The organism is Acidovorax sp. K2F, from assembly GCF_025246485.1.
GTDB classification, from domain to species: Bacteria; Pseudomonadota; Gammaproteobacteria; order Burkholderiales; family Burkholderiaceae_C; genus Acidovorax; species Acidovorax delafieldii.
The window spans coordinates 54,241-166,912 of sequence record NZ_JAOBSQ010000041.1 but is presented as its reverse complement, the minus strand read 5'-3'; the positions used below and the strand labels follow the sequence as shown (position 1 = coordinate 166,912).

The window sequence follows — 112,672 nt, the reverse complement described above, 5'->3', positions numbered from 1 at the left end:
GTTGGCCATGTAGTGGTCGGCCCGGGTGATCGCAAACGTCCCTTTCGACACGGCCATCATCTCGCCCAGCATCTGGCCCACGGCGGCCAAGCCACGGTGCGTGCCCGAGAACTGGTTGCGGCCCGGCTGGTGCCAGACCACGTCGGGCGAGATTACGCGTCCGAGGGTGGCCTGGTCGCCGGTTTGTGCGGCTTGGATGTAGGTCTTGGCGATTTCTATGGCGTGCATGTGGATTCCTTGGTGGTTTTGGGGCAACGCCCCTGGGGCGCTGTGAGGTCATTGTTGGACAATCAAAGCCCCCGCAGGCGGTGAAAATGGGGAGATTTACTGTCACTTCAGGACAAACCCCTGCGCCCTGCCGTTGCTGACCCATGACCCCACGCCATCACAAACCCGCCGCAGCCCGCCACCCCGACATCCAGCACCTGAGTTACCAGCCCGAGGGGCTGTACCCGCTCGACCTGGAGATATTCCGGGTATCGGACCTGCGGCAACGGGTGGGCGGCGAGGCGCTGGCGTCCACCTACCGCTACGCCTTTCCGACCCTGATCTTTGTGACGCAGGGAACCTGCCTCCACCTGGTGGACTTCGAGCACGTGCGCTGCGGCCCGGGCTCGGTGCTGGTCCTGCGGCCTGGCAAAGCCCACAGTTTTGGAGACACCCAGGACTGGGACGGGTGGATGGTGCTGTTCCGCCCCGAGTTTCTGTGGGCAGCCGCACCCGCCGCGCAGGCGCAGACCCCGATCGACGGGCTGGACGGCCTGCCGACCGCGTGGGTACTGGGCAGCGACAGCGCGCCGGTGATTGCCCACGCCATTGCGCAGATGCAGCAGGACACGCAGACCCACGCCGCATCGCTGCATGTCCACGCCCTGTTGCGCTACCAGCTCTATGCCTTGCTGACGCGGCTGCGCATGGCGCATGAGCAGCAGTCCGCACAGAGTGTTCCCCCGGGGCGCGCGCTGCAGAGATTCAAGGCGTTTGAGTTGCTGGTGGAGAAGCACTTTGCCACCTGGCACCAGCTGCCCCGGTATGCGCAGCAGCTGGGCTGCTCCGAGAAAAGCCTGGTGCGCGCATCGCTGGAAGCAGCCGGTGTCACACCCAAGGCCTTCATTTCCACCCGCATCGTTCTGGAGGCCAAGCGCCTGCTGGCCCACACCACCTGGCCGGTGGCGCGCATTGCCGAGAGCCTGGGCTACAGCGATCTGGCGAACTTCGCCAAGTTCTTCAAGCGGGAGGCGGGGTGCACCCCGACCGAATTTCGCAGCAGGCAGGCAGCCACCCCGCAGGGGATGGCGGAGCGCTTGCAGGCAACGGGGTGAGGCGCAGAAGGCGATTTCATCGTGGCGTGCCGACCAGACCCCGTGCCAGAATGAAACGATGAGCACCACCACCTCCTCCTTCCAGTCCAACGCAGACGGCACCCAGGTCACCACCTACACCTGGGCCCAAACCCCGGGCCAACCAGTGGGCGTCGTTCAAATCTCCCACGGTCTTGCCGAGCATGGCGAGCGCTACGACCGCTTTGCGCGGGCGCTGAACGCCGCAGGCTTCATCGTCCACGCCGTGGACCATCGCGGCCATGGGCGCACGGCAAGTGGCAAGCTGGGTGACTTTGGCAGCGCCGGCTTCAGCGGCCTCATTGCCGACGTGGCCCAGTTTGGCGCGCTGCTGCGTGCGCAGCATGGGCCGCAGCAACTACCGCTCTTTTTGTTCGGCCACTCCATGGGCTCGTTCGCAGCGCAGGCGGCCATCCTGGACCATTCATCCACCTGGTCCGGCGTCATCCTGTCAGGCTCCACCGCCCTCGACCTGTTTGCCGCCGCCATGGCCAATGCGCCTGCTGATGCCCCCGCCGGGCTCGCGGCATTCAACGCAGGCTTTGAGCACCGCACCGGCTACGAATGGCTGTCGCGCGACGCTGCGGAGGTCGATGCCTACGTGGCCGACCCGTGGTGCGGCTGGGACGTGCCGCCCGACGTGATCCCCTCACTCTTCGCCCCCGCGCCCCGGCTGGCCGACCCCGCGCAGCTCGCGCGCATCCGCAGGGACTTGCCCATCCTCATCGCATCCGGCGACGCAGACCCGTTGGCTGCAGGCGGGGTCTTGTTAGAGCAATTGGGGCAGCGGTATCGGGATGCCGGTGTGACCGATGTCACGGTTAGGCTGTACCCGGCGGCGCGGCATGAAATCTTGAATGAGACGAATCGGGATGAGGTGACGGGGGATGTGGTGGCTTGGCTGAAGGCGCGTGTGAACGTGGCGTAGGCGAGCCGCAGTTCCACGGCGGCGATTTGGCTGGTCTACGCCTGCTTTCAACAGTACTTGTGGATACAGGTTGAAGAGGCCGACTGTCAACGTTTCGCACAAAGGCGAGGCCTGGACTTCGCTGTGCGATCGGTTTTTTTCCGATGTATTTTTTCAGAGCCGGTTGAATGACTGCGTCAGCGATAGGCGTAGAGCTTTATCCCTTTGTCACTGCGCTCCAGCTCGAACTTACCAATAGCCTTCAGTTTGAGGACGATGGATTGAGCTTTCTCGCCCTCTGCAGAAAGCTCAATCCACTCCACCTCTTTGTACTTGTAAAAACCGCGCGGTGTCCCAGAGATCATTCCCTCCATCGAACCCCGGTAGTAAGAAAAGCCGAACGAACTGGATGAAGGAATCCACATGTCTCTCGTGGATTCATCCCACACAAGTTTTACTTTGCAGAATTCGAAGAGGGCACGAACGCTGACAAGTGCTTCTAGCAAACGAACCCATTTGGCGTCGCTCATGAAAGACGAATTGAAGCGCTCGCGTATGAGAGCGTCTGTGTGTTCTCTCTGAAATTGCACTGCAATGCTGGAAGTGTTGCTCAAGATTGAAATGCGCTTCTGTTAACGCGCATCAACGACTGCTAGTGTTCTTCGCCATGAGGAAGAATCAGCCAGAAGGAGTTTGTACGGCATATGGAAGCGGACGCTCAACGTTTTACTTAGGCGGCCTGCCTTAGGCGGGCCCGCTCGACGGGAATGGTTGTGCGTCACTCGAGGGGGGCGTCCAGAGACTAGTGGGAAGCCTTCAGATCGTGAATTCGAGCTTCGAGGGAATCGTCTTGCGCACGAATGGCATTCAAACGCTGAAGGAGAAAGTCCTCTCGAACTACCTCAATAACCGTCGTTTTCCGACTGTCGCCATCGTGCCAATTGAACTCCAAGCGCGCGATTTGAACTTCCTGCAATAGAACGGTCCCCTCTGGAGAAAATTTCGCTGTCAACAGTTGGCCGCTGACTACTAACATAGGGTGCCAAACAAAAAGTCGCCAATACTTTCCTGTCTCGTTTTCTGTCCAGGCTTCAAATTCGGCAACTTGGTCTTCCGTGTACTCCGCGGCCTTGAGAAGCGACGAGTAAATATCGTCTGGATGACTAGCCATTAACTCTTCTTTGCCGCTCTTCTTGCTCAGGGCACAAAACTGCGAGAAGAGATCGTGCCAGTCCGCCCCCTTTTCATCGTAGATGTGAATTTCATTAAGGAACGGGCACGGGTTAGGGCTCGTACCAAACTTTACATAGCTCTCAAAATCCGCGTTGGGAGACGACGGCCGCTCCGTGAGAAGCACTATCGGGAACCGGTTGTTGACAGCCTCAATCACGAAGGTCGTTTTGACGCATGCGCCTGGACGAAATGCTCCTGAGGCGCTCTCGGCCGTCAAGTCGATCTCTCTCGCTTTGCCTGTTCGAGGGTCCTTGTGAGACACATTGGGTTCAACGAAATAGTCGGCTGCGGTGAGGAGGCGAACGAGTCGGGACTCCATAAGGTAGCCCGATCGTTCGAGCGCGTCGCGTACAGCGTCGAGTGAAACAGGGGGTTCTGCGTGCATGGATGTCTTTGACGCCTAACGTGATGTATCTCGCAAACCCTGCGAGACAAACCGGACCGTGCGGAATATTCTGGACACTGATGGCCGATAGTACGCGTTCGGGGGCATCGCTTGGTTTGGCGCAATCGTTAGAAAGACGTCAGAACGCTGAGCAGTCGATTTCGCGGTTCACCAACCCGTCTACCGCCCCCGCACCCCGCGCCCCCTCCGCGCACCCCCCGCCACCTGACAAGCCTTCCGATACGCCCGCAGCGTCACCTCCGCGCGCTGCATCACCGTGTCCTCCACCGTAGCCGCGCCTCCGGCCAGCTCATCGGCCTGCGCCTGCAGCAACTCCGCCGGGCTCATGCCCGATGCCTCGCCCGTCAGCAGCGCAATCCCTTCGCTCACGTGCCCCATGGTGTAAACGTGGAACAGCCCGCGCTCCACCGCATCCAGCAGGCTGCGGTCCAGCATCAGGTGGCGTTGGTTGCGGGCGGGGATCAGCACGCCGTGAGTGCCGTCCAGCCCGGCCGTCGCACAGGCGCGGAACCAGCCTTCGATCTTTTCGTTGATGCCGCCCACGGGCAGCACCTCGCCGTGCTGGTTCAGTGCGCCGGTCACGGCGATGCCCTGGCGCAGGGGCAGGCCTGACAGGCTGGACAGCAGCGCGTACAGCTCGGCGCACGAGGCCGAGTCGCCTTCCACGCCGCTGTATTCCTGCTCGAACACGATGGACGCGTTCAGTGCCAGCGGTGCCACGTGGCTGAACAGCGCGGTGAGGTAGCTGTGCAGGATGAGCACGCCTTTGTCGTGGATGGGGCCGGACATATCGACCTCGCGCTCGATGTTGAGCAGGCCCTCTTGCCCGGCAAAGGTGCGTGCGGTGATGCGCACGGGGAAGCCAAACCGGTAGTCGCCCAGGTCGATCTGCGTCATGGCGTTGATCTGGCCGGTGATGGAGCCCTGCAGCGTGATCAGGCGTTCGCCTTCGGTGATGGATTCGTGCAGTTCTTCTTCGGGCTGGTTGTGGCGCAGGGTGCGGGCGGCCAGGGCGGCTTGCACGTCGGCGGCTTGCACCAGGGTGCCTGCGCGGGCCTTGCACAGGGCGGCGCTTTCGATAGCCAGGGCCTCGGTGTGGGCAAAGCGCGCGCTTTGGCGGCCTTGGTCGTCGGCCTCGCGGTGCGATTGCTCCAGCAGCAGGGCCACGGCGTTGGCGGCAAAGTGGGGCAGGCCGCGCTTCTTGCAGACGTGCGCCACCAGGATGGCCGAGGACTGGTGGGTGCCGGGGGTGGCGATGAACCGGTCTGAGAAGTCCACCTTCACGCGAAAGCGGCGTGCGGCGTCGGGGTCGGCCTCTTGCAGCGCGTAGTACTCCTCCACCGATCCGATCAGCACGATCTTCACATCCACGTCCACCGGCTCGGGCTGCAGCGCCACGGCCCCGCCGGGCGCATGGGCGGGGCCGCCGCCACCGCTGCCGTCCTCGATCTGCAGGCGCCCGCAGCGCAGAAAGCGGCGCAGGCGCGGCCACAGGCCTTCTTCGGCGGCCAGGTCGTGCAGGTGCAGCAGGATGAAGCCGCCATGCGCCTTGAGCAGGCTGCCTGCATGGATGCTGGCGTGGTCGGCCTGCACGGTGTCGGCGTCTGCGCCGTGTTCGATGCTGCCGAACAGGGTGCGGGCCGTGGGGTTGTCTTCCACCACCACGGGGGCGCTGGTGCGGCCGTGGTTGTCCACCACCACGTTCACCTGGCAGCGGGCCAGCAGGTCGTCCAGCGCGTCCTTGCGGTCGTCTTCGGCGTCCTGGCCTTGGTCGGTGTCGCCGGGCTCGAACAGGTCGATGTGGTCCAGCACGGCGCGCTCTACCTGGTCCAGCCACTGCGTGAGCTTGACGGCGTCCTTGATCTGCTTGCGCAGGCCCTGGCGGATGCCGTGCAGCGCGTGCTCCACCAGGGGCTTGACGGTCTGGCGGCGCAGGGCAGCCAGGGCGTCGTCGCGTGCGCGCTCCAGCGGGCGGGTGGTTTCGAGGAACTTGGCGATCTCGGCGCGTAGCTCCAGCTCGGCGGCGTCGATCTCGGCGCGGCGCTCGCGGGGCAGGGCACGCGCTTCACCCTCGGTCAGCGGCTGGCCCTTGGGGCCGGTGAGGGTGAACACCATGTGCCCGGCCTCGCGGCTCAGGCGGAACTGGCGCGCCTCGGCAAAAGCGTCCAGCGTTGCAAAGGCTTCGCTCTCTTGCGTTTGCCAGGTCTTCTCGATGCGCTCGGCCTCTGCCTTGAAGTCGGGGCTGGTCAGGCGCTTGGGGATGTCGGCCTGCAGGCTGCGCGCCATGTCGGCCAGGCCCTGGCGCAGCAGGCGGCCCTCGCCTGCGGGCAGGCGCAGCGCGCGGGGGCGGTCGGGCTGGTCAAAGTGGTGCAGGTAGCACAGGTCGGGCGGCACCGCGCGTTTTGCGGCCTCGGCCTGCATGGCCTGGCGCAGCAATGACGCCCGCCCGCTGCCCACTTCGCCCAGCACAAACAGGTGGTAGTCCGGCTGCTGCATCGCCAGACCAAATTGCGCAGCGGCTTGGGCGCGCTCCTGCCCGATCCAGGGCAGGGGCAGGTCTTGCAGCTCGGCGGTGCTGGCAAAACCCAGCGTGGCGGGGTCAATGGTCAGACGCAACTGGTGGGGGGCAAGGGCAAATGCGGGCATTGATGTGGGTGTAGGAGGGGGCGGTGCGGAGGGCGTGGCAGGCAGCCGTGCAGCACCTGGCGACCAAAATATGAGCCAAAACGGGCAGATGCGCTAGTGCAATATGCCCTGGGTGCTATCAATAATGTAGTGAATGACCATGGGCGCGCAGGCCGCCCGGTGCCATTCGCTTTTGCGTTCGCATGCGTAATGGCATGGGCATGCGTATCAGTGCGCCACCGGGCAAACCCCGGCAGGCGCACCACCGGCCAGCGCGTGGCTGCGCGCATCGGCCAGTGCGGCGGCGGTGGGGGCCTCGGTGGGCCAGCCCGCCAGGTGCTGCTGGGCCACGCGGCTCAGCGCCGTGATCCAGTGGTGGTTGTCGTTCAGGCAGGGGATGTAGTGAAACTCCTTGCCGCCCGCGTGCAAGAAGGCCTCGCGCACTTCCATGTTGATTTCTTCCAGCGTCTCCAGGCAGTCGCTGGTGAAGCCGGGGCACACCACGTCCACCCGCCGCGTGCCCGCCTTGCCCAGCGCCTCGATGGTGGGCTGGGTGTAGGGCTCCAGCCACTTGGCCTTGCCAAAGCGCGACTGGAAGGTGATGCGGTAGCGCTCCTCGCGCAGCCCCAGGCGCTCGGCCAGCAGGCGGCCGGTTTTGCGTGCTTCGCAGTGGTAGGGGTCGCCCAGGTGCAGGGTGCGTTCGGGCACGCCATGAAAGCTCATCACCAGCTGGTCGGGCTGGCCGTGGTGCTTCCAGTGCGTCTCGATGGTGCGGGCCAGGGCGTCGATGTAGCCGGGGGCGTCGTGGTAGTGGTTGACGAAACGCAACTCGGGCACGTTGCGCGTGGCGGCGGCCCAGGTGTAGACGGCGTCAAACACGCTGGCCGTGGTGGTGGCGGAGTACTGCGGGTACAGCGGCAGGATGAGGATGCGCGTGGCGCCCTCGGCCTTCAGCGCATCGAGCTGGCTGGCGATGGACGGGTTGCCGTAGCGCATGGCGTGGCGCACCAGCACGTTGTGGCCAGCCTCGCCCAGCCAGCCGCGCAGCAGCGTGGCCTGCTTGGCCGTCCAGTGCGCCAGGGGAGAGCCCTCAGGCGTCCAGATGCTGGCGTATTTGGCGGCCGACTTGGCCGGGCGGGTGCGCAGGATGATGCCGTGCAGGATGGGCATCCACAGCAGCTTGGGGATCTCCACCACGCGGTGGTCACCCAGAAATTGCGCCAGATAGCGGCGCACGGCCGGGGCCGTGGGTTCGTCGGGCGTGCCCAGGTTGCACAGCAGCACGGCGGTGCGGTCGGCCTGGCCGTGGGTGAAAGGGGGTTCGGGGTGGAAGGAAGGCATGCGGCATTTTCACCCACGCGCCGTGCCAGTGCGGGCCGGGAGCCTATTTACGGCCCGGCACGCCACCGCCTGCGAGATCAGCGCCGGGCATAGCGTCTTCGGGTGTCGGCAGCGCCATTTTTGGGTGCATCGGGTATTCCCTGATGTGGTTATGAAACCGGTTTCATAAACTGGCGCCACTTTGGAATAACCGCTGTTCACCGTGAATTACCAGTTCCAGTTCGATGCCGTGTTTGCCGCGTGGCCCTTGCTGCTCAAGGGCACCTGGATCACCGTGCAGCTGTCGCTCACCGCCACCTTGCTGGGGCTGGTGGTGGCCATCTTTTGCGCCTGGGGCAAGACCGGTGGGCCGGGCTGGCTGCGGTTTTTGATCAATGCGTACATCGAGGTCATCCGCAACACGCCGTTTCTGGTGCAGCTGTTTTTCTTCTTCTTCGCGCTGCCGTCCATCGGCCTGCGCTGGTCGCCCTACACCGCAGCACTCACCGCCATGGTGGTGAACCTGGGGGCCTATGCGGCCGAGATCGTGCGGGCGGGTATCGAGTCCATTCCCAAGGGGCAGATCGAGGCGGGCAAGGCGCTCAACCTCAAGCCGTGGGAGATCTTCCGGTTTGTCATCCTCAAGCCCGCGCTCAAGGCCATCTACCCGGCGCTCACCAGCCAGTTCATCTTGCTGATGCTCAGCTCGGCCGTGGTGTCGGTGATCTCGGCGGACGACCTGACCTCGGTGGCGGCCAACCTGCAGTCGCAGACCTTCCGCAGCTTTGAGATCTACATCGTGGTGACGGCCATTTACCTGGCGCTGGCGCTGAGTTTCTCGGCGCTGTTCAAGCTGATTTACCAGCGCGTCCTCAACTACCCAGACCGCCGATAAGGAGACCGACCATGCGTACTTTCGGACTCTCCGAGTTTCTTTTCATCGTGCAGGCCGCGCAGTGGACGCTGGCGCTGTCGGCCATTGCCTTTGTGGGCGGTGCGCTGCTGGGGCTCGTGGTGGCGCTGTCGCGCACCTCAGAGAACGCTGCGGCACGCAATGCATCGCGGGTGTTCATCCAGGTGTTCCAGGGCACGCCGCTGCTGCTGCAACTGTTTCTCATCTTCTTTGGTGCGCCCGTGCTGGGGTTTGACATCAACCCCTGGGTGGCCGCGGGCGTGGCACTGGTGCTGAACAGCGCGGCCTTTTTGGCCGAGATCTGGCGCGGCTGCATCGAGGCCGTGCCACGCGGCCAGTGGGAGGCCGCGCAGGCCCTGAACCTCAAGTACGTGGCCCGCATGCGGTTTGTGGTGCTGCCCCAGGCTTTCAAGATTGCGCTGCCGCCCACGGTGGGCTACATGGTGCAGATCATCAAGGGCACGTCGCTGGCCGCCATCATCGGCTTCACCGAGATCACGCGGGCGGGGCAGATCATCAACAACGCCACGTTTCAGCCGCTGCATGTGTTCACCACCGTGGCCGCGCTGTACTTCGTGATCTGCTGGCCGCTGTCGCTGCTGGCCGCACGCATGGAGCGCAAACGCGCCCGCGCTCTGGCGCGCTGACCCACACGCCGCCATCCTCTTTTCTTTCTGTTCTCGTTCACACCAACCACCAGGAGACATGCGATGACTTTTTCTTTGCAACGCCGCACCGCTACCGCCGCTTTGGCCGCCTTGGGCCTGGGTGCCGCGCTCACGGCCTTTGCGCCGCTGGCCTCGGCCCAGTCCGTGGCGGACATCAAGAAGAAGGGTGAGATCACCATCGGCATGCTGGTGGACTTTCCGCCCTACGGCACCACCAACGCCCAAAACCAGCCCGACGGCTACGACGCCGACGTGGCCAAGCTGCTGGCCAAGGACCTGGGTGTGAAGGCCAACATCGTGCCCGTCACCGGCCCCAACCGCATCCCGTTTTTGCTGACCAACAAGGTTGATGTGCTGGTGGCCTCGCTGGCCATCACGCCCGAGCGTGCCAAGCAGGTGCAGTTCTCGCAGCCTTATGCGGCCGCGACCATCGTGCTGTACGGCAAGACAGGCGCCAACATCAAGAGCGCGGCAGACCTCAAGACCGTGCGCGTGGGCGTGGCCCGCGCCAGCACGCAGGACGTGGCCGTGACCAAGGCTGCGCCTGAGGGTGCCGAGATCCGCCGCTTTGACGACGATGCATCGGCCATGCAGGCGCTGATCTCGGGCCAGGTCGATGCCATTGGCTGCTCGGTCACGGTGGCGGCGCAGATCGCCAAGCGCGTGCCCGCCAACACCTTCGAGAACAAGTTCAACCTGCTGCAGCAGGCCATGGGCATCGCCCTGCGCCCCGGCCAGGACGAGCTGACCAAGGCTGTGAACGACTTTGTGGCCCGCAACACCGCCAATGGCGAGCTGAACAAGCTGTACCAGAAGTGGCTGGGCGCCGACCTGCCCAAGCTGCAGTAAGAGCGGTTAATAAAACTCTTCTGGCGTCGTTGCTGCGTCTTGTCGTACTACCCGTACTGTCTGCGACGCAGCGCCTAGCCAGAACCGCTTCGCTGAGTTTTCTTATCCGCTCTCAGTCGAACAGAGTGAGACATCCCAGGAGCCTTTGACAATGACGGACGCAGTCACTACGACGATGACAACCGCCGGTGCACCCCCCATCATCACGATGGAGGGAGTCAACAAGTGGTATGACAGCTTTCAAGTGCTCACCGACATCAACCTGTCGGTGCGGCAAGGTGAGCGCATCGTGATCTGCGGGCCATCGGGCTCGGGCAAGTCCACGCTGATTCGCTGCATCAACCGGCTGGAGACGGTGCAAAAGGGCCGCATCGAGGTCGATGGCATCGACCTGACCGCTGGCGGCAAGAACGTGGATGCCGTGCGCGCCGAAGTGGGCATGGTGTTCCAGCAGTTCAACCTGTTCCCACACCTCACCATTCTGGAAAACTGCACGCTGGCCCCCATGCGATCGCGCGGCATGAGCAAGGCGCAGGCCGAAGAAGTGGCCATGAAGTACCTGACCCGCGTGCGCATCCCCGAGCAGGCGCACAAGCACCCCAGCCAGTTGTCGGGTGGGCAGCAGCAGCGCGTGGCCATTGCGCGGGCGCTGTGCATGGCACCCAAGGTGATGCTGTTTGACGAACCCACCTCGGCGCTCGACCCCGAGATGGTCAAGGAAGTGCTGGACACCATGATCAGCCTGGCCGAAGACGGCATGACCATGCTCTGCGTGACGCACGAGATGGGCTTTGCCCGGAGCGTGGCAGACCGGGTGATCTTCATGGCCGACGGCAAGATCCTGGAGCAGGCGCCGCCGCAGCAGTTCTTCGGCCAGCCGCAGCACGACAAGACACGGCAGTTCCTGGGCCAGATCCTGAGTTCGCACCACGCACATTGAGACCCACGCACAGACCCACGCACATTGAGACCTGACAGGTCGTGCGGTTGATGGCCTTCGCCCCGTGGGGGCGCGGCCTGAAAGAAACACATGAAGGTATTGATTTCCCTCTCCTCCTTCGGCGCGGCCGAAACCGGTCGCCACGGCCAGCTGTGGTGCACTGACCTGGCCCAGCAAGCGGGCGCGGACGGCGTGGAGGTGCGTGGCGAGCTGCTGCGCGATGCGGCCACCGAGCTGCCCGCGCTGGCGGGTCGGGCGGCGGTGTACTCCAGCCCCGAAGGCCTGTGGACCGCGCATGGCGAGCTGGATGAAGCAGCCCTGGCGCGCGGCGTGCAGGCTGCGCAGGTGTTGCGCGCGCCGCGCCTGAAGATGTCGATTGGTGGCTTTAGTCCTTCGTCGCATGCCTCGCTGCACCGCCTCCAGGCCCTGCTGCAGGCCGCTCCGCAGGTGGAGCTGGTGATCGAGAACGACCAGACCGCCACTGCCGGCACGCTGGCCGCCATGCAGGCCTTTTTTGCGGCCCAGGCACAGGCGGGGCTCGGCCTGGGCATGACCTTTGACATGGGCAACTGGCACTGGCAGGGCGAATGCCCGCTGCAGGCCGCGCAGGCCCTGGCGCCCTATGTGCGCTATGTGCACTGCAAGGGCGTGCAGCGCCTGCCCGCCAAGTGGGTGGCGGTGCCGCTGGCCGATTCGGTGGCGCCCTGGCGCGCCGTGTTGCGCGCCTTGCCAGCCGATGTGCCGCATGCCATTGAATACCCGCTGGTGGGTGACGACCTGGTGGCCGTCACGCGCGAGCAGGTGGCCTTTATCCGCGCTGCACGGGAGGCTGCATGACCGCCCCGGCTTTTGACGTCGCACTGTTTGGCGAGGCCATGCTGCTGCTGGTGGCCAACGAGCCCGGCCCGCTGGAGAACGCCACCGGCTTTCACAAGCGCACGGCCGGGGCCGAGACCAATGTGGCCATTGGCCTCGCGCGCCTGGGCCTGAAGGTGGGCTGGGCCAGCCGCCTGGGCACCGATTCCATGGGCCGCGCGCTGCTGGCCGCCATGCGGGGCGAAGGCATCGATTGCTCCCACGTGGTGTGTGATGCCACACAGCGCACGGGCTTTCAGTTCAAGGAGCGCGTGACCGATGGCCGCGACCCGCAGGTGGAATACCACCGCAAGGGCTCCGCCGCCAGCCAGATGGGTCCCGCCGATGTGGATGAGCCCTGGCTGCGGTCCGCGCGCCATCTGCATGCCACAGGCGTGTTTGCCGCCATCTCTGACACCAGCCTGCAGGCGGCCATCCGCACGCTGGAGGTGATGCGCGCTGCGGGCCGCACCATCTCGTTCGACCCCAACCTGCGCCCCACGCTGTGGTCGTCGCCCGAGACCATGCGCCACTGGATCAACACCTTGGCGACCTATGCCGACTGGGTGCTGCCGGGCATGGAAGAGGGCGTATTTTTGACCGGTGAGACCACCCCTGAGGGCGTGGCACGCTTTTACCGTGAGCGCGGCGCCAAGCTGGTGGTGGTCAAGCTCGGGCCCGAGGGCGCGTACTACGACAGCGACGTGGCCGGCACCGGCCGCGTGCCCGGCGTGCCCGTGGCCCAGGTGGTGGACACCGTGGGCGCGGGCGATGGCTTTGCGGTGGGCGTGATCAGCGCGCTGCTGGAGGGCCTGACCGTGCCCGCCGCTGTGCGCCGCGGTGCCTGGATTGGTGCGCGTGCCGTGCAGGTGCTGGGCGACACCGAGGGGCTGCCCACCCGCGCCCAGCTGCAGGAGGCGGGCCTGTGAGCCTGGCGCTACCTTCAACAGGCGGCAGCACAAGCCCAGTGCGCAAGCAGGTGCTGGTGTTTCGCGAGCTGCCGCCCGACCAGTTGGCGCGGTTGAAGGCTGTGCACGACGTGACGGTGGCCGACCCGCGCAAGCCCGACGAGCGCGCGCGGTTTGATGCCGCGCTGGCGCAGGCGCACGGGCTCATCGGCTCCAGCTTTCCCATCGATGCCGCCGTGCTGGCGCGTGCGCCCTTGCTGCAGGTGGTGTCCAGCATTTCGGTGGGCGTGGACAACTACGCGCTGGACGTGCTGCAAGCGCGCGGCATCATGCTGTGCCACACCCCAGGCGTGCTCGACGAAACGGTGGCAGACTCGGTGTTTGCCCTCCTCATGGCCACCAGCCGCAAGCTGGTGGAGCTGTCGCAGTTGGTGCGCGAGGGCCGGTGGACGAAGAATATTGGAGAAGACCTGTTTGGCAGCGATGTGCATGGCAAGACGCTGGGCCTGCTCGGATTTGGCCGCATTGGCCAAGCCGTGGCTCGCCGCGCCGCACTGGGGTTTGGCATGCCCGTGATGTACCACGCCCGCCGCCCGGTGGACCTGGCGAACCAGGCCCCTGAGTTGCAGGGCAAGGCCGTTCACACGCCGCTGCCCGCGCTGCTGGCGCAGTCGGACTTTGTGGTGGCCATGCTGCCCTTGTCCGACAGCACGCGGGGCATGGTCAACGCCGAACTGTTTGCGGCCATGAAGCCCGGCGCCATCTTCATCAACGGCGGCCGGGGCGCCACCGTGGTGGAGCAAGACCTGCTGCATGCGCTGGACCATGGGCCCCTGCGCGCAGCGGGGCTGGATGTGTTTGCCACCGAGCCGCTGCCGCTGGCGTCGCCCCTGCGCACCCACCCGCGCGTGACCCCGCTGCCGCACATTGGCTCGGCCACGCACGACACGCGCCATGCCATGGCAACTCTGGCCACCACCAACCTGCTGCAGGCGCTGGCGGGAGCACGGCCTGCTGCCGTGTATAACCCTGCGCAGACATGAGCACGCCGCCGCCCGCAGCCCCCCGCGCCCGCCCCACCATCGCCGATGTGGCGGCCGAGGCGGGTGTGTCCAAGGCCACGGTGTCGCGCTATTTCAACCACCGAGAACGCCTGCTCAGCCCCGACATTGCAGCGCGGGTCGAGGCGGCCATCGCCAAGCTGGCCTATGTGCCCAGCCCCATGGCCCAGGCGCTGAGCCATGGCCGCTCACGGCTCATTGGCCTGGTGGTGGCCGACATCACCAACCCCTATTCGGTGGCTGTGCTGCGCGGGGCCGAGAAAGCATGCCAGGACGCGGGCTACCTGGTCATGCTGTTCAACCTGGGCAACGACCGCGAGCGCGAACGCGCGGCCATCGACGCGCTGGCCAGCTACCAGGTGGATGGCTTCATCCTCAACACGCTGGGGCAGGGCGAGGGACAGGCGGATGTGAACACCTTGCACGGCAAGCCCGCCGTGCTGGTGGACCGGCGCCACGCCGGGCTGGCGGCAGACTTCGTCTCGCTGGACAACCAGGGCGCCATGCGCGAAGCCTGTGCCCACCTGCAGCAGCAAGGCTGGCAGCGTCTGCTCTACATCACCCAACCCTTGTTAGGCGTGAGCTCCCGCATCGAGCGCACGGAGGCCTTTCGTGCGCTGGTGTCCCCCAAGGGCTCGACGGTGCGCGGCGCGGTGCTGGAGCTGGCGGCCGAGCAGGGCGATGAGGTGCTGGACCAGGCACTCACCGATCTGCTGCGGCAGGCCCGGCCCGGCGAGCGCTGCGCGGTGGTGGCGGGCAATTCGGTGGTCACGCTGCGTGTGGCTGCAGCCGTCTCGCGCATGGGGTGGACGTTTGGGCAGCAGTTGGGTTTTGTGGGCTTTGACGACCCTGAGTGGGCGTCGCTGATCCGGCCCGGCCTGAGCGCGGTGGCCCAGCCCACCGATGCCATCGGGCAACGCGCAGCGCAGTGCCTGCTGGAGCGCATCAATGGCCTGCAGGGTCCTGCACGCGAGAGCCTGCTCCCCGGGCTGCTGGTGGTGCGCGGATCTTCGTTGGGGCCTGCGGGCGCGCCAGACCCGGGTTGAACGCACTGCATTCCGCAAAGGCCTGCGGTATGCTTTGCGGCCCTCGCCCTGGTGCATCGCCGGGGCCTCTTTTCTTCGCCTTCATCCTTCAGGTGCGCCCTGTGCCAAATCCCTCTCTGGACACCTCCCGCATCCGCGCCATCTCCATCGATCTGGACGACACGCTCTGGCCCATCTGGCCCACGATCACGCGGGCCGAAAGTGTGCTGCTGGACTGGCTGACCCACCACGCGCCCGCCACAGCGGCACTCTTCTCGGACACCGAGGCGCTGCGCGCCATCCGCAACCAGATGGTGACCCTGCGCCCTGACCTGAAGGGCGACCTGAGCGCGTTGCGGCGCGAGTCCATCCGGCTGGCGCTGATGCAGGCCGGTGACGAGCCCGCGCTGGCCGAACCGGCGTTTGATTTGTTCTTTGCCGAGCGCCAGCGGGTGGAGCTGTTTGACGATGCACACGACGCGCTGGCTTTCTTGTCAGCGCGCTACCCGGTGGTGGCGGTGTCCAACGGCAATGCCGATATTCACCGCATCGGCATCGGCCACTACTTTCGCCACAGCATCAGCGCGTCGGAGTTTGGCATCGCCAAGCCCGATGTGCGCATCTTCCATGCGGCCGCAACGGCCGTTGATGTGCTGCCCCACGAGGTGCTGCACGTGGGCGACGACGCCACGCTGGATGCGCAGGGCGCGCTGAACGCAGGCATGCAGGCGGTGTGGATCAATAGTGCCAACCACCCCTGGCCGCACGACGACACGCCGCCCCATGCCACGGTGGACAGCCTTACCGCGCTGTGCCGGCTGTTGGCCTGACCGGTTTCGCTGGGTTCGGTTTCTTGCCTCACGTCAAGGTTTGGGCGCGCGGCGGTTGAAGCCGCTGCCCGATCAGGTCACACTCCATCGTCGCTCAGCGACCCCTCCCACCATGCCCCGTACTCCCCCCCCGTTGCCCGCCATCCGCACCATCGGCATGATGCAGCCCATGACCTGGCTGGTGCTGGCCTGGCGCGACATGGCGCGGGCGGGCTGGATCAGTTTTGCGCATGGCCTGGCACTCACACTGTTTGGGGCCGCCATCTTTGCAGTGGCACACCACCGCTTCTGGCTGCTGGCGGGGGCTCTGTCGGGCTTTCTGGTGGTGGCGCCAGTGCTGGCCACCAGCCTGTATGCGCTGAGCCGCGCGCTGGAGCGTGGCGAAGCCGCCAACCTGGGCGTGGTGCTCAAGACCTGGCTCAATTGGCAGAACAGCCATGTGAACAAATGGGGCAGCGACTACTGGTGCATGCTGCAGTTTGGGGCCCTGCTGGCGCTGGCCGCCTCGGGCTGGGTCATGACATCTGCGGCGCTCATCACGCTGCTGGCGCCCGTGCCCATCGAGACACCGCTCGACTTTCTGCGCCATGTGGTCATGGCGCGCGACGGCTGGTTGTTTGAAATCTGGCTGGCGCTGGGCAGCTTGATGGCCGCACCTATTTTTGCGTCCAGCGTGGTGGCCATGCCGCTGCTGCTGGACCGCCGCGCCACTCTGCTGCAGGCGGTGCTCACCGGCTGGCAGGCGGTCATCACCAACCCGCTGCCGATGGCGTTCTGGGCAGCGATCATCCTGGGCTTTACCTTGCTGGGCCTGGGTTCCCTGCTGCTGGGCCTGATCGCTGTGATGCCCATGCTGGGCCACGCCAGCTGGCATGCGTACCGCGACCTGGTGGATGCATCCAGCCTGCCCGAGCGTGACCTGGTGGCCCCTGCTGTACCGGCGGCCCCTGTGCGTCGGCCTGGAGGGAGATCGTGATTTTTGGATTTACCGAGGCGCAGATCTCGGGCTTCTTCCTCACCTACGGGGTGGGGGCGTTCATCGCCTACATGCTGTTCATCATCGGGCAGCTCGCGTGGGAATCGAAGGCCGGACGCTTTGGCACCTTCGTGCTCTTCCTGGGCCTGGGCGTGGGTTTTCTGGGGTTCTTGGCCAAGGTGGTGATCCAGTGGTGGCTGGAACGGTAGCGGGCCACACGGCCCGTTGCTCAATGCCAGGCGCACCCAACCGCGATCTGTCCGGGGTCTGGCACTGAGGCCTGCGCATTCATTTCTTTCCGTTGTGTTTAGTTTCCTGTAGAAACTAATTGCAATGGCAGGAGGTGGTTGTGATGCTTCGTAACTCCCTGATCGTCGTCGTCCTGGGGCTGCTGGCCGAGGCGGCGGAAGCCCTGTCCCTGGGCGCGCCGCAAGGCAAGGTGTGGCTGGGACAGCCCATCGACCTGGGCTTTGAAGTCCAGCTGGACCCCGGCATGTCGGTGGACGCCTTGTGCCCGCAAGCGCGGCTGGTGTCTGGCGATGTGGCCGTGCCGGCAGGCCGTGTCCAGGTGAGCGTGCGGCCTGGCGAACCGGAGCGCAACCCGGTGCTGCGGGTGCAGTCCTCCCATCTGGCCGACGAGCCGGTGCTGACGGCCCAGGTTTCTGTCCATTGCACGGGCCGGGTGACGCGCGAATACACCTTTCTGGCCGATCTGCCCGCCACCGTTGCTGCCGGGCTGAAGCCAGTGGCGATTCCCTGGGAGGTGCCGTTGGCAGATGCCTCCCCCTCGCGGGCGGCCGGGGTGGCTGCCGGAGAAGCGTCTTCTGCCACCGCAATGGGCCCCTCGCGGCCGCGCAAGGCGTCGGCCGCCAGCCGGGTAGAGCGCAAGGGCACGAAACTGGCCGCAAAGTCTGCCGGGGCTCCCGTTGCGCGCAGCCGGTCCGCTGACACAGCGGCAGTGGCTTCCGCGACCAGCACTGCGCAGACGGCGCCTCAGGAGCCACCCAGCACCGCGCCCAGCATGGCGCCCGAGGCCGCAGCAGCGCCCCCCGCACAGGCGTCGGCATCGTCCACCGCCTCGGTGGCTCCAGCAGCGGCACCTGTTGCGCCTGGACCTTCCAAGTCCCGGCTGGTGATGGAGCCGTTGACGGCGCTGGTCACGCCGCCCGCCTCGGGCGAAGGGGCTCCGTCCGACGGCGCAACACTGATGCCGGTGGCGGCTTCGGCTGCGGAGGTCAACGCGCCGGACGGCGCGGGATCCCCCGGCGCGCGCATGCAGGCCTTGCAGGTGGAAGTGGATCGCATGCGCGCGCAGGCCGAGCAAGACCATCAGGCCACGCTCGCATTGCTGGCCCGTGTGGAACAGCTGAATGCAGGGCATTTCCCGGCGTCCTTGGTGTATGGGCTTCTGGCTATGCTGGCCTTGACGGTCGGGGCAGCAGGCTGGCTGCTGGCGCGCATGCGACACGCCATGGACGCATCGAACGAAGAGTGGCGCAACACCCTGACGGCCTATGTGGCGCAGTCTTCCTTGCCCGCAGCGGGAGACGCCGAGGCCGAGCGCCGCACAGCAGTGCTACCTGCCGATGACCGGCCTGCCGGGTTGCCCGGACTACAAGGAGTGGGTGCCTTGCCCGCGTAGGGACGGTCAGCGGACCAATTGCTCAGGAGCTGGTGCGCAGCGCAGATCAACGCGGCCAGGACCGCAGCCCCAGATCCTGCGCCAGGCGGCGATAGTCGGCCAGGCTGCGCTGCACATAGTCGTCCAGGGCTGGGCCACTCAGCGCAAAGGGGTAGAGCCCATGGCGGGCGCACAACGCTGCATACCCGGGCGCCGCTTGCGCTTCCTGCAGGGCGGTCGTCCAGGCGTGGGCAGCCGCGTCCGGCACGCTGGCAGCCATGTAGAGGCCGCGCACGGTGGTCCATTGCAGGTCAATGCCCTGCTCGCGTGCCGTGGGCAGGGCGGCCAGTGTGCCGGGCAGCCGCGCGGGTGCCAGCACCGCCAGGATGCGCACCGGCAGGCCTTCTGCAGCGGCCCGGGTGGCCTCGGCCGCGTCGCCGGTGAAGATGTCGATGTGCCGGCCGCCCAGCGCCTTGAGCGCTTCGCCGCCGCCTTCAAACGATACAAAACGCATGCGCTTGTGGTCTTGCCCCGCTGCGCGCACCAGCAGCGCGGCCTTGACCCAGTCCTGGCTGCCCAGCGTGCCGCCGGCGCCAAACACCACGCGGCCCGAATCTTTTTGCAAGGCGGTGACCACGTCCTGCAAGCGCTGGTAAGGGGCGTCGCGGTGCACAGCCACCACGCCGTAGTCGTTTCCCAGCGTCGCTATCCAGCGCACGGCGCTCACCGGGTGTGGGCCGAAGCGGCCCTGCGCCATGTTGAGCAGCGAGCCGCTGGAGAACGCCACCAGCGTGCCGGGCCCTCCCAGGCGGCCGGTGGCCACCTGGTCAAACGCCACCGCGCCAATGCCGCCGGGCAGGTAGCGGGTGCGCAGCGGCGTGCGGCCAGGGCGCACGGCCTGCAGTGCCTGCGAGGCCAGACCGCAGGTCAGGTCAAATCCGCCGCCGGGGCGTGACGGCGCAATGCATTCCGCCGGCTCACGGGATGCGTCGGCCGCCGCCGGGAAGGGAGCCAGCCCCGCGCCAGCGCTGGCGGCGGCCGCGAGCGTCTGCAGCAGCTGGCGGCGACTGCAAGGCGCTGTCAGCGGGCGGTCTGTGGTGGGCAAGGGCTGCGGCATGGGGTGTGGAGCGTTCACTTGTTCAGCAGACTGTGTCAGGCGCGGGGCCACCAGAGTATCGCCAGGAGCCCTGGCCCTTCAGCGCGCGCCTGCAGCCGCAGGCTGCCCCGGTGCCGCTCGGCAATCGACCGCGCAATCGCCAGCCCCAGGCCCGACCCGCCTGCCGTGGCCTGCGAGCCGCGCCGGTAGCGCTGGCCCAGGGCGTCGCGCTCCTCGGCGGGCAGACCGGGGCCGTTGTCCTCCACGCAGATGCTCCAGCCCAGGCTGTCACCCGCGGCTGACACGGTGACGGTGCCCTGCGCCGGGGTGTAGGCGATGGCATTGGCTGCCAGATTGGTCAGGGCCTCGCGCAGCAGGCCACTGTCGCCCACGGCCTCGATGCCAGCGGAGGGCGTATGGATGCCAAAGTCGATCTGCTTGGCGCGCGCCTGGGGCAGCAGCTCCAGCGCCACCGTGCGCAGCAGCGCGGCCAGGTCAAAGGGCGTCAGCTCCACCGCCGCTGTGTCGCTGCGGCCCAGCGCCAGCAGTTGCTGGGTGCTGCGCGTGGCGCGGGCGATCTCGCCTCCGATGGCTGCCAGCGTGTGCTGCACCTGCGTGGTGTCGCCCTCGCGGCGTGCGTAGTCGATCTGCATCTGCAGCGTGGTGAGGTGGGTGCGCAGCTGGTGCGAGGCATCGTCCAGAAATTGCCGTTGCTGCGCCACCAGGTCTTGCGTGCGCGCCATCTGCTGGTTGACCGCGTCCACCAGCGGGCGGATGTCTGCGGGCAGGTCGTTGGATGCCAGCGGGGTCATGTCGTCGCCGCTGCGGGCCTGCACCTCGCGCGCCAGCCGCGCCAGCGGGCGCAGCGCCACAGCTAGCAGTGCCGCAGTGCCCAGCACCATCAGGGCCAGAACCAGCGCATCGCGCTGCACCGCGCGGCGTACAAAGCGGGCTGTGAAGTCCTCGCGGGACCGCGTGCTTTCGGCCACCTGCACCAGCACGGTGGATGCCGGCTCCGCGCGGTCCAGCGCGCGGCGGTAGGCGGCCAGCCGCACGGACTCTCCAAAGTAGGTGGCGTCATAAAAGCGCGGCACGCCGGGCTCCAGCGCGCCAGCGGGCAAGGGCAGGTCGGCATTGCCCAGCTCCACCAGCCCGTCGGACGACGCCACGCGAAAGTACACATTGCCGCTGGCCGTGAGTTCAAAGAATTCCAGCATGCTGTACGGCAACTCGGCCGACAGGCCGCCCGAGGCGGTCGAGATGTTGGCGTCGATGGACTTGAGCGCGCCGAGCAGCGAGCGGTCGTAGGCCGCGTTGGCGGCCTCCAGCGCATCGTGCCGGGTCATCCACAGCTCCACGCCCGTCACCAGGGCCAGCAGCGGCAGCAGCAGCATGGCCAGCAGCCGCCACAGGCTGGCGCGGCGCAGGCGTGCGGTCAGGCCCATCGGTCAGTCAGCCTCCAGCGCATAGCCCAGGCCACGCAGCGTGGTGATGCGCACACCACTGCCATCCAGCCGCTTGCGCAGGCGGTGCACAAACACCTCCACGGCTTCGGGGTGCACATCGTCATCGTCGGTGAACACGCGGTCCAGGATCTGCTGCTTGGAAAACGGCTCGCCACTGCGCTGCACCAGCACGCGCAGCACGGCATGTTCGCGCGGAGACAGGGCCAGGGGCTCGCCGCGCAGGGTGAACTGCTTGCGGGCGCTGTCGTACACCAGCGCACCGCAGGCCTGGCGCTGGTGCTCGTTGCCGCGCGCGCGGCGCACCAGGGCGTGCAGGCGAGCCTCCAGCTCGGCCAGTTCAAAGGGCTTGGCCAGAAAGTCGTCGGCCCCCGCGTTGAGCGAGCGCACGCGCTCGTCCAGCGAATCACGTGCCGTCAGGATCAGCGCGGGCAGGCGCTGGTCGCGGTCGCGCAAGCGCTGCAGCACCGCCTGGCCGTCCAGCCCGGGCAGGCCCAGGTCCAGCACCAGTGCGTCGTAGTTGTCGTGCTGCTGCAGCGCGCGGTCGGCCAGGCGGCCGTCGTTCACCCATTCGACCTGGATGCCCGCATGCTCCAGCGCACGGCTCAGCCAGGTGCCCAGGTTGTGGTCGTCTTCGGCCAGAAGGATGCGCATGGAGGGATGCTACCGTTTGTGCGGATGACGCAGGGCTTGCCTTCAGCATTGAGCCATTCAACGCGGAGCGGTCACGGCGCGCAAGCGCCAGCAGTCAGCTTGCGAGCACGCACTGCCCAGGCCATGCAGCCGTGCAAGGGCCGCCCCGCCGCACTGGCTGCGTCCCCCTTCCCGACCCGCGCAGCGGGGCGAGAGAAAGGGGGAAGACGCGAAGCGGCTCAGGGGGTTAGTCTGGCTTCACCTTCGCGCGCAGCAGCACCTTCTTCCAGCGCTCTTGTTCGGACGCGATGAACTGCGCAAACTGCGCTGGTGTGCCGCCAATGGCCTCGGCCGCGTCCGCGTTCAGGCGCTCCAGCGAGCCGGGGGCTTTGACGGCCTTGGCGGTCTCGGCCGCCAGCTTGTCGAGGTTGGCCGGGGCCAGGTTGGCGGGCGCCAGCATGCCGTACCACTGCGTCATCTCAAAGCCCGGAAAGCCCTGTTCGGCCACCGTGGCCACGTCGGGCAGCTGGGGCAGGCGCTTGGCCGAGCCTGTGGCAATGCAGCGCACCTTGCCGGCCTTGATGAAAGGCAGCAGGGCGGCGGCGCCCACGGCAGCGGCGTCAAGACGGCCCGAGAGCAGGTCGGTCATCATGGGGCCGGTGCCACGGTAGGGCACGTGCAGCATGAAGATCTCGGCGGTCATCTTGAGGTATTCAAACGCCAGGTGGCCCGCGCTGCCGTTGCCCGCCGAGCCATAGCTGAGCTTGGCCGGGTTCTTCTTGGCGTAGGCGATGAACTCCTTGAGGTTCTTGGCGGGCACGTCGGGGTGCACCACGTACAGGCTGGGCACCTTGGCCAGCAGGCTCACGGGCTTGAAGTCCTTGTTGGCGTCGTAGGGCAGCTTGTCGAAGATGAAGGGGTTGACGGCCAGTGTGCCGATGTGGCCCAGGATCAGCGTGTGCTGGTCGTCAGAGCGTGCCACTTCACCCATGGCGATGTTGCCTGCGGCGCCCGGCTTGTTGTCCACATACACGCTCTGGCCCAGCGTCTTGCCCAGCTCGGCAGCGGTGGAGCGGGCCACGATCTCCGAGCTGCCGCCCGGCGCGAACGGCACCACAAACCGCACCGACTTGGACGGCCAGGCCGCCTGGGCCGAGGCACCAGCGGGCAGCAGACCGCCCAGGGCCAGTGCGCCGCTGGCTCCCAGCAGATGGCGGCGGGTGGGGGACCAGAGGGCGGGGTGTTCGTGTGAAAGCATGGGGGGGTCTCCGTCAAAACAAAAGGCCGAAAGGCCAGCGCGCCCAAGGGCGAACAAGGCGCATGCGGTATGCGAGTGGCGCCATGGTGCCTGGGTCGTGCTTTCGGAATGCTGTCAGCGGGCTTGGTAGTTACCCGGGGGTGGCCTGCTGGCCCGGGTGGTGTTGTGTCAGCCCGCTGCTGCGCAGGCCGCCACGGCGGTGCCGCAGAGCACCGCGCCTTCCAGCGTCGCCGGGTAGGGGCCCTCCACATAGTCGCCGCAGGCTGTCAGCCCCGGCAGCACCTGCATGGCGGGCCGCTGCAGGCCGGGGGTGCATGCAAACGTGGCGCGCTTTTCGACCACGGTCTGCACAGGGCGCAGGCCCGGCAGGCCCAGCTGTGCAGCGGCTTGCTGCATCACCTGTTGCTCGATGAGCGCCCGGTCGCCATCGCTGGCGCTCACCACAAAGGCCAGCAACCCCTGCCGGCCGTCGAGTTGGCCCCGGTCGAACACGAACTGCGCCGGGTGCGCTGCCGTGTTGCGCAGCGCCAGCATGGGCAGGGGGAGTTGTGCGCCGCTGGCATGGGCGTAAACGGTGGTGATGGCCTCAAACCGCAAGGCACTGGCGGTGGCGCTCCAGCGGGCGGCAGCGGCCAGGCCCGCCGTGCTGGCAAGGCCCTCGACCAGGCGCGCGGCCTCCCACGAGGGGCAGGCCAGGGTGATGTGGTCAAAGGAGTCGGCTGCTTCGGCGCCCTGCGCTGTACCGACGGCGCCCACAGCACCCACCAATTGCCAGCGCCCGCTGGGCAGGGGCACGAGCCGCTGGATGCGTTGGCCGGTGACCACCTGGCCGCCTTGCTGCACCAGCCAGCGCACCGCAGCCTCGGGGAACAGCGCGCCCAGGTCGGTGCGTGGCAGCAACAGGTTGGAGCCGCCGCGTCCGCTGAACAGGCTGTCCTGCAGCACCCGCAAAAACACCTGGCCGCTGGCCTCGCGTGCGGGGGTGTTGAGTGCAGACACGCACAGCGGGTCGATGAACTCGGCTATCAGCCGGGGCGTGAGCGGGGCACACAGGTCTGCCACCGAGGTGTGGGCCGCGCAGCGAAAGCCGCGCAGCTGCCAGTCCGTGGCCGTGCGCAGCAGAGCGATCTTGTCTTGCCAGCCCCAGCCTTTGGCGCGCGCGATGCCCAGCAGCGCATCCAGCGGCGGGGGCAGGTCGGGCAGTTGCAGGCCCTGGCCATCGGGGAACTGCAAGGTCAGCGGCAGGCGCAGCAGCGCGGTGGCAGGGTCCATGCCCACCAGGCGCATCAGGCGCAGGCTCTCGGTGTAGGCACCGATCAGGATGTGCTGGCCGTTGTCGAGCGTGGCCGCTGTGCCATCGGGCAGCACGCCCGGCACGGCGCGCGCGCGGCCGCCCACCGTGCGCGCGGCCTCGAACACGGTGACCTGGCGGCCGGCCTGCCGGTGGGCGATGGCTGCAGCCATGCCGGCCCAGCCAGCCCCGATGACGGCGACTTTCTGCGGTGCCACGCCGGGCTACATCCTGCCCAGGGCTTGCATCTTCCAGGCCAGCCAGAACTTGCGCAGCGGCGTGAGGCGGATGCGTTGGTGCAGCACCTGGAAGTTTTCGTGCTCGATCTCGCGCAGCAGCGTGCGGTAGATGCTGGCCATCATCAGGCCGGGCTTTTGGGTGCGGCGGTCCGCGTCGGGCAGCAGGGCAAAGGCCTCGTCGTACAGCCGGTGCGCACGCTCGGCCTGAAAACGCATGAGTGCGGTGAACCGGTCGGAGTACTGGCGCTTCAAGATCTCGTGCGCCTTCACGTCGAACTGCTGCAGCTCGCTGACGGGCAGGTAAATGCGGCCCAGCATGGCGTCTTCGCCCACGTCGCGGATGATGTTGGTGAGCTGGAATGCCAGGCCCAGCCGGTGTGCGTATTCGGTGGTGTGCGGGTCGGTCTGGCCGAAGATGCGCGCGGCCACTTCACCCACGATGCCCGCCACCAGGTGGCAGTAGCCCTTGAGGCCTGCAAAGTCGAGGTAGCGGGTCTGCTCCAGATCCATCTGGCAGCCGTCGATCACGGCCTGCAAGTGGCGTTGCTCGATGCCGTAGTCGGCCGCCAGCGGCATCAGCGCCAGCATCACGGGGTGCGTGGGCTGGCCCGCGTAGGCCTTGGACACTTCGGCCTGCCACCAGGCCAGCTTGGTGCGGGCCACGCCCGGGTCGCTCACTTCATCGACCACATCGTCCACTTCGCGGCAAAACGCATAGAACGCCGTGATGGCCGCGCGGCGCGGGGCAGGCAGAAAGAGAAAGGCGTAATAGAAGCTGCTGCCCGAGGCCACGGCTTTTTGCTGTACGTACTGCTGCGGTGTCATGGGGCGAGATTGTCCCATGGCGCACCCCGGCAGGCGGGGGGGCAGGGTTTCAAGCCTTTTGGGGCGGAGGCGCTAGTGCAATATGGTCTAAATGCTATCTAATGAATAGCGTTCAGGCGTTGGACATTGCAAGGCATCAGGGCGGCGGGGGTCAGCATTCGACCACATTCACCGCCAGCCCGCCGCGCGATGTCTCCTTGTATTTCACCTTCATGTCCGCGCCGGTCTGCATCATGGTCTTGATGACCTTGTCGAGCGAGACCACGTGCTGCCCGTCGCCGCGCAGCGCCATGCGGGCGGCGTTGATGGCCTTGATCGCGCCCATGGCGTTGCGCTCGATGCAGGGGATCTGCACCAGACCGCCCACGGGGTCGCAGGTCATGCCCAGGTTGTGCTCCATGCCGATCTCGGCCGCGTTCTCCACCTGCTCGGGCGTGCCGCCCATCACGGCGGCCAGCGCGCCAGCGGCCATGGAGCAGGCCACGCCCACTTCGCCCTGGCAGCCCACCTCGGCGCCGGAGAGCGATGCGTTTTCCTTGTAGATGATGCCGATGGCACCTGCGGTGAGCAAAAAGGTGGCAATGCCGTCGTCGTTGGCCGGGATGGGGCCCTGCAGAAAGTTGACGTAGTAGTGCAGCACGGCCGGAATCACGCCTGCCGCACCGTTGGTGGGCGCCGTCACCACGCGGCCGCCAGCGGCGTTTTCTTCGTTCACGGCCATGGCGTACAGGTTCACCCAGTCCAGCATGGAGAGCGGGTCGCGCAGGGCGGCCTCGGGCGAGCGGCTCAGGTTCTTGTGCAGCTCGGCCGCACGCCGGCGCACATGCATGGGGCCGGGCAGCGTACCGGTGCTGGCGCAGCCGCGCTGCACGGCGCCCGCCATGGTCTGCCAGATGGCCAGCAACTGGCGCCGCACCTCGGTCCGGCTGCGCCAGTGCTGTTCGTTGGCGGCCATGAGCTGGGCCATGCTCTGGCCCGTAGTGCGGCACTGCGCCAGCAGCTCGGCCCCGGTGCGGAACGGGTACGGCAGGCCCTGGCCATGGCCTGCGGTATCGGCGCCAGCGCTGGCGGGCGTGTTGAGCACGCGCTGACCCGCCGCGTCGACCACAAAGCCGCCGCCCACCGAGTAGTACTCACGCATGGCGATGTCGTTGCCCTGCGCATCCAGTGCATGGAACGCCATGCCGTTGGGGTGCAGCGGCAGGCTTTTGCGGCGAAACAGCAGGTGGTCCTTTTCGACAAACGGCACGGCATGCTCGCCCAGCAACGCCAGCGTGCCGCTCTGGCGGATCTGTGCGATGGCGGGGGCGATCTGGTCGGGGTCGATGTGGTCTGGCTCGTGCCCGGCCAGACCGAGCAGCACGGCGCGGTCGGTGCCGTGGCCCACGCCGGTGGCCGAGAGGGAGCCGAACAGCTCCACGCTCACCTGGTGCACCGCCGCCAGGCCGACGGTGTCGCGCACATGGCAGGCAAACTGCCGGGCGGCAATCATGGGCCCCACGGTGTGGGAGCTGGACGGCCCGATGCCGATCTTGAAGAGGTCGAAAACGCTGACGGACATAGTGGGGGGTGACCCTGGGCTCTGAGAGCCAGTGTTAAAGGTGCCCCAGCGCTTGTGGCGCGCGGGCACGGGCCGGCAGGGTGGGGGTGTTGGCCGCCGCCCTGCCACGGTGGCCGCGAGGCTAACCGGGTGCGGTGGCCGGGGCATGCTCGCAATCCCTGCCCCTGCCGGGTCAAGGGCGAGAGGCATCCCAATAAATTGCTATCAATTAAGTAGCTGTTGGTGCACATGAATCATGCGCTACAGGCCGTTTGGGCACTGCGTGGTGCGCTGGCACGCCAATGTGTGAGCCCGCCTTGTGGCCCATGAATCTTTCTTACATCACCAGCGCGCGGCCCAGCATCACGCACCAGTCCCAGCCACGGAGCTTGGGCCGGGTGTGCAGGCCGCCCCCTTTGAGGGCCTCGACCTTGTCGAGGATGCGCAGGCCGCCTTGCACCACCAGCCGCAGCTCCCAGCCGGCGCGGCCCGGCAGGCGGTGCACCAAGGGGGCGCCGCTTTGCATCGTGGTGCGCGCCCAGTGGGCGCAGTCGGCAATCAGGCGGGCGTTCTCGCGGGTGCTTTGCAGCGCCAGCAGCTCGGACTGGCAGGCGCCATACGCTACGCAGTCGGAGCGCGGCAGGTAGTGGCGGCCCCGGGGAATGTCCACGGACAGGTCCTGCCAGAAGTTGATGAGCTGCAGCGCCGTGCAGATGGCGTCGCTCTGGCGCAGCGCCTCGGCGTCGTGCACGCCATACAGGTGCAGCAGCAGCCGGCCCACGGGGTTGGCTGAGCGGCGGCAGTAGTCCAGCAGCTCGTCGCGGTCGGCGTAGCCCTCGCCGTCACGGGTTTTTTCGACGTCCTGGGCAAAGGCACTCAGCAGGTCTTCCAGCAGCGGCACGGGCAGCTGGTGGCTGCGCAATACGCCTTGCAGCGGCAAAAACACGCTGGCCCAGCGGGGCGAGGGCGCCTGGCCCTGGGCAATCGCGCGCAGATCGGCCAGGTAGGCCGCCAGGTCTGCCAGCCGGGCGGCGGGCAGGGCATCGCCTTCATCGGCAATGTCGTCCGCCGTGCGCGCAAAGCCGTAGATGGCGGCTATCGGCTGGCGCAGGTGGGGCGGGCACAGCAGGGATGCTACGGGGAAGTTTTCGTAATGGGTGACAGGAGGCGCCACCGCATCAGTCGCAGTGGGCTGTGGCGCGGAGGCTGTGCCGGGGTGGGGAGAGGGGCTGGGACGGTCGTTCACACCCGGATTGTCGCTTGACAAGCTCAAGGGCTTCTCATAGATTACTAACCGGTCAGTCAGTAATCATAAAAACCAATCCAGTGGGGGGACAAGGCGGCTGGCCCCTGCATCTGTTCACAAGCGCCCTGCATGGCTGCGGGTGGCTGGTTGGCGGGTGTCTGGTGTACTGTCGCTGCGCGGGCGCTCCGGCCTGCGTCTTGCTTGCTGATCCTTGTGGCCCCTTCTTTTTTCACCGGATTTCCCATGCGCACATCCTCCGCCCTGCGGCCCTCTTCACGGCATTCCAGGCTTTTGCTGGTGCTGGCCACCGCTACCGTGCTGGCCGCTTGTTCGCGTCCCGCACCGCCTGAGGAGCCCGTGCGCTCCGTCAAGCTGATGACGGTGGGCGTGGGCGCGCTGCAGTCCAGCCTGGAGTATTCGGGCGAGGTGCGCGCGCGGGTGGAGTCGCGCCTGGGCTTTCGCGTGGCGGGCAAGATCGTGCAGCGCCAGGCCGAGCTGGGTCAGCGCGTGAAGGCCGGGCAGGTGCTGGCGCAACTGGACCCCAAGGACTACCAACTGGCGGCTGATGCGGCGCGTGCGCAACTGGCATCGGCCACCACGCAGCGTGATCTGGCGGCGGCGGACCTCAAGCGCTACCAGGCGCTCAAGGACCAGAACTTCATCAGCGGTGCCGAGCTGGAACGCCGCGAGGCCACGCTCAAGGCGGCCCAGGCCACGCTGGACCAGGCGCGCGCGCAGCTGTCGTCGCAGGGCAACCAGGCGGCCTACACCACGCTGGTGGCCGACGTGTCGGGCGTGGTGACGGGCATCGATGCCGAGCCGGGCCAGGTGGTGTCGGCCGGTGCGCCGGTGGTGCGCATTGCGCAGGACGGCCCGCGCGACGTGGTGTTTGCTGTGCCCGAGGACAAGGTGGCGCAGATCACGACGGGCTCCGAGGTGGCTGTGCGCGGCTGGTCTGGCGGCGCGACCCTGACGGGCCGCGTGCGCGAAGTGGCTGCCAGCGCCGACGCTGCGACCCGCACCTTCCAGGTCAAGGTAGCCATTGACGCTGCGGACGCCCCAGCGCTGGGCGCCACCGTGTACGCCACGCCCAAGGCACTGAGCCATGCCGGCATTGCCGCCATCAAGCTGCCCACGAGCGCGCTGCGGCAGGAGGGCCAGTCCACCGCCGTGTGGGTGTACGACCCCGCGACCAGCACCGTCAAGTCGCAGGTGGTGCAGATCGCCACGGCCGATGGCAACGATGCCGTGGTGGCAGGGGGCCTGACCCCCGGCATGCAGGTGGTGGCCACCGGCGTGCACGTGCTGTCTCCCGGCCAAAAAGTGACGGTATACCAGCCAAAAGTGGCCCAGGCGCCAGTGAATAAAGCGCAGACAGCTCCTGAATCTGTAGCAATGCCGGCGGTGCCATCGGCTCCTGCGGCCGCTGCTGCACCCGCCACCGCCACGGCCTCTGCCGCCAACTGAGGCCCGCCATGACGCAAATCCAACCCAAAGAGGGGTTCAACCTCTCCAAATGGGCGCTCGACCATCCTGCGCTCACCCGCTACCTCATGGTGGTGTTGATGCTGCTGGGCTTTGCCGCCTACTTCCAGCTGGGGCAGGACGAAGACCCTCCGTTCACCTTCCGTGCCATGGTGGTGCGCACCTACTGGCCCGGTGCCACGGCCCAGCAGGTGGCCGAGCAGGTCACCGACAAGATCGAGCGCACGCTGCAGGAAGTGCCGTACGCCGACAAGATCCGCAGCTATTCCAAGCCCGGCGAGTCGCAGATCATTTTCCAGATCAAGGACTCCTCCAAGCCCGGCGACGTGGCCAACGTCTGGTACAGCGTGCGCAAGAAGGTGGGCGACATGCGCTACACCTTGCCCCAGGGCATTCAGGGCCCGTTCTTCAATGACGACTTTGGTGATGTGTATGGCGTGATCTACGCTCTGGAGTCCGAGGGATTCAGCTACGCAGAGCTCAAGCAGTTTGCCGATGACGCGCGCCAGCAGCTGCTGCGCGTGCCCGATGTGGCGAAGGTCGAGCTGTTTGGCGTGCAGGACGAAAAGCTCTTCATCGAGATCTCGCAAAAGCGCCTGTCGCAACTGGGCCTGGACATGAACCAGGTGCTGGCCCAGCTGGGCCAGCAGAACGCAGTGGAAAGCGCGGGCACCATCCAGACCCCGCAAGACCAGGTGCAGGTGCGCGTGCAAGGCCAGTTCAACGCCATCGAGGACCTGCGTGCGATGCCGATCCGCGGCCCCTCGGGCGCGCAACTGCGTCTGGGCGATATTGCCGAAGTGCAGCGCGGCTATGTGGACCCACCGGGCGTGAAGGTGCGCCACCAGGGGCGCGAGGTGATTGCGCTGGGCGTCTCCATGTCCAAGGGCGGCGACATCATTGCGCTGGGCAAGGCCCTGCACACCACCACCGACCGCATCGCTGGCACGTTGCCGGCGGGCGTGAAACTGGTCAACGTGCAAGACCAGCCCAAGGCGGTGTCCACCTCGGTGAACGAGTTTGTCAAGGTGCTGATCGAGGCCGTGGTCATCGTGCTGGCGGTGAGCTTCATCAGCCTGGGCGTCCACAAGCGGCCCGGTAACAACCCGCTGTGGAAGCGCTGGTACATCGACCCCCGCCCGGGGCTGGTGGTGGGCATCACGATCCCGCTGGTGTTGGCCGTCACGTTCCTGGCCATGTGGTACTGGGGCATCGGGCTACACAAGATTTCGCTGGGCTCGCTCATCATCGCGCTGGGCCTGCTGGTGGACGACGCCATCATTGCGGTGGAGATGATGGTGCTCAAGCTCGAAGAGGGCTATGACAAGGTGCGCGCCGCCACCTTTGCCTACGAGATCACGGCCATGCCCATGCTCACGGGCACGCTGATCACGGCGGCGGGCTTTTTGCCCATCGGCCTGGCCAAGTCCACCACGGGTGAATACACCTTTGCCATCTTTGCCGTGACGGTGATTGCGCTGGTGCTCAGCTGGTTCGTGTCGGTCTACTTCGTTCCTTATCTCGGCACGCTGCTGCTCAAGGTGCCGCCTCACGTCTTGGCCGCTCAGGCCAACAAGGGCATCACGGACGACCCGCACGAGGTTTTTGACAGCCCGTTCTACCGCAGCTTCCGCCGTCTGGTGGACTGGTGCGTGCAGCACCGCTGGCTGACCATTGGCGCCACGGTGCTGACCTTTGCCCTGGGCATTGTCGGCATGGGCAAGGTGCAGCAGCAGTTCTTCCCGGATTCCAGCCGGCCTGAGATTCTGGTGGACATCTGGTTCCCCGAAGGCACTTCTTTTGCGGGCAACGAGGCCGTCACCAAGCGTGTGGAGCAGCGTCTGTTGTCCGAGCCAGGCGTGAACACGGTGAGCACCTGGGTAGGCTCTGGTGTGCCGCGTTTTTATCTGCCGCTCGATCAGGTGTTCCCGCAGAGCAATGTGTCGCAGTTCATCGTGGTGCCCCAAGACCTGAAGGTGCGCGAATCGCTGCGTGTGAAGCTGCCTGCGCTGCTGGCGCAGGAGTTCCCGGAAGTGCGCGGGCGCGTCAAGCTGCTGCCCAACGGGCCGCCCGTGCCTTATCCCGTTCAGTTCCGCGTGGTGGGACCTGATCCGCTGGTACTGCGCGAGCGTGCGGACGAGGTCAAGGCCCAGCTGCGCCAGAACCCCAACATGCGCGGGGTGAACGACAACTGGAACGAGTCCGTGAAGGTGCTGCGCCTGGAAGTCGACCAGGCCAAGGCACGCGCCCTGGGCGTGACCAGCCAGTCCATCGCACAGGCGTCCAAGACCATTCTGTCGGGCACGCAGGTCGGCCAGTACCGCGAGGGCGACAAGCTCATCGACATCCTGCTGCGCCAGCCGCTGGATGAGCGCAACGCCATCACTGACATTGCCAACGCCTATCTGCCAACGGCCTCGGGCAAGTCGATCCCGCTCACGCAGATCGCCAAGCCTGTGTTCACCTGGGAGCCCGGCGTGATGTGGCGCGAAAATCGCGACTACGCCATCACCGTGCAGGGCGACGTGACCGAGGGCCTGCAGGGCGCCACGGTGACGGCGGCGCTGCTGCCATCCCTCAAGGAGATTGAGGCCAAGTGGCGGTCGGCGGGCCAGACGGGCTACCGCATCGAGGTGGCGGGCGCCGTGGAGGAAAGCTCCAAGGGCTCGGCGTCCATCGCGGCGGGTCTTCCCATCATGCTGTTCATCACCTTCACGCTGCTCATGCTGCAACTGCACAGCTTCAGCCGTGCCATGCTGGTGTTCCTGACCGGGCCGCTCGGGCTGGCGGGTGTGGCGGCAGCGCTGTTGCTGCTCAATCGTCCCTTTGGTTTTGTGGCGCTGCTGGGGGTGATCGCGCTCATGGGCATGATCCAGCGCAATTCGGTGATCCTGATCGATCAGATCGAGCAGGACCGCGCCCGGGGCGTGCCCGCCTGGGATGCCATTGTGGAATCGGCCGTGCGCCGTTTGCGCCCCATCGTGCTCACCGCCGCTGCCGCCGTGCTGGCCATGATCCCGCTGTCGCGCAGCGTGTTCTGGGGGCCGATGGCCGTTGCCATCATGGGCGGGCTGGTGGTGGCCACGGTGCTGACGCTGCTGGCACTGCCTGCAATGTATGCGGCCTGGTTCCGTGTCAAACGACCTGCGCCAGAGGTTCCTGGTGCTGCTTGACCGACAGGGCGTCCGCATCAGGTAAAATAGAAGGTTGACCGATTTCACACAGGCGGCAGCTGAGGTTGCCGCCTGTTTGTTTGTAGAACCGCGCGGGTGGCGAAATTGGTAGACGCACCAGGTTTAGGTCCTGACGCCAGCAATGGTGTGGGGGTTCGAGTCCCCCCCCGCGCACCACCCATGTGAGACTTTGCGGAACACGGCGCTGCTGCGCTGCAGCCAGCACGATCCACATTCATAAGAGGAATAGCCATGGCCGTTACTGTTGAAACCCTTGAGAAGCTCGAGCGCAAGATCACGCTGAGCGTGCCCGTCACCCTGATCCAGTCCGAAGTGGACACGCGCCTCAAGCGCCTGGCCCGTACGGTCAAGATGGACGGTTTCCGTCCCGGCAAGGTGCCCATGAACGTGGTGGCCCAGCGTTATGGCTACTCGGTGCAGTACGAAGTGCTGAACGACAAGGTGGGTGAGGCCTTTGCTGTGGCTGCGAATGAAGCCAACCTGCGTGTTGCTGGCCAGCCCCGCATCACTGAAAAGGAAGGCGCTCCCGAAGGCCAGGTGACTTTTGACGCCATCTTCGAAGTGTTCCCCGAAGTCAAGATCGCTGACCTGTCGGACGCCGAAGTTGAAAAACTGTCGTCCGAAGTGACCGACAGCGCCATCGACAAGACCATCGACATCCTGCGCAAGCAGCGCCGCAGCTTCGCCCAGCGCGCCATTGACGCCGCTGCGCAAGACGGTGACCGCGTGACCGTGGACTTCGAAGGCAAGATCGACGGCGAACCCTTTGACGGCGGCAAGGCCGAAGACTTCCAGTTCCTGGTCGGCGAAGGCCAGATGCTCAAGGAGTTCGAAGACGCGGTGCGTGGCATGAAGTCCGGCGAAAGCAAGACTTTCCCCTTGGCGTTCCCTGCCGAATACCACGGCAAGGACGTCGCTGGCAAGACCGCCGACTTCCTGGTGACCATCAAGAAGATTGAAGCGGCCCACCTGCCCGAAGTGAATGATGCTCTGGCCAAGTCGCTGGGCATTGCCGACGGTTCCGTGGATGGCCTGCGCGCCGACATCAAGAAGAACCTGGAGCGCGAAGTCAAGTTCCGCTTGCTGGCCCGCAACAAGGCTGCCGTGATGGACGCCCTGGTGTCCAAGGCCGAGTTGGACCTGCCCAATTCCAGCATCCAGGCTGAAATCGCCCGCCTGATGGAAGGTGCCCGCGCTGAACTCAAGCAACGCGGCATCAAGGACGCCGACAAGGCCGAGATCCCTGAAGACGTGTTCCGTCCCCAGGCAGAGCGCCGTGTGCGCCTGGGCCTGGTGCTGGCCGAGCTGGTGCGCGCCAATGAGCTGCAGGCCAAGCCCGAGCAGCTCAAGGCCCACATCGACGAGCTGGCCGCCAGCTACGAGAAGCCCGAAGACGTGGTGCGTTGGTACTTCGGCGACCGCCAGCGCCTGGCTGAAGTCGAAGCCGTTGTCATCGAAAACAACGTGACCGAATTCGTGCTGTCCAAGGCCAAGGTGGTCGAAAAGGCCATTTCCTTCGACGACCTGATGGCGCAGCAGGGCTGATAGGCCCTCGGGCCGGGTGGTCTGCCTCGTGCAACTGCCCGGTTCTGGTTGTCAAGACACACCAGGGGCTTGTGCTTTCGTGCACAAGCCCCAATTCATTTCTGGGTACAGTACCTGCTTGACTGGAGAAATACATGAGCGCATTGGAAACACAAGGCCTGGGCATGGTCCCCATGGTCATCGAGCAGTCGGGCCGTGGCGAACGGTCCTATGACATCTACTCGCGCCTGCTCAAGGAGCGCGTGATTTTTCTGGTGGGCCCGGTCAATGACCAGACCGCCAACCTGGTGGTGGCACAGCTGCTGTTCCTGGAAAGTGAAAACCCGGACAAGGACATCTCGTTCTACATCAACTCGCCCGGTGGTTCGGTGAGCGCCGGTATGGCGATTTTTGACACCATGAACTTCATCAAGCCCGATGTCTCGACCCTTTGCACGGGCATGGCGGCCAGCATGGGTGCGTTCCTGCTGGCGGCGGGCGCCAAGGGCAAGCGTTTTGCGCTGCCCAACTCCAAGGTCATGATCCATCAGCCATTGGGCGGCATGCAGGGCCAAGCCACCGAGATCGAGATCCACGCCCGCGAGATCCTCAAGACCCGCGAGCAGCTCAACAAGATCCTTGCTGAGCGCACCGGACAGCCGCTGGAGAAGATCCAGCGCGACACCGAGCGTGACTATTTCCTCTCGGCCGACGAGGCCAAGGACTATGGTTTGGTCGATCAAGTGATCAGCCAACGCGCCTGATCGCCCGAGGGCGACGAAGCGGCGTTTTCCCGAGGGGAAGGCGCCGTTTTTTATTTGGTTATCATCCCGACAACTTTCCGAAACAAGCAAGGCATTGCCCCCATGGCCGAGAAAAAAGGCTCTTCCAGCGAAAAAACCCTTTACTGCTCTTTTTGCGGCAAAAGCCAGCATGAAGTGAAGAAGCTGATCGCCGGTCCGTCGGTCTTTATCTGCGACGAGTGCATTGACCTGTGCAACGAGATCATCCGCGACGAACTGCCTGCCGGGGACTTGGCCCGCGAAGGCCGCAGTGACCTGCCCACGCCGGTCGAGATCAAGGCCAATCTGGACAACTATGTGATTGGCCAGGATGTTGCCAAGCGTACGCTGGCGGTGGCGGTGTACAACCACTACAAGCGCCTGCGCCATAAGGACAAGGCCCACAAGGACGATGTGGAGCTGTCCAAAAGCAACATCCTGCTGATCGGCCCTACGGGCTCGGGCAAGACCTTGTTGGCGCAGACCCTGGCACGCATGCTGGATGTTCCCTTTGTGATGGCCGACGCCACCACGCTGACCGAAGCCGGCTATGTGGGCGAGGACGTGGAAAACATCGTCCAGAAGCTGCTGCAAAGTTGCAACTACGAAGTCGAGCGCGCCCAGCGCGGTATTGTCTATATCGATGAAATCGACAAGATCTCGCGCAAATCCGACAACCCCAGCATCACGCGCGATGTGTCGGGCGAGGGCGTGCAGCAGGCGCTGCTCAAGCTCATCGAGGGCACCATGGCCAGCGTGCCGCCCCAGGGCGGGCGCAAGCATCCGAACCAGGACTTCCTGCAGATCGACACAACCAACATCCTGTTCATCTGCGGTGGCGCGTTTGCAGGGCTGGAAAAGGTCATCGAGAACCGGACCGAGGCCTCAGGCATCGGCTTTGGCGCATCGGTCAAAAGCAAGAAGCAGCGCTCGCTGACCGAAGTGTTCACCGAGATCGAGCCCGAAGACCTGATCAAGTTCGGGCTGATTCCTGAACTGGTGGGCCGTATGCCAGTGGTGACTGCCTTGGCTGAACTGAGTGAAGATGCGTTGGTGCAGATCCTGACCGAGCCGAAGAACGCGCTGGTCAAACAGTACAGCAAGCTCCTGGCCATGGAAGGCGTGGACCTGGAAATTCGCCCCGCTGCCCTGAAAGCCATTGCCCGCAAGGCGCTGGCCCGCAAGACGGGCGCGCGAGGTCTGCGTTCCATCCTGGAGCAATCGCTGATCGGCACGATGTTCGACCTGCCCAACACCAGCAACGTCGAAAAGGTGGTGGTGGACGAATCCACCATCGAAGAAAACAAGCCGCCGCTGCTCGTGTACCGCGAAGCGGCCAAGAAGGCCTGAGAAGACCGGAGCGGGCGCCATGTTGTCGCCCTTTGAACCATCAACCCTTGCGCCAGTACGGCTGCGTGCAAGGGTTGAAAATCCCCACATGTGGACCCACTTCCACAGAGCACTTTGAGGATTTCCATGTCCGGACATACCCCCCTGCCAGCCACCCCTATTGACCTGCCGCTGTTGCCTTTGCGCGATGTGGTGGTGTTCCCTCACATGGTGATCCCGCTTTTCGTGGGCCGCCCCAAGAGCATCAAGGCCCTTGAGATGGCCATGGAGGCTGATCGCCGCATCATGTTGGTGGCCCAAAAAGCTGCCGCCAAGGATGAGCCCTCGGTGGCCGACATGTTCGATGTGGGCTGTGTCTCCACCATCTTGCAGATGCTCAAGCTGCCCGACGGCACCGTGAAGGTGCTGGTGGAAGGCCAGCAGCGCGCTCTGGTGGCTTCCATTGAAGATGCCGAGACGCATTTCATGGCCACCGTGACACCGGTGGAGGCAACCCCCGACGCCAATAAGCCCAGTGAAATCGAGGCCCTGCGTCGCGCAGTGATGCAGCAGTTTGACCAGTACGTCAAACTCAACAAGAAGATCCCGCCCGAGATCCTGACTTCCATCTCCAGCATTGACGATCCAGGTCGACTGGCAGACACCATTGCTGCACACCTGCCTCTCAAGCTCGAGAACAAGCAGGTGGTGCTGGATCTTTCGGATGTAAAGGCGCGCCTCGAAAACCTGTTCGAGCAGCTCGATCGCGAAGTGGACATCCTGAACGTCGACAAAAAGATCCGTGGCCGCGTGAAGCGCCAGATGGAGAAGAACCAGCGTGACTTCTATCTGAACGAGCAAGTCAAGGCCATCCAGAAGGAACTGGGTGAGGGCGACGAAGGCGCCGACATCGAGGAGATCGAGAAAAAGATCAAGCTCGCCAAGATGCCGGCCGAGGCACGCAAGAAGGCTGACGCCGAACTCAAGAAGCTCAAGCTGATGTCGCCCATGTCGGCCGAGGCGACGGTGGTGCGCAACTACATCGACGTGCTCACCGCGCTGCCTTGGAGCAAGAAGACCAAGATCAAACACGACCTCGTGAATGCCGAGGGCGTCCTCAACGAAGACCATTACGGCCTCGACAAGGTCAAGGACCGCATCCTTGAATACCTCGCGGTACAGCAGCGCGTGGACAAGGTGAAAGCGCCCATCCTGTGCCTGGTGGGCCCTCCTGGCGTGGGCAAGACCTCGCTGGGGCAATCGATCGCCAAGGCCACCGGCCGCAAGTACGTGCGCATGGCCCTGGGCGGCATGCGCGACGAGGCCGAGATCCGCGGGCATCGCCGCACCTACATCGGTGCGCTGCCGGGCAAGGTGCTGCAGAGCCTGTCCAAGGTGGGCACGCGCAATCCGCTGTTCCTGCTGGACGAGATCGACAAGCTGGGTACTGACTTCCGGGGCGATCCGTCGAGCGCTCTGTTGGAGGTGCTGGACCCTGAGCAGAACCACACCTTTGGTGACCACTACGTCGAGGTGGACTTCGACCTGAGCGATGTGATGTTCGTCGCCACATCGAATTCGATGAACATTCCGCCGGCACTGCTCGACCGCATGGAAGTGATTCGCCTGTCGGGCTACACCGAAGACGAGAAAACCAGCATCGCCATGAAGTACTTGCTGCCCAAGCAGCTCAAGAACAATGGTGTGAAGGACGAAGAACTGCTCATTACCGAGCCTGCAGTGCGCGACATGGTGCGCTACTACACCCGTGAAGCAGGTGTGCGTTCGCTCGAGCGCGAGCTGTCCAAAATTTGCCGCAAGGTGGTCAAGGGCCTGCAGCTCAAGAAACTGGAGCCGCAGGTGGTGGTCACGGCTGACAACCTGCCGGACTTTTTGGGCGTGCGCAAGTACACCTATGGCCGTGCGGAGCTGCAAAACCAGGTGGGGCAGGTAGTGGGCCTGGCCTGGACCGAGGTGGGTGGAGATCTGTTGACCATCGAGGCGGCCATCATGCCGGGCAAGGGTGTGATTACGCGCACGGGTTCGCTGGGTGATGTGATGAAGGAATCCGTGGAGGCTGCCCGTACGGTGGTACGCAGCCGCGCGCGCGTGCTGGGTATCAAGGATGAAACGTTCGAAAAGCGCGACATCCACATTCACGTGCCAGACGGTGCCACCCCCAAGGACGGCCCCAGCGCGGGGGCTGCGATGACTACCGCGTTTGTTTCTGCGCTCACGGGTATCCCTGTGCGCGGCGATGTGGCCATGACAGGCGAGATCACGCTGCGTGGCGAGGTGACGGCCATTGGTGGCCTTAAGGAAAAGCTGCTGGCCGCATTGCGCGGTGGCATCAAGACCGTGCTGATCCCTGAAGAGAACGTGAAGGACCTCGCCGAGATTCCGGACAACGTGAAGAGCGGTCTGGAGATCGTGCCCGTGCGGTGGATCGACAAGGTGCTGGAAGTTGCTTTGGAGAGCAAGCCCGTGCCGCTGACGGATGAAGAGGTTGCAGTGGCTGCTGCGGTGCCTGTGTCGACGGACAAGGCAGCGGTGTCGTCCGCCACGGCCGATGGATTGAAACATTGACGCAATTTTTTTTGGGAACTCCCAAAAAATGCGCTACAATTCATTCCATCGCAGCAAACGTTGTACAATGTAAGGCTTCGGTAAATGCGGGAATAGCTCAGTTGGTAGAGCGCAACCTTGCCAAGGTTGAGGTCGAGAGTTCGAGACTCTTTTCCCGCTCCAATTTCCACAAAAAGGGAAGCAATTGCTTCCCTTTTTTGTCAGAGGAATGAGAGTTCCTGGCGCGGTAGCAAAGCGGTTATGCCCCGGATTGCAAATCCGGTTAGTCCGGTTCGACTCCGGACCGCGCCTCCAGATATGGTCTGCAGCAGTGAAGCGATCAAAGCCTCTGGGCCGAGACGCTTGCAGGGATCGTGTCGATGGATGGTAGTTGGATGGAAATTTTTTGGCTTGCAATCGAATACGGCCAAAAATAGTTATATAATTTGAGGCTTGCTGATAAGCACTAACGGAAACGTTAGGAAAATCAGAAAATGCGGGAATAGCTCAGTTGGTAGAGCGCAACCTTGCCAAGGTTGAGGTCGAGAGTTCGAGACTCTTTTCCCGCTCCATATTTGAAAAGGGAAGCTTAGGCTTCCCTTTTTTCTTGGTGGTTCGGAGCGTGCTGTTGTCAAACTGCGGCCCCGACCAGAGATGCGACAGGGCATTGCGCGCACGCGCTGCCCGGGTTACGCTGCAACGCAGGTATGCGCTCAGCAGCCGGCGCCCCGATGGTGAAATTGGTAGACACTGCGGACTTAAAATCCGCCGCTTTCCTGAAAAGGGGCGTGCCGGTTCGACCCCGGCTCGGGGCACCACTACGATTCAATCATGTCAAGTTACAACGCTCCCTTCGAAATCCACGTCCACGGACAGGTTCTCTTGCGTGCTGATGTCAGTTTTGACCAGCTCCAGGAGGCGCTCAAACCCCTGTGGAAGTACGCTGGAGCCCGTTCGCTGGCCGATGGCGCGGCCAGTGCTTATGAGGAAGAACCTGGCATCAAGTACGACGCGCAGGAGCACTTGCTGCAGATGTGCTGGACGGTACGGGGTGACGAGGATTTCCGCCAGTCGCTCGACGAGATGTGCATGAGCCTCAATGAGCTGGCGGAGCAAGGCGCGGCCATCGAGGTCACCTTCTACGACACCGACTTTGATGAAGACGAAGAAGAGCAGGGCGCCGAGTCGCGCGATGACTTCGTGACGCTTTTCGTCGGCCCCACGCCCGCTGCCATCATGCAGGTGCAGCGTGATCTGCTGGTGCAAGACGTGGTGAACATGATGGAGCGCCACTTTGATGGCGCCGAGTTAGGGGGCGTGGTCGCAGAGATCGACAAGCTGTTCAGCCAGCGCTTTGATGCCCTGGTGAACTCCCTGGAGATCGGCAAGCCCCCGCGTGGCCCCGGCGGCCCAGGTGGTGGTCACGGCGGTGGCGGTGGCCGTCGTCCGCGTCACTTGCACTGACTTGCGTGGGCGTGCTGCGCTGAGTGGTGGTGCGCGCCATTCCGCGCATCGCCCTCCGATATCTCCCAGGCATTGGGTCAATTCTCCGAACGCTTCGATGCCTCTGTGTGGTCGCGCCACTCCATGCCCTGCGCGTCGCTGCCTTGTTGCCCATGAGCACTGATCTTCCGTATCTGCGTTCTTACCCCGCTTCGTTGCAAGACCAGGCGCGCGATCTGCTGGCACAGGGAAAGCTCGGGGCGGTTCTGCAGCGCAAGTATCCGCAGGCGCACGCCGTGCGCAGCGACAGGGCGCTCTACGACTATGCGCAGGAGCTCAAGGCACGCTACCTGCGCAATGCGGGTACGGTCAACAAGGTGCTGTTCGACAACAAGATCCACGTGGTGCGCCACGCGCTGGGCTTGCACACGGCGGTGTCGCGTGTGCAGGGCAACCGGCTGGCCGCCAAGCATGAGATTCGCATTGCCGCGATGTTCAAGCAGGCGCCCGAAGAGTTCCTGCGCATGATCGTTGTCCACGAGCTGGCCCATCTGCGCGAGAAGGACCACGACAAAGCCTTCTACCAGCTCTGCACCCATATGGAGCCGCAGTACCACCAGTACGAGTTCGATCTGCGCCTGTACCTCACCCATGTGGAGCAGGCAGGCACCCGGCTCTGGGGCAGCGACGCGTCCTGAAGACTCAGAGCCGTCACACCCAGTTGCTTCATAAATGATAGCGACTGGCACATATGGATCATGCACCAGAAGCAGATAGAGGCTGAATCAGGGAACTGAAACGCTCTGGCACTGGCTGGGGGGCAGGTCCAGCCACCGCTGGGCTGCTGCCTCCAGCATGGACACCGGCCCCGTGGTGAGCAATTGCACCGATGGGTTGCTTTGGAGGGGCGAAGGTTGATTGCATGGTTTGGATGGCTCGGGCACAGCGAGCAGACCTGCGGTCTCCAGCCGCCGCCGCGTCTGGCGCGCCACGGGCTCTCCAGTCTCAATGAACTGGACGTCAGGCCCCACCAGTGCGCGCAACTCGTGGGCCACAAAGATGTAGTGGGTGCAGCCCAGCACCAGGGTGTCCATCTGCCCAGGGCCTGTACCAAAACTGCCCATCGCCTGAAGATAACGTTCGCACAGTGCGCCAGTCTCCGTGGCACCGACAGGACTGCCGGGGGCGGCGGGTGGCAGTGCCACGCTTCGCTCGATGGCGTGCGCAAGACCATCGCAGGGCTGGACTACAAAGTGGGCTTGATCGGCCAGTGACGCCATGAGCTTGCCGAACTTGGCGCTGGTCAATGTGCCACGGGTGCCGATGACACCCACATGCCCTGTTTCTGTCACTGCAAGAGCGGGCTTGACGGCTGGCTCCAGCCCCACGAGGGGCAACTCCGGGTGGCTGCTTCGCACCTCATGAATGGCAGCCGCGGTGGCCGTGTTACACGCCACCACCAGGGCCTTGATGTGATGCTGCTCGCACAGGTACTGGGTGATGGCATGGGTGCGGGCGGCCACATAGGCGTCGCCACGCTCACCGTAGGGGGCGTTGCCGCTGTCGGCCAGGTACACGAAGCGCTCGTGGGGCATGGCGGCCAACAGGGCGCGCAGCACGCTCAGCCCCCCGACGCCGCTGTCAAATACACCGATAGGAGAAGAGGCCGACTGCATCAGGGAGCCCATGGTTGGACAAAAGGCTGGATTGTAGGAAAACCGCAGTTCCAGGCTGTATGCGCTGCGTTCTGTTACGGAGTGGGTCAAAACTCTGGCTGTGCAATCAAGGCCGGGGCTGGGCGATGACCGGCGACGCCATGGAGCACGGGGGGCGGATCGACTAGCGTGCGGGTGCTTTGGCCTTGCCGTTGCCAATGGGCGTTGCTTCTGCGACCTTCGGGTGCGACAGCAGGTAGTAGCGTTTGACCACGGCCTTTTGACCCTCTTGGCCCTCGGCGACCAGCTCGCTGCCGATGCTCACCAGCACGCCGGTGGCCTGGTTGAGTTGCGCGGCAAACGCGCACAGATACCAGACAGCCTCTTCGCTCGCCAATTGCGCGGTATCCGTCTGCAGGATGTCGATGCCATGCTCGCGCCCATACAGGCGCGTGAGCGCGCTGCCCGTGGCGAACGATTGGCGCTTCGGGTCTTTCAGGTCAGGCACGCGTTCAACGGCCTCCCATGCCCAGCGCCGGCTTTCGGGCCACCACGTGCCCAGCAGCTCCGCATCGAACACCGTGCGCTTGCCGCCACGGAGCACGGTGAAGGTCTTGTGGAAAAAGTCCAGCGTGCGCAGTTGGCTGCCTGCCAGGTGCTGGCTGTTCAGCAGCTGTTGGCGTTCGTATGGGATGCGAGGCTGGCGTCCAGCAGCGCTGCGTCGCGGGCAGGCAGTGCACCGCCAAAGGCGGTCTGTGCGTCGCGCTGCGGAACCATGGGCGGGTTGGCACTGGCCGCCAGGGGCAGGGCGCCGATCAGCGTGGTCAGCAGCAGGGCGTAGAGGGGCTGTCGAAGGGTCTGTGCAAACCCGTGGTTCAAAAGCATGGTGGGGGCGGCAAACGCCGAAGAAGAGGAGTCGGGTCGAGCCCGTATTTTTGCCGAACCGGATGCGGGGGTGTGCGTCGGGGCGGCCACAAAAAAACCGCCCGAAGGCGGTTCCTTGTCATTGCACCTTGTGTTGCGGCAGGCACCTTGCGGTGCCCTGCCACACCAACGCGCATCAGGCGGCGGCGACGCCGATGCCCTTGAACTCGCCCGAGGCGATGCGCTTTTGCCACTCGGCCGGGCCCGTGATGTGGGCGCTGGTGCCACCGGCGTCCACGGCCACGGTCACGGGCATGTCCACCACGTCGAACTCGTAGATGGCTTCCATGCCCAGGTCTTCAAAGCCCACGACCTTGGCGGTCTTGATGGCCTTGGAGACCAGGTAGGCGGCGCCGCCCACGGCCATCAGGTAGGCGCTCTGGTGCTTCTTGATGGCCTCGATGGCGACCGGGCCGCGCTCGGCCTTGCCCACCATGGCGATCAGCCCGGTCTGGGCCAGCATCATCTCGGTGAAGCCGTCCATGCGCGTGGCGGTGGTGGGGCCTGCAGGGCCCACGGCCTCGCCCTTGACGGGGTCCACAGGGCCCACGTAGTAGATGACGCGGTTGGTGAAGTCCACAGGCAGTTTCTCGCCCTTGGCCAGCATGTCCTGGATGCGCTTGTGCGCAGCATCGCGGCCGGTCAGCATCTTGCCGTTGAGCAGCAGCGTGTCGCCGGGCTTCCAGCTGGCCACTTCTTCCTTGGTCAGGGTGTCGAGGTTGACCTTCTTGCTCTTGTTGTAGTCGGGCGCCCAGTTCACGTTGGGCCACAGGTCCAGGCTGGGGGGCGTGAGGTACACGGGGCCCGAGCCGTCCATGACGAAGTGCGCGTGGCGTGTGGCGGCGCAGTTGGGGATCATCGCAATCGGCTTGCTGGCTGCGTGTGTGGGGTACATCTTGATCTTGACGTCCAGCACCGTGGTCAGGCCGCCCAGGCCTTGCGCGCCAATGCCCAGCGCGTTGACCTTTTCAAACAGCTCCAGGCGCAGCTCTTCGACCTTGTCGAGCGCGGGGCCGCCGGTCTTGGCGGCTTCGGCCTTGGCCTGCAGTTCGTACATGTCCAGGTCGTCCATCAGGCTTTCCTTGGCCATGAGCACGGCCTTTTCGGCCGTACCGCCAATGCCGATGCCCAGCATGCCGGGCGGGCACCAGCCAGCGCCCATGGTGGGCACGGTCTTGAGCACCCAGTCCACCACGTTGTCGCCGGGGTTGAGCATGTACATCTTGGACTTGTTCTCCGAGCCGCCGCCCTTGGCCGCCACGGTGATGTCCACGGTGTTGCCGGGCACGATCTCGGTGAAGATCACGGCAGGGGTGTTGTCCTTGGTGTTCTTGCGGGCGAACTGCGGATCGGCCACGACCGAGGCGCGCAGCGTGTTGTCGGGGTGGTTGTAGCCCCGGCGCACGCCTTCGTTGATGGCGTCGTCCAGGCTGCCGCTGAAGCCTTCCCACCGCACGTCCATGCCCACTTTCAGGAACACGTTGACGATGCCGGTGTCCTGGCAGATGGGGCGCTGGCCGGTGGCGCTCATCTTGCTGTTGGTCAGGATCTGGGCGATCGCATCCTTGGCCGCCGGACTCTTCTCGCGCTCGTAGGCGCGGGCCAGGTGGGCGATGTAGTCGGTGGGGTGGTAGTAGCTGATGTACTGCAGTGCGCCGGCAATGGATTCGATCAGGTCTTCTTGGCGAATGGTCGTCGTGGTCATGGCGGTGGGGGTTTTAGGGAAAACGCGAACCCCGAATTATCTCCCGGCGGGCTTGCGCGGGCCTGTCAGGGGCGATGGGGGGTGGTAGCGCGCCATGGCCTTCGGTGGGTATGCTGCGGGCTGGTGTTTCATTCATTCCCATCCGCTCACCGAGCGCGCAAGGCCCCACCGTGAAGACCTCTACCCCCGACGCGACCGCATACCGTACCGAAAAAGACACCTTCGGCCCCATCGATGTGCCTGCCCAGCGCCTGTGGGGGGCGCAGACACAGCGCTCGCTGCACCACTTCGCCATCTCGGGCGAGCGCATGGCGCCGGAGCTGATCCGGGCGCTGGCCCAGGTCAAGCGGGCCAGCGCCTATGTGAACAACGCGTTGGGCCTGCTCGATGCGGCCAAGACCACGGCCATCGTGGCGGCAGCAGACGAGGTGATCGAAGGTGGTCACCTGCAGGAGTTTCCGCTGGTGGTGTGGCAGACCGGATCGGGCACGCAGACCAACATGAACATGAACGAGGTGCTGGCCAACCGGGCGAGCGAGCTGCTGGGTGGCCCGCGCGGCGAAGCGCGCCTGGTGCATCCCAACGACGAGGTGAACAAGAGCCAGTCGAGCAACGACGTGTTCCCCACCGCCATGCACCTCGCGGCAGTGGACGCGCTGATGCACCGCCTGCTGCCCGCGCTGCACGGCCTGCGCACCACGCTGGCGGCCAAGGCGAAGGCGTTCGACAGCATCGTGAAGATTGGGCGCACCCACCTGCAGGACGCCACGCCCCTCACGCTCGGCCAGGAGATCTCGGGCTGGGTGGCGCAGCTGCAGCATGGCGAGCAGCATGTGCGCGCCGCGCTGCCCCACCTGGGCGAGCTGGCCTTGGGTGGCACGGCGGTGGGCACGGGGCTCAATGCGCCTGCCGGTTATGCGCAGGCAGTGGCCAAGGAGCTGGCCGACCTGACCGGCCTGCCGTTGGTCACCGCCCCCAACAAGTTCGAGGCCCTGGCCAGTTGTGATGCGCTGGTGCATGCCCATGGCGCGCTCAAGACCCTGGCGGCCAGCCTGATGAAGATTGCCAACGACGTGCGCTGGCTGGCCAGCGGCCCGCGCAGCGGGTTGGGCGAGATCACCATCCCCGAGAACGAGCCGGGCTCGTCCATCATGCCGGGCAAGGTCAACCCCACGCAGTGCGAGGCGCTGACCATGCTGTGCGCGCAGGTGCTGGGCAACGACGTGGCCATCAACATCGGCGGGGCCTCGGGCAACTTCGAGCTGAACGTGTTCCGCCCGATGGTGATCCACAACTTCTTGCAGAGCGTGCGCTTGCTGGCCGATGGCATGGCCAGCTTCAACGAGCACTGCGCCGTGGGCATAGAGCCCAACCAGGCGCGCATCAACGACCTGGTGGAGCAGTCGCTGATGCTGGTGACGGCACTCAACCCCCACATCGGCTACGACAAGGCGGCCTTCATCGCCAAGAAGGCGCACAAGGAGGGCACCAGCCTGCGCGCCGCCGCCGTGGCCTCGGGCCATGTGACGGGCGAGCAGTTTGACCAGTGGGTTGTGCCTGCGCAGATGGTGGGGCGCTAAGTCTGCAGGGCTGTTTGGTGGGGCTATCGTGGCGTTTTTGAGCCAAATGCACCGGTAGCGCTAGTGCTACATGCCTGAGTAGCTATTGAATTGATAGTGTTCGGACCCAGGGGGGCGCTGGCAGCCTGCCTGTCAGGCCGCTGGCGGGCCCTCGTGGTTCGGGTCCAGCGCAAAGCCTATGCCATACACCGAGCGGATCCAGTCGCTGCCGTCCGTGCTGGCGGCTTTGAGCTTCTTGCGCAGGTTCTTGATGTGGCTGTCGATGGCGCGCTCGTTCACGTCCAGCGTGTCGTCGTAGGCCTGGTCGAGCAGCTGGGCGCGCGAGAAGATGCGGCCCCGCTGGCGCGCCAGCACCTGCAGCAGCTTGAACTCGCGCCGCGTGAGGCCCAGCGGCGTGCCATGCAGCGTGGCCTGCCAGTGCGACTCGTCCAGCATCAAGGCGGCAAGCGGGGTGCTGGCGGAGGAAACCTCCTGCGCTGCAGCGGTGCGGCGCAGCACGGCCTTGACCCGGGCCACCACCTCGCGCGGCGAAAACGGCTTGCAGATGTAGTCGTCCGCGCCCAGCTCCAGCCCGATGAGGCGGTCCACCTCTTCCACCCTGGCGGTGAGCATGATGATGGGGTGCTGCGTGTGGCGCCGCGCCTGGCGCAATATCTCCAGCCCGTCGATGCCGGGCAGCATGATGTCCAGCAGCGTGAGGTCGGGCGGCGTGGTAAGCATGCTCGCCAGCGCGGCGCGGCCCTCGGCCTGGTACTCCACCGCATAGCCCGCGTGGCGCAGGTAATCCACCACGATGGCGGCGATGTCGGGTTCGTCTTCGACGACAAGGATGCGTGGGCTCATGGTGCCGGGTTGTCCAGAAGGGGCAAGTTCAGTGTGATGCGCAGCCCGCCCAGGGGCGATGCCTCGGCCGTCAGCGTGCCGCCGTGGGCAAGCACGATGGCGCGGCAGATCGCCAGGCCCAGGCCTGATCCGCCGTGGTCGCGGTTGCGCGAGGTTTCAGCGCGGTACAGGCGCTCAAAGATACGGGGCAGCTCGTGCGCGGGCACGCCGGGCGCGCTGTCGTCCAGCTGCACCTGCAGCTGGGGGGCTCCATCGGCCGGTGGCAGCAGGCGCGCCGCAATGCGCAGCAGGCCGCCCGCGTCGGTGTAGCGCAGGCTGTTTTCCAGCAGGTTCAAAAACACCTGGTGCAGCTGCTGCGCGTCGCCGCGCACCAGGGGGGCCGGCTGGGCGGCGCCTTGTGCGGCCAGGGCATCCAGGCCGCTGGTGTCCACATCGATGCCCGCCTGCGCCAGGCGGGGGCGCATGGAGGCCAGCGCTTCGTTCAGCAGCGACAGCGGGTGCACGGGCACCTGGGCCGAGGGTGCGCTGGTGCCCACTGCATCCAGGCTGGCGCGCAGGTCGCCCACCAGCTGGATCAGGCGCATCACCTGCCGGTGCAGGCGCAGCGCGGTCTTGTCGTCAAAGGGGCGGATGCCGTCCTGCACAGCCTCGATCTCGGCGCGCATGGCGGCCAGGGGCGTGCGCAGCTCGTGGGCCACGTCGCCCAGCCATTGGCGGCGGCTGGCTTCGATGCTGCCCAGCTGTTCGGCCATGGTGTTGAAGGTTCGGGCCAGCTGGGCCAGTTCGTCATTGCCGTGCACGGGCACGCGGGTGTGCAGGTGACCCTGCGCAATGCCGCGTGCGCCGGTGGCCAGGGCCTCGACCGGCGCCAGCCAGCGCCGTGCCAGCCAGCCCGACAGGACCAGCGCCAGGGCCAGGCCGACCAGGCCTGTCCACGCCACAAAGCCCAGGTGCTGGGCCAGAAAGGCCTGGTCGGCCTCGCTGCGCACGCCCTGCGGGGGCGCCAGCACCAGGTGCCCGATGGTCTGGCCACCGGCGCCACGCAACGCCAGGCGTGCGCCCCCCGGCTGGGGCGGTGTGCCTGCGACCAGCTGATCTTGTGCATCGAGCAGGCCCAGGCGGGGGTAGATGTCATCCGGGTGGCGCTGGGGTGGCGCTGGGCCCCGGTCCAGGGGCCGCAGGTCGCCGGGTGGAGGTGGGGGCGGGCTGTTGCCAAGGTCAGCGCCACGGCCACTGTCACTGGCATTGGAAGCAGGGGCGGCGGCCGTGCCAGGAGGCTCCGACGGGAGGCCGGGCGGCGAGCCGCTGGGGGGGCGGGCGCCACTCGGCCCGCGTGGACCGCCGCCCGGGTGGGTCAGCCGTCCCCACAGGGACGACTGCCCACGCAGGCTGTCCCAGCCGCCTGCCTGGGTGTGGTGGGCCTGCAGGCGCTCGGCCAGCCAGTCCATGCGGGCCAGCTCGATCTCGGCCACATACGGCCCCAGGCCCCGCTGCAGGCCCAGGCGCGAGAACCCCACAAAGATCAGCAACAGCGCCAGCAGCAGGGCGGCCAGGGCGATGAAGGCTTTGCGGTGCAGCGTCAGATGGGGCACGGGGACGAGGGAGCGCAGGGGCGGCATGGTGGGTCAGCGGGCGGGGGGCGGGCCACCTGCGCCGGGGCCACCAGGCCCGCCAGCGGGCATGGCCACCAGGGTGCCGTCCATTGTGCGGCAAGTGCCTGCGAGGCTCTTGCCGTCGGGCATGGTCAGCGTGACGGAGGCACCTTCGGTCTTGCCCTTGCAGGCGGCGTAGGCCTCAGGTGGCGGGGCGGGCGGCGTGCCGCGGGATGGCTGGGCGTGGCTGGGGAACGCTGCGGCGATGGATGCCAGGGCCAGTGCGGCAAAAAGGGGGTGGATCTTGAACATCGGGCGTCTTTCTGGAGATCGAAACAACAGGGTGAATGGAAGAAACGAGGGGCTCAGACCGCGATCGAAATCGTGATGCTGGCCGAGTAGCCGCCACCGGTGTTGGCCTGCATGGTGGTCATCTCCAGCGTGGTGCCATCGCTGAAGACGTTGTCCGTGGCAAACGACATGGAGGCCAGGTTGCGCACGCTGGCGCTGTAGCCCGAATTGCTGCTGTAGATACTGCTGAGCAGTGCGGTGGGGAACGCCAGTTGCGTGGTCTTGATCTTGTTGGCGGCCTTGGTGGCCGATGCCAGCGAGGGGTAGATCTCCAGGTGCATGTGCGGCATGCGGCCCGCATAGCAGCCCGGAACGATGGTGGTGAAGGTCACGGTGCCGTTGGCGTCCGTGGCCTGTACGCCGCGCAGGTAGTTGTCGGCGATGTTGTTGGAGGTGTAGACCGAGTAGTTGCCGTCTTGCGTGCAGTGCCACAGGTAGATGGCGTAGCCCGACAGCGCCGCGCAGCTGGCGCTGGTGTTCGTCAGCGTGATGGTGATGGACAGCGGCACGCCGCTGACCTGGGTGGACGAACCCACTGAACTGCGGATGTCCGAGCGCACGATGCCGCTGAGCGCGAGCACGTTGTAGGTGTTGTTGCTGGCCGTGGAGCCGTCGGCAGGGTAGGGCCCTGCGGTTTCCTCGGGGACGACGGAGCAGGTGGTGGTTGTGCCGGTGCCTGTTCCGGTGCCAGTGCCCGATCCGGTACCGCTGCCAGTGCCCGATCCGGTACCGCTGCCGGTGCCAGACCCGGAGTCCGTGCTGCTGCCAGAGTCGGTGCTGGTGCTGTCACTGCCGCCGCCGCAGCCCCACAAGGTGGCGACGCCCAGCGAGCCGAGCGCGCTCAATGCAAGGCGGCGGCTGGTGGCGGTGTGTGTGGACCGGGAGGCTGCCGCAGCGGGTGCTTGCGCCGCGGCTGCGGTCGGGGAGAGAGAGGACAGAGGGTGCATGGATTTCTCCTTCGGGTGGGTCTGCACCGCACTGTGCCTACCGATTGAGGAGAAATCTGGGAGCGCCCAGGGCGCTGAATACCGAAGGGTGCTTGCTTCAAATTTGATAGCTGCCAGCGCATACGCAACTAGCGCTACTGGCACTTTTGACTGATATTCTGGTCCCGGGGGCTCCCCCGGCGTTGCCGGGGAGCGTGGGGACCGTCGCCGTGCTCAGTGGCGGTCCGACGAGTGCGACATCAGCCGGTCGGTCAGCGCAATGGCCAGGGCGCTGAGCAGGAACACCACATGGATGATGGTTTGCCACATCAGCACCTTGAGGTCGTAGTTGGCGGCGTTGATGAAGGTCTTGAGCAGGTGGATGGAGCTGATGCCGATGATGGCGGTGGCCAGCTTGACCTTGAGCACCGAGGCGTTCACATGGCTCAGCCACTCGGGCTGGTCGGGGTGGTCTTCGAGGTGCAGGCGCGAGACAAAGGTCTCGTAGCCGCCGACGATCACCATGATCAGCAGGTTGGAGATCATCACCACGTCGATCAGCGCCAGCACCACCAGCATGATGATGGTCTCGTTGAGCGCGGTGACCTGGAAATCACTCTTGTAGCCAATGCTGGACACCAGGCTCTGCAGGGCCGCCGTGTTGCCAAACGCGGCTTCGATCAGGTGCACCAGTTCCACCCAGAAATGGAACACATACACCGCCTGCGCCAGGATCAGGCCCAGATACAGGGGCAGTTGCAGCCACCGGCTGGCGAAGATCATGGAAGGCAGGGGGCGCAGTGGCGCTGGGGGCTTGTGTTGGGGAGAGGACATGGCACTCGCAAAGGGTTGCAGGAGGCGCGATTTTAGGGGGGCAGCATGTCCCTGCGGTGGCAGGTGGGTCTGCGCAGCCGGTGGCCCGGCCTTTGGCGACAGGCGCGCCGCAATGGCGTACTCTGTAAGCTTCGCGCCAGTCAGTGGCCTGTAAGTGCCGCGCCCGACAGTACCGCCCAATTCCAATTCCCATTAGATCCAGGAGACAACACCATGAGTGCGCCCACATCCGCCATCGAGTCCGTGCTGGTTGAGAACCGCGTGTTCCCGCCCTCGGACGCCATCGTCAAAGCCGCGCGCGTGTCCGGCATGGCTGGGTATGACGCACTGTGTGCCGAGGCCGAAAAGGACTTCGAGGGCTTCTGGGCGCGCCAGGCACGCGGCAACCTGCAGTGGACCAAGCCTTTCACCCGCACGCTGGACGAGTCCAACGCGCCGTTCTTCCAGTGGTTCGCCGATGGCGAACTCAATGCCTCGGCCAACTGCCTGGACCGCCACATCGGCACCGCCACCGAGAACAAGACGGCCATCATCTTTGAAGCCGACGATGGCACGGTCACCAAGATCACCTACAAGGAATTGCTGGCCCGCGTGAGCCAGTTTGCCAACGCGCTCAAGGCCCATGGCGTGGCCAAGGGCGACCGCGTGCTGATCTACATGCCCATGACCATTGAGGGCGTGATTGCCATGCAGGCCTGCGCCCGCATTGGCGCCACGCACAGCGTGGTGTTTGGCGGCTTTAGCGCCAAGGCCGTGCACGAGCGCATCATCGATGCCGGTGCGGTGGCCGTCATCACTGCCAACTACCAGATGCGTGGTGGCAAGGAGCTGCCGCTCAAGTCCATCATCGACGAAGCCCTGGCCATGGGCGGCTGCGACACCATCCGCAATGTGTTTGTCTATCAGCGCACAGCCACGGCCTGCAACATGGTGGCCGGGCGCGACAAGACCTTTGCCGAGGCACTGGCGGGGCAAAGCACCGAATGCGCACCCGTGGCCGTGGGCGCCGAGCACCCTTTGTTCATCCTCTATACCAGCGGCTCCACCGGCAAGCCCAAGGGCGTGCAGCACAGCACCGGCGGCTACCTGCTGTGGGCCAAGATGACCATGGACTGGACGTTCGACCTGCGCGCCGACGATGTGTTCTGGTGCACGGCCGACATTGGCTGGATCACGGGCCACACCTACGTCGCCTATGGCCCACTGGCTGCAGGCGCCACGCAGATCATCTTTGAAGGCATTCCCACCTTCCCGAACGCGGGCCGCTTCTGGCAGATGATCGAGCGCCACAAGTGCACCATCTTCTACACCGCCCCCACCGCCATCCGCTCGCTCATCAAGGCGGCCGAAGCCGACGAGGCGGTACACCCCGCGCGCTCCGACCTGTCGAGCCTGCGCATCCTGGGCAGCGTGGGCGAGCCCATCAACCCCGAAGCCTGGATGTGGTACCACAAGAACGTGGGCGGCGAGCGCTGCCCCATCGTGGACACCTTCTGGCAGACCGAAACCGGTGGCCATGTCATCACCCCGCTGCCTGGCGCCACGCCGCTGGTGCCCGGCAGCTGCACGCTGCCTTTGCCCGGCATCACCGCGGCCATCGTGGACGAAATGGGCAACGACGTACCCAACGGCGCCGGTGGCATCCTGGTCATCAAGCGCCCCTGGCCCAGCATGATCCGCACCATCTGGAACGACCCCGAGCGTTTCAAGAAGAGCTACTTCCCCGAAGAACTCAAGGGCTACTACCTGGCAGGCGACGGGGCGGTGCGCAGTGCCGACCGGGGCTACTTCCGCATCACCGGCCGCATCGACGATGTACTCAACGTGTCGGGCCACCGCATGGGCACGATGGAAATTGAATCGGCCTTGGTGGCGAAGACCGACCTGGTGGCCGAGGCCGCCGTGGTGGGCCGCCCTGACGACGTGACCGGTGAGGCCATCTGTGCGTTTGTGGTGCTCAAGCGCTCGCGCCCCACCGGCGAGGAAGCCAAGCAGATCGCCAACGAACTGCGCAACTGGGTGGCCAAGGAGATTGGCCCCATTGCCAAGCCGAAGGACATCCGCTTTGGCGACAACCTGCCCAAGACCCGCAGCGGCAAGATCATGCGCCGCCTGCTGCGCAGCATTGCCAAGGGCGAGGCCATCACCCAGGACACCAGCACGCTGGAGAATCCGGCAATTCTGGATCAGTTGGCCCAGACCAACTGATCAAGAAGGCGCCGTGCAACGGCGCCAGCGCGCAGCGCTTGCCGGATTCGGGGACACTCATATCGCGCAGCGATGTGATGTGGCCACAAAACCTTGGTATCTCACCCGCCGCCCCTTGATCGAAGCTGCAAGGCTGATTGATCAAGAAGAGCTCCGCAGGCGCCAACGCGCAGTGCTTGCCGGGTCTGGGGACACTCATATCCCGTAGCGATGTGACGTGGCCACAAAACCCGTTGATCACCCCGGTACGGGATCGAAGCAGCGGGCCCGCTCACCCGGCGGGCCTGCAGCGCGCTTTGTAGGACGTGATCTCCAATCACTCCTGCGCTGGCAGCAATTGCCCGTGTATGCGTTACAACGGCAGCATGGCGTGATCGGCCACCCTGGCCGGACGCTGCTGACCGGAGATTTCCCATGCACTTGCGTTCCATCGTTTTGCTGTTGACGGTGCTGGTGATTGCTGCACTGGCTGCATTGAACTGGCCTGCGCTGGCCGCCCCTTCCCTGGTATCGCTGGGGGTGGTGTCATTTGAAGCGCCGCTCGGGTTGCTCATGCTGGCGCTTACCGCCTTGTTGGGCATCTTCTTCGTGGCCTACGTGTTGTCGCTGCAGGGCTCGGTACTGCTCGAAACCCGCCGCCACACCAAAGAGATGCAGGCACAGCGCGAGCTGGCTGACAAGGCCGAGGCGTCCCGCTTCACGGAACTGCGTACATTCCTTGAAATCCAGCACAGTCAGGCCCATGCGGCGGTTTTGGCGCGGCTGGACCACCTTGAGGCCCGCCTGGCTGCCCGAGCCGAGGAGTCAGACAACACCACCGCGGCCTATGTGGGCCAGCTGGAGCAGCAGCTGCGCTCCCGCAATTCGCTGGTGACCCCCATCGTGTAGCGCCTATCCTGTGGGTGATGTCCTGGAAGGCGCAGGTACGGTCTGCGAACTCAGGGGGAAAACGGGCGTCGTCCGCAGGCATAAAAAAAGCCGCGTCACTGATCGTGCGCGGCTTTTTGCTGGGGCCGGGGCGGTAGAACCCGCGGCCACCACAAGGGCGGCAAATTACTTTTGCGTCAGCACCCAGGCCGCCAGCTTCTTCGCTTCGGCGTCATTCACTTGCGCATTGGCGGGCATGGGTACTGGACCCCACACGCCAGAGCCACCCTTGACGATCTTGGCAGCCAGCTTGTCCACGGCGTCCTTCTGGCCAGCGTATTTGGCTGCCACGTCCTTGTAGGCAGGCCCCACCAGTTTCTTGTCCACTGCGTGGCAAGCCATGCAGTTCTTGGAGGTGGCCAAGGCCAGGTCGGCCATCGCGGGTGCCGCAACCGACAGCGTCAAGGCGAGTGTGATCAGGGAACGCTTCATGGTGGGAATTCCTGTGGTTGAGTTACAGTGCTTTTAATGCGATTGTAGTGACTTGGGTTGACACGCAGTTGTCCCTGGTCAATCCCGCTTTTCGCGGCATTCTTTGGAGAGAGCGATGTATCTGCTGGGTCTGTCCCTTCTCATGCTGGCACTGAAATATTTCGAGATCGGCCCCGTGGCCACGTGGTCTTGGTGGTGGGTGCTGGCACCCTTTGCTGCCACGGCGCTGTGGTGGGCCTGGGCTGATTCCACCGGCTACACCAAGCGCAAGGCCATGGAAAAGATGGATCAGCGCAAGAAGGACCGCATCAACAAACACAAGGAAGCCTTGGGCATTCGCCCACGCAAGCCGCGCTGACACTGGCCCTGGCCCCGCTGCAAGGGGCTCATGGTGGTTTGCGCGATGACTTGTTCTCGTCGTCTATTCAACAAAAAGCCCGCAGTACATGGCGTACTGCGGGCTTTTTGTTGTGAACCGACCACCAGGATAAAGACGTCCGCCGGAGCCTCAACCGTCTTCTCGCCACCCGCCGGTGCGCAGCCTCAGCGCGATCAATAGGCGTCCAGCACGGCTCCTTTGCTCGCGCTGGACGCGTTGAACGCAAACTTGGCTTGCACGCCCCGGGTGTAGCGCGGTGCAGGTGCCGTCCAGGCGGCGCGGCGCTTGGCGATTTCTGCCTCGGGCACGTTCAGCTCCAGCAGCAGCTGGCGTGCGTCGATGGTGATGCTGTCGCCTTCGTTGACGAAAGCAATCGTGCCCCCGGCTGCGGCTTCGGGTGCCACGTGGCCGACCACCATGCCCCAGGTGCCGCCGGAGAAGCGGCCATCGGTGATCAGGCCCACGCTCTCACCCAAGCCTGCGCCGATCAGCGCACCGGTGGGTGCCAGCATTTCTGGCATGCCGGGGCCGCCCTTGGGGCCCAGGTACCGCAACACCATCACGTCACCGGCCTTGATCTTGCCCGCCAGGATGGCTTCGAGTGCGGATTGTTCGTCGTCAAACACGCGGGCCGGGCCGGTGATGACGGGGTTCTTCAAGCCCGTGATCTTTGCCACCGCGCCTTCGGGGCTCAGGTTGCCCTTGAGGATGGCCAGGTGGCCTTGCGCGTACATAGGCTTGTCGATAGGACGAATCACGTCCTGGTCGGCGCGGGGCTCGTCCGGCACGTCCTTCAGCACCTCGGCAATCGTCTTGCCTTCGATGGTGAGGCAGTCGCCATGCAGCAGGCCTGCGTTCAGCAAGATCTTCATGACCTGAGGGATGCCCCCTGCACGGTGCAGATCCACCGCCAGGTATTTGCCGCTGGGCTTGAGGTCGCACAGCACGGGGGTCTTCACGCGCACGCGCTCGAAGTCGTCGATGCTCCACTCCACGCCTGCCGCATGGGCAATCGCCAGGAAGTGCAGCACCGCGTTGGTCGAGCCGCCCGTGGCCATGATCACAGCCACGGCGTTCTCGATGGATTTACGGGTCACGATGTCGCGCGGCTTGATGTCCTTCTTGATGGCCTCGATCAGCACCTTGGCCGACTCCTTGGCCGAGTTCATCTTCTCGTCGTGCGGGTTGGCCATGGTGGATGAATAGGGCAGGCTGATGCCCAGGGCCTCGAACGCGCTGCTCATGGTGTTGGCGGTGTACATGCCGCCGCACGAGCCCGTGCCCGGGATGGCGCGTTTCTCGATTTCCTTCAGGTCAAAGTCGCTGAGCTTGCCCGCAGCGTTCTCGCCCACGGCCTCGAACACGCTCACGATGTTCAGGTCCTTGCCCTGGTAGTGGCCGGGCAGGATGGTGCCGCCATACACATAGATGGCGGGTACGTTGGCGCGCAGCATGCCCATCAGGCCGCCGGGCATGTTCTTGTCGCATCCGCCGACCACCAGCACACCGTCCATCCACTGACCGCCCACGCAGGTCTCGATGCAGTCGCTGATGACTTCACGGCTCACCAGGCTGTACTTCATGCCTTCGGTGCCCATGGCCATGCCGTCGCTGATGGTGGGGGTGCCGAACACCTGGGCGTTGCCACCCGCTTCCTCGATGCCAGCGATGGCCGCGTCGGCCAGCTTTTGCAGGCCGCTGTTGCAGGGCGTGATGGTGCTGTGGCCATTGGCCACGCCCACCATGGGTTTCACGAAGTCGCCTTCCTCATACCCCATGGCGTAGTACATGGAGCGGTTGGGCGCACGCGACTTGCCCTGGGTGATATTGGCGCTGCGGCGGTTGATGGGCGCGGAGGGCTTGCTGGAGTCGGTCATCGTGGGGCGTCCTGGTCTCGGGGTTGGGGGCTGGAGCGGAATGGATCATTCTGCCAGCGCCGTCGCAGCGCGTGGGGGCTGCCCCCGCAATCCCCAACGCCACCGCCCCGGGCGGGCCGGTGGGGCTGGGCGATAATTGACAGGTTTGCCCCCGGCACGGCTCAAGAGGTTGTCTGCACGGGCGCGCGAGGGGCCTTTATGAGTCCGGCCCGCTTCCCTTCCAGCGATTTATCAGAAGCCAGCACGATGCCCATCTACCGTTCCAAAACCTCCACCGCCGGTCGCAACATGGCAGGCGCGCGTTCCCTGTGGCGCGCCACCGGCATGAAAGACGATGACTTCAGCAAGCCGATCATCGCGGTGGTCAATTCGTTCACCCAGTTCGTGCCCGGCCACGTGCACCTGAAGGACCTGGGCCAGCTGGTGGCCCGCGAGATCGAAGCCGCTGGGGGCGTGGCCAAGGAGTTCAACACCATTGCCGTGGACGACGGCATCGCCATGGGCCACGACGGCATGCTGTACTCGCTGCCCAGCCGCGACATCATTGCCGACTCGGTCGAATACATGGTCAACGCGCACTGCGCCGATGCCATGGTCTGCATTTCCAACTGCGACAAGATCACCCCCGGCATGCTGATGGCCGCCATGCGCCTGAACATCCCGGTGATCTTCGTTTCGGGTGGCCCCATGGAAGCGGGCAAGACCCGCCTGGCCAACCCGGTCACCAAGGTCATGGAGTTCAAGAAGCTCGACCTGGTGGACGCGATGGTGATTGCCGCCGACACCAACTACTCCGACGCCGATGTGGCCGAGGTCGAGCGCTCGGCCTGCCCCACCTGCGGTTCGTGCTCGGGCATGTTCACCGCCAACTCCATGAACTGCCTGACCGAGGCGCTGGGCCTGTCGCTGCCCGGCAACGGCACGGTGGTGGCCACCCACGCCGACCGCGAGCAGCTCTTCAAGCGCGCAGGCCGCCGCATCGTGGACCTGGCCAAGCAGTACTACGAGCTGGACGACGAACGCGTGCTGCCCCGCTCGGTGGGCTTCAAGGCGTTTGAAAACGCCATGACGCTGGACATTGCCATGGGCGGCTCCACCAATACCATCCTGCACCTGCTGGCGATTGCCAAAGAGGCCGAGATCCCCTTCACCATGGCCGACATCGACCGCCTTTCGCGCGTGGTGCCGCAGCTGTGCAAGGTGGCGCCCAACACCAACAAGTACCACCTCGAAGACGTGCACCGCGCAGGCGGCATCATGGCCATCCTGGGCGAGCTGGACCGTGCGGGCAAGCTGCACACCGATGTGCCCACCGTGCACACCGCCACACTGAAGGAGGCGCTGGACCAGTGGGACATCGTGCGCACGCAGGACGACGCCGTGCGCACCTTCTACATGGCGGGCCCCGCAGGCATCCCCACCCAGGTGGCGTTCAGCCAGAACACGCGCTGGCCCAGCCTGGACCTGGACCGCGCCGAGGGCTGCATCCGCTCGTACGACCACGCCTTCAGCAAAGAGGGCGGCCTGGCCGTGCTGACCGGCAACATTGCGGTGGACGGCTGCGTGGTCAAGTCGGCCGGTGTGGACGAAAGCATCCTGGTGTTTGAGGGTACGGCCCATGTCACCGAGTCGCAGGACGAGGCCGTGGCCAACATCCTGGCCGACAAGGTCAAGGCCGGTGACGTGGTCATCGTGCGCTATGAGGGCCCCAAGGGCGGCCCCGGCATGCAGGAAATGCTCTACCCCACCAGCTACATCAAGTCCAAGGGCCTGGGCAAGGCCTGCGCGCTGCTGACGGACGGGCGCTTCTCGGGTGGCACTTCGGGCCTGTCGATTGGCCACTGCTCGCCGGAAGCCGCTGCGGGCGGTGCCATCGGACTGGTGCAGAACGGCGACCGCATCCGCATCGACATCCCCAACCGCACGATCAACGTGCTGGTGAGCGATGAAGAGCTGGCCCGCCGCCGCGAAGCACAGAACGCCAAAGGCTGGAAGCCTGCGCAGCCACGCCCGCGCAAGGTGTCGGCCGCGCTCAAGGCTTATGCCAAGCTGGTGATGTCTGCCGACAAGGGCGCCGTGCGCGATTTGTCGCTGCTGGACGACTGAGGGGCAGCCTTGCAGGGCCAAGAGCCCTGCTGCCGCTTAGAAGCCGCGCCCTTAGGGCGCGGCTTTTTTATGGATGCTCTACTTTTGATAGCTGTCAGCGCATGATGGACTAGCGCTTCCTCGGCTTTTTATTCAAAAAAGGGTTGTGTGGGTCCAACTGATCGTTCTGGCGCGGCAGCGGCCACCCGGTGGTCTTGCCCGAGGCAGTAGGCCCTGACTGCGGGGTCATCCCCAGCGCGGGCACAATACCCGCCACCATGTTGACCTATCCCCACATCGACCCCGTCGCCCTGCAGATCGGCCCACTGGCTGTGCACTGGTATGGCCTGACCTATCTTGCGGCCTTTGGCCTGTTCATGCTGCTGGGCATCCGGCGCTTGCGGCACCCGCCCTTTGCCTCCATCACGGGGCCCGGCGCCTGGACGCGTAAGGATGTGGAAGACATCCTCTTTTTGGGGGTGGCTGGCGTGGTCATTGGCGGGCGGCTGGGCTACTGCCTGTTCTACAAGCCGGGCTACTACCTGAGCCACCCGCTGGAAATTTTTGCCGTGTGGCAGGGCGGCATGGCCTTCCATGGCGGGCTGCTGGGTGTGGTGGTTTCGATGCTGTGGTTTGCCCATTCGCGTCAGCGCCCCTGGCTGCAGGTGGCTGATTTTGTGGCGCCCTGCGTGCCCACGGGGTTGGCGGCAGGGCGGGTAGGCAACTTCATCAACGGCGAACTGTGGGGTCGCTTTGCCAGCCCCGATCTGCCCTGGGGCATGGTGTTTGCGCACAGCGGCTCCATGCAGCCGCGCCACCCTTCGCAGGTCTACCAGTTCCTGATGGAAGGATTGCTGCTGTTCATCCTGCTGTGGCTGTATGCCCGCAAGGAGCGTCGCCCTGGCCAGGTGGCTGCCGCTTTCCTGTTTGGCTACGGTGTGTTCCGCTTCATTGCCGAATATTTCCGCGAGCCCGACGCCTTCCTGGGCATCCTGTCGCTGGGCATGAGCATGGGACAGTGGCTGTGTGTGCCCATGGTCGTGGGTGGCGCAGTGATGTGGGTGTGGGCACAGCGGCAGCCGATGGGGGCGTTGGTTTCAAGGTAAAACGGGCGATAGCGCCGGTGTTTCATGCCCGAGCAGCTATCAAATTGGTAGTGATTGGACCGAGTGGCGGGTAAGCAGGCGGTCAATGCCGCGCATCACCCCGCCGCGCCATCGTCCACAGGGCGGCCCCCACGATGAGTGCACCGCCCACCCAGCCCGTGACGCTGAGCTGCTCTCCCAGCCAGAACACCGCAAACAGCGCGCCAAAGGCGGGCTCGCTGCTGGTCAGCAAGCCCACCCGCGTGGGCGAGCTGTGGCGCAGCGCCCAGTTCTGGGCCACAAAGGCAAACACCGTGCAGCCCGCCACCAGGTAGACGCAGGCCCACCAGAAAGCGCTGGCTTGGGTGAGCGACGGCAGCGGGGGCAGCTTGCCCGGCAAAGCCAGCGCCAGCAGCAGGCAGCCCACCCCGATCACGCCCGACTGCACCGCCGTGAGGGCCAGCACGGGTGCGTTGCGGCGACGGGTGAGCCGCGTGGTCTGGCACACGGTGATGGCACGCAGCACGGCGGCCGCCAGCATCAGGGCGTCGCCCCAACCCCACTGGCCGGTGTACCCCCCGCTGAGCAGGGCTGCGCCGAGCAGGGAGACGGCGGCAAAACCAAACATCACACGCTCGGGCCGCTGGCGCAGCAGCCACCACTCGGCAAACGGTGTGAACACCACGCACAGACTGATCAAAAACGCGGCATTGCTGGCCTGCGTGAGCGCCAGGCCAAAGGTCTCGCACAGAAAGATGCCCAGCATCAGCCCACCCAGCGGCAGACCGGCCACCAGCGCGTCGCGCCGCTCGGGCGCAGTGGCGCGCAGCAGGGCCGGGAGCAGCACCACAAAGGTCAGGAGGAAGCGCACGGCCAAAAAACCCAGCGCCGGGTAGAACACCAGGGCCCCCTTGGCCACGCCATAGCTGGTGCCCCACACCACGGCGACCAGCAGCAAGGCCAGGTCAGAAAGGCGCGGGGCCAGCGGGGAAGGGGCGGACAGGGGCAGGGTGTGTGACATGGGACGCAGATTGGGGTGGAGGCAGGGGGGGCGCCGCGCGTGGCGACGATGGGCTGGGGAAATTATCAATTTGCGTCCATGCATTGATAATCGCCGTCAAAGAACTGCACTTGTTCCTCATGCGCATCAATCAACCCCTGGACAGTCTCCCCGACATGGCGGTGTTTGCGCGTGTGGTGGATGCGGGCAGCTTCTCGGCCGCCGCGCGGCAGCTGGGCATCACCCCGTCGGCGGTCAGCCGCCAGGTGGCTCGGCTGGAAGGGGCGCTGCGCGTGCGCCTGCTGGAGCGCACCACCCGCAAGCTGCGGCTGACCGATGCGGGCACGGCGGTCTACAGCCGCTGCCAGGACATGGTGTCTGCCGCGCGCGAGGTGTGGGCGCTGAGCGACACCCACTCTGCCTCGCCATCGGGGATGGTGCGCATGAGCATGGCCAAGGCGGTGGGGCGCCAACTCGTTCACCCCCTGGTGCTGCCGTTTTTGCAGAAATACCCCGAGGTCGATGTGCAACTGCTCATCACCGACCGCACGGTGGACCTGTTCGAGGAACCCATCGACCTGGCCCTGCGCGTGACCGACACGCCACCCCCGGGCCTGGCCGGGCGGCCGCTGGCCACGTTGCGTCATTTGGTTTGCGCCAGCCCGCATTACCTGGCTGAGCAGGGCCACCCCCAGCACCCGCGCGACCTGGAGCACCACGCCTGCATCACCCTGGGCGAGGACGAGCGCGACCGGCACTGGCGCTTCGAGCGCGCAGGCGAATCCGCCACGGTGGCTGTGCGCGGGCGCTATGTGGCCAACCACAGCGAGGTGCGGCTGGAGGCCGCGCTGAGCCACCTGGGCATTGCCAGCCTGCCGGGATTTACCGCGCGCGCTGCGTTGGCGCGGGGTGACCTGGTGACCGTGCTGCCCGACTGGGAGCACAAGACCTCGTACGCGGGCACGGCCTGGGTGCTGTACCCGTCCCACCGGTTTCTGCCCGCCAAGCTGCGGGTGTGGATCGACCACCTGGTGGAAGGTTTTGCGGGCGTGGAGTGAAGCGGGTGAGGGGCGCGAGGGCAGGGCGACCGTGCGGTGGGCGCAGCGGGTGTTGCGCCCTCGGCCGCTCATCTGGCCCGGGGCTCTGATCGCCCGACGACGGTGCCTTGGGTCCAGCAGCAAAGTTCGCCACCCTTGCTGCTATGTGGCACGCAGCGTTGCGCAACCACCGCAGCCGCCGTCTTTTGTGTAACCAAAGTCTGCAAATCAGGGTTTACACCTTGTCATTTTGCGTAATTATGAGAAATTACACACATGGCGAGGCAATCGCCTCTGTTGTCAGCTGTTAATGGTGTGTTGCAGGCATTCGGCCTGCACCGTGCTTCTGCCGCTGACAGCCGATGCCTCGCGGGTTGGTGCCCTGGAGCCTTGTTTTACATGCGTCCTGTCCCGAATTCACTGCACGACGAAGTCGCCTCCCGGCTGCGGGAGCAGATTTTTGCGGGCGCCTTGCCGCCCGGCAGCTTTCTGGACGAGGCGGCCTTGTGCGAGCGGCTGGAGATCTCGCGCACCCCGCTGCGCGAAGCGCTCAAGGTGCTGGTGGCCGAGGGGCTGCTGCGCCATGAGCCGCGCCGGGGTTGTTTTGTGGCCGAGGTCACCGAGAGCGATCTGGACAACATCTTTCCCGTCATCGCGTTGCTGGAGGGGCGTGCCGCACACGAGGCCACGCGCAAGGCCGTGGCGGCCGACATTGCCGCGCTGGAGCTGCTGCACGAGCGCCTGCAACAGTGCGCGGCCGATGGGCGCATGACTGACTACTACGAAGCGAACTACGCCATCCACGAGGCCTTCATCACGCTGGCGGACAACCGCTGGCTGGCCCAGGTGATTGGCGACCTGCGCAAGATCCTGCGGCTGGCACGCCACAAGACGCTGCATGCCCCTGGGCGCATGCAGCAAAGCCTGGCAGAGCATCTGGCCGTGTTTGCCGCGCTCAAGGCGCGCGACTGCGACGCGGCCGAGGAGGCCATGCGCACCCATCTGTTGCGCCAGCGCGATGCGCTGCGCGATGTAGCCCGCAACCAGCAATCGAGGTTGACCCCATGATCAACAGCACTCCCGAATGGATCGCCCGCAGCGTGTCACGCCTGCGCACTGCCGCGCCTGCCGCCGACAAGGCGGGGGACAAGACCGCCGACAAGTCTGCCAAGGCCTCACTCGACAAAACCGTGACCGATGTGGTCGCCAAGGTCGCGGTGCCGCGTTCTACCAACGAGCGCCTGCAGGCCACCCTGCGGCGCGGCCAGGAGGCGTTGTCGCCCCGCGCATTGCGCCGTCTGCTGGCCGACCTGCAGGAGGTGGTGGCGCCCCAGGTGAGCGAAATCGAAGGCGGCCGCCGCGCCCAGGCCGTGGCCGACTGGTATGCGAAGGCCGAGCCCGAGGAAAGGCGCGACATGTGGCTGCTGATGTGCGAGCAGTTCGCACCGGATGCCACGCGCTTCAAGTCCGCCCGCCAGCGCTACGAAGCGGCGGCGGGCACGGCCGAAGAAGGGCAGGCCGAGATCAGCCTGCGCCGTGCGCTGGTATCGCCCCGCACGCGGCTGCTGCAGCGGTTTTCGGCGTTCCCCGAGGGCATGCGTTTTCTGGTGGACATGCGCGCAGAAATCCTGCCGCTGCTCAAGGCCGACAAGCGCCTGCTGCCACTCGATGCAGAGCTGGAGCACCTGTTTTCGACCTGGTTCGACGTGGCTTTTCTGGAGCTGCGCCGGCTGTCGTGGGACTCGCCCGCCTCGCTGCTCGAAAAGCTCATCAAGTACGAGGCCGTGCACGACATCCGCAGCTGGGCCGACTTGAAGAACCGGCTGGACAGCGACCGCCGCTGCTATGGCTTCTTCCACCCGCGCCTGCCCAACGAGCCGCTGATCTTTGTGGAGGTGGCGCTGGTGGACAAGATCTCGGCCAGCATCACGCCGCTGCTGGACGAGGCCGCTGCGCCAGTGGACATCACACGGGCCACCACGGCCATCTTCTATTCCATCAGCAACACGCAAACGGGGCTGCGCGGCGTGAGCTTTGGCGACTCGCTCATCAAGCATGTGGTGGAAACGCTCACGGCCGAGTTCCCGCGCCTGCGCACCTTTGCCACGCTGTCGCCCATTCCGGGTTTCCGCGCTTGGCTGGGCAAACATGCAGGGGCCATGCTGGACCGCCTGGACGACAAGCGCCGCAGCGAGCTGGGCCGCGCGGTGGGCTTCGAGCCGCCGCAGGCCACGCATTTGCTCGGGGCGGTGGACAAGGCGCTGGAGCTGGACGCCAAATCCCCCGTGCGCCAGATGCTGCTGGAATGCGCCGCGTACTATCTGGGCCGCGAGCTGCAAGAGGGAAAACCGGCAGACCCCGTGGCCCGCTTCCACCTGGGCAACGGCGCGCGGGTAGAGCGCCTGAACTGGGCGGGTGACCCGTCCAGCAAGGGGCAGAAACAATCGTACGGGCTCATGGTGAACTACCTGTACGACTTGAAGCGCATCGACAAGCATCGCAGCTTGCTTGCGCAGGGCAAGGTGCCAGTGTCGGGGGACATCGACAGCCTTTGCCGCGACTGACGGGGCGGCCGGCAAGATGCCGGGCGGACCAGTGACCGCGTATTTTTACAACGACAGGAGACAAGGAATGACTGATTCGCGAATCCAACGCCGGGGTGTATTGCTCGGCGCGGCGGCTGCAGGCCTGGGCCTGGCCAGCAGCAACAGCTGGGCCCAAAGCACCTGGCCCAGCAAGCCCGTGACGGTGGTGGTGCCGTTCCCCGCCGGTGGCGGCACCGATGCGTTTGCCCGGCCGCTGGCTGCGCAGTTTTCCAAAAGCACGGGCAAGACGCTGGTGATCGACAACCGGGGGGGCGCCGGGGGCACGCTGGGTGCCAGCATTGCGTCCAAGGCGGCGCCCGATGGCTACACGCTGTTCATGGGCGCCGTGCACCACGCGATTGCCCCTGCGATGTACCCCAAGCTCGACTACGACATTGAGAAAGACTTCATTCCCCTGGCGCTGCTGGCCAACGTGCCCCAGGTGCTGGTGGTCAATCCCAAGACGCCGTCCACCAACTTCAAGCAGTTTCTGGACTACATCAAGCGCAACCCTGCCAAGCTCAACTACGGTTCGGCCGGAGCAGGCACCTCGCACCATCTGGCGGGTGAGCTGTTCAAGCAGCAGACGGGCACCTTCATCACCCACATCCCCTACCGGGGCGCGGGCCCCGCGCTGCAGGATCTCATTGGCGGCAACGTGGACATGATGTTCGACGGCCTGGGCTCGTCAGCCAATCACATCAAGAGCGGCCGTATCAAGGCGCTGATGGTGTCCGGCGCCAAGCGCAACCCCGCATTCCCTGACGTGCCCTGCGCCTCCGAAGTGGGCCTGCCCGACTACACCGTGACCACCTGGTACGGCCTGTGGGCGCCCAAAGGCACACCGGCCGACGTGCAGGCCCGCATCGTGGACGAGATCAAGCGCCTGGGCACCGCCGATGAACTCAAGGCCGTCTGGGCCAGCAACGGCGCGGACTACGGCGGCATGACGCAGCAGCAGTTTGGCGCGTTTGTGAGCAGTGAGGTCAAGCGCTGGGCGGCGGTGGTGAAGGCGTCTGGCGCAAAGCTGGACTAACCCCCAAGGAGAACGCCATCCGTGGCCTGCCAAAGCCAGTTCCACGGTGGCGCTGGCGATGGCATGGCGGGGTGAGAAGGTCGCGGGCGGTATATGAAGGAAATGGATACCAGGATGTCTGGTGAAGTGTTGATGAATGCGGGTGAGAGCGGGGTGGTGCATGTCACCCTGCGCCACACCGGGCGGCTGAACGCCATGTCGCGGCCCATGTGGCGGCAGTTGCGTGCGGTGTTTGAAGATGTGCAGCGCTCTGCCGATGCGCGCTGTGTGCTCATCGCGGGCGAGGGCGGGGCGTTCTGTGCGGGCGGAGACATTTCGGAGTACCCCGGCTTCCGTTTTGACGCGGCCGCGCTGCGCGACTTTCATGAAAACGACGTGTGGGGTGGGCTCAATGCCATGCTGCAGTGCGACGTGCCCATCGTGGCCCAGATCAGCGGCGCCTGCATGGGTGCCGGCGTGGAGATTGCCAGCTGCTGCGACATCCGGGTGGCGGGCAATGGCGCGCGTTTTGGCGCACCGATTGCCAAGCTGGGCTTTCCGATGGCCCCGCGCGAGGCGCAGCTGGTGGCAGGTGCAGTGGGCGACGTGACCGCACGCCAGATGCTGCTGGAGGCCGCCACCTTCAGCGCCCCCGACATGCTGGCACGCGGCTTTCTGAGCCGGGTGGTGGCCGACGACATGGTGGCCACCGAAGCCCTGGGCAGTGCCCAGCGCATTGCCGCGCTGGCGCCCCAGGCCGCCCGCATGAACAAACAGACGTTTCGGGCGCTGAAAGCGCCTGTAGCGCTACAAAATCATGCCTTGTCTGCTATTGAAAACATAGTAAATGGCCCTGCCGACCCCTATGCCTACGCCGCCAGCGCCGAGCACCGCGAAGGGATCTCTGCCTTTCTGGACAAGCGCGCGGCGGTGTTCTGACCGGCGCCTCCGTCCCCGCTTTCTCCCATTCAGTCAGTCCCAACCTCTCAACCCAGCCACCCAGCCCACTGAAGTCTGAGCCATGAGCCAACACAACCTCTTCAGCGCCCTGCGCGCCGCGTTCCCGTCCGACCTGGACAGCACTGCCGTTGAGACCACGGCGGCAGACGGCACCCCGCTGTTCTACACCTGGCGCGATCTGGACCGCGCCAGCGCCCGCATCGCCAACCTGCTTGCATCGCTCAAGCTGCCCGAAGGCAGCCGCGTGGCCGTGCAGGTCGAAAAGTCGGTCGAAGCCATGGCGCTGTACCTGGCCACGCTGCGTGCGGGCTACGTCTTTTTGCCGCTCAACACCGCCTACCAAAGCGCCGAGATCGAATACTTCATCGGCAACGCCGAGCCGGCCGTGGTGGTGTGCTCGCCCGGCAACTTTGGCTGGGTCAGCAAGATTGCCTTCACCCTGGGCACGCAGCATGTCTTCACCCTGGGTGACGACCGTACCGGCAGCCTGCTGGAGCGTGCAGCGCACCACGGCGACGAGCACCAGGCCGTGTCCCGCAGCGCCGACGACCTGGCCGCCATCCTGTACACCAGCGGCACCACCGGCCGCAGCAAGGGCGCCATGCTCACGCACGGCAACATGCTCAGCAATGCCGTCATGCTCAAGGACTACTGGGGCTGGAAGAAGGGCGACGTGCTCATCCACGCGTTGCCCATCTTCCACGTGCATGGCCTGTTCGTGGCCATCCATGGCGCGCTCATCAACGGCAGCAAGATGATCTGGATGGCCAAGTTTGACCCCAAGGCCGTCATCGCCGCTATGCCCCGCGCCACAGTGTTCATGGGCGTGCCCACGCTCTACGTGCGCATGCTGGCCGAGGCGGGTTTGAACAAACAGGCTGTGAAGAACATGCGCCTGTTCATCGCAGGCTCCGCTCCGCTGCTCATCGAGACCTTCAAGGAATGGCAGCAACGCACCGGCCACACCATCCTGGAGCGCTACGGCATGAGCGAAACCATCATGCTCACCAGCAACCCCTACAGCGCCGACCAGCGCTACAAGGGCCAGGATGAACGCCGGGGCGGCACCGTGGGCTTCCCCCTGCCGGGTGTGAGCCTGCGCGTGCAGGGCGATGATGGCAAAGACCTGCCCGTGGGCGAGATCGGCGGCATCCAGGTCAAGGGCCCCAACGTGTTCAAGGGCTACTGGCGCATGCCCGAAAAGACCGCCGAAGAGTTCACGAAGGATGGCTACTTCAAGACCGGCGACGTGGGCAAGGTGGACGAGCGCGGCTACGTGCACATTGTGGGCCGCAGCAAAGACCTGATCATCAGCGGCGGCTACAACGTCTACCCTGCAGAGATCGAGGGCTACATCAACGACATGCCCGGCGTGGCCGAAAGCGCCCTGGTCGGCGTGCCACACCCTGACTTTGGCGAAGTGGGCGTGGCCGTGGTCATTGCCAAGCCCGGTGCCAGCCTGGACGCCGATGCCATCGTGGCCCAGCTCAAGTCGCAGTTGGCCAACTTCAAGATCCCCAAGAAGTGCTTCGTGGTGTCCGAGCTGCCGCGCAACACCATGGGCAAGGTGCAAAAGAACCTGCTGCGGGATCAGTACAAAGGGTTGTTCGCCTGAGGCAGGCCCGCGAGTGGAGGCCTTCGCACTGGCAAAAATAGTGTTGTGAACAGGCCTCTAGCCCGCTGCAGAGGCCTGGGGGTTGCAGAAAATGCAGGGCGTAGCGGCTGGCGCCGCGGCGCCCTCGGCATGGTTGCAGCAGTGCTCCAGCCACCCCGCCACCAGCCGGTACACCGACAGGTTGGTGCGTGCCGTGGGCGCGCACAGGTAGTAGCCCAGCGGGCTGTCAAAGCGGTCTTTCAGGGGCTCTACCAGAGTGCCTGCCTGCAGTTCGTCTTCCACCAGGCAAGTGGGCACGATGCCAACGCCAAAGCCTGAAACCGCTGCGCGGATGATGAGTGAATACAGGTTGAAGCCCGGCCCGAAGCGGCTGGCGCTGGTGTCCAGGCCGTGGGCTTCCATCCAGTCCTGCCAGGCCAGAGGCACCTCAATGTGCTGCAGCAGCGTGGCGCGCATCAAATCTTGCGGGGTGTTCAGGGGCAGGGCGGCCTGCAGTTGCGGGCTGCACACGATGCTGGTTTCCTTGCCAATCAGGTAGCGCGCATTGGCGCTGGGCCAGTTGCCGTAGCCGTACTGGATGGCAGCATCGAACTCGTGCGGTGTCGCAAAGTCGTGCGCGTGCTGGTAACGCACAAAGTTCAGTGACACCTGCGGCAGCGTGCGCTTGAAGTGGCCCAGGCGCGGAAACAGCCACTGCGCCGCAAACGTGGGCGGCACCGACAGGTTGAGCGAGCCACCATCGCCCCCGTACGACATGAGCTGTGCCGTGGCAGATTCCAGCGCGGCCATGGCCGGGCGGGTGGCGTTGAGGTAGGTGGCCCCCGCCTCGGTCAGCTCCAGCCCGGTGGCTTTGCGGATGAACAGCTTCTGGCCCAGGTAGTCCTCCAGCGCCGCGATGTGGCGGCTGATGGCGCTTTGCGTCACGCACAGCTCGCGCGCGGCCATGGTGAAGGCCTGGTGCTTGGCGGCGGAGTGAAAGGCGTTCAGCTCAGAGATGGTGGGGCACAGGCGGCGCATAGATGTAGCCTAGGGGGTATGAGTAGGGCTCATGGGATGGTGAGATTTTAGGCGTTGCGGATAAGGGCAATTGGCCCGATAAATGCGTTCTGTGACAGCAACGTGTCAAGCGCCACACTCTGTAGATGCTGCAATGCACCAGATGGATGCTTGATGGTCTTCATGGCCCCCTGAAAAAGCAGGCTATGAGTAATTTTGAAGCCATCGCGCCCACTTTGACGAATCTCATGACCTCTTTGTTGATTGAAAACAGCCGTGTGCTGGATGTCCACGCGCTCACGCTGCGCACCGGCCTGTCCGTTCTGGTGCAGGACGGCCGCATTGCAGCGGTAGGCACCGACCTGCCGGTGCCGGAAGGGACCACCACGCTCGACGCCAAGGGCATGACCCTGATGCCCGGCCTGATCGACTGCCACGTGCATGTGGTGGCGTCTTCGTTCAACCTGGGTGCCGTGGCCAAGATGCCCAATGTGTTCACCATGATGCGCTCGCTGCCCATCATGAAGGGCATGCTGGAGCGGGGCTTTACCACCGTGCGTGATGCGGGCGGCGCCGACTGGTCGCTGGCCGAGGCGGTGCGCACGGGGCTGGTGCAGGGGCCGCGCATCTTCCCTGCGGGCAAGGCGCTGTCGCAAACCGGCGGGCATGCGGATTTCCGCCAGCGCAACGATGACCTGGATGTGTGTTCGTGCGCCTACAAGCTCGGCAACATCGGCCGCGTGGTCGATGGCGTGGACGCTTGCCGCCTGGCGGTGCGTGAAGAAATTCTGAAGGGCGCCACGCAGATCAAGGTGATGGCTTCGGGCGGCGTGGCTTCGCCCAACGACCCGATTGGCAACCTGGGCTATTCCGAAGCCGAGCTGCACGCCATTGTGGAAGAGGCATCCAATGCCAACACCTATGTCATGGCCCACGCCTACACGCCCCGCGCCATCGCCCGCGCCGTGCGCTGCGGCGTGCGCACCATCGAGCACGGCAATCTGGTGGATGCGCCCACGGCAGAGTTCATGGCCGAGATGGGCGCTTTCATGGTGCCCACGCTCATTACCTACGAGGGCCTGGCCAACGAGGGCGAGCGTTATGGCCTGCCTGCGGTGTCGATTGCCAAGATCGATTCGGTGCGGGGTCAGGGCAAGCAGGCCATCGAGATCCTGGCCAAGGCGGGCGTGAAGATGGGCCTGGGCAGCGACTTGCTGGCCGAGACACATTACCTGCAGTCGGACGAGTTGCGTCTGCGCGCGGAGATTCTGGGCAACGGCCCGGTGCTGCAGCAGGCCACGCTGATTGGCGCGGAGATTCTGGGCCAGCAAGGCCAGCTGGGCGAAGTCACGGCCGGTGCCATTGCCGACATCTTGCTGGTCGATGGCAACCCGCTGACCGACATCACCTGCCTGCTGAACCAAGGCGAGCGCATTCGCGCCATCGCCAAGGACGGCGTGTGGGTCAAGAACACCCTTTGAGTCCCTTTCATCCCCTCACCCCCATCCCACCCCCCTACCGGAGATCACCATGCAACGTAGAAATTTCGTCAAGCTCGGCGGCGCCGCTGCGGCTCTGCAGTTCCTTCCCTCCATCGGTTTCAGCCAGCAGGGTGAGGTGTTCCGCATTGGCTCGCTCACGCCCATCACCGGCGCAGGCAGCCCCTACGGCCCGGGCATGCAGCAGGCCATTCGCCTGGCAGTGGATGAGGTCAATGCCGCGGGCGGTGCCGGTGGACGCAAGCTCGAACTCTTCACCGAGGACGACCAGACCAAGCCCGACGCGGCAGTGCTGGCCGCCAAGAAGCTGATCGAGGTGAACAAGGTGCAGGCGGTGCTGGGCACCTGGGCCTCGGGCGTGACGCTGGCGGTGATGCCGCTGACCGACGCGGCAGGCATCATCCAGATGAACGTGTCGGGCGCGCCCGCCATTTCCACGCTGGACACCAAGGACCTGGTGTGGCGCTTTCAGGCCACCAACGACCGCTTTGGCGCGGCCTTTGCCGAGATCTGCACCAAGCGCGGCTTCAAGCGCCCGGCCACCATGGCGTTCAACAACGCATCCGGCCTGGGCAACGTGGAAGGCTTCACCAAGGCCTGGGAGAAACGCGGCGGCAAGGTGGCGGCCCATGTCACCTACGAACCCAGCCGCCCCAGCTACCGCAGCGAGCTGCAGAAGATTCTGGCCGCCAAGCCGGACGTGGTCGTGATGGGCTCGTACCTGCCCGACACCACCATCATCCTGCGCGAGTGGTTCCAGGCCGGCGCCGACACCAAGTGGATCATCCCCGGCTGGGCGGCCAACCCCGACCTGGTGAAGGCCCTGGGCGCAGAGGTGTGCGAGGGCATCATTTCGGTGGACACGGTGTCCAACGAAAAGAGCGCTTCCTATGCCCAGTTTGACGCGGCCTTCACCAAGGCCACGGGCAAGGCGGCCTCCACCAACATCTACGCCGCCATGGCGTATGACATGGTGATCTCGCTGGCGCTGGCCATGGAGGCTGCTGGTCCCAAGGCCACGGTAGAGCAGATCAACGCCAAGATGCGCGATGTCTCCAACGCCCCCGGCACGGCCGTGTTCACCTTTGCCGAAGGCAAGGCGCAACTGGCCAAAAAGGCCAAGGTGAACTACGAAGGCGCATCGAGCAAGCTGGACTTTGACAAGGCGGGTGATGTGACGCCGGACTTTGGCGTGTTCATCATCGAAAAGGGCCAGCTGGTGCGGCGCGACGTGGTGTCCATCACGATGTGATGGACCGCGCCCGGTGCGCCTGCCAGGTGCAGGTCCCGGGCATTTTTTTGCGGCGCACAGCGCAGATGTGCATGGGATGACGGAATGACGCAATGACCTGGATCGACTTTGTAAACCTGCTGATCAACGGATTGATCGAAGGCCTGGTGGTGGCACTGCCTGCCCTGGCCATGACCCTGGTGATGGGCGTCAACCGCTTTCCCAACGCAGCCACGGGCGACATGCTCACCACCGGCGCCTACGCTGCCGTGGCGGTGCAGCTGTTGGGGGGCTGGCCGCTGTGGGCGGCGGCGCTCATCAGCATGGTGGTCACGGCCGTGGTGTCGGCGGGCTCGTACACGCTGATCTTTCGCAAGCTGGCCGGGCGGCCCATGGTGTCGTCCATGCTCGCGGCCATTGGCCTCGGGTTTTTGCTGCGCAGCCTGATCGGTTTTTTTGCCGGGCATGACCAGCGCACGTTTGACCTGCCCCTGGTGCGCGCCTGGAACTTTGGCGGCATTCGCGTGTTGCCCACCGACCTGGCCATTGCGGCGGTGGCCGCCGTTTGCCTGCTGGTGGTGTTTGTGCTGATCTACCGCACCAGCTTTGGCCGCCAGCTGCGTGCCGTGGCCGACAGTGCGGACCTGGCGCGGGCCAGCGGCATCCGCGCCAATGGGTTGATGCTGAGTTTGTGGCTGCTGGTGGGCGCGTTGTCATCACTGGGTGGCGTGCTGCTGGGCATGAAGGCCGTGGTCAGCCCCGAGATGGGGTGGGAGAGCCTGATCCCCGCGTTTGCCGCCATGGTGCTGGGCGGCATCGGTAGCCCAGTGGGCGCGGTGCTGGGTGCGCTGCTGCTGTGCGTGGCGCAAGAGCTGGCGGTGCCACTGATGGGGCCGTCGTACAAGCTGGTGCTGTCGTTTGTGGTGTTGGCCCTGGTGCTGCTGGTGCGCCCGGCGGGCATTATGGGCCGCGTGCAACTGGTGCGGTAAGGAGTTCGACCGATGATTGCTTACCTGTGTGCCATTGGCATCGTTGCGCTGATCTACTGCCTGCTGGCGCTGGGCCTGAACCTGCAGTTCGGCCTGACCCGGCTGGTCAACTTTGGCGTCGTGGCGTTCTTTGCCGTGGGCGCCTACACCTCGGGCCTGCTGGCGCTGCAAGGCGTGCCGCTGGTGCTGTGTTTTGTGGCGGCGGCTGTGCTCTCGGGCTTGCTGGCGCTGCCCATTGGGCTGCTGTCGCTGCGCCTGCGGGATGACTACCTGGCCATCGTGACGCTGGGCTTTTCGGAGGCGGTTCGCATCTCCATCCAGCAAGAAAGCTGGCTGACCAAGGGCGTGCAGGGCTTGCCCGGCTTGCCCAAGCTGTTTGCGTCCTGGGGCAGCGGTGTGTCGGACATGGCGATTTTTGCCACGCTGCTGGCGGTGGTTGCACTGGTGGCCTGGGGCACGGTGCGCCTGGCGGCCAGCCCGTTTGGGCGGCTGCTCAAGGCCATTGGCGATGATGAGCCCGCGTTGTCGGCCCTGGGCAAGGACCCTGCCTGGTTCAAGGTGCAGGTGTTCATGCTGGGGGCGGCGCTGGCTGGTGTGGCGGGGGCGTTCTATGCGCACTTCATCACCTTCATCACGCCAGAGCAGTTCATCCCGCTCATCACGTTCTATGTGTGGATGGGGCTGGTGATGGGCGGCTCGGGCACGGTGCGCGGCGCGGTGTTTGGCTCGCTGCTGCTCATGGTGTTTCTGGAGGGCTCGCGCTTTGCCAAGGACTGGGTGCCGGGCGTGTCAGAAGTTGGCATGGCCAGCCTGCGCCTGGCTGCGGTGGGCCTGGCGCTGATCCTGGTCACCCTGTACAAGCCCAACGGCCTGTTTGGAGGCAAAACCCAATGACCGCAACAACGATGCTGAAGGTGGAGGCCGTCACGCGGCAATTCGGGGGCTTCAAGGCGGTGGACGGTGTGTCGCTGCAATTGGGTGCGGGCGAGATTTTGGGCATTGCAGGCACCAACGGTGCGGGCAAAAGCACACTGTTTGCGGCCATTGCCGGGCAGCAGCCAGCGGATGCGGGGCAGATCCAGTTTGAAGGGCAGGACATTACCCGTATGCCCCCCTACCGCCGCGCGCGGCTGGGGCTGGTGCGCACCTTTCAGATTCCGCGCGAGTTCAAGAGCCTCACGGTGCACGAGAACCTGATGGCGGCTGCCGCCAACCCGCAAGGGGAGCGGCTGGTGAATGCCTTCTTCCAGACGCGCAGCCTGCGCGAGCATGAGGCGCAGCTGTCTGCCAAGGCGGACCGCATCCTGCAGTTTTTGAACCTGGCGCGGGTGCGCGATGTGACGGCGGGGGGGTTGTCGGGCGGGCAGAAGAAGCTGGTGGAGTTGGGCCGGGTGCTGATGCTGGACCCGCGCTGCATCTTGCTGGACGAGCCGTTTGCCGGCGTGAACCCGGTGCTGATCGAAGAGATCTGTGACCGCGTGCGCGAGCTGAACGGGCAGGGCATTGCGTTCATCGTGATCGAGCACCACCTGCAGGCGCTCAAGTCGCTGTCCAATCGCATGATCGTGATGGACCGGGGCTCCATCCTGGCCGAGGGCGACCCGCACACGGTGCTGGAGGACCCGCGTGTGCAGGAAGCCTACATGGGAGGGGTGGTATGAGCGGCGCAAACAACTTGCTGCAGATCGCGCAATTGCGCGGCGGGTATTCCGAGGTGGACATCATCCACGGCATTGACCTGGCCGTGGCGCCGGGCGAGATCGTGACCATTGCAGGCACCAACGGTGCGGGCAAATCCACGCTGGTGAAGGCGCTGCTGGGCCTGTTGCCGCGCGTGGCGGGCACCATCCACCTGGGTGGGCGCGACATCACGGCCTTGTCGGCCGAAGACCGCTTTGACGCAGGGCTGGCCTACGTGCCGCAGGTGGCCAATGTGTTCCCGTCGCTCACCGTGCGCGAGAACCTGTTGGTGGTGCGCGGCGTGGCAAACATCAAGCGCCGCATGGACGAGGTGCTGGCCGACTTCCCGGCGCTGGTGGAACGATTGCCTCAGCCCGCCAGCAACCTCTCGGGCGGCGAGCGCCAGCAGCTCGCCTTTGCGCGGGCACTCATGCCGTCGCCCCGCATCATGGTGCTGGACGAACCGACGGCAGCGCTGGCGCCCTCGCTGGTGGGCAAGGTGTTTGACATGGTGCAAAAGCTGCCCGCCGCAGGCGTGGCGGTGCTGATGGTGGAGCAGCGCGCGCGCCAGGCGCTGCAGATCAGCCAGCAGGGCTACATCCTGGACCAGGGGCGCTGCGTGCTGCAAGGCCCGGCGCAGGGGCTGCTGGCCGATGAGCGCATGGCGCAGCTTTACCTGGGCAACCACTGAGCCACAGGGCACCCAGCCCTCAATGAAGAACACCGAGGAGGCTGCACGCCTGCTCGGTGTTTTGCTATATATTCAATAGCTGCTAGCGCATGTTGTACTAGCGCTAGCGGCTGTTTTGATGCTTAGCGAAGCACCAGCACAGGGATGTGCGAATGCGTCAGCACATGCTGCGTTTCGCTGCCCAGCAGCAGGCGCTTGAGGCCCTTGCGGCCGTGCGATGCCATCACGATCAGGTCGCACTTGTGCTTTTTGGCGGCAGCGATCACGGCCTCGGCCACCAGGTCGGACTTGGCGACCACGGCCTTCACGGTCACGCCCTGTGCGCCACCCTGGGCTTTCACGCCATCGACCATGGCCTGTGCAGCATCGCCCCACTGGGCTTCGATGCGTTTGACGTCGTTCATGTCCACCGGCATGCCGCCTTCAAAGTAGCTGCGGGGGTAGCGGGGTACCACCTTGAGGGCGACCACGGTGGCGCCGGTCAGTGCGGCCAGGGACAGGCCATGTTCCACCGCTTTGTCCGACAGAGGGGATCCGTCTGTAGCGATCAGGATGCGTTTGTACATAAAAGGGCTCCTCAAAGTGATGGAACAAGCTTAGGATGAATCATGTTCCGGGGCTTGATCCAGGTCAATGTAGTTGTCATGCCCCACAGATAGGCTTGAACCATGTCCATGTTTCAACCCGGTGCGCCGGCTTCTTCTGCGGTGCATCCTTCTGACAGCGTGGCAGATTCGTTGCCGCCGCAGCGGGTAGAGCTGCTGGATGACCCCCAGGAATGGCTGGCGTTCGGCCGACCCTGCACCCCTGCCGGCAGCCCTTTGCCCAGCGGTGCAGCCGATAACGTCGCCGCTGACGCCGCAGCCACCGCATGGGACTCCCATGTGGTGCTGGAGGGCATGCACTGCGCGGCCTGTGCCCTCACGATCGAAGACGCCCTGCGGGCCGTGCCCGGCGTGTTGCAAGCCGATGTGAGCGCCGCTACGCGTCGGGCCCGCGTGGTGTGGCAGCCTGGCCGGGTATTGCCGTCGCAGTGGATGGAGGCCGTGCGCCACGCGGGTTACCGTGCCATGCCCGCCATGGATGCGTTTGCGCGCGACCAGCGCCTGCGCGAGAGCCGCCGTGCGCTGTGGCGCTGGCTGGTGGCGGGCTTTTGCATGATGCAGGTGATGATGTATGCGTGGCCCGCCTACGTGGCACAGCCGGGCGACCTGTCGGGCGAGATGGAGCAGCTGTTGCGCTGGGCCTCCTGGGTCATCACGCTGCCCATGGTGGTGTTTTCCTGCGGTCCATTTTTTACCAGCGCGCTGCGAGACATTCGCCTGCGCCGCGTCAGCATGGACCTGCCCGTGGCGTTGGGCATGGCCATCACGTTCGTGGTCAGCACCGCTGGCACTTTTGACCCTGCAGGCATTTTTGGCAAGGAGGTGTACTACGACTCCTTGACCATGTTCGTGTTCTTCCTGCTCACCGGCCGCTGGCTGGAGCTGCGCCTGCGGGATCGCACGGCGGGTGCGCTGGAGGCCGTGATGAACCGCTTGCCCGACAGTGTGGAGCGGCGCGCGGCGGATGGCAGCTTCACCCGCGTGGCCACGCGGCGCATTGTGGTGGGGGACACCATCCGTGTGCTGCCCGGCGAGGCGTTTCCCGCCGACGGCCGCATCACGGCAGGCAGCACCCACGCCGATGAGGCTCTTCTGACGGGCGAATCCACACCCGTTGCACGCCCTGTCGGCAGCACCGTGACGGCGGGCAGCTACAACCTGCAGGCGCCGGTCGAGGTGCTGGTGGAAGGCACGGGTGGGCAAACCCGCTTTGCGCAGATCGTGGCACTGATGGAGAGCGCATCGCTGCAAAAGCCACGGCTGGCGCAGCTGGCGGACCGCATCGCGCGGCCTTTCCTGGTCGCCGTGTTGCTGTCGGCGGCGCTGGCGGCTGCCTATTGGTGGCCGTCGGACCCCGGGCATGCGCTGATGGTGGCGGTGGCAGTGCTTATCGTCACCTGCCCGTGCGCGTTGTCGCTGGCCACCCCGGTGGCCATGCTCACGGCGGCAGGCACGCTGGCGCGCCACGGCGTGCTGGTGCGCAATCTGCAGGGGCTGGAGGCGCTGGCCCAGGTGGACACCATGGTGTTTGACAAGACCGGTACGCTGACCCGCGACGGCATGGCGCTGCAAGCGGTGCATCCTGCGGGCGGTTGCAGCGCAGAAGAGGCGCTGGACTTGGCCGCAGCGCTCGCGCGCCAGTCCATGCACCCGGCTTCGCGAGCCTTGGCTGCGGCGGCTTCTGCACAGCAGCTGCCGTTGGGGCGTTGGCAGGTGACGGGTCTGCAAGAGGATGCAGGGCAGGGGCTGACTGCTACCGTGGAGGACACCACCGGGGCAGCAATTGCTCGCACGATCCGCCTGGGCTCTGCCCGCCATGCGGGCGTTGCCAACGATACCGGCGGTGCTGCGCTGCAGGTCGTGCTCTCTGAGCAATCGGCAGATGGAGTCTTGCGCGAACTGGCCCGCTTTGATCTGGTGGAAGACCTGCGGGCCGAGGCTTCGGCCGTGGTGCACGCCTTGCAGCAGGACGGTGTGGCCGTGCAATTGCTGTCGGGTGACCGCCGGGGTGCAGTGCAGCGGGTGGCCGCGCAGGCGGGCATTGCCCAGGCCCAGGGCGAGTGCACTCCGCAGGGCAAGCTGGCCGCGCTGCAGGGACTGCAGTCGCAAGGACACCACGTGGCCATGGTGGGCGATGGCCTCAATGACGGCCCGGTGCTTGCGGGGGCCCATGTCTCTTTTGCCTTCGGCCGCGCAGTGCCACTGGCGCAGTCCCGGGCGGACTTTGTGGTGCTGGGCGACAGCCTGGTGCTGGTGCCGCAAACGGTGCTGCTGGCACGCCGCACCCTGCGCGTGGTGCGCCAGAACCTGTGGTGGGCTGCGGCCTACAACGCGCTGTGTGTGCCGCTGGCGGTGCTGGGCTGGATGCCCGCCTGGCTGGCCGGGCTGGGCATGGCGCTGAGTTCGCTGCTGGTGGTGCTCAACGCAGCGCGCCTGGCGCGCGACCTGCCTTCCTTGCCTGGCTCGCACAGTGCGCCATTGCCAACGGTGGCGTTGCCTGCACGCCCTGACCCCATGGCTGGCAGCGCGCCGCAGCCGCCCCTTGATCTTTCCAAGACCCCGCTGGAGCTTGTCTGATGGACATCCTTTATTTGCTGATTCCTCTGTCCGTGATGCTGGTGCTCCTGATTCTGGGAGGCCTGTGGTGGGCCGTGTACCACGGCCAGTTCGAGAGCGTCGAACAAGAGGGGGAGCGCATTCTCCGAGACGGTTGACTTGTGTCAATGCCCGATAGCCGCGACTGCAACAAACTCTTACTGCAATACAAAGAGGTGCCCGATGGATTTTCCAAAAACAAATGCTGCGCACTACAACGATACGGTAGTGCGGCAGTTCTCTATCCTGGCCGTGGTGGTGGGGGTGGTCGGCATGCTGGTGGGCGTCATCATCGCCGCCCAGTTGGCCTGGCCAGAACTCAACTTTGGCATTCCGTGGCTGAGTTATGGCCGCTTGCGACCTTTGCACACCAATGCGGTGATCTTTGGTTTTGGCGGCAGCGCGCTGTTTGCTACCAGCTACTACGTGGTGCAGCGCACCTGCCAGGTCCGGCTTTTTGCCGGTCCACTGGCCGCATTCACCTTCTGGGGCTGGGTGCTGGTCATTGCGGCAGCGGTCGTCAGCCTGCCCATGGGTTACACCCAAGGCAAGGAATACGCTGAACTTGAATGGCCCATTGACATCCTGATCACGCTGGTCTGGGTGTCCTATGCCATCGTGTTCTTCGGAACCATTGGCACCCGCAAGGTCAAGCACATCTATGTGGCCAACTGGTTCTTTGGTGCCTTCATCCTGGCCGTGGCTCTGCTGCACCTGGTGAACAGCGCAGCCATCCCTGCGGGCATGATGAAGAGCTACTCGGCCTATGCCGGTGTGCAGGACGCCATGGTGCAATGGTGGTACGGCCACAATGCAGTGGGCTTCTTCCTGACCGCTGGCTTCCTGGGCATGATGTACTACTTCATCCCCAAGCAGGCGGGCCGTCCGGTGTACAGCTACCGCCTGTCGATCGTCCACTTCTGGGCGCTGATCTTCACCTACATGTGGGCCGGCCCACACCACCTGCACTACACCGCGCTGCCCGACTGGACGCAATCGGTGGGCATGGTGTTCTCGCTCATCCTGCTGGCCCCCAGCTGGGGCGGCATGATCAACGGCATCATGACCCTGTCGGGTGCATGGCACAAGCTGCGTGACGATCCCATCCTGCGCTTCCTGATTGTGTCGCTGTCGTTCTATGGCATGTCCACGTTCGAAGGCCCGATGATGTCCATCAAGACCGTCAATGCCCTGAGCCACTACACCGACTGGACCATTGGCCACGTGCACTCCGGCGCCCTGGGCTGGGTGGGTCTGATCTCGATGGGTTCGCTGTACTACCTGGTGCCACGCCTGTTCGGCAAGGACAAGATGCACTCTGTCAAAGCGATCGAGCTGCACTTCTGGATGGCCACCATCGGCATCGTGCTGTACATCGCAGCGATGTGGATTGCCGGCGTGATGCAGGGCCTGATGTGGCGCGCGGTCAACCCCGACGGCACCCTGACCTACACATTCGTGGAAAGCGTGAAGGCCACCTATCCCTTCTATGTGATCCGTGTGGCGGGTGGCTTGCTGTACCTGGGCGGCATGCTGGTCATGGCCTGGAACGTGTGGCTGACTGCCATCTCGGGCCGTTCGGTCAAGGTGGCCATTCCTGCTGTGAACGCGGCCCACGCTTGAGTCCGAAGGAGATCATTCATGTCCAACAACAACACATCTGCTTCGACCGGTTTCTCCCATGAAAAGGTGGAGACCAACAACTTTCTGATGATCGTGCTCATCCTGATCGTGATCGCCATTGGTGGTCTGGTCGAGATCGTGCCCCTGTTCTTCCAGAAGTCCACGACCGAGGCGGTCAAGGGCGTGGAGCCCTACAACGCCCTGCAGCTGGCGGGCCGCGACATCTACATCCGCGAGGGTTGCTACAACTGCCATTCGCAGATGATCCGCCCCTTCCGCGCCGAGACGCTGCGCTACGGCCACTACTCGGTGGCGGGCGAGTTTGTGTATGACCATCCCTTCCAGTGGGGCAGCAAGCGCACGGGGCCTGACCTGCACCGCGTGGGTGGCAAGTACAGCGACGAATGGCATCGCATCCACCTGAACAACCCCCGCGATGTGGTGCCCGAGTCCAACATGCCCGCATACCCCTGGCTTGAAAAGAACCAGGTGGACCCCGCAGTGATGGCTCCCCGCATGAAGGCCCTGCGCACCGTAGGCGTGCCTTACACCGACGAGCAGATCACTGCTGCGGCGGGCGAGGTCAAGGGCAAGACGGAGCAGGACGCGCTCATCGCCTACCTGCAAGTCATGGGCCGTGCGCTCAAGTAAGCAAAGGAGATATCCCATGGACATCACCACCATGCGCATCGTCGCCACCCTGGCATCGATGGCCTGCTTCATTGGCATCTGGGTCTGGGCCTACCGAGGCCGCAACAAGGCCCGGTTCGACGAGGCAGCCCAGCTGCCTTTCGAGACAGATTGACCTTCACCAGAACGAGAACACCCCATGAGTGACTTCACCAGCAATTTCTGGTCGGTCTTTGTGACCACGCTGACCCTGGTCGGCATCATTGCCTGCGGCATCCTGCTTTGGATGGCAGGCCGCAAGAAGGTGGTTGCCACCTCCGACAACACCACCGGCCACGTCTGGGACGAGGACCTGGTCGAAATGAACAACCCCCTGCCGCGCTGGTGGGTGTGGCTGTTCGTCATCACCATCGTATTTGGCCTGGGCTACCTGGCTGCCTACCCAGGTCTGGGCAGCTTTACCGGCAAGCTCAACTGGACGCAAAAGGGGGAGTACGAAGCCGAAATGGCCAAGGCCAAGACGGAGCTGGAGCCCCTGTATGCCCGCTTTGTATCCATGAAGCCCGAAGACGTGGCCAAGGACCCGCAGGCCCATGCCATTGGCGAGCGCTTGTTCATGAACAACTGTGCGCAGTGCCACGGCTCGGATGCACGCGGCAGCAAGGGCTTCCCGAACCTGACGGACAACGACTGGCTGCATGGCGGCACACCCGAAAAGATCCGCGAGACGCTGGAGAAGGGCCGCATCGGCAACATGCCTCCCATGGCAGCGGCCGTGGGCACCCCAGAAGACGTGCGCAACCTGTCGCATTACGTGTTGAGCCTGTCGGGTAGCCCGCACGACTCGCTGCGTGCATCGCTGGGCAAGTCCAAATTTGCGGCTTGCGCGGCCTGCCACGGCATGGATGGCAAGGGCAACCAGGCACTGGGTGCACCCAATCTGACCGACGATATCTGGCTGCATGGCTGGGGCGAGGCTGCCATCACGGCCATGATCAATAACGGAAAGGTCAACCAGATGCCTGCACAGGCCGAGAAGTTGACCGAGGCGCAGATCGGCGTACTCTCTGCCTATGTGTGGGGCCTGTCGAACAAGCAGGTGGCTGCACGTTGATATGTCCACCGGGCGGTGCTTGAGGCACTGCCCGGGTTTTCTTTTCAGAGTAAGCCTGTACTCCGTTCATAAAGCGACACCATGAGCACACCCAGCGAGCCTGCTCGCAAGGTCATCCCGATTACGCCAGTCGCCGCCGATGCGTCCTCTGCGGGCGAGATCATCTCGCTGTACGAAGCGCAAAAGAAGATCTACCCGCGCTCGATCAGCGGATTGTTTGCGCGCTGGCGTTGGGGCATGGTGCTTTTGACTCAGCTGGTGTTTTACGGGCTGCCGTGGTTTGAATGGGGCCAGCGCCAGATGGTGCTGTTTGATCTGGGAGCTCGCAGGTTCTACATCTTTGGCCTGGTGCTCTATCCGCAGGATTTCATCTATCTCACCGGTCTTCTGATCATTTCGGCGCTGTCGCTGTTCCTTTTCACCGCCGTGGCAGGGCGCCTGTGGTGTGGCTTTGCCTGTCCGCAGACGGTGTACACCGAAATGTTCATGTGGATCGAGCACAAGATCGAAGGCGATCGCAGTGCCCGCCTCCGTCTGGACAACGGTCCCTGGACGTTCGAGAAGATCCGCAAAAAGTTTCTCAAGCAGGTGGTGTGGATCACAGTGGCCCTGTGGACTGGGTTCACTTTCGTAGGGTACTTCGTGCCTATCCGCGAACTGGGCAGCGAGCTGCTGGCGTTTGAAGGCGGCTGGCAGATTTTCTGGGTGCTGTTCTACGGCTTTGCCACCTACGGCAACGCAGGCTTCATGCGCGAGCAGGTCTGCAAGTACATGTGTCCCTATGCGCGCTTTCAGAGCGCAATGTTTGATAAAGACACGCTCATCGTCACCTACGACCCTGAGCGTGGCGAGCAGCGCGGCCCGCGCAAGAAGAACATTGACTACAAGGCCCAGGGGCTTGGCGACTGCATTGACTGCTCGCTGTGTGTGCAGGTCTGTCCGGTGGGCATCGATATCCGGAAGGGCTTGCAATATGAGTGCATTGGTTGCGGGTTGTGTGTGGACGCCTGCAATACCGTAATGGACAAGATGCAGTACCCGCGTGGCCTGATCCGCTATTCCACCCAGAACGGCGTGGCCAAGCGCTGGACGCAGTCCCAGATGCTGCGTCGCGTGCTGCGTCCCCGTGTGCTGATCTACACCGCCGTGCTGGTAGCACTGTGCGTTGCCATGCTGGCCAGCCTGGTGGTGCGCACGCCGCTGAAGGTGGATGTCGTGCGTGACCGGGCCGCGCTCTCGCGCATTGTGGCGGGGGGCAAACTGGAGAATATTTACCGGCTGCAGATCATGAATGCCACGGAGGGCGAACAGCGCTACCGCATCAGTGCGCGTGGACTGGAGGGGCTGGAGGTGGCCTCCGAGGCCGAAGTGGATATTGGCGCAGCAGAGTCGCGCTGGGTGGCCGTGCGTTTGCAGATTCCGTACGGTTCCGCCACGTCGGGCTCGCATGCGGTTCAGTTTGACGTGCAGGCCGTCGGGGCAGCTGCCCACGTGACGGAAAAATCCGTGTTTCTTGTGCCGCGTTGAGCGGCATCCCGGTGGGGCCTTTCAGGGCCGCACTTTGACCGATATTGTTGAGGAGTAGAGCACCATGTCTTCAAACCCTGCCATCGCGACACCGGCAGTTCCCATGCCCTGGTGGAAGTTCGGCCATGTGTGGCTGGTGATTGCCGGGCCTGCCATCGTGATCGTGGCTGGCTTTGTGACGCTGTGGCTGGCGATTTCTCGGCCTGACCCGGTGGTGGCCGAGGATTACTACCGCCAGGGCATTGAGATCAACAAGACCTTGGTGGCGCCGGAGAAAAGCCTGGCACCGGCCCTCAAGGCCCGCAACCATGCGGCCACCCCCGTGCAAGACCAACCACGCTGACAACCCGCCGGTCGCTGCCCCCAGCGACCCCAGGCAGCACCAGGAGACAGAACCGATATGTGGACGCAACGCCTGATGTGGATTGCATGGCCCGCCTTCTTGATGGCGGGCGTGCTGGAGATGCTGGTTTTTGCCATGGTGGACCCCCAGGACCTGCACTGGTTCGGCCAGCCCCTGGCGCTGTCACGGCAAGGGGTGTACACCCTCGCATTTTTTGTGTTTTGGGCCATCACCATGGCAACGAGCGCATTGACGACACTGCTTTCCATGTCTCCGTTCGAGGTCAACCGGTGCCCGGTGCCCGATGGGGAGCGCCCCGACGATTGCCGCAAGACATCGTCCTGCCCCTGAGCCCTTTTCGCCTGCTTGTCTGGGCATGCAATGCATGCCGTTTCGCAAGAGATGGTTGTACTTTGTGCTGAACCGACTCTCTGCGTGGAAGTGGCTCAGTGTCAGTGTCGTCAGTGGCAGGTCTGCTGGCTGTTCACAATGCGTCGCAGGGCATCGGTGTCGAGAATGCGCACATGGCGCTGTTTGACTTCCACGATCCCTTCTTCCACAAACTTGGAGAAGGTCCGGCTGACCGTTTCGAGTTTGAGACCGAGGTAGCTGCCGATTTCTTCGCGCGTCATGCGCAACACCAGTTCCGACTGCGAGAAGCCCCGTGCATGCAGGCGCTGCACCAGGTTCAGCAAAAAGGCGGCCAGGCGTTCCTCGGCACGCATGCTACCCAGCAGCAACATCACGCCGTGCTCGCGCACGATCTCGCGACTCATGATCTTGTGCACGTGGTGCTGCAGGGCAGTGACTTCGCGTGACAGCTCTTCAATGCGGTCGAAGGGCATGACACACACTTCGGCGTCTTCAAGTGCCACCGCATCACAGGTATGGTGGTCATTGACGATGCCGTCGAGCCCGATGATCTCGCCCGCCATCTGAAAGCCCGTGACCTGGTCGCGACCGTCTTCCGTGGCCACGCAGGTCTTGAAGAACCCGGTGCGGATGGCATACAGGGACGTGAAGGACTCGCCATTGCGAAACAGCGTGCCTCCGCGTTTGACTTTGCGACGGACGGCGACCACCTCGTCAATGCGCTGGAGCTGCTCTTCGTTCAAGCCCACGGGCATGCACAGCTCGCGGAGGTTGCAGTTGGAGCAGGCGACTTTGATGGTGAGCGGGTTCATAGGCACATGGACTTGGGTTGTTGGTCGAGCATATCGTGCTTGCCGTACACGAACCTGAATACAGGGCGCGGGCGAGCGGCTGACCTTCATCAAATTGTCGCCGTATCGCTTGTTGGTTCACTTGATGCAGGTCAAGGACATGTCCCGGAGCCTACGGCACAGTCAAGGTGTACGCAAGGAAATTTCCCCATGACTGCTGTTTCGCCAGATCTTCTGCGCCGCTTTGACGTGCCAGGGCCCCGTTATACGTCCTATCCAACGGCCGACCGATTTGTGGAGGCCTTCGGTCAGGAAGATTATGTGCTGGCGCTGCAGCAGCGCCGTTCGGGCACGCTGGCCAAGGCCATGCCGCTGTCCCTGTACGTGCACATCCCGTTTTGCGAATCCCTGTGCTACTACTGCGCCTGCAACAAGATCATCACCAAACACCATGACCGCGCCGAGGTCTACTTGCGCTACCTGAGCCGCGAGATCGACCTGCACACCGCGCACTGTGGCGTAGGACAGGTGGTGAGTCAATTGCACCTGGGCGGTGGCACGCCCACCTTCCTCTCAGATGCGGGCTTGCGGGAGCTGATGGCCATGCTCAAGCGCAGCTTCACGCTGGCGCCCGGGGGCGAATACTCGATCGAAGTGGATCCGCGCACGGTCAACTCCGAGCGTCTGGCGCTCCTGGCTGAATTGGGCTTTAACCGCCTGAGTTTTGGCGTGCAGGACTTTGATGCCGAAGTGCAAAAGGCCGTGCACCGCATTCAGCCTGCAGAGCAGGTTTTTGCACTGGTGGAGTCCGCTCGCTCGCTGGGCTTTGATTCGGTGAACGTGGACCTGATCTACGGCCTGCCGCGCCAGACGCCAGAGTCTTTTGACCGCACGCTGGCGCAGGTGGCGCAGCTGCGGCCTGACCGCATTGCGTTGTATGCCTATGCACACTTGCCGGAGCGTTTCAAGCCACAGCGTCGCATCATCTCCGCCGAATTGCCCACGGGCGCGAGCAAGCTGTCCATGCTCTCGCGCTCACTCGATGCGTTCATGGACGCTGGGTATGTCTATGTGGGCATGGACCACTTTGCTCTGCCTACCGACGCACTGGCTGTGGCCAAGCGCCAGGGACGCTTGCACCGCAACTTCCAGGGCTACAGCACGCAGCCAGACTGCGACCTGATTGGGCTGGGCGTATCGGCCATCGGCCGGGTAGGGGCGACTTACAGCCAGAACTCCAAGACGCTGGACGAGTACTACGACTTCCTGGACCAGGGGCGGCTGCCTGTGGTCCGCGGGCTGGCCTTGACCCGCGACGACCTGGTGCGCCGCGCGGCCATCATGGCCCTGATGTGCCAGGGCGAGCTGCTGTTCGAGCCGATGGAGCAGGCGTGGTTGATCGATTTCCGCCAGTACTTCGCAGCAGAGTTGGCGCAGCTGGAGGGTATGCAGGAGCAGGGGTTGGTACGGGTGGGTCCGGAGGGCATTGAAGTGACCGCCACCGGGTGGTTCTTCGTGCGCGGTATCGCCATGGTTTTTGACCGTTATCTGCAGGCTGACCGCAACCGCGCCCGGTTTTCGCGCATCATCTGACACCTATGCTTGCCACTGTTGGCTGGACTGCTTTGCTCATGGGACTCGCTGGCGGGTCCCATTGCTTGGCCATGTGTTCCGCGCCGTGCGGAGCATTGGTGCGGCAGGGCGGCGCACCACAGGCGGACGGTGGTGTGGAGCAGGAGGTGCGCTGGGCGCCGCGTGGCGGTGCGCTGCAGCGCACCATGGCCTTCCACGCAGGGCGCCTGATGGGGTATGCCAGCGCAGGTGCACTGGCGGCCTTGGCCATGGACAGTCTGGCATGGCTGACCCAGCAAACCAGCGCGCTGCGCCCCGCCTGGACACTCATGCATGTGGCGGTGATGGCCTGGGGGCTCATGATGATGGTGCAGTCGCGGCAGCCTGCGTGGGTGGAGCAGGCGGGCCGCTCCGTGTGGGCGCGTGTTCGTCCGCTGGTCGGGGCTCCGGGCGGAGTGATGGCGGCCGGGGTTCTGTGGGCCCTGATGCCTTGTGGACTGCTCTATTCGGCCCTGTTGGTCGCGGCGCTCAGCGGGGGGGCGCTGGAGGGGGCCCTCACCATGGCTCTGTTTGCAGTGGGCAGCGGGGTGTGGCTGGTGGGCGGCCCCTGGGCTTGGAGCAGCCTTCGCAACCGGCTGAATCTCGCGCGGGCGCAGTGGGGCACGAGGGCCGCAGGCGCCATGCTGTGCGCGGTAGCTGCCTGGGCGCTGTGGATGGATCTCATTTACAAGCCGTCGCTCTGGTGCCGCTGAGCGCGAGGCGCTGATCCGTCGACATCACTCCAGTCGCCCCGCGGCTGGAAGGTGGGCGATTCCTTTGTCGCGGGGACCGGGGTGGTCCAGCCAGGCCCGCTTTCAGTCAAGTGTTGCCGGATCGCTGCGCGGCCTGTCGGTTCTTCGCCACGTCACTGGAACTGGTGATAATCTGCGTAACTATTGGTGGCATTGATGTCGCCATGTATCGTGCGCCTGACGTGAACTCATCCATCCTCATCGACATCAGCCAACTGCGTGTCGGCATGTACATCCAGCTCGACGTGGGCTGGATGCATCATCCGTTCCCGACCAGCAGTTTCCGGGTGGCGTCGTCGGATCAGATCACCACTTTGCGGGAGCTGGGACTGACCGAGGTGCGTTACGTCCCCAAGAAGAGCGATCCTGAACTCCAGGAGCTGGTGCCGGCCGCCTGGAGCGTGCCCGAGATGACAGCCCCACCGCCCAACGGCCTGGATGCGCCCGGGCCTGGGACGGCCACTGTCGTAGACCCCGAGGCACAGCGTCGCCGCGAGCTGCTGGAAGCACAAAACCGGGCCTTGGCCGCCTGCAATCAGCGTTTCTCAGAAGCCACGCGTCAGTACCAGTCCATGGAGCGCACGGTTTCCGAGCACCCGGACCAGGCCAGGGCCAAGGGGGAGGCGCTGGTCTCTGGATGCGTGACCGAACTGCTGGAAAACGGCGACTCCGTCATCCGGCTGCTGTCCGAGGGCGTGGGCGAGCGCAACGGGTTGCATCCGATCAATGTGATGGTGATTTCGCTGCTGCTGGGGCGATCCCTGGGCATGAAGAGCGAGGAGCTGCACGATCTGGGTGTGGCAGCATTGATCCACGACATTGGCAAGCTCAAGCTTCCGCCCAATCTGCGTCAGCCTACGCCCTCCATGATCCCCATGGAGCGCACGCGCTACGAGACCCACGTGGTGGAATCCGTGGCCTTGGCCAAACGCATGGGGTTTGCCGATGCGGTGCTGACTGCAGTGGCCCGGCACCACGAGATGTGTGACGGCAGCGGGTTTCCCCAGCGCTTGAAGGGGCCTGACCTGGGGCGCATGAGCCAGGTCCTGGCACTGGTCAATCAATACGACCGGATGTGCAACCCGGCCATGGGTGTGACGGCGCTGACGCCGCATGAGGCGCTATCCGTCATCTTTGCCCAGCTCAAGGCGCGGTTTGATTCGGTGGTCCTGGGGGCTTTCATTCGCATGATGGGGGTGTACCCGCCCGGCTCCATCGTGCAGTTAGTCAACGACCGGTATGCCATCGTGGCATCGGTCAATTCGTCGCGGCCCCTGCGGCCCAAGGTCATCGTGCACGACCCGCGCGTACCGAAGGATGAAGCGCCGATACTGGATCTGGAAACCGTACCTGAACTGGGCATACGGCGCAGCCTCAAGCCCGCGCAGCTCCCGCGTGACGCGCTGGACTACCTGTCGCCTCGACAGCGGATCTGTTACTTTTTTGAGCGAGCGGTCAGTCCCGGCCCTGACGAGGCCTCGGCGTGAACGACTTGCAATCGCTCGGATGGCTGGATGGCCTGCAGGAGGCCGTGTGGCTGCTGGATGAGACAAGCCAGCACATTCTGCAAGCCAACGCAGGCGCCGAGCGTCTGACAGGGCTGTCTGCCGCTGACATGCAGGGGCGGTCGGTGCTGGATCTGGCCAGCACGCCCCAGGAGCTGGCGTTCTGGTCCGAGCCGGCCGATGTGATTGCCCAAGGCGTTCCTGCCCACACCAGTTTGCTGCGTGCCGATGGCAGTCTGGTACCGGTGCAGCGTTGCGTCCGGCGAGTGCCCTGGGGGGCGAGTGGCACCAGTGTGCTGCTGCTGACCATGCTGGACCGCAGCCGCCAGGAGACCACCGAGCGCGAGTTGGAGACATTGCTTTCTGAGTTGCGTGCCACGCTGGATTCCGCTGCCGACGGCATGCTGGTGTGTGGACTGGACCGCGGTGTGCGGGCATTCAACCAGCGCCTGGCGCAACTGTGGAACCTGCCGCGCCAGCTGCTGGTAGAGCGTGACGATGCTGCTGTATACGCCTTCATGGCGGACCAGGTCGCAGACGCCCGTTTGTATGCCGAGCGCTTGGCAGCCATCGACCGCGAGCCGACGCAAGAGAGCACCGACATCGTCGAGTTGCGCAATGGTGTGGTGCTGGAGATGCGCACGGTGCCGCAGTTCAGCCAGGGCCGTGCGGTGGGCCGGGTGTATTCGTTCCGGGACATCACCCGCCAGACCGAGATCCAGGCCAGCCTTCGCTTGGCTGCGCGCGTGTTCGAGTCCAGTCTGGATGCGATCTTCATCGCAGACAGTCAGCACCGCATCATGCGCATGAACCCGGGGTGTGAGCGGCTCGTGGGGCCCACGGCCAAGGGTTTTGAAGGCTGTGTGGCGGCCTCGCTCTTTGGCGGTGGCTCGGATGCCTCGTTCATGGAGCAGGTCCTGCAGGGCTGGGCGCAGGATGGCTTCTGGGAAGGCGAGTTGTGGCTGCCCCGTGACAACGGCGCGTATTGTGCTGTCCAGTTGTCCTGGGTGGCCCTGCGGGATGATGAAGGGCGGCTGGTGCAAAGCATTGGCTTCATGCGCGACCTCACACTGCAGCACGCCGCACAAAAGCGAATCGAAGAGCTGGCCTATAGCGATGCCCTCACCGGTCTGCCCAACCGCCTGCTGCTGTCTCAGCGGGTGGATACCGCCATCCAGGGAGCACGCCAGAGCGACACCGGCTTTGCGATCCTGTTTTTGGACATGGACCGATTCAAGATCATCAATGACTCTCTGGGGCACCCCTTTGGGGACCGGGTGCTGCAATTGGTGGCCGAGCGTCTGCAGACCTGTTTGCGGCAAACCGACATGCTGTGCCGCCTGGGGGGGGATGAATTTGTCATCTACCTGCACGGTGGCGACGCATCCGTTGCGGAGAGCGTGGCGCGCCGGATTCTGGACGACATGCTCAAGCCCTTCATGCTCGACAGCATGGGCTTTTCGATCCAGTGCAGCATCGGTATTGCGCTGTACCCGCAAGATGGCGCTACGCTGGACGACCTCATCAAGCAGTCCGACACCGCGATGTATCGCGTCAAGGAGCGCGGACGAGGCAGCTACGGCTTCTACCAGCCGCAGATGAACGCCAACCTGCTCGCGCGCATGCAGATGGAGCATGCGATGCGCCAGGCGCTGGGCCTGCAGCGCATGGCCGTGCACTACCAGCCTCAGGTCAATATGGCGACCGGGCGCATCACTGGAGCTGAGGCGCTATTGCGCTGGACGGATGCAGAGCTCGGCGCGGTATCGCCCGCCGTGTTCATTCCTTTGGCTGAAGAATCGGGTTACATCGTGACGCTGGGCGCCTGGGTGATGGAGCAGGCGGTGCGCGAGGCCGCCCTGTGGATGCACAGCGGCACGCCCATCATGATTTCCGTGAACGTGTCTGCGCTGGAGTTTCGCCAGCCCGATTTTGTGGATCGCATCACGCGCCTGCTGGCGGTGCATCAGCTGCCACCGACGTTGCTGGAGCTGGAACTGACAGAAACCATCCTGTTGCAGGACGCACAGGAGATGGAGCAGCGCCTGCGCGTGCTGGCCGACCTGGGCATTGGCCTGGCGATCGACGATTTCGGCACCGGCTATTCGAGCCTGGCCTATCTCAAGAAGCTACCCATTCACAAGCTCAAGATCGACCAGTCATTTGTGCGTGGCCTGCCCGACGACGACGGCGACCGGGCCATTGTCAGTGCCATCATCAGCATGGGCCGCGCCATGCACATCGAAGTGGTGGCCGAAGGGGTGGAGACTGAAACCCAGCAGGCGGTGCTGCAGCAAATGCAGTGCGAGCACTACCAGGGCTTTTTGTGTGCGCCGGGGCTGCCGGCAGACCAGTTCCGCGCCATGCTGAGCCAACCCCTGCCGCTGAAGGCCCAGGGGCGTCACCGACCGCTGAGCACCTGAAGCTCCAGCGCTCAGCGACCGGAGGCTGCGGCTCAGTAGACGGCCGAGAGTCCGCCACTGTGTCGGCCTTATACGGCCGAAACGCCCTTCCACAGCATGTAGGCCGCCAGGCCAAACAGCAACGAGGCAAACACGCGCTTGAGCTGCTTGACGGGAAGATTGTGCGCCGCCTTGGCTCCCAGCGGGGCCGTCAGCACGCTGCAGCTGGCAATCACGCCCAGTGCCGGCAGCCAGATATAGCCCAGCGATGCCGGTGGCAAGCCGCTCACGTTCTGTCCGCCAATGGCGTAGCCGATCACGTTGGCCAGCGCGATGGGAAAACCCAGAGCGGCGCTGGTGGCCACCGCATTGTGGATGGGCACATTGCACCAGGTCATGAAGGGCACGCTGACAAAGCCGCCACCCGCGCCGACGAGACCCGACAGAAAGCCGATCACGCCGCCTGCCGCCACCTGGCCTGCGCCACCCGGCATCTGGCGCGTGGGCGCAGGCTTCTTGTCCAGAAACATCTGCGTGGCAGAAAAGCTCACAAACAGCGCGAAGAAGATCGCCAAAAAAGAGCCCTTGAGCAGTGCAAACACACCCAGGCTAGCGACGAAACCACCCAGCACAATGCCGGGCGCGAGGCGCTGGACGATGTCCCACCGCACGGCGCCGCGCCGGTGATGGGCACGCACGCTGGAGATGGAGGTGAACATGATGGTGGCCATGGAGGTGGCAATCGCCATCTTCACCGCCAAGTCCGGCGCCACCTGACGAGCGCCCAGGATGTAGGTCAGGAACGGCACCAGCAGCATGCCGCCTCCAATGCCCAAGAGCCCCGCCAGAAAACCTGTGGCCAGGCCGAGCACACCGAGTTCAACAATCAGCAAGGGATCGAGCATGGCGGGATATCAGGCAACAAAGGACAACAGAGCACGCGGAGAGCCGCGAAAAATGCCCTGTCACGGACGCAGCAGCAAGTGCTTGCAATGACAGGGCATGGGGAAGAGGGTGTCTGCGAATACCACCGAACTCTCATCCTGAACCGGGGGTTCAGGTGGGCGAGGGCAGCCTGGCGTTGGGTTCATCTGACGCGAGATGATCACGCTCACCGGACGATGTACCAAGCCCGAGCTCAATGAGCATTGGTTCAAGGAAATATAAAGCCCGACAGCTTCGCAGACACGCCAATTGTAGGTGCTGCCAGCGGGCGCTGCGCGCTCGGGGTCATGTAAAGCCCGCAAGCGGCTGTGACGGACGGGCAAGAGGAGCGGTGTGCCTCAGCACACCAAGGACTAGAGAAGGCGTCCGTCGTCGCCCAGAGCGTCGTCCAGACGCTGTACCAAGCTTTGCAGGCGCTGCTGGTCGGTATCCGGCAGCAGGCTTTCCTGGTGCCCCACCACGGGAGCGCTGGCACTGGCAGATGGACTTGCCACGGGCTGTGCTGCAGCCGCAAGGTCTGCGGCTTCGCGGTCGGCGATCTCGAAGGCCAGGTTCAGCGCGGCCAGTACGGCGATACGTTCCCGCGCCCGGACCTTGCCCGCATCGCGGATGCGCGTCATCGCGGTGTCCACGCGCTCCACGGCGTCCAGCAGGCGGCTTTCGTGGCCCTCGGGGCAGGTCAGCAGATAGCTTTGCTGCAGGATCTGCACCTCGATTTGCTTCATTCGGCTTCTTTCGTGAGCGGCGCGGCGGCGGGCAGGCGTTCGAGCAGCGCATCCACCCGGGCGCGTGCTGCGCTCAAGCGGGATTTGAGCGAGTCGCGCTCCTGCGTCAGTGCCGCAACTTGATCAGCCAGCAGGGCATTGGTGCGCTGCAACTCCGCATGTCGCAGCAGCAGGCGCTCCACGCGCTCGGCGATCTGGTCGGTGGGGGACGGTATTGCCATACAGCCTTGGATTGTAGGCGGTGTGACACCGAGCGGTCCCTGGCCCCAAGCTGCAGTGGTGTGCAATGCGCAACAGATACAAGTGCATTGTCGGCCGCGTGGGTGCCATGCGGAGTTGCCCGCTTGATCTGGCGCGCTGGGAGCAGCTTGTAAACGGTCGTAAAATCTAGATGTTGGTGCTCGCGGTGTGGTTCACATGCCGCAGTTCAACGGGAAGCAGGGAGGCGCCGTACCACCGGTACCCGCCCAGCCTGCGCTGCCCCCGCAACGGTCAGCGGACGAATCACCTGATTCTCTCTCCATCCATAAGCCACTGGGCGCCTTGAACAAGCGCCTGGGAAGGCATTGGGGGGGTGTTCCGCCAGCCCGGATACCGGCCAACACGGTGGCTGCGTGCGCCCTTTTTTTGGCGCTGCGCGGCTGTATCACCCACATGCTGGCGGGAGGCCGGCCCGGGTTGTTTGTTGACCTTGATCCCCATGAAAATCCGTACCCTTCGTGCGCGCCCTGTGGCGTCGTTGCGCCTGCCCGCCCCACGCCTGGCCCTGCTGTCACTGTTGGCTGGCAGCGCCTGCGCCGCTTTCGCACAGACCGCCCCGGCCACCGGCGAGCTGCTGGCGCAAAACCTGCGCGCACCGTCGTTGTCTGAAACGGTGGTGGCAGCCACGCGCACCCCGCAGCCGCTGGCCGATCTGGTGGCCGACATCTCCATCGTGGACCGCGAAACCATCGAAAGCAGTGGCGCCACCGGTCTGGCCGACTTGCTGGCCCGTCTGCCCGGTGTGGAGTTCTCGCGCAACGGTGGCCCTGGCACCACCACTGGCGTGTTTCTGCGCGGCGCGGAATCGCGCTTTACTGCGGTGTACATCGATGGGGTGCGCATCGACTCTCAATCCACCGGTGGCGCGCCCTGGGAGAGCATTCCGCTGGGCCTTATCGACCGCATTGAAGTGCTGCGCGGTCCGGCAGGTGCTGTCTATGGCTCAGACGCCCTGGGCGGCGTGGTGCAGATCTTTACCAAGCGCGGTGAAAACGGCACGGCGCCCTACGTGGGCGTGGGCGTTGGCAGCCACAACACCACCAAGCTCGAGGCAGGGATCAGTGGTGCCAGCGGCACGCTGGACTACGCCCTGGGACTGGCGCGTGATGACAGCAAGGGCTTCAACGCGCGCCCCATCGCTGGACAGAACCCCGACCGTGACGGCTACCGCAGCACGGCAGGCCACGCGCGGGTAGGCCTGCAGGTGAACGCAGTGCATCGCCTCGAAGGCACCCTCATGCTGAACGACACCAACAGCGGCTACGACAGCGGCCTGGGCAAGGACGACCGCAACCTGCACACCATGCACGCGTTGGGCCTCAACTGGATCGCGCAGTGGAGCAGTGCCTACAAGACGCGCTTTTCCATCACCGACTCGCGCGACGAATACGAAACCCGCCCCTCGCCGTACCTGAGCGACACGCGCCTGCGTGGCTACTACTTCCAGAATGAATGGCGCCAGGGCGCGCACCTGGTCACGGCGGCCCTGGAGCGCCGTGAAGATCGGCTGGAGAACAAACCCATCGACGCCAAACGCTCGCAAGACGCGCTGGCGCTGGGCTACGGCTACAACGCTGCAGGCCACACCGTACAGCTCAATCTGCGTCACGACTCGGACAGCGAGTTCGGTGGCAAGAGCACTGGCAGCGTGGCCTACGGCTACGCCATCACCCCGCAGTGGCGCGCTACGGCGTCGGTGGGCACGGCCTTCCGTGCGCCCACGCTGTACCACCGCTTCAGCGAATATGGCGTGGCCACGCTGCGCCCCGAAAGCAGCCGCAATGCCGAAGTGGCGCTGCGCTACGCCCAGGGCAACAGCACCTTCTCTGCCACGCTGTTCCGCAACCGTGTCAGCAACCTGATTTCGTTCTCTGGCCCAGGCACGTGCCTGTCGGACTTTGGCTGCTACGCCAACACGGCCCGCGCCGAGTACAAGGGCGTCACGTTTGCGGGCTCGCACCGCGTGGGCGACGTGCAATTGCATGGCTCCATTGACCTGCAACGCCCGCGTGATCTGGACACTGGCAAGCAGCTGGCGCGCCGCGCCAAGCAGCACGCCACGTTCGGCGCCGACACCCGCCTGGCGGGTTGGACCGTGGGCGCCGAAGTGCAAGCATCAGGCCGCCGCTTCGACACTGTGGCCAATACCAACGTGCTGGGCGGCTACGCGCTGGTCAACCTGTATGCCAGCACCCGCCTTGCACGCGACTACACGCTGCTGGCCCGCATCGACAACCTGGCCGACAAGGACTACCAGCTGGCCCGCACCTACGCCACCGCAGGCCGCACGGTGTACGTCGGTGTGAAGTGGGCGCCGCAGTGAAGCCCCCCCTGAGGCGCTGCGCGCCTTCCCCCCACGGGGGGACGCCACCCGTGGCCTGGCGGAGCCAGTTCCACGGTGGCACTGGCATCGTGCGTGCCAGTTTCATAGGCATGCTGGGCATGTGTTCCCCAGGGTGGCTGAAATGACCAGGTGCCCCGCGTTGCTGATTGCAGCCCCGGCTTCCGGGCAGGGCAAGACCACCGTCACTGCCGCCCTGGCGCGCCTGCATGCGCGCCAGGGCCGGCGGGTGCGGGTGTTCAAGTGCGGGCCGGATTTCCTGGACCCGCACTGGCACCAGCTGGCCAGTGGTGCACCGGTGCACCAACTCGATTTGTGGATGAACGGTGAGGCCGACTGCGCGCAGCGTCTGCACGACGCTGCGCGCGAGTCGGACCTGATCCTCATCGAAGGCGTGATGGGTCTGTTTGACGGCAACCCCAGCGCAGCCGACCTGGCCCGGCACTTTGCGGTGCCGGTGCTGGCAGTGGTCGATGCCTCTGCCATGGCGGGCACGTTTGGCGCGCTGGCCTATGGCCTGCGCCACTACCGCCCGGGCCTGCCCTGGGCCGGTGTGCTGGCCAACCGCGTAGGCAGTGCTCGCCATGCCGACATGTTGCGTGACGGCTTGCACGATGTGGATGACTGGATGGGGGCGCTGATGCGGGTGCAGCCTGCTACGGCCTCTGCTGCAGGCAAGGCTGGCGCCGCGCTGCTGCCCGAGCGCCACCTGGGCCTGGTGGCCGCGCACGAGCTGGACGACAGCCAACAGCGGCTGGACGCAGCGGCCGATGCCCTGGCCGCTACCCCCCTGGGCCAGATGACGCTGGAGGATATGCAGCGCTGGGCTGTGGACTTTCCGACGCCCGCCTCGAAGATTGCTTCGCCATCGCTGCTCGCGGGCCGCACCGTGGCCGTGGGGCGTGACGCGGCGTTCTGTTTTACCTACGCCGCCAATGTGCAATGCCTGGAACAGATGGGCGCCCGCGTGGCGTTCTTCTCGCCCCTGCAAGACACGGCGTTGCCGGACTGCGATGCCCTGTGGCTGCCCGGCGGTTACCCCGAGCTGCACACCGCGCAGATCGCGGCCAACACCGGCATGTTGGCCAGCCTGCGCGCCCATGTGGCCGCGGGCAAACCCCTGTGGGCTGAGTGCGGCGGCATGATGGCGCTGTTCGATTCCATCACGCTGGCCGATGGCAGCGCGGCTCCGCTGTGGGGCCTGCTGCCGGGCCGCGTGACCATGCAAAAGCGCCTGGCGGCCCTGGGGCCGCAGCAGCTGACCGTGGCAGGACATACGCTGCGCGGCCACACCTTCCACTATTCGACCAGCGACAGCAGCGCTCCCGTGGTGTCCCGCACGGCGCGGCCCCACGAGGCGGTTGCGCCGGATGCGGGTGAGGCTCTGTACCAGCAGGGCAGCATCCATGCCAGCTATTTCCATGCGTGGTTCCCGTCCAGCCCCGAGGCGGTTGCGCATCTGCTGGGCGGCCAGAGCAAAGCATGACATCCGCGTCACACCCCATCACTACCGAGCTCATCCTGGGCGGTCAGAAAAGCGGCAAATCCCGCCGCGCTGAGCTGCTGGCTCGCGACTGGCTGGCCCGGTCCGCCGACCACCGCGCCGTGCTGATCGCCACCGGGCAGACCTGGGACGACGAGATGCGCGAGCGCATCGCCCGCCACCAGCGCGACCGCGCCGAGCGCGTGCCAGGTTTGCAGACGGTGGAAGAGCCGCGCGATGTGGCCGCTGCCGTTGCGCGGCACAGCGCGCCGCAAACCCTGGTGGTGGTGGACTGCCTCACGCTGTGGCTCACCCACTGGACCATGCCCCTGGGGTTCGAAACCATGGATTTGGAGCAAAAACAGGCGCAAGCGCTAGAGTGGAATGCCCAGGCTGCTATGTTTTTGGAAGCAATTCGGCAGTCCCCCGGGCCCGTTGTTCTGGTGGGCAACGAAATTGGCCTGGGGGTCATCCCGATGGGGCGCGAGGTGCGCGCCTTTGTCGATGCGCTGGGCATGCTCAACCAGCAGGTGGCGCAGGTGTGTCCACGGGTCACGTTGATGGCTGCCGGTCTGCCTCTCACTTTGAAGGAACCCTGCTGATGAAACCAACCCCCGTGCGCCGCATCCTGTGGGTCATCGCCATCCTGGTGCTGCTGGGCCTGCTGATGGCCGGCCTCGCGCGTGCGCAGCCGGTGCACATCCGGGACGACCGGGGCCGCGAGGTCTCGCTGCCCCGGCCCCCGCAGCGCATCGTCAGCCTGTTGCCCTCGTTGACCGAAAGCGTGTGCGAACTGGAGCAATGCCACCGGTTGGTGGGTGTGGACCGCTACTCCAACTGGCCGGAGGCCGTGATTGCCAAGCTGCCCAAGGTGGGGGGCGGGCTGGACCCGAGCATCGAGGCCGTCGTGGCACTCAAGCCCGATGTGGTGCTGATGTCCGTCAGCTCGCGCGCCAGTGACCGGCTGGAGGCGCTCGGCCTCACCGTGGTGCAGCTGGAGCCCAAGACGCATGCCGACGTGCGCCGCGTGCTGGGCACGGTGAGCGACCTGCTGGGCGTGCCCCGGGCGCAAGGCTCCGACCGCCTCTGGCGTGTGATCGACGCGGGCGTGCTGGCGGCTGCACAGTCCCTGCCGCCCAAGGCCAAAAATGTGCGTGTGTACTTCGAGGTGAGCCGTGGGCCCTATGCAGCGGGCGAGGCGTCGTTCATTGGCGAATCGCTCACCCGGCTGGGCGTGCGCAACGTGGTGCCGGCGTCGCTGGGGCCGTTTCCGCGCCTGAACCCAGAGTTCGTGGTGCGCGCCAACCCCGACATCATCATGATCGGCAACCGCAGCATGCAGGCCATGGTGCCGTACCCCGGCTGGGCTTCCATGCGTGCCATCCGGGAGAACCGGCTGTGCGTGTTTGGCCCCGGCGATTCCGATGTGGTGGTGCGCCCTGGGCCGCGCATGGCCGAGGCGGCCCGCATCATGGCGCGGTGTCTGGTGGACAAAGCGTCATGACCAGCATTCCGATCGACTTGCCCACGGGTTCCGCCAGCCGCCGCGCCGCATGGTGTGCCGCCTGGCTGTTGCTCGCCAGCGCGTTGCTGGCGGTGTGTGGCGCCAGCGTGGGCAGCACGGGCTTTGACAGCGTGCTGCGCATGCACGGCGACCCTGTGGCCTGGCAGATCGTGTGGGACATCCGCCTGCCGCGCACGGCGGGTGCGTGGCTGGCGGGGGCGCTGCTGGGCCTGTCGGGCGCGGTGGCGCAGGGTTTGTTTCGCAACCCGCTGGCCGACCCGTACCTGCTGGGCAGCGCCTCGGGCGCAGCGCTGGGCGGGGCTGTCGCCATGGCGCTCTTCGGGGTGTCGCCGGTGGCGGCGCAGTGGATGGCCCGCATCGGCATCACGGGCATGGCATTTTTGGGGGCGGCGGGGGCGGTGGTTCTCACGCTGCTGCTCGCCAAGGGCGTGCAGCACACGCTGCGCTTGTTGCTGGCGGGGGTGATTGTGGGCGTGGTGCTGGGTGCGCTGCGTGACCTGGTGGAACTGGCCTCGCCCGACATCCTGCAGGCCATGCAGGCCTTCACGCTGGGCAGCACGGCTTTTGTGGGCTGGGCGGCCTGCTTGCTCATGGCCGTGGCCTGGGCGCTGTGCTCGGTGGTTGCCTGGATGCTGGCACGTGCGCTGGACGGCCTCACGCTGGGCGAGGCCACGGCCGCCAGCCTGGGCCTGCCACTCATGCCCATGCGTGTGGGGCTGGTGGCTGCCATGGCGCTGGCCACAGGCACGGCGGTGGCGCAGACGGGGCTCATCGCCTTTGTGGGGCTGGCGGCTCCGCACCTGGTGCGTTCCATCGTGCGCGTGACACACGAACGGCACATCGTGCTCTCCAGCCTGATGGGCGCGGTGCTGCTCATGGCGGCCGACATCCTGGCGCGCTGGCTGCTGGCGCCGCAGGAGCTGCCCGTGGGCGTCCTCACGGCGGCCCTGGGCGGCACCTATCTGCTGTGGCTCATGCACCGGCGCACCTCGCAGGGGGGCGCACTATGAAATCAATAGCTATCAGTGCAAATGGAATAAGCGCCAGCATCGGGAATCGCTCGATATTGCAGGGCATTGACCTGCAATTGCCCGCCGGGCGCTGGACCAGCATCGTCGGCCCCAACGGCGCGGGCAAGTCCACCCTGCTCAAGGTGCTGGCGGGCCTGCTGCCACGTGTGGCGGTGCAGGGCGACGTGTTGTTGCTCGGCCGCCCGCTGGCGCAAATCCCGGCGCGCGAACGCGCCCGCCAGCTCGCCTGGCTGGGACAGAACGAAGGCTCGGCCGACGATCTGACCAGTTATGACGTGACCATGCTCGGCCGCCTGCCGCACCAGGCCTGGCTGGCGCCGCCGGGTGCGGCCGACCATGCAGCGGTGGAGGAGGCGCTGCGCACCACGCAGGCCTGGGACTGGCGCCACCGCCCGCTGTCGCAGCTGTCGGGCGGCGAACGCCAGCGCGTGCTGCTGGCCCGCGCCCTGGCGGTGCAGGCGCAGGTGCTGCTGATGGACGAGCCCCTGGCCAACCTCGACCCGCCGCACCAGACCGACTGGCTGCACACCATGCGTGCACTGGTCGATGCGGGGGGCACGGTGGTCAGCGTGCTGCACGAGGTGTCGCTGGCGCTGCAGTCCGACGACATGGTGGTGATGGCACAGGGCCGCGTGCTGCACCAGGGCGCCTGCGATGCACCCGCCACGCACGCGGCACTGGAGAGCGTGTTTGACCACCGCATCCACGTGCGGCATCTGGATGGCATGTGGATGGCGCTGCCATCGATGCAGCGCAAGCACAGCCAATGAAACAACACATGGATTGAGGGAGTGGAAGCATGAACATCGAATCGGGTTTCTCGCAGGTCGCGCAGTCGTTGCTCTGGCCGGTGCTGGTGCTGGTGGGGCTGGCGTTTGTCTACGCGCTGTGGTCGGGCGGCGCCACGCTCATGGAGGCGTGGCAGCGCTGGCGCCAGCCGCAGTACCGTTCGCTGCGCGTGGCTCCGGGTTTGTCAATGGAAGAGCTGGAGCTGCAACTGGTGCGCCAGGTGGAGCCCGTGCGCCTGCTCAGCCGCCTGTCGCCCATGCTGGGGCTGATCGCCACGATGATCCCGCTGGGCCCTGCGCTGCAGAGCGTGGCGGCGGGCAACGGCCAGCAGGCGCTGGCGGTGTTCAGCGGCGCCTTTGCGGGTGTGGTGCTGGCGCTGGCCGCCGCGTCGGTGGGCCTGGTGGTGTACTCGGTGCGCCGCCGCTGGCTGCTGGCCGAGCTGCTGGTGGTGCGCAAGGAGCGTGGGGTGGCGCAATGAGCTTGCGCCACTTGAACGTCCTGGCCGAGGACGACGACGATCCGATGCTGTCCGCCGTGAACCTGGTGGACGTGTTCCTGGTGCTGGTGGTGGCGCTGCTCACGGCCGTGGCCGTGCAGACCCAGACGAGCGCCAACGAAAGCGTCACCATCATCCGCAACCCCGGCCAGCCCGACATGGAAGTAGTCGTGCGCGAGCAGGGCAAGGAAGTGCGCTTCAAGGGCGCTGGCAGCGCAGCGCAAGGGCAGGGCGTGCGCGCGGGCGTGGCCTACAAGCTCGAAGACGGCAACATCGTCTACATCCCTGAAACGGGCGCTGCTCCTTCCGGCGCTTCGGCCGGTGGCGCGGGTGGCGCCGCCACGCCGGCACCCGCCAAGCCATGACGGCGCTGATCCTGCGCGCGGCACTGTGGTGCCTGCTGCTGGCTGCGCCGCTGGCGCATGCCGTCCAGGCTGAGAAAGCCTTGGCAGCGGGCGGCGCTGAAAATACAGCGCCGGTGCTGCTCTGGCTCACGTCCGACATCACCACCGCCCCGCGCACGGCAATGGTGCAGCGCCTGGCTGGCGAGGCGGGCCTGGGTTTTGTGCATATCGACTACCCGCTGGCTGGCCCGGCGGTGCTGGACGCGGCCCAGGCCCAAAAGCTGGAGCGCGCACTGGCAGGCGCCGCAATGGTGTGGGTGGATGCCCCGCATGCCAGCGTGGAGGCGCGCTTGCGCCGCATGGTCGGCGCGCAGCTCGATGCCCGCGCCGCACGTTTCCCCGGCCGCGTGGTCTGGGTGCCTGCGGGCACGCCTGCTGTGGACCTGTCCGCGCTGGAGGCTCCCGCCCGCATGGTGGCCTACCTGCAGGCGGGCGGCCCGCGCAATCTGAAGAACGCCATCGCCCTGGCGCGCGCCACGGTGGCAGGTGTTGCGATGCCGACCTTGCCCGCGCCCGACATCCTGCCCCCCCGGGGTATCCACCACCCCGACGCGCCCCGCCTGCTGCCCAACGCCGCCGCGCTGGAGGCCTGGCGCCAGGGCCAGCCCGCGCTGCGCAGCCTGCCCGCCGTGGCCGTGCTGGTGCACCGCCACCACTTCATCGACGGCAGCACGGAGTGGCTCGATGCCTGGCTGCGCACCTTCCGCCAGCAGGGTCTGTTCGCCTATGCGGCCTTCGGTCAGCAGGTCACGGCGCAGACGCTGGCCGAGGTGCTGGAGTTGCCCGCTGAAGGAGGCTCTGGCCCAGGCCCGGGCCGCCTGCATGCCTCGGCCCTGGTGCTGCACCAGCTCGTGCCCCAGGCCGCTGCGCTTCAGCCGCTGTTGGCACGCTGGGGCGTGCCCCTGCTGGGCACGCAGCCTTACCGCGCAGGTGATGCCGCTGCGTGGGAGGCCAGCGATACGGGCCTCTCGCTGTCCGATGTGCCGTTCTACCTGGCGCAGCCCGAAGCGGCAGGTGCCATCGATCCCATCCTGGTGGCGGCCCACGGCGCCGAGGGCAAGGACTTTCGCCTCATCGAGCGCCAGGCCCAGGCCGTAGCCGCCAAGGCGCGACGGCTGATCGCACTGCAGACCCAACCCGCCGCCGACAAGCGCCTGGTCGCCATGGTCTACAACTACCCGCCGGGCGGCACCAATTTCGGCGCGTCGTTCCTCAACGTGCCGCGCAGCCTGGAGCAGGTGTCGGGCGGTCTGGCCCAGGCGGGCTACCGCACGCAGCAGGTGCCCGAGCAGGGCTGGATCGATGGGCTCAAGCCGCTGCTGGCCGCCTATTACCCCGGTGCTGATGTGCGCGCGCTGCTGCAAAACGGACAGGCCGCCGCGCTGCCACTGGCGCGTTATGAGCAGCACCTGGCCACGCTGCCGAAGGCCGTGCGCGAGCGCATGAATGCGCACTGGGGCACTCCCGCAAAGAGCCGCTACGTGGTCGAGTGGCAGGGCGAAAAGGTGTTCGCCATCCCGCGCCTGCAGGTGGGCAAGCTCTCGGTATTGCCCCAGCCCCCGCGCGAAGAAACCCTGCGCCTGGGCCAGAACCCGTTCATGCACAAGTCCAAGGCGCCGCTGTCGCACCATTACCTGGCCGTGTACCTGTGGGCGCAGCTGGAGGCCGATGCGCTCATCCACTTCGGCACGCACGGCACGCAGGAATGGGCCGGTGGCAAGGCGCGTGCGCTGGATGTGCACGACGACGCGCTGCTGCCCCTGGGCGACCTGCCCGTGGTCTATCCCTACATCGTGGACAACCTGGGCGAGGCCCTCACTGCCAAGCGCCGGGGCCGCGCCGTGCTGGTGAGCCACCGCACGCCCGTGTTCGCCCCGGCGGGCTTCGAGGCGCGCATGGCCCACATGCACGAGGTGATGCACGAATGGGAAACCGTGGACGAAGGCCCCACGCGCCGCGCGCTCGAAAAGCAGCTGGTTGCGCAGTTTGTAGAGCACCAGCTGCACCGCGACCTGGGCTGGAGCGCCGAGCGCATCACGGCCGACTTCCACGGCTTTCTTGAAATTCTGCATCCCTACCTGGACCAGCTCGCGCAAAGCTCGCACCCCAAGGGCCTGGCCGTGTTCGGCCGCGTGCCCGCGCCCGAGCAGCGGCGCGAGACCATCCTGCAGGCGCTGCGCAAGCCACTGATCGAGGCGCTGGGCGAGGACATCGACGAAGCCTTCCTCATCAAGCACGACGCGGTGTTGGCCGCACGCCCCGCGCGCTGGCTGGAAGTGGCGCTGACCGACGCGCAGGCCGCCAGCGTGCTGGACCTGCGCCCCGTGCTGCCTGACGCGCCGCCCGCACAGGACGGCTTGGTGCGCGCCGAAGACCATGTGCCCAACCGCGCCGCGCGCCAACCCATCGACACGCCCGCGCTGCTGCAGCTGGCACAGCGCGCGCAAGAGCTGGAGCGCCTGCTGGCCACGGAAGGCGAGCTACCCGGCTTGCTGGCCGCGCTGGAAGGGCGCTACCTGCCCGCTGCGTACGGTGGCGACCCCATCCGAAACCCCGACAGCCTGCCCACGGGCCGCAACCTCACGGGGCTGGACCCGAGCCGCTTGCCCACGCGCCAGGCCTATGCCGTGGCGCAGACGCTGTTCAACGACTGGTTCAAGGACTATCAGGCGCGCCATGGCGGCCAGGCGCCGCAGCGTTTGGCGCTGTCGCTGTGGGCGGGTGAAACGCTGCGCCATCAGGGCATCATGGAAGCCCAGGCGCTGGTGGCGCTGGGCATGCGCCCGGTGTGGGATGACTCGGGCCGCCCGGTGCGCGTCGAGACCATTGCCGCAGAAGAGCTCAAACGCCCGCGCGTTGATGTGCTCATGAGCATCACCGGCTCGTACCGTGACCAGTTCCCCGCGCTGATGGCGCTGCTCGACCGTGCGGTGGCCCAGGCCGCCACGGCCGAGCCCGGCAACGTGATTGCGCGCAACACCGAGCAGATCGACCAGGAGCTGCGCAAGCAAGGCGTGCCCCGCGCACAGGCTGAGCAACTGGCACGCGTGCGCTCGTTCGGCAATGCGGTGGGCGACTACGGCACCGGCCTGTCCGACGCGGTGCAAAGCGACGGCCTGCAGACCAACGATGCGCGCCTGGGCCAGATGTTCCTCGAACGCATGAGCCAGCCTTATCTGGAGGGTGAACCCGTGGCCGGCGTGGCGGGCGGTGTGGCGGCCCAGGCATTGGGTGCCCACCTGCGCCGCACCGATGCCGCCATCCTGTCGCGCAGCTCGCACCTGTATGCCATGGTCAGCTCGGACGACCCGTTTCAGTACCTGGGCGGCCTGTCGGCGGCCGCCCGCGTGGCCGGGCGAGCGCAGGGGCTGGAGCTGCATGTGGCCCAGCTGCAGGATGCAGGCGAGCCCACTACCGAAACTGCACAGCGCGCCATTGCGCTGGAGATGCAGTCGCGCTACCTGCACCCGGGCTGGCTCCAGGCGCAGAAGGCCGAGGGCTATTCGGGCACGCTGCAGGTGCTCAAGGCCGTGCAGTTCGCCTGGGGCTGGCAGGCCGTGGCGCCCGACACGGTGCGCAGCGACCATTGGCAAAGCTTCTACGACGTGCTGGTGCGCGACAAGCACCACCTGGGCCTGCCCGAGTGGCTGAAAGAACATCCACAGGCCTACGCCCAGTCGCTGGAGCGCCTGGTGCAGGCGCAGCGTCAGGGCTATTGGCAGGCCGATGCCGACACGCAAAAACAGCTCGCGCAGATGTACCAGGAGCTGACGCGTGCCGCGCCTCTGGCGGCCGAGCTGCCCAGCGTGCGCCGCTGGGTGGAGCGAGCGGCGCGTGGTGAGTCCGTAGAGCTGACCCCGCCTGCTGGCATGGCCATTGCCGCGCCGCAGTCGCCAGCCCTGGCAGCGCCACAGCCTGCGCCCCCCGCCGCTGACCTGCCCGCGCCGCCCGCCCAGGCAGAAGCACCACCTTCTGCGCCCGCCGTGCCTACCATGGGCGTGTTGCTGGAGCGGCAGCCCGAGCCAGCCCCTTCTGACAGCGCCACCGAACCCAGCCCCGTGGAGCGCATGGCGGGCATCGTGGCCCTCCTGGTCATGGCCCTGGTGGCGATGGCGGGTGCCGCGTGGCAGGCGCGCCTTCCGTCCTCGCTGTCTTCCCCGTTGCAACCGACTGGCGTGTGATGCCCGGTCTCTCTGAAAGAATCGACACCATGCAGATCGAAACCCCGCCCACCGAAAAACGCTACGAAAAGCCCGAGGGCGAACGCCGGGGCCTTGTCATCGTCAACACCGGCGACGGCAAGGGCAAAAGCACGGCCGCCTTTGGCCTGGCGCTGCGCGCGCATGGCCGGGGCAAGGCTGTGAAGATCTTCCAGTTCATGAAGGTGCCCACCGCGCGTTTTGGCGAGCACCGCATGTTCGAGCAGATCGGCCTGCCCATCGAGGGGCTGGGCGACGGCTTCAGCTGGAAGAGCAAGGACCTGGAGCACTCGGCCCAGCTCGCGCGCGACGGCTGGGAAAAGGCGCGCGCCGCCATCCTGTCGGGCGAGCATTTTCTGGTGGTGCTGGACGAGATCACCTACCCGCTGATCTACGGCTGGCTGCCGCTCGACGGCGTGTTGCAGACCCTGCGCGATCGGCCCAAGGACGTGCACGTGTGCCTCACCGGCCGCCGCTGCCCCCCCGAGATCATTGAGCTGGCCGACACCGTGACCGAGATGCAGTTGATCAAGCACGCGTTCAAGGCGGGCATTCCCGCGCAGCGCGGCATCGAAGACTGAGCCACTGTGTCCGAGCACTGGTCCTTGCTACTGCTCCCTGGCCTGGGCTGGCCTGCGGCAGCGGTGTGGATGGGCGTGCCGTTGCTGGCATTGGCCATTGACTGGTGGTTGGGGGAGCCGCCCGCCCGCTGGCACCCGGTGGTGTGGATGGGCACGGCCTTGCACTGGGGGGGCGAGCGGGTGGCCCCGCTGACGCCTGTGGCACAGGACTTTCGGCGTTTTTGGCTGGGGGCGCTAGTGTGGATTGCCTTGGCTGCTATTGTTTTGATAGTTTCCTGGTGGTTGCAGCACCTGGCGTTGACGCTGATGGGTTGGCTTGCCCTCGGCATGCTGGCGCTGCTGCTCAAGCCCCTGCTGGCCTGGCGCATGCTGCACGACGAGGTGCTGGCAGTGGAAGTGGCGCTGGGCCAGTCGCTGCCCGCCGGGCGCGCGCAGCTGGCTCGCTTGGTGAGCCGGGACGTGAGCGCTCTCACCGCCGTGCAGGTGCGCGAGTCGGCCATCGAGTCGCTGGCCGAGAACCTCAACGATTCCGTGGTGGCGCCGCTGTTCTGGTTTGCGCTGCTGGGCCTGCCAGGGGCTGCGCTGTACCGCCTGGCCAACACGGCCGATGCCATGTGGGGTTACCCCGGCATGCGCAGCGGGCGCTACTGGCAATGGGCGGGCAAGTGGGCGGCGCGGGCGGACGATGTGCTGTCTTGGGTGCCGGCCCGCATCACCGCCTTGTTGCTGGCGATGGTCGCCAGGGGACTGCCGTTTTCCACGCTGGCCCGCCAGGCGCGCAAGACGCCATCGCCCAACAGCGGCTGGCCTATGGCGGCCATGGCACTGGCGTTGAACGTGCGCCTGGCCAAGCCCGGGGTGTACACGCTGCACAGCAATGGCCGCCGGGCGGGGCCGCTCGATACGCGGCGCGCTGCACGCCTGGGCACGCAGGTGGTCCTGGCCATGGTGCCCGTGGTGGCGGGCCTGCAGTTGCTGGTGCTGGTGGTGTTTGCCTGGGCGCATGCATGAGCTCGCCGCGTCGTTTCTCTGCGCCCACGCCGTTGCACGGTGGCCCGGACGCCGCGGGCGTTCCGGTGTTTGATTTCTCGACCAACAGCAACGCCTGCGGGCCATGCCCCGAGGCGCTGCACGCCGTGCGGGCGGCCGACGCCACACGCTACCCCGACCCGGCCTACACGGCGCTGCGCGAGGCCCTGGGCGCCTTCCACGGCGTATCGCCAGGGCGCATCGTGCTGGCGGCCAGTGCCAGCGAGTTCATCCACCGCATCACCGCGCTGGCCGCACAGCAGGGCGCGGTGCAGGTAGCCGTGCCGCCACACAGCTATGGCGACTACGCCCAGGCCGCGCAGGTGCGCGGGCTGGAGGTGCTGCGGGGCGGCGGCGCCGCAGCGGGCCTGCAATGGGCGTGCGAGCCCTCCAGCCCTCTGGGTGTGGAAGATCCCTCGTTGCGCGGTTGGCGACAAAGCGATGCCGACGTTGCCTGGCGTGTGCTCGACTGCGCGTATGTCCCCCTGCGGCTCGGCGCGGAGGGCGCATGGGCTGGCGCGCCGTCGCCGCTCATGCCTTCGGCCTGCTGGCAGCTCTGGACCCCCAACAAGGCCCTGGGGCTGACGGGTGTACGTGCCGCCTATGCGATTGCGCCGCCAGACTGTGAAGAGCAGGCACTGGGCCTGACGGCCCTGGCGTCTTCCTGGCCCGTGGGTGCCCACGGCGTGGCACTGCTGCAGGCGTGGACGCAGGCCACCGTGCAGCAATGGCTGGTGCACAGCCTGCGCACTTTGAGCGATTGGAAGGCGCGCCAGCAGACGCTGTGCACCGATCTGGGCTGGGCTGTGCACGCGGGCAGCCTGGCCAACTATTTCTGCGTGCAGCCTGCCACCACCACATTGCAGAGCGACCTGGCTGCGCTGCGTGCCCGTGGCATCAAGCTGCGCGATGCGGCGTCGTTCGGCCTGCCCGGCACCGTGCGCCTGGGGGTGCTGGCGCCCGCCGCACAAGATGCGCTGCAGGCTGCATGGCAGGCCATCTTGGGCCCTGCGGGCCGTACCATCCCGCATTCCATCGGATCGAGGGAGACCTTGTGAGAACCATCACCGTCAATCGCTACGTCACGCCGCTGCGTGAAGGTGGCTCCATGCCCGCCATCGTCGAGGGCGACGACCTGGGCACCTACGTGCTCAAGTTCCGTGGCGCAGGGCAGGGCGTGCGCGCACTGCTGGCCGAGATCATTGCGGGCGGCATCGCCCGTGCGCTGGGCCTTCCCGTGCCCGAGATCGTGCTGGCCCAGCTCGACCCCGCCCTGGCGCAGACCGAGCCCGATCCCGAAATCCAGGACCTGGTGCGCGCCAGCGGTGGCCTGAACGTGGGGCTGGATTACCTGTCGGGCGCGCTCAATTTCGACCCGGCTGTGGATGTGGTGTCGGATGATTTTGCCTCGCGCCTCGTGTGGTTCGATGCCTTGGTGGGCAATGTGGACCGCACTGCGCGCAACACCAATCTGCTGATGTGGCACCGCCAGCCCTGGCTCATCGACCACGGTGCGGCACTGACCTTTCACCACGCCTGGAACGGCACGGTGGCCTTGCCCGCCAAACCTTTTGCGTCCATTGCCGACCATGTGCTGCTGGCCCGGGCCACGCTGCTCGCGCAGGTGGATGCCGAGCTGGCCGCACGCCTCACGCCCGAGGTGGTGGCGGGCATCCTGGCCGAGGTGCCCGACGAGTTTTTGGTGCTGGCCGGTGCAGATCACGAAGAAGGCCTGCTGACCGCTGCCCTTACCCACCGCCAGGCCTATGTGGACTACTTCTGCGCCCGCCTGGCCGGGCGCGCCACCTGGGTGAATGCACTGAAGGAGGCCGCCGATGCACGTGCCTGAGGTGTATGACTACGCCATCGTGCGCGTGGTGCCGCGCGTGGAGCGCGAAGAGTTCATCAACGCGGGCGTGATCCTGTCGTGCCAGCGCACCGGCTTTCTCCGGGCTGCCATCGCGCTCGATGAAGCGCGCCTGCTGGCCATGGACCCGCACGCCGACATCGATACCGTGCGCCGCCATCTGGCCGCCATCGTGGCCATCTGTGCGGGCGACGAAGGCTGTGGCCCCATTGCGCGCCTGCCGTACCGCCAGCGCTTTCACTGGCTCACCGCCAAACGCAGCGCCATCATCCAGACCTCTCCCGTGCACACGGGCCGCTGCACCGATGCGGCTGCAGCACTTGAACACATCATGGACCGCATGGTCCGCCCACTGCCTTGACTGAAAACTCTGCTCCCCAATTGGCCCGTTGTGTGATGGTGCTTGGCACCACCAGCGGCGCGGGCAAAAGCTGGCTCACCACGGCGCTGTGCCGCTACTACAGCAACCAGGGTCTGAAGGTTGCTCCGTTCAAGGCACAGAACATGAGCAACAACGCACGTGTGGTGTCGGGCCCTGCGGGTGTGATGGGTGAAATCGGCAGCGCCCAGTATTTCCAGGCCCTGGCTGCGCGTGCCGAGCCTGAGGTGCGCATGAACCCGCTGCTGCTCAAGCCCGAGGCCGACACGCACAGCCAGGTCGTGCTGATGGGGCAGGTGAGCGCCGAGCTCACCGCCATGCCCTGGCGCGGCCGCAGCGAAAAGGTGTGGCCGCAGATCGCCGCAGCGCTGGATGCACTGCGCGCCGAGAACGACGTGGTGGTGATCGAGGGCGCCGGTTCGCCCGCAGAGATCAACCTGCACGCGAGCGACATCGTGAACATGCGCGTGGCCCGCCATGCCGATGCTCGCTGCCTGCTGGTGACCGACATCGACCGGGGCGGCGCGTTCGCCCACCTGTACGGCACCTGGGCACTGTTGCCCGAGGACGAGCGCGCGCTGATCCAAGGCTTTGTGCTTAACAAGTTTCGCGGCGATGCCAGCCTGCTGGCGCCTGCGCCGCAGATGCTGCAAGACCTCACGGGTGTGCCCACCGTGGCCACCATCCCCATGCAATGGCGCCATGGCCTGCCCGAGGAGGACGGCGTGTTTGATGACCGCACGTTGTCAGCGGGCGCGGTGCACACCACCGTGGCTGTCATCGCCTACCCGCGCATCAGCAACCTGGACGAGTTTCAGCCGCTCAAGAACGTGCCCGGCGTGCGCCTGATCTGGGCGCGCAGCCCGGCCGACCTGGCGGGCCTCAAGCCCCCCGACTGGGTGGTGCTGCCGGGCTCCAAGTCCACCGCTGCCGACCTGGCCTGGCTGCGCGCGCAAGGGCTTGACCAGGCCATTGCCCATCACGCGGGGCAGGGCGGCACGGTGCTGGGCGTGTGTGGCGGCCTGCAGATGCTGGGCGAGGCATTGATCGACACCGCAGGCATCGACGGCAATGCGCCGGGTCTGGGCCTGCTGCCGCTGGTCACCACCTTTGAGGTTGCCAAGACCGTGCAACGCACCCAGGCGCAGTTTGGTGCGGTGTTGGGGGCCTGGGCCGCGCTGGCGGGTGTGTCTGTCACGGGCTACGAAATCCACCACGGCCAGACCGCCCAGCACCCGGCCATGGCTGCCAAGGGCGATGTGGCGCGCGAGGTCATCCCCGGCATTGCCTGGCAGAACGCGGCAGGCAACGTGCTGGGTGTGTACCTGCACGGCTTGTTCGAGGATGCCGCAGTGCTGCACGCGCTGTTTGGCGCGCAGGCGCCCACGCTGGACAGCGTGTTTGACGGCCTTGCAGGCTTCCTGGGCACCAGCTTCACACCGGGCGTGCTGGATGCGCTGGTGGCGCCTTAGCACGCCGGATACCGTGGCGCCATTCAGCCCCTCACACCCGTTCGCAGTGGCAGGCGAGGGTGGTGTACGGAAAGCGCACGGTGTCTTGCCCGCGCAGCGCGGGGTGTCGGGCTATCAAAGCCTCGATCTGGGCGCGCACCTTGGCGCGTTCAGCATCCGGCAGGGCCGCGATGAAACTGATCGACATGAAACGGTCCACGATGACCTGCTGGGGTGGCCCCACATGCTCGTGGGTCAGCCGGGTCTCGACCAATGGGCCGAAACCGGGGTGTGGAAAGGGTTTGCGCCAGTCGCCCTTGTAGAAGCGCGGGGCATCGCCCTCGTAGGGCGTGATGATGGTGGTGAGCTCGGCCACCCAGTCCACCGACTCATCGCGCACGTTCCACACCAGTCCCAGCTTGCCGCCCGGCCGCAGCACGCGGTGGAATTCGTCCAGGGCTTCGCGGGTGGCAAACCAGTGGAAGGCCTGTGCACAGACCACGGCATCCAGCGCGCCGGACGGCAGTGGAATGGCCTGTGCCGTGCCCGCCACGGCGCGCACCGTGGGCAGTTGCAAGGCTTCGATCTTGGCGCGCATGGCGTCCACGGGCTCCACGCCCACCACTGTGGCCCCGGTGGTTGCGAGCAGCGCGGTGAATTTGCCGGTGCCCGCACCCACATCGGCCACCTCGCGACCGGGGCCCAGTCCCAACGTCTGTGCCAGCCAGGCCGACAGCGCCGCCGGGTAGTCCGGCCTGCCGCGCGCGTAGGCCTGCGCTTCTTTTTCAAAACCCTGCTGTGCCGCTTTGTGCACGGCGTTCTTTGTGTTCTCCATCACCATGACCTCACCTTTCGTACTTCCATCCGTTGCTGACCTGCATGATGCCGCGTTGGCCAGCCGCCTGCAGCACGTCATTGACCACAAGACTAAGCCCCTGGGCTCGCTGGGCCTGCTGGAGCGCCTGGCGCTGCGCCTGGGCGCAATTCTGGGCACCGAATCCCCCGTGCTGCATGCCCCCCAGATGCTGGTGTGCGCGGGCGACCACGGCCTGGCCGCGCGGGGTGTCTCGGCGTTCCCGAGCGATGTGACCTGGCAGATGGTGGAGAACTTTCTGGCGGGTGGCGCGGCCGTGAGCGTGCTTGCGCGCCAGCATGGCCTGGGCCTCACGGTGGTGGACTGTGGCGTGGCCAAGCCCATTGCTGCGCGCGATACAGCACCCGGTCAGCCGCGCTTGTTGCTGCGCAAGGTGTCACCCGGCACGCAGGATGCCTCCGTCGGCCCGGCCATGAGTGCCGAGCAATGTGCCCAGGCGCTGGCCAACGGGGTGGAGGTGGTGCGTGCCCTGCCAGGCAACGCCTTGCTGCTGGGCGAGATGGGGATTGCCAACACCTCGGTGGCGTCGCTGCTGCTGGCGCGCCTGGCGGGGCTGCCGCTGGCCGAGGTGACGGGCGCGGGCACGGGGCTGGATGCTGCGGGCATCGAACGCAAGCGCGCCGTGCTGCAGCAGGCGCTGGATGCCAATGCGGGCGCCACCAGCCCGTTGGAGGCCCTGGCTGCCCTGGGTGGCTACGAGGTGGCCACGCTGGTGGGCGCAGTGCTGCAGGCAGCGGCCGAGCGGCGCGTGATTGTGGTGGATGGCTTCATCACCAGCGCGGCCGTGCTGGTGGCCAGCCGCATTGCGCCGCAGGTGCTGCAGCGCTGCGTGTTTGCCCACCGTTCGGGCGAACGGGGCCACAGCCTGATGCTGGCGCAGATGCAGGCAGAGCCCTTGCTGGACTTGGGCCTGCGCCTGGGCGAGGGGTCGGGCGCGGCGCTGGCCTGGCCGTTGCTGCAATCGGCCTGCGCCGTGCTGCGCGAGATGGCGAGTTTTGAATCGGCTGGCGTGGCGACGCAGACGGCCTGAGCCGCCCTGCTTGGGCAGGCTCTAGCCCACCACGGTCTGGTTGCGGCCTTCTTCCTTGGCGCGGTACAGCGCGGCGTCGGCGCGGGAGAGCATCGCGTCCAGGGTCTCGTGTGACCCGGACCAGCTGGTCAGCCCGATGCTCACCTCGCAGTCCAGCGGGTGCCCCGAGGCCAGCGTGGCGTGGATGCGCTGGGCCACGGCCAGGGCCGCTTGCGCGTCGGCTCCCGGCAGCAGCACCAGAAATTCCTCGCCCCCGTAGCGGCCCAGGCGGTCGGCGCGGCGCAGCACCTGGCGGGTGCGC

General features: G+C 65.7%; 102 protein-coding genes, 5 tRNA genes and 1 riboswitch (2 of these 108 running past the window's edge). Of the genes, 74 read left to right on the top strand and 33 right to left on the bottom strand.

What is annotated here, in order from left to right:
- Positions 1–228 carry the 5' portion of a nuclear transport factor 2 family protein gene (locus tag N4G42_RS16390; RefSeq protein ID WP_260667916.1) on the bottom strand. Its footprint begins 162 nt before the window's first position, so 228 of the gene's 390 nt are visible here — the first part of the coding sequence; it begins with the start codon at positions 226–228; its stop codon lies off the left edge, out of view.
- 143 nt (positions 229–371) lie between these two features.
- On the opposite strand from N4G42_RS16390, the gene N4G42_RS16385 reads away from it, so the two are divergent.
- Both N4G42_RS16385 and N4G42_RS16380 read left to right on the top strand, forming a co-directional pair.
- Positions 372–1,322, top strand: coding sequence for a helix-turn-helix domain-containing protein (locus tag N4G42_RS16385; protein ID WP_260667915.1), 951 nt, complete (start codon positions 372–374; stop codon positions 1,320–1,322).
- 58 nt (positions 1,323–1,380) lie between these two features.
- Positions 1,381–2,268 (top strand): alpha/beta hydrolase, encoded by an 888-nt coding sequence (locus N4G42_RS16380; protein ID WP_260667914.1) that lies wholly within the window; start codon positions 1,381–1,383, stop codon positions 2,266–2,268.
- Positions 2,269–2,444: 176 nt separating this feature from the next.
- Here N4G42_RS16380 and N4G42_RS16375 read toward each other — a convergent pair whose 3' ends face one another.
- From N4G42_RS16375 to hemH, 4 genes are all read right to left on the bottom strand, one after another.
- Entirely contained in the window at positions 2,445–2,777 is a 333-nt protein-coding gene (locus tag N4G42_RS16375) for a hypothetical protein (protein WP_260667913.1), read from the bottom strand.
- A 272-nt stretch (positions 2,778–3,049) separates the two neighbouring features.
- Positions 3,050–3,865 (bottom strand): hypothetical protein, encoded by an 816-nt coding sequence (locus N4G42_RS16370; RefSeq protein ID WP_260667912.1) that lies wholly within the window; start codon positions 3,863–3,865, stop codon positions 3,050–3,052.
- Positions 3,866–4,045: 180 nt separating this feature from the next.
- Positions 4,046–6,532, bottom strand: a complete 2,487-nt coding sequence (locus N4G42_RS16365) for a Lon protease family protein (RefSeq protein WP_260667911.1) — start codon at positions 6,530–6,532, stop codon at positions 4,046–4,048.
- Between the two features lie 207 nt (positions 6,533–6,739).
- The gene (hemH, locus tag N4G42_RS16360) at positions 6,740–7,852 is read right to left on the bottom strand and encodes a ferrochelatase (RefSeq protein ID WP_260667910.1); all 1,113 of its coding nucleotides are present in this window, start codon (positions 7,850–7,852) and stop codon (positions 6,740–6,742) included.
- A gap of 202 nt (positions 7,853–8,054) precedes the next feature.
- On the opposite strand from hemH, the gene N4G42_RS16355 reads away from it, so the two are divergent.
- The 12 genes from N4G42_RS16355 to N4G42_RS16300 all read left to right on the top strand — a co-directional run bounded on the left by N4G42_RS16355 (position 8,055) and on the right by N4G42_RS16300 (position 18,498).
- Positions 8,055–8,726 carry an amino acid ABC transporter permease gene (locus N4G42_RS16355; RefSeq protein WP_015014910.1) on the top strand — a complete coding sequence of 224 codons (672 nt, stop codon included), beginning with the start codon at positions 8,055–8,057 and terminating at the stop codon, positions 8,724–8,726.
- 11 nt (positions 8,727–8,737) lie between these two features.
- Entirely contained in the window at positions 8,738–9,391 is a 654-nt protein-coding gene (locus N4G42_RS16350) for an amino acid ABC transporter permease (protein ID WP_260667909.1), read from the top strand.
- Between the two features lie 63 nt (positions 9,392–9,454).
- On the top strand, positions 9,455–10,261 hold the full coding sequence (locus N4G42_RS16345; RefSeq protein WP_260667908.1) for a transporter substrate-binding domain-containing protein: 807 nt from the start codon (positions 9,455–9,457) through the stop codon (positions 10,259–10,261).
- Positions 10,262–10,412: 151 nt separating this feature from the next.
- Positions 10,413–11,201: an amino acid ABC transporter ATP-binding protein gene (locus tag N4G42_RS16340; RefSeq protein WP_313771918.1), complete on the top strand. Its 789-nt coding sequence runs from the start codon at positions 10,413–10,415 to the stop codon at positions 11,199–11,201.
- 90 nt (positions 11,202–11,291) lie between these two features.
- Entirely contained in the window at positions 11,292–12,038 is a 747-nt protein-coding gene (locus N4G42_RS16335) for a sugar phosphate isomerase/epimerase (RefSeq protein WP_260667907.1), read from the top strand.
- Positions 12,035–12,985: a sugar kinase gene (locus N4G42_RS16330; RefSeq protein WP_260667906.1), complete on the top strand. Its 951-nt coding sequence runs from the start codon at positions 12,035–12,037 to the stop codon at positions 12,983–12,985. The genes N4G42_RS16335 and N4G42_RS16330 overlap by 4 nt, the downstream gene beginning before the upstream one ends.
- A 38-nt stretch (positions 12,986–13,023) precedes the next feature.
- Positions 13,024–14,007 carry a 2-hydroxyacid dehydrogenase gene (locus N4G42_RS16325; protein ID WP_260667905.1) on the top strand — a complete coding sequence of 328 codons (984 nt, stop codon included), beginning with the start codon at positions 13,024–13,026 and terminating at the stop codon, positions 14,005–14,007.
- The gene (locus N4G42_RS16320; RefSeq protein ID WP_260667904.1) at positions 14,004–15,071 is read left to right on the top strand and encodes a LacI family DNA-binding transcriptional regulator; all 1,068 of its coding nucleotides are present in this window, start codon (positions 14,004–14,006) and stop codon (positions 15,069–15,071) included. The genes N4G42_RS16325 and N4G42_RS16320 overlap by 4 nt, the downstream gene beginning before the upstream one ends.
- Before the next feature lie 101 nt (positions 15,072–15,172).
- Positions 15,173–15,880: an HAD family hydrolase gene (locus N4G42_RS16315; RefSeq protein ID WP_260667903.1), complete on the top strand. Its 708-nt coding sequence runs from the start codon at positions 15,173–15,175 to the stop codon at positions 15,878–15,880.
- 112 nt (positions 15,881–15,992) lie between these two features.
- The gene (locus N4G42_RS16310; protein WP_260667902.1) at positions 15,993–16,856 is read left to right on the top strand and encodes a DUF2189 domain-containing protein; all 864 of its coding nucleotides are present in this window, start codon (positions 15,993–15,995) and stop codon (positions 16,854–16,856) included.
- Entirely contained in the window at positions 16,853–17,065 is a 213-nt protein-coding gene (locus tag N4G42_RS16305) for a DUF2788 domain-containing protein (protein ID WP_056064510.1), read from the top strand. Before N4G42_RS16310 ends, N4G42_RS16305 begins: the two co-directional genes overlap by 4 nt.
- Positions 17,066–17,208: 143 nt before the next feature.
- Complete coding sequence (locus N4G42_RS16300) at positions 17,209–18,498, top strand: FimV family protein (protein ID WP_260667901.1); 1,290 nt, start codon at positions 17,209–17,211, stop codon at positions 18,496–18,498.
- A gap of 46 nt (positions 18,499–18,544) precedes the next feature.
- Here N4G42_RS16300 and N4G42_RS16295 read toward each other — a convergent pair whose 3' ends face one another.
- The 8 genes from N4G42_RS16295 to hpnC form a co-directional block, all read right to left on the bottom strand.
- Positions 18,545–19,594 carry a tripartite tricarboxylate transporter substrate-binding protein gene (locus N4G42_RS16295; protein ID WP_409557842.1) on the bottom strand — a complete coding sequence of 350 codons (1,050 nt, stop codon included), beginning with the start codon at positions 19,592–19,594 and terminating at the stop codon, positions 18,545–18,547.
- A gap of 35 nt (positions 19,595–19,629) precedes the next feature.
- Entirely contained in the window at positions 19,630–21,018 is a 1,389-nt protein-coding gene (locus N4G42_RS16290) for a sensor histidine kinase (RefSeq protein ID WP_116747462.1), read from the bottom strand.
- 3 nt (positions 21,019–21,021) lie between these two features.
- Positions 21,022–21,690 carry a response regulator gene (locus N4G42_RS16285; RefSeq protein ID WP_015014896.1) on the bottom strand — a complete coding sequence of 223 codons (669 nt, stop codon included), beginning with the start codon at positions 21,688–21,690 and terminating at the stop codon, positions 21,022–21,024.
- Between the two features lie 226 nt (positions 21,691–21,916).
- Entirely contained in the window at positions 21,917–22,927 is a 1,011-nt protein-coding gene (locus tag N4G42_RS16280) for a Bug family tripartite tricarboxylate transporter substrate binding protein (protein WP_015014895.1), read from the bottom strand.
- 168 nt (positions 22,928–23,095) lie between these two features.
- Positions 23,096–24,391 carry a hydroxysqualene dehydroxylase HpnE gene (gene hpnE, locus N4G42_RS16275; RefSeq protein WP_409557841.1) on the bottom strand — a complete coding sequence of 432 codons (1,296 nt, stop codon included), beginning with the start codon at positions 24,389–24,391 and terminating at the stop codon, positions 23,096–23,098.
- Between the two features lie 51 nt (positions 24,392–24,442).
- Positions 24,443–25,282 carry a presqualene diphosphate synthase HpnD gene (gene hpnD / locus N4G42_RS16270; RefSeq protein ID WP_260667936.1) on the bottom strand — a complete coding sequence of 280 codons (840 nt, stop codon included), beginning with the start codon at positions 25,280–25,282 and terminating at the stop codon, positions 24,443–24,445.
- Positions 25,283–25,433: 151 nt separating this feature from the next.
- Positions 25,434–26,843 (bottom strand): L-serine ammonia-lyase, encoded by a 1,410-nt coding sequence (locus N4G42_RS16265; protein WP_260667898.1) that lies wholly within the window; start codon positions 26,841–26,843, stop codon positions 25,434–25,436.
- A gap of 316 nt (positions 26,844–27,159) precedes the next feature.
- Positions 27,160–28,068 carry a squalene synthase HpnC gene (gene hpnC / locus N4G42_RS16260; protein ID WP_409557839.1) on the bottom strand — a complete coding sequence of 303 codons (909 nt, stop codon included), beginning with the start codon at positions 28,066–28,068 and terminating at the stop codon, positions 27,160–27,162.
- A 243-nt stretch (positions 28,069–28,311) separates the two neighbouring features.
- Here hpnC and N4G42_RS16255 point away from each other — a divergent pair, with 243 nt between their 5' ends.
- From N4G42_RS16255 to N4G42_RS16195, 13 genes are all read left to right on the top strand, one after another.
- On the top strand, positions 28,312–29,535 hold the full coding sequence (locus tag N4G42_RS16255) for an efflux RND transporter periplasmic adaptor subunit (RefSeq protein WP_121943996.1): 1,224 nt from the start codon (positions 28,312–28,314) through the stop codon (positions 29,533–29,535).
- 8 nt (positions 29,536–29,543) lie between these two features.
- Positions 29,544–32,726, top strand: a complete 3,183-nt coding sequence (locus N4G42_RS16250; protein WP_056064492.1) for an efflux RND transporter permease subunit — start codon at positions 29,544–29,546, stop codon at positions 32,724–32,726.
- Between the two features lie 90 nt (positions 32,727–32,816).
- A tRNA-Leu gene (locus N4G42_RS16245) sits at positions 32,817–32,903 on the top strand.
- A 75-nt stretch (positions 32,904–32,978) separates the two neighbouring features.
- Positions 32,979–34,292, top strand: coding sequence for a trigger factor (tig, locus tag N4G42_RS16240; RefSeq protein ID WP_056064489.1), 1,314 nt, complete (start codon positions 32,979–32,981; stop codon positions 34,290–34,292).
- Between the two features lie 134 nt (positions 34,293–34,426).
- Positions 34,427–35,035 (top strand): ATP-dependent Clp endopeptidase proteolytic subunit ClpP, encoded by a 609-nt coding sequence (clpP, locus tag N4G42_RS16235; protein WP_015014885.1) that lies wholly within the window; start codon positions 34,427–34,429, stop codon positions 35,033–35,035.
- A gap of 102 nt (positions 35,036–35,137) precedes the next feature.
- Positions 35,138–36,403 (top strand): ATP-dependent Clp protease ATP-binding subunit ClpX, encoded by a 1,266-nt coding sequence (gene clpX, locus N4G42_RS16230; protein WP_056064485.1) that lies wholly within the window; start codon positions 35,138–35,140, stop codon positions 36,401–36,403.
- 126 nt (positions 36,404–36,529) lie between these two features.
- The gene (gene lon, locus N4G42_RS16225; RefSeq protein WP_260667897.1) at positions 36,530–38,968 is read left to right on the top strand and encodes an endopeptidase La; all 2,439 of its coding nucleotides are present in this window, start codon (positions 36,530–36,532) and stop codon (positions 38,966–38,968) included.
- An 86-nt stretch (positions 38,969–39,054) separates the two neighbouring features.
- Positions 39,055–39,130, top strand: a tRNA-Gly gene (locus N4G42_RS16220).
- A 58-nt stretch (positions 39,131–39,188) separates the two neighbouring features.
- Positions 39,189–39,262: transfer RNA gene (locus tag N4G42_RS16215), tRNA-Cys, on the top strand.
- A gap of 181 nt (positions 39,263–39,443) precedes the next feature.
- Positions 39,444–39,519 (top strand) — tRNA-Gly (locus N4G42_RS16210).
- Positions 39,520–39,672: 153 nt separating this feature from the next.
- Positions 39,673–39,765: transfer RNA gene (locus N4G42_RS16205), tRNA-Leu, on the top strand.
- A gap of 13 nt (positions 39,766–39,778) precedes the next feature.
- Positions 39,779–40,411, top strand: coding sequence for a DUF6806 family protein (locus tag N4G42_RS16200; RefSeq protein ID WP_260667896.1), 633 nt, complete (start codon positions 39,779–39,781; stop codon positions 40,409–40,411).
- Positions 40,412–40,563: 152 nt separating this feature from the next.
- Positions 40,564–41,088, top strand: coding sequence for a M48 family metallopeptidase (locus tag N4G42_RS16195; RefSeq protein WP_056064476.1), 525 nt, complete (start codon positions 40,564–40,566; stop codon positions 41,086–41,088).
- A gap of 87 nt (positions 41,089–41,175) precedes the next feature.
- On the opposite strand, the gene murI is transcribed toward N4G42_RS16195, so the two are convergent.
- From murI to N4G42_RS16175, 4 genes are all read right to left on the bottom strand, one after another.
- A complete protein-coding gene (gene murI / locus N4G42_RS16190; protein WP_260667935.1) occupies positions 41,176–42,066 on the bottom strand; it encodes a glutamate racemase in 891 nt (296 codons plus the stop codon).
- 163 nt (positions 42,067–42,229) lie between these two features.
- Complete coding sequence (locus N4G42_RS16185) at positions 42,230–42,676, bottom strand: DUF6882 domain-containing protein (protein ID WP_409557840.1); 447 nt, start codon at positions 42,674–42,676, stop codon at positions 42,230–42,232.
- Between the two features lie 35 nt (positions 42,677–42,711).
- The gene (locus N4G42_RS16180; protein WP_260667894.1) at positions 42,712–42,930 is read right to left on the bottom strand and encodes a hypothetical protein; all 219 of its coding nucleotides are present in this window, start codon (positions 42,928–42,930) and stop codon (positions 42,712–42,714) included.
- Between the two features lie 175 nt (positions 42,931–43,105).
- Complete coding sequence (locus tag N4G42_RS16175) at positions 43,106–44,674, bottom strand: fumarate hydratase (protein WP_121942538.1); 1,569 nt, start codon at positions 44,672–44,674, stop codon at positions 43,106–43,108.
- 170 nt (positions 44,675–44,844) lie between these two features.
- On the opposite strand from N4G42_RS16175, the gene fumC reads away from it, so the two are divergent.
- Positions 44,845–46,254, top strand: coding sequence for a class II fumarate hydratase (gene fumC / locus N4G42_RS16170; RefSeq protein ID WP_056065141.1), 1,410 nt, complete (start codon positions 44,845–44,847; stop codon positions 46,252–46,254).
- 132 nt (positions 46,255–46,386) lie between these two features.
- On the opposite strand, the gene N4G42_RS16165 is transcribed toward fumC, so the two are convergent.
- The 5 genes from N4G42_RS16165 to N4G42_RS16145 form a co-directional block, all read right to left on the bottom strand.
- Positions 46,387–47,097, bottom strand: a complete 711-nt coding sequence (locus N4G42_RS16165) for a response regulator (protein WP_260667893.1) — start codon at positions 47,095–47,097, stop codon at positions 46,387–46,389.
- A complete protein-coding gene (locus N4G42_RS16160) occupies positions 47,094–48,716 on the bottom strand; it encodes an ATP-binding protein (protein ID WP_260667892.1) in 1,623 nt (540 codons plus the stop codon). Before N4G42_RS16160 ends, N4G42_RS16165 begins: the two co-directional genes overlap by 4 nt.
- Before the next feature lie 6 nt (positions 48,717–48,722).
- Positions 48,723–49,001 carry a hypothetical protein gene (locus tag N4G42_RS16155; protein ID WP_260667891.1) on the bottom strand — a complete coding sequence of 93 codons (279 nt, stop codon included), beginning with the start codon at positions 48,999–49,001 and terminating at the stop codon, positions 48,723–48,725.
- A 53-nt stretch (positions 49,002–49,054) separates the two neighbouring features.
- Positions 49,055–49,987, bottom strand: coding sequence for an intradiol ring-cleavage dioxygenase (locus N4G42_RS16150; RefSeq protein WP_260667890.1), 933 nt, complete (start codon positions 49,985–49,987; stop codon positions 49,055–49,057).
- Positions 49,988–50,200: 213 nt separating this feature from the next.
- Positions 50,201–50,800 (bottom strand): TIGR00645 family protein, encoded by a 600-nt coding sequence (locus N4G42_RS16145; protein WP_056064456.1) that lies wholly within the window; start codon positions 50,798–50,800, stop codon positions 50,201–50,203.
- Positions 50,801–51,013: 213 nt separating this feature from the next.
- Between N4G42_RS16145 and acs the strand changes: the two genes are divergently transcribed.
- Positions 51,014–53,008, top strand: coding sequence for an acetate--CoA ligase (gene acs, locus N4G42_RS16140; RefSeq protein WP_260667889.1), 1,995 nt, complete (start codon positions 51,014–51,016; stop codon positions 53,006–53,008).
- A gap of 414 nt (positions 53,009–53,422) precedes the next feature.
- On the top strand, positions 53,423–53,896 hold the full coding sequence (locus N4G42_RS16135) for a hypothetical protein (RefSeq protein ID WP_056747132.1): 474 nt from the start codon (positions 53,423–53,425) through the stop codon (positions 53,894–53,896).
- A gap of 165 nt (positions 53,897–54,061) precedes the next feature.
- Here the strand turns inward: N4G42_RS16135 and N4G42_RS16130 are convergent, their stop codons facing one another.
- Complete coding sequence (locus N4G42_RS16130) at positions 54,062–54,367, bottom strand: c-type cytochrome (RefSeq protein WP_056064447.1); 306 nt, start codon at positions 54,365–54,367, stop codon at positions 54,062–54,064.
- A 115-nt stretch (positions 54,368–54,482) separates the two neighbouring features.
- Here N4G42_RS16130 and N4G42_RS16125 point away from each other — a divergent pair, with 115 nt between their 5' ends.
- Complete coding sequence (locus N4G42_RS16125; protein WP_056747134.1) at positions 54,483–54,725, top strand: TIGR04438 family Trp-rich protein; 243 nt, start codon at positions 54,483–54,485, stop codon at positions 54,723–54,725.
- Positions 54,726–54,919: 194 nt separating this feature from the next.
- Here the strand turns inward: N4G42_RS16125 and ilvD (N4G42_RS16120) are convergent, their stop codons facing one another.
- Positions 54,920–56,623 carry a dihydroxy-acid dehydratase gene (gene ilvD / locus N4G42_RS16120; RefSeq protein WP_260667888.1) on the bottom strand — a complete coding sequence of 568 codons (1,704 nt, stop codon included), beginning with the start codon at positions 56,621–56,623 and terminating at the stop codon, positions 54,920–54,922.
- A 246-nt stretch (positions 56,624–56,869) separates the two neighbouring features.
- Here ilvD (N4G42_RS16120) and ilvD (N4G42_RS16115) point away from each other — a divergent pair, with 246 nt between their 5' ends.
- Complete coding sequence (gene ilvD, locus N4G42_RS16115; protein ID WP_260667887.1) at positions 56,870–58,729, top strand: dihydroxy-acid dehydratase; 1,860 nt, start codon at positions 56,870–56,872, stop codon at positions 58,727–58,729.
- A 257-nt stretch (positions 58,730–58,986) separates the two neighbouring features.
- Positions 58,987–59,814 carry a prolipoprotein diacylglyceryl transferase gene (gene lgt / locus N4G42_RS16110; RefSeq protein WP_260667886.1) on the top strand — a complete coding sequence of 276 codons (828 nt, stop codon included), beginning with the start codon at positions 58,987–58,989 and terminating at the stop codon, positions 59,812–59,814.
- An 82-nt stretch (positions 59,815–59,896) separates the two neighbouring features.
- Here the strand turns inward: lgt and N4G42_RS16105 are convergent, their stop codons facing one another.
- Entirely contained in the window at positions 59,897–60,814 is a 918-nt protein-coding gene (locus N4G42_RS16105; protein WP_260667885.1) for a DMT family transporter, read from the bottom strand.
- A gap of 119 nt (positions 60,815–60,933) precedes the next feature.
- Here N4G42_RS16105 and N4G42_RS16100 point away from each other — a divergent pair, with 119 nt between their 5' ends.
- The 6 genes from N4G42_RS16100 (at position 60,934) to N4G42_RS16075 (ending at position 68,005) form a co-directional block, all read left to right on the top strand.
- Positions 60,934–61,851 carry a LysR family transcriptional regulator gene (locus N4G42_RS16100; RefSeq protein WP_260667884.1) on the top strand — a complete coding sequence of 306 codons (918 nt, stop codon included), beginning with the start codon at positions 60,934–60,936 and terminating at the stop codon, positions 61,849–61,851.
- Positions 61,852–62,229: 378 nt separating this feature from the next.
- Positions 62,230–62,898, top strand: a complete 669-nt coding sequence (locus tag N4G42_RS16095) for a GntR family transcriptional regulator (RefSeq protein WP_056064427.1) — start codon at positions 62,230–62,232, stop codon at positions 62,896–62,898.
- On the top strand, positions 62,895–64,394 hold the full coding sequence (locus N4G42_RS16090; RefSeq protein ID WP_260667883.1) for a malonyl-CoA decarboxylase: 1,500 nt from the start codon (positions 62,895–62,897) through the stop codon (positions 64,392–64,394). The genes N4G42_RS16095 and N4G42_RS16090 overlap by 4 nt, the downstream gene beginning before the upstream one ends.
- A gap of 67 nt (positions 64,395–64,461) precedes the next feature.
- Positions 64,462–65,451 carry a Bug family tripartite tricarboxylate transporter substrate binding protein gene (locus tag N4G42_RS16085; protein WP_260667882.1) on the top strand — a complete coding sequence of 330 codons (990 nt, stop codon included), beginning with the start codon at positions 64,462–64,464 and terminating at the stop codon, positions 65,449–65,451.
- Positions 65,452–65,565: 114 nt separating this feature from the next.
- Positions 65,566–66,369 (top strand): enoyl-CoA hydratase/isomerase family protein, encoded by an 804-nt coding sequence (locus tag N4G42_RS16080; RefSeq protein ID WP_260667881.1) that lies wholly within the window; start codon positions 65,566–65,568, stop codon positions 66,367–66,369.
- A gap of 82 nt (positions 66,370–66,451) precedes the next feature.
- Positions 66,452–68,005 (top strand): malonate--CoA ligase, encoded by a 1,554-nt coding sequence (locus N4G42_RS16075; RefSeq protein WP_260667880.1) that lies wholly within the window; start codon positions 66,452–66,454, stop codon positions 68,003–68,005.
- A 57-nt stretch (positions 68,006–68,062) separates the two neighbouring features.
- Here the strand turns inward: N4G42_RS16075 and N4G42_RS16070 are convergent, their stop codons facing one another.
- Complete coding sequence (locus N4G42_RS16070; RefSeq protein WP_056064417.1) at positions 68,063–69,022, bottom strand: LysR substrate-binding domain-containing protein; 960 nt, start codon at positions 69,020–69,022, stop codon at positions 68,063–68,065.
- 227 nt (positions 69,023–69,249) lie between these two features.
- Between N4G42_RS16070 and N4G42_RS16065 the strand changes: the two genes are divergently transcribed.
- From N4G42_RS16065 to N4G42_RS16035, 6 genes are all read left to right on the top strand, one after another.
- Entirely contained in the window at positions 69,250–70,482 is a 1,233-nt protein-coding gene (locus N4G42_RS16065) for a metal-dependent hydrolase family protein (RefSeq protein ID WP_099730658.1), read from the top strand.
- A gap of 49 nt (positions 70,483–70,531) precedes the next feature.
- Positions 70,532–71,752 (top strand): ABC transporter substrate-binding protein, encoded by a 1,221-nt coding sequence (locus N4G42_RS16060; protein ID WP_260667879.1) that lies wholly within the window; start codon positions 70,532–70,534, stop codon positions 71,750–71,752.
- Between the two features lie 92 nt (positions 71,753–71,844).
- Positions 71,845–72,720 (top strand): branched-chain amino acid ABC transporter permease, encoded by an 876-nt coding sequence (locus N4G42_RS16055; protein WP_057223312.1) that lies wholly within the window; start codon positions 71,845–71,847, stop codon positions 72,718–72,720.
- A 12-nt stretch (positions 72,721–72,732) separates the two neighbouring features.
- Complete coding sequence (locus N4G42_RS16050; RefSeq protein WP_260667878.1) at positions 72,733–73,614, top strand: branched-chain amino acid ABC transporter permease; 882 nt, start codon at positions 72,733–72,735, stop codon at positions 73,612–73,614.
- Positions 73,611–74,381, top strand: a complete 771-nt coding sequence (locus tag N4G42_RS25585; protein ID WP_313771917.1) for an ABC transporter ATP-binding protein — start codon at positions 73,611–73,613, stop codon at positions 74,379–74,381. Before N4G42_RS16050 ends, N4G42_RS25585 begins: the two co-directional genes overlap by 4 nt.
- Positions 74,378–75,091 (top strand): ABC transporter ATP-binding protein, encoded by a 714-nt coding sequence (locus N4G42_RS16035; protein WP_099730654.1) that lies wholly within the window; start codon positions 74,378–74,380, stop codon positions 75,089–75,091. The genes N4G42_RS25585 and N4G42_RS16035 overlap by 4 nt, the downstream gene beginning before the upstream one ends.
- A 122-nt stretch (positions 75,092–75,213) precedes the next feature.
- On the opposite strand, the gene N4G42_RS16030 is transcribed toward N4G42_RS16035, so the two are convergent.
- The gene (locus N4G42_RS16030) at positions 75,214–75,657 is read right to left on the bottom strand and encodes a universal stress protein (RefSeq protein ID WP_056747152.1); all 444 of its coding nucleotides are present in this window, start codon (positions 75,655–75,657) and stop codon (positions 75,214–75,216) included.
- A gap of 108 nt (positions 75,658–75,765) precedes the next feature.
- Here N4G42_RS16030 and N4G42_RS16025 point away from each other — a divergent pair, with 108 nt between their 5' ends.
- The 9 genes from N4G42_RS16025 (at position 75,766) to N4G42_RS15985 (ending at position 83,879) form a co-directional block, all read left to right on the top strand.
- Positions 75,766–78,273: a cation-translocating P-type ATPase gene (locus N4G42_RS16025; protein WP_260667933.1), complete on the top strand. Its 2,508-nt coding sequence runs from the start codon at positions 75,766–75,768 to the stop codon at positions 78,271–78,273.
- Positions 78,273–78,410 carry a cbb3-type cytochrome oxidase assembly protein CcoS gene (gene ccoS / locus N4G42_RS16020; RefSeq protein WP_010460651.1) on the top strand — a complete coding sequence of 46 codons (138 nt, stop codon included), beginning with the start codon at positions 78,273–78,275 and terminating at the stop codon, positions 78,408–78,410. The genes N4G42_RS16025 and ccoS overlap by 1 nt, the downstream gene beginning before the upstream one ends.
- Before the next feature lie 64 nt (positions 78,411–78,474).
- Entirely contained in the window at positions 78,475–79,914 is a 1,440-nt protein-coding gene (gene ccoN, locus N4G42_RS16015; RefSeq protein WP_056747153.1) for a cytochrome-c oxidase, cbb3-type subunit I, read from the top strand.
- 18 nt (positions 79,915–79,932) lie between these two features.
- Positions 79,933–80,565, top strand: a complete 633-nt coding sequence (gene ccoO / locus N4G42_RS16010; protein ID WP_056747154.1) for a cytochrome-c oxidase, cbb3-type subunit II — start codon at positions 79,933–79,935, stop codon at positions 80,563–80,565.
- 16 nt (positions 80,566–80,581) lie between these two features.
- The gene (locus tag N4G42_RS16005) at positions 80,582–80,719 is read left to right on the top strand and encodes a CcoQ/FixQ family Cbb3-type cytochrome c oxidase assembly chaperone (protein ID WP_015014811.1); all 138 of its coding nucleotides are present in this window, start codon (positions 80,582–80,584) and stop codon (positions 80,717–80,719) included.
- 24 nt (positions 80,720–80,743) lie between these two features.
- Positions 80,744–81,658, top strand: coding sequence for a cytochrome-c oxidase, cbb3-type subunit III (ccoP, locus tag N4G42_RS16000; protein WP_056064389.1), 915 nt, complete (start codon positions 80,744–80,746; stop codon positions 81,656–81,658).
- 81 nt (positions 81,659–81,739) lie between these two features.
- Positions 81,740–83,185: a cytochrome c oxidase accessory protein CcoG gene (ccoG, locus tag N4G42_RS15995; protein WP_099730652.1), complete on the top strand. Its 1,446-nt coding sequence runs from the start codon at positions 81,740–81,742 to the stop codon at positions 83,183–83,185.
- A gap of 64 nt (positions 83,186–83,249) precedes the next feature.
- Positions 83,250–83,528, top strand: a complete 279-nt coding sequence (locus N4G42_RS15990) for a FixH family protein (protein WP_260667877.1) — start codon at positions 83,250–83,252, stop codon at positions 83,526–83,528.
- 57 nt (positions 83,529–83,585) lie between these two features.
- A complete protein-coding gene (locus tag N4G42_RS15985; protein ID WP_056064380.1) occupies positions 83,586–83,879 on the top strand; it encodes a hypothetical protein in 294 nt (97 codons plus the stop codon).
- A 110-nt stretch (positions 83,880–83,989) separates the two neighbouring features.
- Here the strand turns inward: N4G42_RS15985 and fnr are convergent, their stop codons facing one another.
- Entirely contained in the window at positions 83,990–84,712 is a 723-nt protein-coding gene (fnr, locus tag N4G42_RS15980) for a fumarate/nitrate reduction transcriptional regulator Fnr (RefSeq protein WP_015014806.1), read from the bottom strand.
- Positions 84,713–84,901: 189 nt separating this feature from the next.
- Here fnr and hemN point away from each other — a divergent pair, with 189 nt between their 5' ends.
- The 4 genes from hemN to N4G42_RS15960 all read left to right on the top strand — a co-directional run bounded on the left by hemN (position 84,902) and on the right by N4G42_RS15960 (position 90,982).
- A complete protein-coding gene (gene hemN, locus N4G42_RS15975; protein ID WP_056064378.1) occupies positions 84,902–86,284 on the top strand; it encodes an oxygen-independent coproporphyrinogen III oxidase in 1,383 nt (460 codons plus the stop codon).
- A 5-nt stretch (positions 86,285–86,289) separates the two neighbouring features.
- Positions 86,290–87,015: a sulfite exporter TauE/SafE family protein gene (locus N4G42_RS15970; RefSeq protein WP_260667876.1), complete on the top strand. Its 726-nt coding sequence runs from the start codon at positions 86,290–86,292 to the stop codon at positions 87,013–87,015.
- Positions 87,016–87,236: 221 nt separating this feature from the next.
- On the top strand, positions 87,237–88,541 hold the full coding sequence (locus tag N4G42_RS15965; RefSeq protein WP_260667875.1) for an HD-GYP domain-containing protein: 1,305 nt from the start codon (positions 87,237–87,239) through the stop codon (positions 88,539–88,541).
- On the top strand, positions 88,538–90,982 hold the full coding sequence (locus N4G42_RS15960) for a GGDEF and EAL domain-containing protein (RefSeq protein WP_260667874.1): 2,445 nt from the start codon (positions 88,538–88,540) through the stop codon (positions 90,980–90,982). Before N4G42_RS15965 ends, N4G42_RS15960 begins: the two co-directional genes overlap by 4 nt.
- A 68-nt stretch (positions 90,983–91,050) precedes the next feature.
- Here N4G42_RS15960 and N4G42_RS15955 read toward each other — a convergent pair whose 3' ends face one another.
- The 3 genes from N4G42_RS15955 to N4G42_RS15945 all read right to left on the bottom strand — a co-directional run bounded on the left by N4G42_RS15955 (position 91,051) and on the right by N4G42_RS15945 (position 92,852).
- Entirely contained in the window at positions 91,051–91,866 is an 816-nt protein-coding gene (locus N4G42_RS15955) for a sulfite exporter TauE/SafE family protein (protein WP_121942567.1), read from the bottom strand.
- Between the two features lie 393 nt (positions 91,867–92,259).
- A complete protein-coding gene (locus N4G42_RS15950) occupies positions 92,260–92,631 on the bottom strand; it encodes a cell division protein ZapA (protein ID WP_056064363.1) in 372 nt (123 codons plus the stop codon).
- The gene (locus N4G42_RS15945) at positions 92,628–92,852 is read right to left on the bottom strand and encodes a hypothetical protein (RefSeq protein ID WP_015014799.1); all 225 of its coding nucleotides are present in this window, start codon (positions 92,850–92,852) and stop codon (positions 92,628–92,630) included. Before N4G42_RS15945 ends, N4G42_RS15950 begins: the two co-directional genes overlap by 4 nt.
- A gap of 157 nt (positions 92,853–93,009) precedes the next feature.
- Positions 93,010–93,249: riboswitch (cobalamin riboswitch) on the top strand.
- Positions 93,250–93,331: 82 nt separating this feature from the next.
- Here N4G42_RS15945 and N4G42_RS15940 point away from each other — a divergent pair.
- From N4G42_RS15940 to N4G42_RS15870, 15 genes are all read left to right on the top strand, one after another.
- Positions 93,332–95,215, top strand: a complete 1,884-nt coding sequence (locus N4G42_RS15940; protein WP_260667873.1) for a TonB-dependent receptor domain-containing protein — start codon at positions 93,332–93,334, stop codon at positions 95,213–95,215.
- A gap of 142 nt (positions 95,216–95,357) precedes the next feature.
- Positions 95,358–96,719 (top strand): cobyrinate a,c-diamide synthase, encoded by a 1,362-nt coding sequence (locus N4G42_RS15935; protein WP_260667872.1) that lies wholly within the window; start codon positions 95,358–95,360, stop codon positions 96,717–96,719.
- Positions 96,716–97,318 carry a bifunctional adenosylcobinamide kinase/adenosylcobinamide-phosphate guanylyltransferase gene (locus tag N4G42_RS15930; RefSeq protein ID WP_260667871.1) on the top strand — a complete coding sequence of 201 codons (603 nt, stop codon included), beginning with the start codon at positions 96,716–96,718 and terminating at the stop codon, positions 97,316–97,318. Before N4G42_RS15935 ends, N4G42_RS15930 begins: the two co-directional genes overlap by 4 nt.
- On the top strand, positions 97,318–98,220 hold the full coding sequence (locus N4G42_RS15925) for an ABC transporter substrate-binding protein (RefSeq protein ID WP_116747430.1): 903 nt from the start codon (positions 97,318–97,320) through the stop codon (positions 98,218–98,220). Before N4G42_RS15930 ends, N4G42_RS15925 begins: the two co-directional genes overlap by 1 nt.
- Positions 98,217–99,251, top strand: a complete 1,035-nt coding sequence (locus N4G42_RS15920; RefSeq protein WP_146871355.1) for a FecCD family ABC transporter permease — start codon at positions 98,217–98,219, stop codon at positions 99,249–99,251. Before N4G42_RS15925 ends, N4G42_RS15920 begins: the two co-directional genes overlap by 4 nt.
- Complete coding sequence (locus tag N4G42_RS15915; RefSeq protein ID WP_260667870.1) at positions 99,248–100,042, top strand: ABC transporter ATP-binding protein; 795 nt, start codon at positions 99,248–99,250, stop codon at positions 100,040–100,042. The genes N4G42_RS15920 and N4G42_RS15915 overlap by 4 nt, the downstream gene beginning before the upstream one ends.
- Positions 100,043–100,071: 29 nt before the next feature.
- Positions 100,072–100,539, top strand: coding sequence for a hypothetical protein (locus N4G42_RS15910; RefSeq protein ID WP_008906167.1), 468 nt, complete (start codon positions 100,072–100,074; stop codon positions 100,537–100,539).
- Positions 100,536–100,922 (top strand): DUF2149 domain-containing protein, encoded by a 387-nt coding sequence (locus N4G42_RS15905; RefSeq protein WP_260667869.1) that lies wholly within the window; start codon positions 100,536–100,538, stop codon positions 100,920–100,922. Before N4G42_RS15910 ends, N4G42_RS15905 begins: the two co-directional genes overlap by 4 nt.
- Positions 100,919–105,142, top strand: coding sequence for a cobaltochelatase subunit CobN (cobN, locus tag N4G42_RS15900; RefSeq protein ID WP_260667868.1), 4,224 nt, complete (start codon positions 100,919–100,921; stop codon positions 105,140–105,142). The genes N4G42_RS15905 and cobN overlap by 4 nt, the downstream gene beginning before the upstream one ends.
- A 29-nt stretch (positions 105,143–105,171) precedes the next feature.
- A complete protein-coding gene (gene cobO / locus N4G42_RS15895) occupies positions 105,172–105,741 on the top strand; it encodes a cob(I)yrinic acid a,c-diamide adenosyltransferase (protein WP_056747164.1) in 570 nt (189 codons plus the stop codon).
- A gap of 69 nt (positions 105,742–105,810) precedes the next feature.
- On the top strand, positions 105,811–106,752 hold the full coding sequence (gene cbiB / locus N4G42_RS15890; RefSeq protein ID WP_260667932.1) for an adenosylcobinamide-phosphate synthase CbiB: 942 nt from the start codon (positions 105,811–105,813) through the stop codon (positions 106,750–106,752).
- A complete protein-coding gene (locus tag N4G42_RS15885; RefSeq protein WP_260667867.1) occupies positions 106,749–107,828 on the top strand; it encodes an aminotransferase class I/II-fold pyridoxal phosphate-dependent enzyme in 1,080 nt (359 codons plus the stop codon). The genes cbiB and N4G42_RS15885 overlap by 4 nt, the downstream gene beginning before the upstream one ends.
- Positions 107,825–108,619 carry a HipA family kinase gene (locus N4G42_RS15880; protein WP_099730643.1) on the top strand — a complete coding sequence of 265 codons (795 nt, stop codon included), beginning with the start codon at positions 107,825–107,827 and terminating at the stop codon, positions 108,617–108,619. The genes N4G42_RS15885 and N4G42_RS15880 overlap by 4 nt, the downstream gene beginning before the upstream one ends.
- Positions 108,606–108,998: a DUF3037 domain-containing protein gene (locus N4G42_RS15875; protein WP_099730642.1), complete on the top strand. Its 393-nt coding sequence runs from the start codon at positions 108,606–108,608 to the stop codon at positions 108,996–108,998. The genes N4G42_RS15880 and N4G42_RS15875 overlap by 14 nt, the downstream gene beginning before the upstream one ends.
- 35 nt (positions 108,999–109,033) lie before the next feature.
- A complete protein-coding gene (locus N4G42_RS15870; RefSeq protein ID WP_099730641.1) occupies positions 109,034–110,488 on the top strand; it encodes a cobyric acid synthase in 1,455 nt (484 codons plus the stop codon).
- A 31-nt stretch (positions 110,489–110,519) separates the two neighbouring features.
- Here N4G42_RS15870 and N4G42_RS15865 read toward each other — a convergent pair whose 3' ends face one another.
- Positions 110,520–111,308, bottom strand: a complete 789-nt coding sequence (locus N4G42_RS15865; protein ID WP_099730640.1) for a class I SAM-dependent methyltransferase — start codon at positions 111,306–111,308, stop codon at positions 110,520–110,522.
- Between N4G42_RS15865 and cobT the strand changes: the two genes are divergently transcribed.
- Positions 111,307–112,371: a nicotinate-nucleotide--dimethylbenzimidazole phosphoribosyltransferase gene (cobT, locus tag N4G42_RS15860; protein WP_260667866.1), complete on the top strand. Its 1,065-nt coding sequence runs from the start codon at positions 111,307–111,309 to the stop codon at positions 112,369–112,371. The genes N4G42_RS15865 and cobT overlap by 2 nt on opposite strands.
- A gap of 21 nt (positions 112,372–112,392) precedes the next feature.
- On the opposite strand, the gene N4G42_RS15855 is transcribed toward cobT, so the two are convergent.
- On the bottom strand, positions 112,393–112,672 hold the end of the coding sequence (locus tag N4G42_RS15855) for a GGDEF domain-containing protein (protein ID WP_233584229.1). 854 nt of this gene lie beyond the right edge of the window; 280 of the gene's 1,134 nt are visible here — the last part of the coding sequence; its start codon lies beyond the right edge, outside the window — the gene reads right to left on this strand; the stop codon is at positions 112,393–112,395.

What these genes read in the sequence shown, in the direction of transcription:
- N4G42_RS16195 (WP_056064476.1), top strand. Translation starts at nt 40,564, where the DNA reads ATGAGCACTGATCTTCCGTATCTGCGTTCTTACCCCGCTTCGTTGCAA.
- N4G42_RS15950 (WP_056064363.1), bottom strand. Translation starts at nt 92,631, where the DNA reads ATGAAGCAAATCGAGGTGCAGATCCTGCAGCAAAGCTATCTGCTGACC.
- N4G42_RS15915 (WP_260667870.1), top strand. Translation starts at nt 99,248, where the DNA reads ATGAAATCAATAGCTATCAGTGCAAATGGAATAAGCGCCAGCATCGGG.
- tig (WP_056064489.1), top strand. Translation starts at nt 32,979, where the DNA reads ATGGCCGTTACTGTTGAAACCCTTGAGAAGCTCGAGCGCAAGATCACG.
- N4G42_RS16105 (WP_260667885.1), bottom strand. Translation starts at nt 60,814, where the DNA reads ATGTCACACACCCTGCCCCTGTCCGCCCCTTCCCCGCTGGCCCCGCGC.
- N4G42_RS16295 (WP_409557842.1), bottom strand. Translation starts at nt 19,594, where the DNA reads ATGCCGCAGCCCTTGCCCACCACAGACCGCCCGCTGACAGCGCCTTGC.
- ccoN (WP_056747153.1), top strand. Translation starts at nt 78,475, where the DNA reads ATGGATTTTCCAAAAACAAATGCTGCGCACTACAACGATACGGTAGTG.
- ccoG (WP_099730652.1), top strand. Translation starts at nt 81,740, where the DNA reads ATGAGCACACCCAGCGAGCCTGCTCGCAAGGTCATCCCGATTACGCCA.
- cobO (WP_056747164.1), top strand. Translation starts at nt 105,172, where the DNA reads ATGCAGATCGAAACCCCGCCCACCGAAAAACGCTACGAAAAGCCCGAG.
- N4G42_RS16055 (WP_057223312.1), top strand. Translation starts at nt 71,845, where the DNA reads ATGACCTGGATCGACTTTGTAAACCTGCTGATCAACGGATTGATCGAA.
- ilvD (WP_260667888.1), bottom strand. Translation starts at nt 56,623, where the DNA reads ATGACCGACTCCAGCAAGCCCTCCGCGCCCATCAACCGCCGCAGCGCC.
- N4G42_RS16085 (WP_260667882.1), top strand. Translation starts at nt 64,462, where the DNA reads ATGACTGATTCGCGAATCCAACGCCGGGGTGTATTGCTCGGCGCGGCG.
- N4G42_RS16285 (WP_015014896.1), bottom strand. Translation starts at nt 21,690, where the DNA reads ATGCGCATCCTTCTGGCCGAAGACGACCACAACCTGGGCACCTGGCTG.
- N4G42_RS15885 (WP_260667867.1), top strand. Translation starts at nt 106,749, where the DNA reads ATGAGCTCGCCGCGTCGTTTCTCTGCGCCCACGCCGTTGCACGGTGGC.
- N4G42_RS16330 (WP_260667906.1), top strand. Translation starts at nt 12,035, where the DNA reads ATGACCGCCCCGGCTTTTGACGTCGCACTGTTTGGCGAGGCCATGCTG.
- ccoP (WP_056064389.1), top strand. Translation starts at nt 80,744, where the DNA reads ATGAGTGACTTCACCAGCAATTTCTGGTCGGTCTTTGTGACCACGCTG.
- N4G42_RS15910 (WP_008906167.1), top strand. Translation starts at nt 100,072, where the DNA reads ATGAACATCGAATCGGGTTTCTCGCAGGTCGCGCAGTCGTTGCTCTGG.
- N4G42_RS16350 (WP_260667909.1), top strand. Translation starts at nt 8,738, where the DNA reads ATGCGTACTTTCGGACTCTCCGAGTTTCTTTTCATCGTGCAGGCCGCG.
- N4G42_RS15955 (WP_121942567.1), bottom strand. Translation starts at nt 91,866, where the DNA reads ATGCTCGATCCCTTGCTGATTGTTGAACTCGGTGTGCTCGGCCTGGCC.
- fnr (WP_015014806.1), bottom strand. Translation starts at nt 84,712, where the DNA reads ATGAACCCGCTCACCATCAAAGTCGCCTGCTCCAACTGCAACCTCCGC.
- cobT (WP_260667866.1), top strand. Translation starts at nt 111,307, where the DNA reads ATGACCTCACCTTTCGTACTTCCATCCGTTGCTGACCTGCATGATGCC.
- N4G42_RS16035 (WP_099730654.1), top strand. Translation starts at nt 74,378, where the DNA reads ATGAGCGGCGCAAACAACTTGCTGCAGATCGCGCAATTGCGCGGCGGG.
- N4G42_RS15990 (WP_260667877.1), top strand. Translation starts at nt 83,250, where the DNA reads ATGTCTTCAAACCCTGCCATCGCGACACCGGCAGTTCCCATGCCCTGG.
- N4G42_RS15870 (WP_099730641.1), top strand. Translation starts at nt 109,034, where the DNA reads ATGGTGCTTGGCACCACCAGCGGCGCGGGCAAAAGCTGGCTCACCACG.
- N4G42_RS16160 (WP_260667892.1), bottom strand. Translation starts at nt 48,716, where the DNA reads ATGCCGCCCCTGCGCTCCCTCGTCCCCGTGCCCCATCTGACGCTGCAC.
- N4G42_RS16335 (WP_260667907.1), top strand. Translation starts at nt 11,292, where the DNA reads ATGAAGGTATTGATTTCCCTCTCCTCCTTCGGCGCGGCCGAAACCGGT.
- N4G42_RS16265 (WP_260667898.1), bottom strand. Translation starts at nt 26,843, where the DNA reads ATGTCCGTCAGCGTTTTCGACCTCTTCAAGATCGGCATCGGGCCGTCC.
- N4G42_RS16080 (WP_260667881.1), top strand. Translation starts at nt 65,566, where the DNA reads ATGTCTGGTGAAGTGTTGATGAATGCGGGTGAGAGCGGGGTGGTGCAT.
- lgt (WP_260667886.1), top strand. Translation starts at nt 58,987, where the DNA reads ATGTTGACCTATCCCCACATCGACCCCGTCGCCCTGCAGATCGGCCCA.
- cbiB (WP_260667932.1), top strand. Translation starts at nt 105,811, where the DNA reads ATGGGCGTGCCGTTGCTGGCATTGGCCATTGACTGGTGGTTGGGGGAG.
- N4G42_RS16375 (WP_260667913.1), bottom strand. Translation starts at nt 2,777, where the DNA reads ATGAGCGACGCCAAATGGGTTCGTTTGCTAGAAGCACTTGTCAGCGTT.
- N4G42_RS16310 (WP_260667902.1), top strand. Translation starts at nt 15,993, where the DNA reads ATGCCCCGTACTCCCCCCCCGTTGCCCGCCATCCGCACCATCGGCATG.
- N4G42_RS16340 (WP_313771918.1), top strand. Translation starts at nt 10,413, where the DNA reads ATGACGGACGCAGTCACTACGACGATGACAACCGCCGGTGCACCCCCC.
- clpP (WP_015014885.1), top strand. Translation starts at nt 34,427, where the DNA reads ATGAGCGCATTGGAAACACAAGGCCTGGGCATGGTCCCCATGGTCATC.
- N4G42_RS16180 (WP_260667894.1), bottom strand. Translation starts at nt 42,930, where the DNA reads ATGCTTTTGAACCACGGGTTTGCACAGACCCTTCGACAGCCCCTCTAC.
- hpnE (WP_409557841.1), bottom strand. Translation starts at nt 24,391, where the DNA reads ATGGCTGCAGCCATCGCCCACCGGCAGGCCGGCCGCCAGGTCACCGTG.
- N4G42_RS16380 (WP_260667914.1), top strand. Translation starts at nt 1,381, where the DNA reads ATGAGCACCACCACCTCCTCCTTCCAGTCCAACGCAGACGGCACCCAG.
- N4G42_RS16145 (WP_056064456.1), bottom strand. Translation starts at nt 50,800, where the DNA reads ATGTCCTCTCCCCAACACAAGCCCCCAGCGCCACTGCGCCCCCTGCCT.
- murI (WP_260667935.1), bottom strand. Translation starts at nt 42,066, where the DNA reads ATGCAGTCGGCCTCTTCTCCTATCGGTGTATTTGACAGCGGCGTCGGG.
- N4G42_RS16050 (WP_260667878.1), top strand. Translation starts at nt 72,733, where the DNA reads ATGATTGCTTACCTGTGTGCCATTGGCATCGTTGCGCTGATCTACTGC.
- N4G42_RS16005 (WP_015014811.1), top strand. Translation starts at nt 80,582, where the DNA reads ATGGACATCACCACCATGCGCATCGTCGCCACCCTGGCATCGATGGCC.
- N4G42_RS16255 (WP_121943996.1), top strand. Translation starts at nt 28,312, where the DNA reads ATGCGCACATCCTCCGCCCTGCGGCCCTCTTCACGGCATTCCAGGCTT.
- N4G42_RS16070 (WP_056064417.1), bottom strand. Translation starts at nt 69,022, where the DNA reads ATGCGCCGCCTGTGCCCCACCATCTCTGAGCTGAACGCCTTTCACTCC.
- N4G42_RS16165 (WP_260667893.1), bottom strand. Translation starts at nt 47,097, where the DNA reads ATGAGCCCACGCATCCTTGTCGTCGAAGACGAACCCGACATCGCCGCC.
- N4G42_RS15905 (WP_260667869.1), top strand. Translation starts at nt 100,536, where the DNA reads ATGAGCTTGCGCCACTTGAACGTCCTGGCCGAGGACGACGACGATCCG.
- N4G42_RS16370 (WP_260667912.1), bottom strand. Translation starts at nt 3,865, where the DNA reads ATGCACGCAGAACCCCCTGTTTCACTCGACGCTGTACGCGACGCGCTC.
- ilvD (WP_260667887.1), top strand. Translation starts at nt 56,870, where the DNA reads ATGCCCATCTACCGTTCCAAAACCTCCACCGCCGGTCGCAACATGGCA.
- N4G42_RS16290 (WP_116747462.1), bottom strand. Translation starts at nt 21,018, where the DNA reads ATGGGCCTGACCGCACGCCTGCGCCGCGCCAGCCTGTGGCGGCTGCTG.
- N4G42_RS15925 (WP_116747430.1), top strand. Translation starts at nt 97,318, where the DNA reads ATGAAACCAACCCCCGTGCGCCGCATCCTGTGGGTCATCGCCATCCTG.
- N4G42_RS25585 (WP_313771917.1), top strand. Translation starts at nt 73,611, where the DNA reads ATGACCGCAACAACGATGCTGAAGGTGGAGGCCGTCACGCGGCAATTC.
- N4G42_RS15930 (WP_260667871.1), top strand. Translation starts at nt 96,716, where the DNA reads ATGACATCCGCGTCACACCCCATCACTACCGAGCTCATCCTGGGCGGT.
- hemH (WP_260667910.1), bottom strand. Translation starts at nt 7,852, where the DNA reads ATGCCTTCCTTCCACCCCGAACCCCCTTTCACCCACGGCCAGGCCGAC.
- N4G42_RS16320 (WP_260667904.1), top strand. Translation starts at nt 14,004, where the DNA reads ATGAGCACGCCGCCGCCCGCAGCCCCCCGCGCCCGCCCCACCATCGCC.
- N4G42_RS16130 (WP_056064447.1), bottom strand. Translation starts at nt 54,367, where the DNA reads ATGAAGCGTTCCCTGATCACACTCGCCTTGACGCTGTCGGTTGCGGCA.
- N4G42_RS16300 (WP_260667901.1), top strand. Translation starts at nt 17,209, where the DNA reads ATGCTTCGTAACTCCCTGATCGTCGTCGTCCTGGGGCTGCTGGCCGAG.
- ccoO (WP_056747154.1), top strand. Translation starts at nt 79,933, where the DNA reads ATGTCCAACAACAACACATCTGCTTCGACCGGTTTCTCCCATGAAAAG.
- N4G42_RS15985 (WP_056064380.1), top strand. Translation starts at nt 83,586, where the DNA reads ATGTGGACGCAACGCCTGATGTGGATTGCATGGCCCGCCTTCTTGATG.
- N4G42_RS16155 (WP_260667891.1), bottom strand. Translation starts at nt 49,001, where the DNA reads ATGTTCAAGATCCACCCCCTTTTTGCCGCACTGGCCCTGGCATCCATC.
- N4G42_RS16060 (WP_260667879.1), top strand. Translation starts at nt 70,532, where the DNA reads ATGCAACGTAGAAATTTCGTCAAGCTCGGCGGCGCCGCTGCGGCTCTG.
- N4G42_RS16030 (WP_056747152.1), bottom strand. Translation starts at nt 75,657, where the DNA reads ATGTACAAACGCATCCTGATCGCTACAGACGGATCCCCTCTGTCGGAC.
- clpX (WP_056064485.1), top strand. Translation starts at nt 35,138, where the DNA reads ATGGCCGAGAAAAAAGGCTCTTCCAGCGAAAAAACCCTTTACTGCTCT.
- N4G42_RS16150 (WP_260667890.1), bottom strand. Translation starts at nt 49,987, where the DNA reads ATGCACCCTCTGTCCTCTCTCTCCCCGACCGCAGCCGCGGCGCAAGCA.
- N4G42_RS16250 (WP_056064492.1), top strand. Translation starts at nt 29,544, where the DNA reads ATGACGCAAATCCAACCCAAAGAGGGGTTCAACCTCTCCAAATGGGCG.
- N4G42_RS16200 (WP_260667896.1), top strand. Translation starts at nt 39,779, where the DNA reads ATGTCAAGTTACAACGCTCCCTTCGAAATCCACGTCCACGGACAGGTT.
- N4G42_RS15865 (WP_099730640.1), bottom strand. Translation starts at nt 111,308, where the DNA reads ATGGTGATGGAGAACACAAAGAACGCCGTGCACAAAGCGGCACAGCAG.
- N4G42_RS15945 (WP_015014799.1), bottom strand. Translation starts at nt 92,852, where the DNA reads ATGGCAATACCGTCCCCCACCGACCAGATCGCCGAGCGCGTGGAGCGC.
- N4G42_RS16065 (WP_099730658.1), top strand. Translation starts at nt 69,250, where the DNA reads ATGACCTCTTTGTTGATTGAAAACAGCCGTGTGCTGGATGTCCACGCG.
- ccoS (WP_010460651.1), top strand. Translation starts at nt 78,273, where the DNA reads ATGGACATCCTTTATTTGCTGATTCCTCTGTCCGTGATGCTGGTGCTC.
- N4G42_RS16135 (WP_056747132.1), top strand. Translation starts at nt 53,423, where the DNA reads ATGCACTTGCGTTCCATCGTTTTGCTGTTGACGGTGCTGGTGATTGCT.
- N4G42_RS16175 (WP_121942538.1), bottom strand. Translation starts at nt 44,674, where the DNA reads ATGACCACGACGACCATTCGCCAAGAAGACCTGATCGAATCCATTGCC.
- N4G42_RS16025 (WP_260667933.1), top strand. Translation starts at nt 75,766, where the DNA reads ATGTTTCAACCCGGTGCGCCGGCTTCTTCTGCGGTGCATCCTTCTGAC.
- N4G42_RS16385 (WP_260667915.1), top strand. Translation starts at nt 372, where the DNA reads ATGACCCCACGCCATCACAAACCCGCCGCAGCCCGCCACCCCGACATC.
- N4G42_RS16075 (WP_260667880.1), top strand. Translation starts at nt 66,452, where the DNA reads ATGAGCCAACACAACCTCTTCAGCGCCCTGCGCGCCGCGTTCCCGTCC.
- N4G42_RS16345 (WP_260667908.1), top strand. Translation starts at nt 9,455, where the DNA reads ATGACTTTTTCTTTGCAACGCCGCACCGCTACCGCCGCTTTGGCCGCC.
- N4G42_RS16365 (WP_260667911.1), bottom strand. Translation starts at nt 6,532, where the DNA reads ATGCCCGCATTTGCCCTTGCCCCCCACCAGTTGCGTCTGACCATTGAC.
- acs (WP_260667889.1), top strand. Translation starts at nt 51,014, where the DNA reads ATGAGTGCGCCCACATCCGCCATCGAGTCCGTGCTGGTTGAGAACCGC.
- N4G42_RS15970 (WP_260667876.1), top strand. Translation starts at nt 86,290, where the DNA reads ATGCTTGCCACTGTTGGCTGGACTGCTTTGCTCATGGGACTCGCTGGC.
- N4G42_RS16100 (WP_260667884.1), top strand. Translation starts at nt 60,934, where the DNA reads ATGCGCATCAATCAACCCCTGGACAGTCTCCCCGACATGGCGGTGTTT.
- cobN (WP_260667868.1), top strand. Translation starts at nt 100,919, where the DNA reads ATGACGGCGCTGATCCTGCGCGCGGCACTGTGGTGCCTGCTGCTGGCT.
- hemN (WP_056064378.1), top strand. Translation starts at nt 84,902, where the DNA reads ATGACTGCTGTTTCGCCAGATCTTCTGCGCCGCTTTGACGTGCCAGGG.
- N4G42_RS15920 (WP_146871355.1), top strand. Translation starts at nt 98,217, where the DNA reads ATGACCAGCATTCCGATCGACTTGCCCACGGGTTCCGCCAGCCGCCGC.
- N4G42_RS15935 (WP_260667872.1), top strand. Translation starts at nt 95,358, where the DNA reads ATGACCAGGTGCCCCGCGTTGCTGATTGCAGCCCCGGCTTCCGGGCAG.
- N4G42_RS15940 (WP_260667873.1), top strand. Translation starts at nt 93,332, where the DNA reads ATGAAAATCCGTACCCTTCGTGCGCGCCCTGTGGCGTCGTTGCGCCTG.
- N4G42_RS16090 (WP_260667883.1), top strand. Translation starts at nt 62,895, where the DNA reads ATGATCAACAGCACTCCCGAATGGATCGCCCGCAGCGTGTCACGCCTG.
- N4G42_RS16280 (WP_015014895.1), bottom strand. Translation starts at nt 22,927, where the DNA reads ATGCTTTCACACGAACACCCCGCCCTCTGGTCCCCCACCCGCCGCCAT.
- hpnD (WP_260667936.1), bottom strand. Translation starts at nt 25,282, where the DNA reads ATGACACCGCAGCAGTACGTACAGCAAAAAGCCGTGGCCTCGGGCAGC.
- N4G42_RS16095 (WP_056064427.1), top strand. Translation starts at nt 62,230, where the DNA reads ATGCGTCCTGTCCCGAATTCACTGCACGACGAAGTCGCCTCCCGGCTG.
- N4G42_RS15875 (WP_099730642.1), top strand. Translation starts at nt 108,606, where the DNA reads ATGCACGTGCCTGAGGTGTATGACTACGCCATCGTGCGCGTGGTGCCG.
- lon (WP_260667897.1), top strand. Translation starts at nt 36,530, where the DNA reads ATGTCCGGACATACCCCCCTGCCAGCCACCCCTATTGACCTGCCGCTG.
- N4G42_RS16125 (WP_056747134.1), top strand. Translation starts at nt 54,483, where the DNA reads ATGTATCTGCTGGGTCTGTCCCTTCTCATGCTGGCACTGAAATATTTC.